Genomic DNA, 109,627 nt, shown 5'->3' with positions numbered 1-109,627 from the left:
AACCGCCGATGGCGCGATTCTCGCCGAGTTCCGCCCCAGCGCGTCAACCGAATTGATTAAGATGCGTTACTTGGCTGTACCTGTTTTGTTTAACCCTCTGGAGGACTGGAATGAAAAAAGCTGTTTTCGCTGCTGCGCTGGCTGCTGCCGCCACCATGACCATGTCGTCGGCTTTCGCCGCTGAAGACATGCTGGCCCTGGCCAAATCGAAGAACTGCCTGGCTTGCCACGCTGTGGACAAGAAACTGGTTGGCCCGTCCTACCAGGAAGTCGCCGCCAAGTACGCTGGCAAGCCCGGCGCGGTCGACACCCTGAGCAACGCCATTCTGCACGGCGTGTCTGGCGTGTGGGGCCCGGTGCCCATGCCTGCGAACCCGCAAGTCACCCCCGCCCAGGCCAAGCAACTGGCCGAGTGGGTTTTGTCGCTGAAAAAGTAATTCATACGCAGCACACGTTGCTGCTGTGAAGGGTGCAGATCGCAAGACCTGCCCCAATCACGAGCCGAGATGCCAAACAGGCACTCGGCTTTTTTTGTCCTGAGCCCCGTATGGCTTGCCTGCTCCTCGTGAGCGGGGCCAAAAAAAGCGCCCCGCAGGGCGCTTGAGCGATCGATAGGGACGAGCGTTAAAGCAGCTCGCCCCTAAGTGCCACGTTACTGCACGGCAACTACGCTCTTCTTGCCATCCTTGTCGAACTCGGAGATGGTGATGGTCGCACCCACCAGTTCGCCGGTCTTGGTGAAGTGGATGTTCTTCTTGGTCACACCGTTGTAGTCGACGTTCTGAATGAAGGGCAAGTACTTCTTCGGATCGACCGACTTGGCCTTCATCATGGCGTGGGCTAGCACCATGGCGCCGTCGTACGAGTAGGGCGAGTAGAGCTGGAACGCGCTGGCACCGAACTCGGCGTCATAGCGCTTCTTCCAGGCTTCGCCACCCGGCATTTGGCTCAGCGGCGAACCGCCTTCGGCGCAGACGGTGCCTGCGACCGCTTCACCCGCCAGCTTGCCCAGCTCAGGAGCGCAGATGCCGTCGCCGCCCATCAGCGTGGCCTTGATGCCCAGCTGGCGCATCTGGCGAACCAGCGGACCGGCCTGAGGATACATGCCGCCGTAGAAGATGACGTCGGGGTTGGACGCCTTGATCTTGGTCAGAATGGCGGAGAAGTCGGTGGCCTTGTCGGTGGTGTATTCGCGGTCGGCAACCTTCATGCCGTCTTTCTGCGCGGTCTTGGCGAACACGTCAGCCACGCCCTGGCCGTAGGCGGTACGGTCGTCGATCACGGCGACGGTCTTGGCCTTGAGCTTGTTCTTGGCATAGTCGGCCAGGCCCGAGCCCAGCGCGTTGTCGTTGGCGATGATGCGGAAGAAGGTCTTGAATCCCTGGGTGGAAATCTTGGGATCGGTGGACGACGGGGTGATGTCGGGAATGCCGGCGTTGTTGTAAATGCGCGATGCGGGGAAGGTGCAGCCGGAGTTCAGGTGTCCGACGACGCCGTTGACCTTTTCATCGACGAATTTCTGGGCCACGGTGGTGGCTTGTTTCGGGTCGGCCTGATCGTCCTGGGCATCGACCTTCCAGACGATCTTCTTGCCACCGATGACAATGTTCTGAGCGTTCAGGTCCTTGACGGCCATCTTCACGCCGTTGGCGTTGTCCTGGCCGAAGCTGGCTTGCGGGCCGGACAGGGGAGATGCGCTACCGATGGTCACGGTCACGGTGTCTTCAGCATACGCGGTGCCGATTGCCATGGACAGGGCCAGCAGCGGAGCAAAATATTTGAGCTTCATGAATGAGCCTCCAAAAAGTAAAGTCGTGTGTAGTGTTGTGAAGTCAGGATCAAGTCTGACAGGGCGATACATTAGCTGAGTTACAGATTTTTGAACAGATCGCCTTTCCCAACACTAGCAAGCAATGTGCCCGGGATGGATCGAGTTGACAGGTCGACAGGTTTATTTCAGTTTGCAGCACCAGGCCGCGGCCGCCCTCACGAAAGCTCGTCGTCCTTCGGGACCAGGCTCATCGAGGCGCGCAGGGCGGGTTCAAGCGCCTCGAACAGGCGATCGGCCAATTGCGGCGCCAGGGCGTCAAGCTCAGCCTGCACCAAGGCCAGCACCTGCTGACGCAGTGCGGGCCTCAGAGGCTCCCATCGCCGATCCAGTGCGACGTTTGCCTGCAACTCGGCCACCGGAATGTCGCCTGCTTGCTCATCGGTCCCACGATAGACCGCCTCGGCATAGGCCGAAGGTTGCACCTCGAACGCAACCCGCAGGTCTTCCGCGATGACGGCATCGGCGGAGGGCAGGCGCTCGGTGAGCACGGGAAGAACGACGTGATTCGGCGGCGTGGGCTTCATGGGCGAGCCTGGATGATGGTCGGATCGAAGCCCGCGGCACGGTAGGCACGCAAGCGCTCACGGGCCGCGGGCTTGTCGGGCCCGTTTTCGCTGACGAGCTCGATCACCCGGTCCAGCGACTCCCACCCCTCCACGAGGTCAGGGCCCAGATTCACCAGGGCATTCAAGCGCCCGACGCGTCGAAGATCCGGCTGGGAGGCAAGGATCACGGGCGTCTTCTCGACGAGCGGATCTTCCTGCCAGACATGCGGCACAAAGCTGCCGGGCTGGAAGGTCCACAGCATCGCATCGAGTTCCGTGAGAAAGGGCTGCGGCGCCGCCACCAGCAAGCGCGCGCCGCGCTGCGTCGCGGTACGCAGCAGGCCGCAGACGTAGCGCAGGGGATCGGGCAGGTTCACACGAAACTCGATGGCGCAGGACATGACCAATCTCGGCAGCGATCTAGCGGACGGCGCTCATTGCACCTGCGAGAGCAGATAGCGCACCAGCAGCGGCACCGGACGCCCGGTGGCACCCTTGTTCGCACCGCTGTTCCAGGCCGTACCCGCGATGTCGAGATGCGCCCAGCGGTAGTCCTTGGCGAAACGCCAGAGAAAGCAAGCCGCGGTGATCGCGCCGGCCGGCCGACCGCCGATATTGGCGACATCGGCGAAATTGCTCTTGAGCGCGTCGGCGTAATCGGCCTCCAGCGGCATGCGCCAGCAGGGATCGAGCGTGGCGCGACCGGCATCGAGCAAGGCCTGGGCCAGCGCGTCGTCGTCGGTGAACAGGCCGCTGTTGACCTTGCCCAGCGCAATCACGCAGGCGCCCGTCAGGGTGGCGATGTCCACCACCGACTGCGGCTTGTAGCGCGCCGCATAGGTCAGCGCGTCACACAGGATGAGGCGCCCTTCGGCATCGGTGTTGAGAATCTCGATGGTCTGGCCCGACATGCTGGTGACCACATCCCCGGGCTTGACGGCGCTGCCATCGGGCATGTTTTCCGTGGCGGCGATCAGGCCGACGACATTGAGCTTCGGCTTAATCCGCGCGAGGGCCTCGAAGGCACCAAGAACGGACGCGGCCCCGCACATGTCGAACTTCATTTCATCCATCTCGGCGCCGGGTTTGAGCGAAATGCCACCGGTGTCGAAGGTCACGCCCTTGCCCACGAGCACATGGGGCGCATCCTTCTTGCCCGCGCCGCGATACTCGAGCACGATGAAACGGGGCGGCTGGGTCGAACCCTGCGCCACGGCGAGGAACGATCCCATGCCGAGTTTCTCCATCTCGGGACGCCCCAGCACCTTGCAGTCCAGGCCGTGAAACTTGGCCATCTTCTTCGCCATCTCGCCCAGATAGACGGGCGTGCAGTAATTGGGGGGCAGGTTGGCGAGTTCGCGGGTGAGCCGCACGCCGATGGCGACCGACTCGGCCAACTGCAGCGTGGCCTTCGCCTGGGCCGGCACCGCGTCGCCGCCCACGGCGCAGAGGTGGAGGGCTTCGAGCTGCGGCTGATCGGCGTCTTCCACCGTCCGCGTGGTGTCGTAACGGTAGAACACCTCGGAGAACACGGTGGGCGTGAGTTCGGCCATCGTGTCCAGCCCATTGAGCGAAAGCAGATGCGCCTGCTTCACCGGCAAGGTCTTGAGCCTATTGGCCGCGGCCTGCAGCGATTTCTTCCAGTCGCGCAGTTCAGGCTTGGCGGCCAGTCCCACCAGCAGCAGGCGGCGCGCCCCGACGACTGCGGGGCGGTGCAACAACTGGACACTGCCGGGTTTGGCCTTGAAATCGCCATCGACGGCGAGCTGGGCAATCAGGTCGTCAAGCGCCTCGGCATCGGGCAGCCCGCTGGCACCACGCCCTTCAGGGACGAAGACCACCAAAGCGTCGGTTTTGGTCTGCAGAGGCTTCTTGACGGCGGATATACTGAATTTCATGTTCAGGGTTCCTGAGTAAGTGTGGCATGCATTATTCCATCGTGCCCTGCTTGGCGCCCGCTATTGCGGCATGCCGCCCTCATCGCACCAGCCGCCCGTTTTTCCATGCTTCTCGATCTGACCCTGCGACGTGAAATGAGCCGCAATTTCGGCGGCGCATTCACCGTGCTGTTCACCGTGGTCATCACCCTGATGCTGATCCGCATTCTGGGTCAGGCCTCCGACGGCCAGGCCAGCCCGCAGGACGTGTTCCTGCTGATCGGCCTGACGGCGCTGAGCTATCTGCAGATCGTCATCACCCTGTCGCTTTTCCTGGCGGTGCTGCTCACCTTCACCCGCATGTGGCTGGATTCGGAGATGACCATCTGGCGCACCACCGGCGTCGGCCGGGTGCGGCTGATGAGCAGTGTGCTGCGCTTTTGCTGGCCGATTCTGCTGCTCATCGCAGCGCTCACGCTGTTCGCCTGGCCCTGGGCCAATCAGCAGTCCACGGCGCTGCGCACGCGCTTCGAGCAACGCTCGGACATCTCGCGTGTGGCGCCCGGCCAGTTCCGCGAGTCGGCTTCGGGCAAGCGGGTGTTTTTCATCGACAAGGGCGCGCAGGCCGGCGGCGTGGCGCACGACATCTTCATCCGCGACGACACCTCCGGACAGACCGTCCTGATCACAGCGCGCTCCGCGCAGGTGCAGCGCATCGACGGACAACCCTTCCTGGTGCTGCGCAACGGCAACCGCTACGCGCATACGCCCGGTCAGGCCAACTACACCATCACCTCCTTCGATGCCCTCGACATGCGTCTGGACGCCACCTCGGGCCTGAACAATATGGCGGATAACAAGTCGGGCCCGGTCAACTGGCTGACACAACCGAGCCGCAACGTACCGACGGAGTATCTGTTCAACCCCGCCATCCCCAACTGGCTGGGTGAACTGTCCTGGCGCCTGGGCGTGCCCTTCTCCGCCGCTCTGCTGGCCCTGATGGCGCTGCCGCTGTCCTCGGGTTCGGTGCGCACGGGGCGGGCGGGCAGCCTGATCAGCGCGATCCTGGTCTACCTGATCTATTTCAACCTGCTCAACGTGCTGCAGGGCTGGATCAGCGAAGGTCGGCTCAGTTTTTCAGGGGGATTCCTGCTGGTGCATGGTGGCGCCGCTTTGTTCCTGCTGCTGCTGATGCTCCGGGGCAGCGGCTGGCTGCACCGCCTGTGGCCAAGCCGGACGCGTTCGGAGGCCCACGCCTGATGCGCACCGTGCGCCGCTTTCTGCTGCTGCATGTGCTCAGCGCCGTAGGCCTGGTGACGCTGGCCTTTCTGGCGCTGCTGTTCTTCATCGACATGCTCAACGATCTGAGCAGTCTCGGCAGACCCGGTTTCAGTCTCAGCGGCACGCTGCTGCACGTGGCGCTGAGCATGCCGGGCCGCGCCTATGAGGTCTTGCCCATCGCCACTCTGGTCGGCGGCGTCTTCGCACTGGCCTCCCTGGCGGCAAGCAGCGAGTTCGTCATTCTGCGGATTTCAGGCCTGATTCCGCGCGCCGCGCTCGGACTCCTGCTCCAGCTGGCGGCGGCCCTGGTCATCACCTTGTTTTTCCTCGGCGAATGGCTGGCACCCGCGGCCGGCCAACTCTCTGCGCGCTTGCAGTCCGGGCAGGGCTCGGGCATCGGCACGCAACTCGCCTCAGGCATCTGGCTGCGCAACGATTCGGACCAGAGCGGCAATCAGACCGTCAACATCAGGGCCATCAATACCCGCGGTGATCTCACCGACGTGCACATCTACGTGCTCAATGCCCAGGCCCAGATCGCCGCCGAGCTGCATGCGGCCAGCGGGCGTTACGAGGGTGGCGGCACCTGGACGCTGCACGACGTCACCCGCACCGAACTCCCGCAGCAGACCGGGGCCGCGCTGAAGGTGAGCCAGTTGCCCAGCTATCGCTGGCAGACCTCGCTCTCGCCGAGCGTGCTCGGCGTGCTGCTGCTGGCGCCCGACAAAATGTCGGCCATCGATCTCTGGCGCTACATCCAGCATCTTCACGCCAACCACCAGGCCGCGGAGCGCTATGAGATCCAGCTCTGGAAAAAGCTGTTCTATCCCTTCAGCGCCGTGGTCATGCTGCTGCTTGCCCTGCCCTTCGCCTATCTGCATACGCGTTCGAAGGGCGTCAGTGGCAAGGTGCTCGTCGGCATCGTGCTGGGCATAGCGTTCATCCTGCTCAACACCCTGTTTTCAAGTCTGGGGCTGCTGGGCACCTGGCCTCCCGCCATCACCGCGGCCATGCCCATGTTGCTGTTTGGCGGGCTGGGCCTGATCGTGTTTGCCTGGCAGGTGCGATTCCGCTGAGATGAAACAGCCTGCGCGCCCACTGCGTTCGCCGCCCTTGCAGGGCACGACATCGCCAGAGGCGATACCTCTTCGCGCGGTCCTGAGATGAACCTGCACCAGTTCCGTTTTCTGCAGGAGGCCGTGCGCCGCAAGCTCAACCTCACCGAGGCGGCACGGGCGCTGCATACCTCGCAGCCCGGTGTCTCCAAGGCCATCATCGAGCTGGAGAGCGAGCTGGGCGTGGAGATTTTCAGCCGACACGGCAAACGCATCCGCAAGCTCACGGAGCCAGGGGTGGAGGTGCTGCGCAGTGTGGACATCATCCTGCGCGAAGTGGCCAATCTCAAACGCATCGGACAGGACTATGCGGCCCGCGACGCCGGCCAGCTCACGGTGGCGGCCACCCACACGCAGGCGCGCTACAAGCTGCCCTGGGTCATTGCCGAATTCCGCCGTCGCATGCCCGCCGTGCAGGTACAACTGCTGCAGGGCACGCCCGACCAGGTCGCGCAGGCCGTGCGCGAAGAGCGCGCCGACCTGGGCCTGGCCAGCGAGTCGCTGCTGGATTCGCCCGATCTGCTCACCCTGCCCTGCTACAGCTGGCAGCATCTGGCCGTCGTGCCGCACGGCCACCCTTTGTGCGATCGCGCCGAGCTCACGCTGGCCGAGCTGGCCACCTACCCACTGGTCACCTATGAGCCGACCTTTGCCGGACGACGCCAGATCGATGCGGCCTTCGCCCATGCGAATCTGCAGCCGCAGATCGTGCTCGAGGCGCTCGACTCCGACGTGCTCAAGACCTATGTCGAGCTGGGACTGGGTGTGGGCCTGATCGCGGAAATGGCCATTTCGCCCGAGCGCGATACCGCGCTGCGCGCCCTTCCGGCCGGCCACCTGTTCGGCCAGCAGCTCACGCGCGTGGCGTTCAAGCGCGGGGTCTTGCAGCGCAGCTTCGTGCCCCTGTTCACCGAACTCATTTCGCCGCGTCTGCCGCGCAAGCTCGTGGAACAGACCCTGCGGGGCGAGCTTGACGGGCAAGACGTGTTTTCCATCTGAGTGCACCCCGAGCCCATGCCCGCCCACACCCCACGCCTCGCATCCCGACTGCCGCAAGTCGGCACCACGATTTTCACCGTCATGTCAGCGCTGGCGCAGCAGCACGGTGCCATCAATCTCGGCCAGGGCTTCCCCGACTTCGCCTGCGACCCTCGACTCATCGACGCAGTGGACCAGGCCATGCGCCAGGGTGCCAACCAATATCCGCCCATGGCCGGTGTCCCTGCCTTGCGACACGCGGTGGCCGGCAAGATCGCCGCCCTTCATGGCGCTCAATACGACGCCGATACGGAAGTCACCATCACCGCGGGCGCGACCCAGGCCCTCTTCACCGCCCTGCTCGCCGTGGTGCATCCGGGCGATGAAGTCATCGTGCTCACGCCCTGTTACGACAGCTATCTGCCCAATATCGCCCTGTGTGGCGGAGTCGCGCGGACGGTTCCCCTGAAGACCGATTTCCGGCCGGATTTCGACGCCATTGCCGCGGCCATCACCCCGCGTACGCGCGCCCTGTTGATCAACAGCCCGCACAACCCCAGCGGCACGGTCTGGAGCGAAGCCGACATGCGGCAGCTCGACGCGCTGCTCGCCCCCACCGACATCGTGCTCATCTCCGATGAGGTCTACGAACACATGGTGTTCGATGGCGCCCAGCACCAGAGCGCCGCACGCTTTGTGGGCCTGGCCGCGCGCGCCTTCGTGGTCTCGAGTTTCGGCAAGACCTTTCATGTCACCGGCTGGAAAGTCGGCAGCGTCGCGGCCCCGGCGGCGCTCACCGCCGAGTTCCGCAAAGTGCATCAGTTCAACGTCTTCACCGTCAACACGCCCATGCAGCACGGCCTGGCCACCTATCTGGCCGATCCGGCGCCGTATCGCCAGCTGCCGGGTTTCTATCAGGCCAAGCGCGACCGTTTCCGCGCCGGGCTGGCAGACAGCCGGTTTGAGCTGCTGCCCTGTGACGGCAGCTACTTCCAGTGCGTGCGTTACGACGCCATCAGCGATTCGCCGGATGAGGCTTTCTGCCGCTGGCTGACCGAGTCGGTCGGTGTGGCCGCCATTCCCCTGTCGGCCTTCGAGCCCGACGCACGGCAGCGTGGCGTGGTGCGCTTTTGTTTTGCCAAGCAGGATGCCACGCTGGACGCGGCGCTCGCACGGCTTCGCACCCTCTAGGACCTGCAGACGTCCACGCTTTCGACCCAACGCGCCCGCCAAGCCTGAACCGCCTGCGCCAACAATTCAGGCAAGGTGCTGGAGCGTAGGTCCAGGCCCAGCACGGTCAGCGCGTCTCTCACGCTGTCCAGCCCAGGCGAGAAGGCCTCGGCCCCCTGCTGCTTGGAGAGTTTCTCGCCGTGCGCGTCCAGCACCAGCGGGGTGTGCAGGTAACGCGGCGTCGGCAGACCCAAAAGGCGCTGCAGCGCGATCTGCCGCGCGGTCGAGGTCGACAGATCCGCGCCGCGCACGACATCGGTCACGCCCTGCTCGCCGTCGTCCACCACCACGGCCAGCTGATAGGCCCAGGCGCCATCGGCGCGCTTGAGCACGAAGTCGCCCGACTCCAGACTAAGGATCTGCGATTGCGTCCCCAGTCGGCGGTCGAACCAGTTCAGTGGCCGCTGGGCATCGTCGGGCAGGCGCACACGCCAGGACCGGGGGCTGCGTCCGTGCAGCCCGGTGCGACAAGTGCCAGGGTAGATCGCCTCGTGGCCGCGCGCGGGAAGGCGGTTCTGTGCGGCCAGCACGGCAAGTATGTCCGACCGGGAGCAGCCGCAGGGATAGGCGCACTCGGCCTGGACGAGCGCATCGAGCGCCCGTTGATACAGCGCTCCGCGCTGTGACTGCCAGACCGGCGGACGATCCGGATGCAGGCCGCAGGCGGCGAGTTGCTGGAGGATGGTCTGGGCTGCGCCAGAGATGTTGCGGGTGAAATCCACATCCTCCACCCGCACCAGCCAGATGCCGCCCTGCGCCCGCGCGTCCAGCCATGACGCCAGCGCAGCGACCAGCGAGCCCGCATGCAGCGGGCCGGTGGGCGACGGCGCAAAGCGCCCCGTGTAAGTCAGTGGGAATGTCGTCATGCCAGTGGTCACTGGCGACCCGGGCTCAATGCCCGTCAAGCAAGGCGTTGATGTCCTGCGCCAGATCCTGGGCGGTCACACCCTCACGCTCGAACAGGCGGATCTTGCCTTGGGGATCGAACACGTAAAAGCCCGCCGTGTGATCCATGGTGTAGCTTCCCGGCGTCTTGCCAGGCACTTTTTTGTAGTACACCTTGAAGTTCTTCGCCGTCAGAGCGATCTGTTCAGGCGATCCGGTCAGTGCCAGAAACGTCGGATTGAAGTGCGTGACGTAGGCCTTGAGAATCTCCGGCGTATCGCGCTGCGGGTCGACCGTGACGAACAGGAACTGCACATCCTTGGCTTTCTCGCCCAGATCGTCCATGGCTTGCGCCACCACCTGCAGGGAGGCCGGGCAGATGTCCGGGCATTGCGTGTAGCCGAAGTACATCACCACGACCTTGCCGGCAAAGTCCGCCAGGGTGCGTGGCTTGCCATTGAAGTCCGTCAGGGAAAAACCGTCGGCATACGGCACACCGGTAATGTCCACGCCGTGGAAAACATAAGGCTTGCTGCAGGCGGCCAGCACCACGGGCGCCAGCGCGGTGGCGAGTAGAAGAGAGCGGCGCGCAGCAGAAAAACGCTTGGACATCAGATGAAATGCAGAGGCAGGTAGTGGTCCACCAGCAAGGCGGCGAAGAGCAGCGAAAGATAAAGGATGGAATAACGGAAGGTTTTGCGCGAAAGCAAGTCGCTGTAGTTGCGCTTGAGTGCCCAGGCATAGGCGATGAAGATGCCGTCGAGCACGACTGCGCTGGCCAGGTAGATCAAACCGCTCATGCCCAAGACGTAAGGCAGGAAGGTGACCGCCGTGAGCAGCAGCGTGTAGAGCAGGATCTGCGTGCGGGTGAACTCCGAGCCGTGTGTGACGGGCAGCATGGGCAGCCCGGATTGCTTGTAATCCTCCACCCGGTAAAGGGCCAGTGCCCAGAAGTGCGGCGGCGTCCACAGGAAGATGATGAGAAACAGCAGCATCGCCTCAACCGAAACATGGCCACTGACGGCCGCCCAGCCGAGCACGGGCGGCATGGCCCCCGACGCGCCGCCGATGACGATGTTCTGCGGGGTGGCCGGCTTGAGAAAGAGGGTGTAGACCACCGCGTAGCCCACAAAGGTGCCGAAGGTCAGCCACATGGTCAATGGGTTGACCTGGGTGTAGAGCAACCACATGCCGGCCGCGCAAAGCACGCCGGAGAAGGTGATGATGGCTGCTGCGCCCAGTTCACCGTTGGCCGATGGCCGCCAGGCGGTACGGCGCATCACGGCATCGATTTTCTGCTCGACCAGACAGTTGAACGCGGCGGCCGCACTGGCCACCAGCCAGATGCCCAGGGTGCCGAACAAGACTGGCTGCCAGGCCGGCAAAGTCGGCTCGGCGAGGAACATGCCGATGACGGCGCAGAAGACGATGAGCTGCACCACCCGGGGCTTGGTCAGCGCGTAGAGCTGAGAGGCCACGCGGGCAGGGCTGGGCGAATTGTTGAGAACTTGATGGTCCATGAAAATCTCCGCGCCGAGGCTCAATGTTTGGGCAGGGGTTGGGCCGCAGTCACTTTGACGAAGGCCGAACCGAGGGATTCCGAGGGTGCCTGGCTGCGCACGGTGGCACTGACACGATAGATGCCCGTCACGAGCAACAACATCAAGATGGCGGATCCCCCGTTGTGGGCCACCGCGATCAGGATGGGATGGCCTTCCGTGACCAGCGTAATGCCGAAGATCACTTGCAGCACCAAGGCAAAGGATATCCATCCGGCAAGACGGCGCAGCGCGGGATGACGCCACAGTGCCGCCACGGCGGCAAGCACCGCCATGGTCGTCACAATGGCAAAAAGACGATGACCCCATTGAATGGCAACCAGCGCCGCCGTGGTGATGGGCGATCCGTCCGCGTTCTCACCGAGGTGACGCCAGAGCGTGAAGCCCTGCTCCCAGTTGACCGTGGGATCGAAACTGCCGTTGCAAGTGGGAAAACCGCTGCAGGCCAGGGCTGCATAGTTGGTGCTGGTCCAACCGCCGAGGAAAATCTGAATCCCGACCGTGATCATGGCGATCCAGAGGATGGTACGTGTCAGCGTTCCGGCATTCACGCTGATCAGATCGGCCCTGTTTCGCATCCAGAACCAGGCCAGCAGCAGCAGCAGGATGACGCCGCCCATGAGGTGCAAGGTGACGATGAGCGGAATCAACTGCATCGTGACCGTCCACTTCCCGAACAGACCCTGCAGCAGCACCCAGAAGAAAAGGGCGACCGGCAGCCCAAGCTTGATGTCCTCGCCGTGACGACGCGCCCAGGCGGCGCGCGCCAGAAGCACCATGATCAGCGTGCCGATGATGCTGCCCGCATAGCGATGAATCATCTCGACCCAGGCTTTGAACGGGCTGACATTCCCTTGCGTGCCGCCCTGCTCCTGTACGGCTTGCGCGATCTGCGCGTGCGCCTGGATGGGAGAGAACTTGGCATAGCAGCCAGGCCAGTCCGGACAACCCAGCCCCGAGTCGGTGAGCCGCACATAAGAGCCGAACATCACCAGATCGAGTGTGAGAAACACCAGCACCGCGGTGAGCTTGGACCAGCGCATTTTCAGCCCCATCCAGAACACGCCGATCAGCACCACAACCCAGACCAGCGCCTGCACCCAGTGCAATGAAAACTGCCAAATAGCATTGCTCGCGACATTCATTGCACCGACTCCACATGCTTGAATTTGATGCCCGCATTGTTGTAGAGCAGCTTGGCGAGCACGCGCCTTATCTTCGTCGGGTCGGGATTGGCGGGAAACTGCATCATCAGGTGACCGAAGGGATCGACCAGCCAGGTCGGCCCCTGGAGCTGCCCTGCCTCGTTGGGAAGCCAGGCCGCCAGCTGCTTTTGATGGCCGCGCAGGATGAGGGTGCCTTCGGCCGGCTCCGCCACGCCAGGATTGATCGGCGCGTCATCCGTCACCAGCCAGACGCGCACGATCTGGTCGCGATTGTCGCCCTGGGCAATGCGGATTTGCCGCATGTAAAACAACGATTGCTGACACTGCTTGTCGCATGCCCCCGGGGCCGCCATCACCATCAGCCAGTAACCCTCCAGACGCCTGAGGCTGTAGGGTTTGCCGTCCAGCGTTTTCAAGCTCAAGTCAAGCGGAATGGGGCGCTGGGGCTCGACCAACGCGCCATAAGGCGGCTTGCCTGATGGGTGCACGACGTAGAACAGAAAAAACGCCGCCACGATGGGAGCGGCTGACATGGCGAGCAGAAGCCACAGCGTGAACAGCGACCGGGGCTTGCGCGCAGGGGGCTGTGCAGGGGGGGTGAGGCTGGAGGTCAAGGGGGAACTCACGATCGATGCGTCAATAAGCGTCAATAGGGCGGTCAAAAGTTGCGTGGCATGGCTTGATCCAGAGCCTTACCCGATGCCCGCGCCTTGCGCAGACGTCGATAGAGAAAGTAAATCAGCAGCACCATGCCGGTGGCGCTCATCCCGAACCACTGCGCGGCATAGCCGTAGTTCGTGTCGATCCCCGTATTCGCGGCCGGCCACTGCCTGCCAAGCCCGTCCTTCAGATCACCCGACTGACGCAGCACATACGGCAACAGCTTGATGTGATGAAAGGCCGCGTACTTCTCAAGGTTTACATTTTGCCGGATCACCTGACCCGGCTTCTCGGAGAAGAACGAAAACCATTCTGAAGGCGGTGGCGCGATAAGTCCATCGATGGTCGTCAATCCTTGCGGCGTTTGGTACTGCGCGATCAGGTCCATGGCCTGGAAATTCCGTGGAATCCAGCCGCGCAGCACCATGACGTACCGATCGCTGCCTGCAAGTTTGAGTGGCGTCAGTACCCAGAAGCCCGTCTGCTCATCTTGCTGGCGATTCTGCAGGTAGATCGTCCAGGGGCTGGCATACTCGCCGACGGCCCTGGCGCGACGCCACAGGTCGTGGCTAAGCTTGATGTCCGCTTGTCCGACCTGCAGCGGATGCGCCTTCTCGCGCTGATCCATTTGCAGATTCAGGGCCTCTTTTTCATGGGCGCGACCGAGTTGCCAGAAACCCAGGGACATCGTCACACCAATCACCAACAGCCCCAGAATGATGATCAGCAACTCCTTGGGGCCAAAAGCTTTCTCGGGCTTCGCCACGCTGGAATCTGAGGTAATCTGCTTCGTCATTTGCACAGGCTCACACCATGAAAATCCTGATCCCCATCGCCTTTTTGCTCATCATCGGGAGCCTGTTTTCCGGCCTGTTCTTTGTGATGAAGGATAAAGGCAAAAGCAATCGCGCCGTGTATGCACTGACTTTCAGGGTTGGCTTCTCGGTCTTGCTATTTTTGATTCTGATCATCAGTTACAAAATGGGGTGGATTCATCCCCATGATGTCGGACAGTAAGCCCTAGGAAGGGTGTTCAAAATCCCTTGCGCGCATCGCATCCTGGTTTGGGCAATCTGCGGCACTGGTTTTCTTTTCCGCTGTTTGGGCTAGGGCTACAAATCCGCCCTTCAGCCCACCGCGCAGCCAGGCACGCTGCATCACAATGAATTTTGAACATCCTCACTAAGAAAAATGCGCCGCTTCTGCGGCGCATTTTTCTGCCTGGCTCACATCAGAGCCAGTAGACCAGCACATACAGCAACAACCAGACCACGTCGACGAAGTGCCAATACCAGGCAGCGCCTTCGAAAGCAAAATGATGATCTGCGGTGAAGTTGCCCTTGATCAGTCGAATCAACACCACAGTCAGCATGGTTGCGCCGAGGAACACGTGAAAACCGTGAAAACCGGTCAGCATGAAGAAGGTCGATCCGTAGATGCCGGAGGTCAGTTTGACCCCTTCGACGGTGTAGGCGTGGTGATATTCATAACCCTGCATAAACAGGAACACGACACCCAGCGCAATGGTCAGCGCCAGCCAGAAAATGGCCTTGCCACGATGCGCGGCACGCAGCGCGTGGTGGGCGATGGTCAGGGTGACACCGGAACTCAAAAGCAGCGCGGTATTGATGGTCGGAATGGGCCAAGGACCGAGTGCCTCATGCAGGGAGGGAATCAATCCGCTAGGGCCGGTGGAGGGCCATGTCCCTGTGAAGTTGGGCCACAGAATCTTGCTGTGGAGTGCCGAGAGATCAGGCAAAGAAAACTCTCGCGAGTAATACAGTGCACCGAAGAACGAGGCAAAGAACATCACCTCGGAGAAGATGAACCAGGCCATGCTCCAGCGATAGGACGTATCCACACGCTGGTTGTGCTTGCCCGCTTCGCTTTCGCCGATGGCCTTGCCAAACCAGCTAAACACGATGTAGACCACCCAGAGAAAACCTGCGAGCAGCAGCCACTCCATGTGCGGCACACCGTTGAACCAAAGCCCGGCGCCAAACGCCATGGCCAGCAAACCCATAGCGGTCAGCACCGGGAATTGCGATGGCCCAGGCAGAAAATAGCCGTGGGGCTGGGTTGAAGATGCCATATTGCCTCCTGTTATGTGCGCGCGGCGCTCGAAATCACAAAATTGACAATCAAAATCAGTCCAACCACAAACACCAATGCGGCGAGTAAACCTGCCGCGATGATGTGTTCGGGTCTTGCATGCTCAAAATCTTTACTTCGCTCACTGGATTTTCGTATGCCGGCAAAAGACCAGAGCACCGCCACCAGTGCACGCAGGAAAGAGGGCCGAGGGGGTTGGCTCAACACACACTTTCTTCAGGGCAGAATCGCAGCAGGCACAGGCCAACTGCGATCCCTCGTATCAAAAACCTAGAACCTTCGCTTTGATCAGATAACCGACGTAAATCGCCAGAGCGATACTCACCATGATCATGGCCGTCTTGAAATTCTGGCGGCGTTTTTCGGGAGGCAGCTGGCGATTACTCATTTCAGATCTCAGTTGTAGCCCAGAACGCGCGTGGCATCGGCATTCAGCTTGGGCGGAGTTTCAAAGGTATGGAACGGAGCCGGGGAAGGAATTTCCCATTCCAGGCCTTCAGCACCTTCCCAAGGACGCTGAGGCGCTTTCTCACCCTTGCCACGCAACACCGGAATCACCACGGCAAACAGGAAGTAGGCCTGCGACAAACCGAACAGCCAGGCACCGATGGTAGAAATCTGGTTGAAGTCGGTGAACTGCACCGGGTAAGCCACATAACGGCGCGGCATACCCGCCAGACCCAGGAAATGCTGCGGGAAGAAGGCGATGTTGAATGAGATCATCGAAGTCCAGAAGTGAATCTTTCCGGCGGTCTCGTTGTACATCACACCGCTCCACTTGGGCGCCCAGTAATAGAAGCCCATGAAAATGCCGAACAGTGAACCGGCGACCAGCACATAATGGAAGTGGGCGATCACGAAGTAGGTGTTGTGGAGTTGGGTGTCGATCGGCACCATGGCCAGCATCAGACCGGTGAAGCCGCCCAGGGTAAACACGAAGATGAAGCCGACAGCAAACAGCATCGGGGTTTCAAACGTCATGGAACCGCGCCACATGGTGGCCACCCAGTTGAACACCTTCACCCCGGTGGGCACGGCGATCAGCATGGTGGCGTACATGAAGAACAACTGGCCGGTCGTGGGCATGCCGGCGGTGAACATGTGGTGCGCCCAGACCAGGAAGGACAGGATGGCGATGGAGGCCGAGGCATACACCATCGAGCTGTAGCCGAAGAGCCTCTTGCGGGCAAACGCAGGAATGACCGAGCTGACGATGCCGAAGACCGGCAGAATCATCACGTAGACCTCGGGGTGCCCGAAGAACCAGAACAGGTGTTGGTACAGCACCGGGTCACCGCCTCCGGATGCACTGAAGAAGCTGGTGCCGAAATGGCGGTCGGTCAGTGTCATGGTGACAGCGCCAGCCAGCACGGGCATGATGGCCAGGAGCAGGTAGGCGGTGATCAGCCAGGTCCAGACGAACAGCGGCATTTTCATCAGCGTCATGCCAGGGGCGCGCAAATTCAGAATCGTGACGATGATGTTGATGGAGCCCATGATCGACGATGCGCCCATCAGGTGGATGGCGAAAATCACCAGATCCATGCCCATGCCCTGCTGAATGGTCAGCGGAGCGTAAAGCGTCCAACCCACGCCGGGAGCGCCGCCCGGCACGAAGAACGAGGCGGTGAGCAGAATGGCCGCAGGAATCAGCAGCCAGAAGCTGAGATTGTTAAGACGCGGGAAGGCCATGTCGGGCGCGCCGATCTGCAGCGGGATCATCCAGTTGGCGAAACCTACCAACGCGGGCATGACCGAGCCGAAAATCATCATGATGCCGTGCATCGTCGAGAAGGCATTGAACAACTCGGGGTTCAGCAGCCACACATAGGGCTTCCACAGCTCGGTGCGGATGCCCAGGGCAAGAATGCCGCCCTCGAACAACATCCACAAGGCGAACAACAGGTACATCGTGCCGATGTCCTTGTGGTTGGTGGAGAACAGCCAGCGGCGGATGCCGTGGGGATGTTCGTGTGCATGGTCACCAGCGTGAGCTGATGGCGGGGCGTGATCGATGACTGCGCTCATGGTGCCTTCCTTTCCTGCCATTCCAGAAAATGTTGATACGTCGTTCTATGCGTTGAGTGTGGGTAGCCCGGCCTCGATTTTCAGACCAGGCCGCCTTCTACACGCCTGTCTCAGGTATTGCTCGGCGCAGCACCGTCGGCAGGCGGCGTGCTGTCGGGATGGGCCTTTTTCCACTGCGCAACCCATTGCTCATACTCGGGCATCGTCACCACCTTGATGACGATGGGCATGAACGCGTGGTACTTGCCGCAGATCTGGGCGCACTGGCCATAGTAGGTGCCCGTCTTTTCGGCCGTAAACCAGGTCGAGCGCACGAAGCCGGGAATGGCATCCATCTGGACGCCCAGCGCATTGACGTAAAAACCGTGCAGCACGTCGTCGGACGTGGTGACGATCTTGATCTTCTTGTTCACCGGCACGACCAGCTCGTGATCGACGGCCAGCACGAAGTTGTTGGGCAGATCCTTGCCTTCGTAGATTTCGGAGTCAGGCGTGGTCAGGGTGGACCAGAAAGAAATGCCTTTGCCCGGGCCGGCCATGTAGTCGTAGCCCCACTTCCACTGTGCGCCCGTTGCCTTGACGGTCATGAAGGAGTCGCTGTGGTTTTCCTGGGCGATCACGGTGCGGGTGGCGGGAACCAGGATGGCGATCACGATCAGGATCGGAATGATGGTCCAGGCGATCTCAACCTTGGTGCTCTCATGAAAGTGCGCGGAAACGGCGCCCTTCGATTTGCGATGCTTGAACACGGAATAGAACATCGCACCAAACACCACGATGCCAATACCCAGGCAGACCCAGAGCATCATGTCCATCAGGAATTTTTCTTCCTTGGCCATGGGCGAAACCGGGTTCTGGAAATACAGACCCAGGACCTGCGGCCCACCTGGCAGACTTTCCACTGCGGCATGGGCCGCGCCCACGACGCCCAGCAGGGAAGCTGCGGTTGCCAGACGGATTTGATGTAATGCTTTCATGTCGCCCCACTCTAAGAATTGGTCTCGTCCCTAAAACACATCAAAGGCCCCTCAAGGCAGCCCTTAAATCTCTTGCCAGCACAGCCCGCCGTTCAGGGCGCGCATACCGGCCAATGTAGGCCGTTCGGCCGGCCGATGTCACCTCGATCAGCCCGCTGGCCGGCAGCGATACCCGCACCCACTGGGGGTTGAAGCTCACCGTCTGCACCACGCCGGCGTTTTCCCATTCCACCTGCAACTGCTGCGCCGACAAGCGCACACGCTCACGGTCCGTGGCATGACGGCCATAAACGAGCAGCGCCGCACCCACCGCAGCCAGTTCGATGCCTGTGAACGGCATCACCAGAGCACCGCCCACATCCCAAGCAATGGACGCCACGATCAGGGACACAACACACAGCGAGGCGAAAAACACCACCAACTGCTGCGGCGACATGGAGCAATTGCGGCGGAACACCCAGTCCCGCAGCCAGCACTCATCGACATCCGGCACGCGGAGCACTGGAGCCTCGGCCACAGGACTGCCCTGTAACTCAGGCTCTGATGCGATTCGCGGATGATCGACGTTGTGCATTTGCATCATTCGGAGTCACTGACCCGGCAGCCAAACGCGGCCGCAGCAGATCTATATGAGTCGATGATTATAGGTGCGACAGATTGCCGCATCCATGTTCCAGCCACCAGTTGATTCGATTTTGCGTGAGATCAAGATGGGTTCGTTACATTTTGATCCACTGATGTAACGTCCCCCAATCGCACAATTTGTCACAGTTTTAGCGCTCACGGCGAGGGCTCGGCAATCCGGGTTGACGCGCAGTGTTGCGCAATTGCTCAAGGTCGAACGTGGCCGCACCCTCACGCGCGCGTTCGGTACGGGGACGGAACGCGTGCCCATAAATCAGCTCGAAGGTCAGAGTGATGCGGCCGTCGCTTTGCCGGGTGTCGTTCAGCGCCTGCACCAGTTTCTGCCAGGCACGCGGGGTGCGCAGCCCAGGGGCATGGGCACCATGCGGCACGGCTCCCAACGCGCGCAGCTCCTCCAGCGCCGCCTCTGCGCTCGACCAGGTCATGCGCACGAGCTCCATGTCCATGACCGGATCGGCAAAACCCGCCTGAACCAGCTCGTCGCCCAAATCGTGCATATCGGAAAACGCCATGGGCTGCGACGGATGATCCAGGATGCGGCAGACCTCGCCGAGTTCCTTGAGCGTATCGGGCCCGAAGGTGGTAAAGAACAGAGCGCCCTCCGGCAGAAGTTGCCGTCTCCACGCGGCCAGCACGGGCGCGCGATCCCGCTGCCAGTCGAGATAGAGGTTGGACCACAAGATGTCGGCCAACGCGGGGTACTCGGGGTCGGCGGCATCGACCGCCTGCACCTGCACCAGATGGGGGCGCCCGAACCAGCGCGCCCAACCTGATCGGGCAAAGCGCCGCGCCGCAATCTGCGCCAGCCTGGGCGAAGGCTCGTAGCCGAGGACCTGTGCCTCGGGATACTGTTTGTGCAACAAGTCCAGCCCGTCTCCCCAGGCACAGCCCGCATCGAGCACCCGACGCGCCTGCATGCGCAGCAGCGGCAAGCGCTCAGCCATGCGCCGCGCCGCTTCCTGCCAGATGTAGGGTGGCGGAAACCGCGCCAGCCGATCACGCGCGCAGGCCACGGCCGCCAGCCACCTGGCTTGCTGTTGCGCTTCGAGAAATTGATCGGGGCGATCCATCAATCGGGACGATGTGTAGGGGCAGCGCCGCGTGGGCGGGCGATATAGTGCGGCGATGTCCGCACGCGAGCGTCCTATTCTGCCTGCCTCACGCTGGTCAGCGCTGTGGCCGGGCCGTTGCGCGCACTGCGATGCCCGCAGCAGCCAGCCCCTTTGCAAGGCCTGCATGCAGCAGGACTTGCCCCAGCGTCCGCGCTGCCGCAGCTGCGGTGTCGCGGTGGCCGAGCACGGGCAGGTGTGCGGGCAGTGCCTGCTGCACCCGCCGCCGTGGGCCGGCGCGCTGACCCTGGGCGACTACCGCTTTCCCAACGACCAGTTCATCCTGCGCATGAAATTCGGTGCCGAACCGGCCCTTGGTCGCTGGTTCGGAGATCTGCTCGGCGCCCGCTGGCTGGAGGCGGGGCTGCCCAGTCCCGACCTCATCGTGCCCGTTCCGCTGTCGCGCGAACGGCTTCTGGAGCGCGGGTTCAATCCCGCCTGGGAGATGGCAAGACGAATCGGCCATGCGCTGGACCGCACCGGCAACGCCCACGATCTGCAGCGCGTGCGCCATGGCACCGCGCAGAGCAGCCTGCCGCTGGACGCGCGCAGCCGCAACATCCGTGGCGCCTACGCCTGTTCCGCGCGCTGGGACGGCCAGACCCTGCTCCTGGTGGATGACGTGATGACCTCGGGTGCCACGCTGCACGAGGCCTCCCGCGTGCTGCTGCGCCAGGGCGCGGCTGCGGTCTGGGTCGCCTTCGCGCTGCGCACCCCGCGCGAGCTCAACCCATGAGTCCTCTCCGATCTTTCTGACGTCCCACCATGTTTCACATCGTTCTCGTCGAACCCGAAATTCCGCCCAATACCGGCAACGTCATCCGACTGTGCGCCAACACCGGCTGCACCCTGCATCTCGTCGAACCGCTGGGCTTTTCGCTGGACGACCGCCAGCTTCGCCGTGCCGGGCTCGACTATCACGAGTACGCACCCCTGCAAACCCATGCCAGTTGGGATGCCATGGTGGCGGCACTGCAGCCACGGCCCGAACGCATGTTCGCCTTCACCACGCGCGGCAGCCGACTGATCGGGTCGGCGCGCTTCGAACCGGGCGACTGCTTCGTCTTCGGCGCCGAAACCCGCGGCCTGCCCGAAGCCGTGCGCGAGCGGTTTGCGCCCGAGCAGCGCCTGCGCCTGCCCATGCTCGAGGGCCAGCGCAGCCTGAACCTGTCGAACTCGGTGGCCGTCACCGTCTTCGAGGCCTGGCGACAGCATGGTTACGCGGGCGGCCTCTGAGCCGCATGCCGTGGGCCGATCGAGGCGCCTCAGGTGATGGACGAGAAATCGGGTTTGCGCTTCTGCAAGAACGCCATCATCGCCTCGCGGGCGGCCGGCGCGCCCAGCAGCGCCTGAAACACCGCCTCTTCTGAACGCATGCGTGCCAACACCGCTTGCGGCCCCTGATCGCCCAACCCTTTGAGCAGACGCTTGGTTGCGCGCAGCGACGGGGCCGGAAGGCGGGAAAACTTCTCGGCCTGCGCCACGGCGAACTCACGCAGGTTTTCAGCGGGGAGCACGCGATTGACCAGACCCATGGCCAAGGCTTCTGCGGCATCGAAAGGCTCGCCCAGCAAGAGCTTCTCGGCCGCGCGCTGGTAACCGGCAATCTGCGGCAGCAGCAGGCTGGACGCCGCCTCCGGGCACAGGCCCAGATGCACGAAGGGCAGAACGAACTGCGCATCTTCAGCGGCATACACCAAGTCGCAGTGCATCAGCAGCGTCGTCCCCACGCCCACGGCAAAGCCCTGGGCGGCCGCAACCAGAGGCTTGTCCAGCCCCGCGAGATGACGCAGAAACTGCAGCACCGGCGCCTCCTCGCCCTGCGGCGGCGCCGAGAGGAAATCCTGCAGATCGTTGCCCGCGGTGAAGCTGCTGCCTTCGCCTGCTATCAGCACCGCCTTCACTTGCGTGTCCGTCGCGGCACGCTCGAAGGCCTCGTTGGCCGCCTCGTACATCGCCAGGGTCAGCGCGTTCTTTTTTTCGGGGCGATCAAACACGATGTGCAGCACCCCGCTGCGCAACTCCACTTGCACCTGACTCATGACGTTGTCTCCTGAAATAAAAACCCGGGCTCGTGCACGGGTGTCGATCGTGCCTGGCGATCAGACGTTCTCGAAAATGCCGGCCGCCCCCTGCCCGGTACCGATGCACATGGTCACCATACTGTATTTGGCCTTGCGGCGACGCATGCCATAGATCGCCGTGGCCGCGCGGACGGCGCCCGTGGCCCCCAGCGGATGGCCCCAGGCGATGGCGCCGCCCAGCGGATTGAGCACGTCGGGGTTGATGCCCAGATCCTTCACAACGGCAAGCGACTGCGCGGCGAAGGCCTCGTTCAGTTCGATCCAGCCGATGTCGTCGAGCTTCAGCCCGGCCTTCTCCAGGGCCGCGGGAATGGCGAACTTCGGGCCGATGCCCATGATCTCGGGCGGGACACCTCTGACCGCGAAACTCACGAACCGCGCCAGCGGCACGAGGTTGAACTGTTTGAGGATTTTCTCGCTGACCAGGATGAGCGCGCCCGCGCCATCGGAGGTCTGCGAGCTGTTGCCCGCCGTCACGCTGCCCTTGGCCGCGAACACCGGCTTGAGCCGCGCAAGCGCCTCAAGCGTGGTGTCGGCACGAGGGCCTTCGTCCACGGTCATCTTGCGGGTCTTGATGTCCACCTCGGCCGTGCCCAGACGAGGAAATTTCTCGACGATGTCCAGGGGCGTGATTTCCTCGGAGAACTCACCCGCCGCAATGCCGGCCAGCGCCTTCTGGTGCGAGGCCAGCGCGAACGCGTCCTGCTCCTCGCGGGTCACCTTCCACTGCTGCGCCACCTTCTCGGCGGTCATGCCCATGCCGTAGGCAATGCCCACATGCTCGTTATTGGCGAAGATCGCCGGGTTGAAGCTGGGATGAAAGCCGCCCATGGGCACGCGGCTCATGCTCTCGGTGCCCCCGGCAATCATCACGTCGGCCTCGCCCACGCGGATGCGGTCGGCCGCCATCTGGATGGCCGTCACCCCCGACGCGCAGAAGCGATTGATGGTCACGCCGCCCACCGTCTCGGGCAGATCGGCCAGCAGCGCCGCGATGCGCGCCACATTCATGCCCTGGTCGCCCTCGGGCATGGCGCAGCCGATGATGGCATCTTCGATCAGCTTGGGATCGAGGTTAGGCACCTGCGCCAGCGCCGCACGGATGGCGTGCACCAGCAGATCGTCGGAACGATAGTTTTTCAGCAGACCGCGAGGAGCCTTGCCCACCGGGGTACGGGTGGCGGCAACGATGTAGGCGTCTTGAACTTGGCGTGACATGAGAGTCTCCCGTGAACGATACGACTCAGGCCTGCGGCGCAGGCTGGGTCAAGAGTGTGATGGTGCCCTGGGCGGCAGCGCATAGCTTGCGGCTGCCACCTTCCAGGACGTGGATGTCGCAACGCACGACCGCCTGACTACGGCCGCTCGACAGCACCGTGGCCTCGGCCACGAGGCGCTCACCCTGCGCCGGGCGCAGATAGTTGACCTTCAACTCCGAGGTCACCACGGCCGGGCCAAGCACGCTACCGCCAGCGAAGGTGAGAGCGTTGTCAGCGAGGTAGCAGAGCACCCCGCCGTGCGCAAAGCCGTGCTGCTGATGCAGCTCCGGCCGCAGGTTCAGTGCCAGTACCGCACGGCCCGGCTCGAACCCTTCGAGCTCGGCACCGATCCAGGCGCTGAAGGGCTGCGCCGCGAGCACGGCGCTGCCGCTGGCGAGGTTGGGCGTGAAGTCCATGGCGTCGTACGCGGGCTCAGTTGCGCACCGGCTTGCCGGTCTGCAACATGCCCATGATGCGTTCCTGGGTCTTGGCCTGGCCGAGCAGTTCGCAGAAGTGCTTGCGTTCCAGCGCCATCAGCGTGGCCTCGTCGGCCGGCGCGCCCTCTTCCACGTCGCCGCCGCACAGGACCGTGGCGATTCGGGTGGCGATCTCGTCGTCATAGGCCGAGATGAAGCCGCCGTCGCGCAGGTTCACCAACTGAGCCCGAATGGTGGCCACGCCGTTGCGTCCGAGCACCGGGAAGGTCTGACCCGGCATCGGCGGACGGTAGCCCGCGTCGAACAACGCACGGGCCTGTCCCACCGCCACGTGCAGCAGTTCGTGGGCATGCATGACGATGGCGTCGCTGGGCAGCAGGTAGCCCAGGTTGCGGCTTTCCAGCGCCGACTTGCCCACCGTGGCCATGGCCGCGGCCTGGAAACCCGTTTTGAGAAAATGCAGGATGTCGCCGCCCTGAGCCTGCTCTGCGGCGCGGCGAGCCAGATAGGTGAGGCCGCCGCCGCCGGGCAGCAGGCCCACGCCCATTTCCACCAGACCCATATAGCTCTCGAAATGCACCACGCGGCGGGCGCAGTACACGCTCAGCTCGGTGCCGCCGCCCAGGGCGATGCCGCTGACCGCGGCCACCACGGGCACCTGGGCGTAGCGCAGGGTGAGCATCATGTCCTGCAGCTTCTTTTCCTCCGGCTCGATGGCCTTCGGACCGCCCGCCATGAAGGCCGGCATCATCGACTGCAGATCGGCCCCCGCGCTGAAGGGCCCGCCCGACAGCGAAGTCGGCTGCCAGACCACCACGCCCTTGTACCGGCCTTCGGCCAGTTCCACGGCCTTGTGCAGACCAGCGATGACGCCGGGACCGATGGTGTTCATCTTGGTCTTGAAGCTGGCGACCAAGACGTCGTCGGCGCCGGGGGCCGTCCACAGGCGGATCGACTCGTCCTCGAACACGGTGCCGCCTGCGGTGCGCGGGTCGGCTGCGTTCTCGCCGAGCACGGCCTGCTTGAACGGCTGGCGGGCATAGACCGGCAGGTTCGAGCGGCCCACATAAACATGCTTTGCCGCCGAGTAGGAACCCTCGGGTTTGTGCACGCCGTCGATCTGGCCCACCCAGGCCGGCAGCGGCGCGCTGCACAGCGCCTTGCCCTCGGCGATGTCTTCGGCGATCCAGTCGGCGATCTGCTTCCAGCCCGCGGCCTGCCAGCTTTCGAACGGGCCTTCGTTCCAGCCGAAACCCCAGCGGATGGCGAAGTCGAGGTCGCGGGCGTTGTCGGCAATGTCGGCCAGATGCAGGGCCACGTAATGCCACACGTCGCGGAAGATGCTCCACAGGAACTGTGCCTGGGGATTGCTCGATTCGCGCAGGAGTTTGAACCGTTCGGCCGCCGGCTTCTTGAGCATGCGCACCACGATCTCGTCGGCCTTGCCGCCACCGGGCACGTAGTCGCCCTTGGCGGGATCGAACTTCAGGATGTCCCGTCCCACCTTCTTGTAGAAGCCCGCGCCAGTCTTCTGGCCCAGCGCCCCCTGCCCCACCAGCGTGGCCAGCACAGGCGGCGTGGCATAGAGCGCGGCGAACGGGTCAATGCCCGCGGGCAGGGTGTCCTGCATGGTCTTGATGACATGGGCCATGGTGTCCAGGCCGACCACGTCGGAGGTGCGGAAGGTCGCGCTCTTGGCCCGCCCGAGCTTGGCTCCGGTGAGGTCGTCGATGACGTCGAACCCCAGACCGAACTTCTCCCCCTCCTTGATGACCGCCAGAATGGAGAACACGCCCACGCGGTTGGCGACGAAGTTCGGCGTGTCCTTGGCGCGCACCACGCCCTTGCCCAGCGTGGTGGTGAGGAAGGTTTCGAGCCGGTCGAGAATGGCGCCGTCGGTGCTCGCGGTGGGAATGAGCTCCACCAAGTGCATATAGCGCGGCGGGTTGAAGAAATGCACGCCGCAGAAGCGGCGGCGCAATTCGGCATCGAAGCCCTCGGACAACGCGGTGATGGACAGACCCGAGGTGTTGGACGCAAAGATGGTGTTGGCGCCCAGATGCGGCGTGACCTTCTTGTAGAGATCGTGCTTCCAGTCCATGCGCTCGGCGATGGCCTCGATCACCAGATCGCAGCTCTGCAACAGTTCGAGATCGGTCTCGTAGTTGGCCTGGGTGATCTGGCCGGCCTCGGCCGCATCGCCCAGCGGCGCGGGGCTGAGCTTCTTGAGGTTGGCCACGGCCTTGTCGACGATGCCGTTCTTTCTACCTTCCTTGGCCGGTAGATCGAACAACACCACCGGCACCCGGGCGTTGATGCAATGGGCGGCGATCTGCGCGCCCATGACACCTGCACCGAGCACCGCGACCTTGCGGATATGGATCGTCTGCGTCATGTCAGTTCCTTCGAGGATTCAGGGAATTCAGGCGAACACCGCCTCGGTGTCCATCAGGTTCTTCGCACCACTGCGCGCCATGCGGATGGCGGCGGCGGATTCGGGATACAGGCGGCCAAAGTAGAAGCGCGCCGTCTGCAGCTTGGCCTGATAGAACGGCGCATCGTCGCCCGCGGCAATCTTGCGCATCGCCACCTGCGCCATGCGGGCGAAGGCGTAGGAGAACACCACGTGGCCGGCCACGCGCAGATAGGGCACGGCGGCGGCGCCGACTTCGTCCTTGTCGGCCATGGCCTTCATGCCCAGCTCCATGGTGAGTTTCTGCACCTTGTCGGCCAGGTCGGCCAGCGGGTTGACGAACTCCTGCATGGCCTCGTTCACGCCTTCCTCTTCGATGAAATCGGTGAGGATCTTGCCGAACTTGCGCAGCCGCGCACCGCCGTCCATCAAGACCTTGCGGCCCAGAAGATCGAGCGACTGGATGGTGTTGGTGCCCTCATAGATCAGGTTGATGCGGGCGTCGCGCACGAATTGCTCCATGCCCCATTCGCGGATGTAGCCGTGGCCGCCGAACACCTGCAGACATTCGTTGGTGGCCTGAAGGCCGTTGTCGGTGATGAAAGCCTTGACGATGGGCGTCAGCAGGGAGACGAGATCGTCGGCCTCCTTGCGCGCCTCGGCGTCCGGGTGGTGCAGCGACTGGTCGAGCAGCAGCGAAATCCAGTAAGCCAGAAAACGCCCGCCTTCGGCCCAGGCACGCGCTGTAAGGAGCATGCGGCGCACATCGGGATGGACCAGAATGGGGTCGGCCGGCTTGTCGGGCGCCTTCGGCCCCGACAGGGCGCGCATCTGCAGGCGGTCGCGGGCGTAGGCCAGGGCATTCTGGTAGGCCACTTCGGTCAGCCCGAGCGACTGCATGCCCACGCCTAGACGCGCGCCATTCATCATCACGAACATCGCCGCCAGGCCTTTGTTGGGCTCGCCCACCATCCAGCCGGTGGCGTCTTCGAGGGTCATCTGGCAAGTGGAGTTGGCGTGGATGCCCATCTTGTGCTCGATGCCGGAGCAGAAAATGCCGTTGCGCCCGCCCACGTTGCCTTGCGCGCCGGGCATGAACTTGGGCACGATGAACAGCGAGATGCCCTTGCTGCCCTCGGGCGCGCCCGGCAGCTTGGCCAGCACCATGTGCACGATGTTGTCGGCCAGATCATGCTCGCCGCTGGAGATGAAGATTTTCTGCCCGCTGATCTTGTAGCTGCCGTCGTCCTGCGGGACGGCCTTGGTGCGGATCAGGCCGAGGTCGGTTCCGCAATGCGGCTCGGTCAGACACATGGTGCCCGTCCACTCGCCCGACACCAGTTTGGGCATGTAGAGCGCCTTCTGCTCGGCGCTACCGTGCACGTTCAGCAATTCCGTCACGCCCTGCGTGAGCCCGGGATACATGGTCCAGGCCTGGTTGGCAGCGTTTTGCATCTCGTGCACGGCGCTGCCCACCAGATGCGGCAGACCCTGACCGCCGAACTGCGCCTCGGCGGTCAGCGAAGTCCACCCCGCCTGCACGAACTGATCCCACGCGGCCTTGAAGCCCTTGGGCGTCGTCACACTGTGCGTCGCCGCGTCGTAATGGCAGCCCTCGGCATCACCGCTGGCGTTGAGCGGCTGCAGCACTTCGCTGCAGAACTTGCCCGCCTCTTCGCACACCTGGTTGATCAGGTCGGCGTCGACCTCGGCATAGGGCGGCAGTTCCTTGAGCAGGGTCGTGGCGTCGAGCACCTCGTGCATGACGAACTGCATGTCGCGCAGCGGCGGGTTGTATTGGGGCATCGGGGTCTCCTGAAATCGGTATTGAATGGTGGCCAATGAGGGTGCCAATGAGGGGATCAATGCTGGGTGGCATCGCTCGCGGCGCGCGCTTCCGGCAGGCAGGACAAAAGCAGCGGCAGCCCTTCGGGCGTGGCCCTGTCGCGCAGCAGCGCGTCAAGGCTGCGACAGGCCAGCGCGAGACTGTTGGGCAGCTTGAGCAGACGAGCGTCGTGATGCAGGGCGAGGATGTAGCCGTGGATCTGGAACATGAGCTGCTGCGGATCGGTGTCGGGCTTGAGATGGCCGGCCTCGATCGCCTGAGCAATCGCGCGGCGCACCGCGTCGTGCCAGGTCTGGATCATGGCCACCAGCGCATCCCGCACCGTGCCCGGCCGATCGTCGAACTCCACCGCGCTGGAGATATAGATGCAGCCGGTCTCCATTTCCACGCTCACCCGCTGCAGCCAGCGCTGCACCATGGTGGCCAGGCGAGGCATGCCGCGCGGCTGTTCAATGGCACGATAAAACACCTCTTGCTCGAACTGGTCGTGGTAGCGCCGAATCACGGCGATCTGCAGTTCCTCGCGCGAGCCGAAATGGGCGAACACGCCCGATTTGCTCATCTCCATGCGGTCGGCCAGCACCCCGATGGACAACCCCTCCAGCCCGATGCGCCCTGCCATCTGCAAGGCACAGTCGACAATGGCCTGCCGCGTCTGCCGACCTTTGGCCGATCCGCTGGGGGCCGGTTCTTCAGCCAGGACGGTGGCATGGCCCTGTTGGGCCGGGGCCTTCGCGCCAGCCGTCCTCCGAGGAGCGCGGCGCGAAGCAAGGGGAGAGCGGATGGCGGTCATGTCAGGGGCTGTGCGCGGGGCATCCAAAAAACGAACGGTCGTACTATTTATGATTCTCGCCGCTTTGTCAACCACAACCGCCGTGGGGCATGCCGCGCCAACCCCCTCCTCCGAGGGCAGAAACCGCTGGGCTGACGGCCACGCAGATCAAACCCTCCATGGGTTTGCGTTCAACGCCGCAGCTCACTCCGATCCAAAGCCCCCGGCGCCGACATGCTGATCTTCTCAGCGTGAGCTGGAGACGTGGCCGGCCCATCGCGCGGAGACGGGCTGTCGACCGAAGAAGGCGTTGAACGCGGCTGGCCGTGACGATCGCCATGATGCAGGCATGGGCCGCCGAGATACCCCGCACCCTGTGCGGCTACCCCAGTAACAGCGTACCGTCGCTCTCGACCCATGACAGTCTTCAGAGTCTTCATGAACGCCAAACTTACCGCCGCGAGCAGTCATTTGATGCTGATGACGACCTTGCCCTTCGCGCGGCCGGACTCGACGTAGGTCAGCGCTTCGTTAGTGGATTCGAAAGGGAACACCTTGTCGATGACGGGGCGGATCGCTCCCGCTTCGATGAGACGGGTGATCTCCTGCAGCTGGGCGCCGTTCGCCTTCATGAAGAGAAAGGCGTAATCCAGGCCGCGGCGCCTTGCCCTTCGCCTGACGCCGGAGCTCAGCAAGCGCATGACCAGCCTCACGAACCCCGGCGCGCCAATCGCCCGGCCGAACTCGGGGTCCGGTGGCCCGGAGATCGAGATGAGTTTGCCGCCGCCCTTGAGCACCTGAAGCGACTTGTCCAGCGTCTGGCCATCCTGGCTGTTCAGTGCCAGGTCGTAGTCGCGCAGGAGGTCTTCAAAATTCTGGGTCTTGTAGTCGACGACCACGTCAGCGCCAAGCTCCTTCACGAGCGCAGCATTGGCCGCGCTCGTCGTCGTGGCGACGCTGGCGCCCAGATGCTTGGCCAGCTGGATGGCGAACGTGCCCACGCCGCCGGAGCCGGCCTGGATGAAGACCTTCTGCCCGGCCCTCAACTGGGCCTTTTCAACCAGCGCCTGCCACGCCGTCAAGCCGACCAGCGGGATGGAGGCCGCCTGCTCCATCGTCAGGCCCCTGGGCTTGAGCGCCAGCGACGACTCCCTGACCGGGACATATTCGGCGAAGCTGCCGATGCGGAAGTCGTCGACCCGCGCATAGACCTCATCGCCCACCTTGAACTTGCGCGCCTGCGAGCCTGCCTTCACCACCACACCCGCAACATCGTGCCCCAGGACGAGGGGGAGGCGATAGGGCAGGATGAGCTTGAACTCGCCGTCCCTGAGCTTGAAGTCCAGCTGATTCACACCCGCGGCGTGGACCTCGACCAGCAGTTCATCGTCGCGCAGCTCCGGGGTCGGCATGTCCGCCAGGCGCAAGGCGCGCTTCTTTTCGTAGCGATCGGCGACGAATGCCTTCATGATGTTTTCACCCTGTGTGCCATGTCGAGCTGCAAATCGCGTCGAATCCCTGCGTCCACCAAGCCGGAGGGTGCAAACCGGCGCAGCAGTCGCAGGCGGTTCGCAAGCCCGCCCGCCGTGTATCTGAGCCTCGGACGAGTGGCGCTGGCAGCTTTCAGCACGACTTCGGCCACGACGCCCGGCTGGTCCGCCGTGGTCATCACCTGCTTCACGCGCTGGCTCACGGCAGCGCGAACCTCGCGGTACGCGTCGAGCTTGGCGTCGGGCTCCAGGAAGTTCGCGTCGAACGGCGTCTTCGTGTACGCGGGCTCGATGACGGAAACCCGGATGCCCATGGTGCGCAACTCATGGTCGAGCGACTCGGAATAGCCTTCGACCGCATGCTTTGTGGCCGCATAGAGTGCCCCGTAGGGCATGGGCAGAAAGCCGAGCACCGAGCCGATGTTGATGATGCGCCCGGCGCCCTGGCGGCGCATGTGCGGCAGGACGGCGCGCGTCATGCGAATGAGCCCGAAGAAGTTGGTGTCGAAGATGGCCCGGGCCTGCGCCATCGAGCTTTCCTCGGCGCCCGCGGGAGCGACCCCGAAGCCGGCGTTGTTGACCAGCAGGTCAATGCGCCCCTCCAGCTGCATCAGGCGCTCGACCGCGGCGGCTACCGACGCGTCGCTGGTCACGTCGAGCGGCAGCATCTCGAATGCGCGCCCGCCAGCCTCGCCGCCGCGCCGACTGGTGCCGTAGACCTTGTGGCCCGCCTTGGCGAGCAGCTCGGCGGTGGCCTGGCCAATGCCCGAGGATGCGCCGGTCACGAGGGCAATCCTGCGATTCTTCATGTTCATGGGGGTTCTCCGTCAGCAGTTCAGGTTTGGAAATGCGGCATCAGGCATTGCCTTGAAGCCACTTGCATGATGATCGTCATGTGTAAAGACGAGCGAAACGGCCTTGCTCCTCTGCGGGCTCAAGACGTTGAAGGCAGCAGATGCTTGAGGGCTGCAGCGCACAGGCTGTCCGACAGACCTGGGTCATCGACGGCGCGCGCCAGCAGCAGGGTGCCGACCATGGTGGACAGCGTCACGAGCGCCTGTTCATGGGCATCGGGTCGCCCCCAGTCGGGCGACTGACGCGCGACGAGGTCGATCATTTCCTTGATATGCCGGGTCGCCACGCGGCGTACCTCGGGCGCCTGGCGCGAGGTCTCGGAACCCAGGGCAGCGAGGGGACAGCCCTGCTCGGCGTTCTCGACATGCGCCTTGGAGAGATAGGCGCTCAGCATGGCCGCCAATGCGTTGCCGGGGGGCTCTTTGGCCACGACATCAGCCACTCCCGCTGCAGCCTCTGCGCAGGCCTTGCGCGCCGCTTCGGCCAGCATGGCCTCGCGTGACGCGAAGTGGGAATAGAAGGCGCCATGCGTCAGGCCAGCCTCCTTCATGATGTCGGCCACACCGGTGCCGTCGTACCCGGTGCGCCGGATGGCTCGGGCAGCCACGGACACGATGCGCTCGTGGGTGGCGTCTTTAGCCGCGGCTCTGGCATTTGCAATTGACTTTCGCATGACGAACATCATACATAAATCAACGATCTGATGCAAGCCATGCTCGACGCATGGACGGGGGTGTCGTGCCGATGGCGGCTTTGGATCGGACGAACGGGCAGGCTTGCGCTGGAATACTCAGGCTGGCGTCGCGGGCAGCCGGGTCGGGGATTTGCCGCCTACACTTGGGAGCACAACTCCCTGTCTTGCCCATGTCCATGACTGACTCCGTCCTTGCCGTCCCCCAACCGGACGCCCTGGTGCGCGGCGCCTGCCCGCACGACTGCCCCGACACCTGCGCGCTGCTCGTCACCGTCAAAGACGGCGTGGCGGTGAGCGTGCGCGGGGATCCCGACCATCCCACGACCCATGGCGCGCTGTGCGCCAAGGTGTCGCGCTACACCGAGCGCACCTATCACCCGGACCGCCTGCTGCAACCTCTCAAGCGCACCGGCCCCAAAGGCAGCGGGCAGTTTGCGCCGGTGAGCTGGGACGAGGCGCTGGACGACATCGCGGCCCGCCTGAAGACGATAGCCGCGCGAGACCCACAGGCCATCCTGCCCTATTCCTACGGGGGCACGCTGGGCTGCCTGCAGAGCGAGAGCATGGCGGCACGCTTCTTCCACAAACTCGGCGCCAGCCTGCTCGATCGCACCATCTGCGCCTCGGCGGGTGAAGCCGGTCTGCAGGCGGTCTTGGGCGGCAAGCTGGGCATGGACGTGGAGCAGTTCGAGCACAGCAGGCTGATCCTCATCTGGGGCAGCAACAGCATCACCAGCAATCTGCATTTCTGGACCTACGCGCAACGCGCCAAACGCAACGGCGCCAAGCTGGTCTGCATCGACCCCTGGCGCAACGACACGGCGGAGAAATGCCACGAACATGTGCAACTGCGCCCCGGCACCGATGCCGCTCTGGCCTACGCCCTGATGCACGAACTGGTCAAACACGACTGGCTGGATCACGACTACATCGCGCAGCACACCGTGGGCTTTGCCGCGCTGCGTGAACGCGCCCTGGCCTGGCCGCCCGAGCGTGCGGCGGCGGTGTGCGGCGTGCCGGTCGAACAGATCCGCCAGCTCGCCCACGACTATGGCACGCTGTCGCCTGCCGCCATCCGCATGAACTACGGCCTGCAGCGCGTGCGCGGCGGCGCCAATGCGGTACGCGCCATCGCCTGTCTGCCCGCCCTCGTCGGCGCCTGGCGGCACGACGCCGGCGGCCTGCTTTTGTCGAGCTCCAATCACTTCAAGACCGACAGCGCCGCCCTGGAGCGCCCCGATCTGCTCGCCGACCGCAAGCCGCGCACGCTCAATATGTCGACCATCGGCGATGATCTGCTGCAACCGGCCTCACCCGGCTTCGGCCCGAGAGTCGAGGCCGTGATCGTTTACAACAGCAACCCGGTGGCCGTCGCGCCCGAGGGCGACAAGGTGCGCGACGGATTCGCCCGCGACGATCTGTTCACCGTGGTGCTGGAGCACTTCCAGACCGACACGGCCGACTACGCCGACTATGTGCTGCCCGCCACCACCCAGCTTGAACACCTCGACGTGCACAAGTCCTACGGGCACCGCTATTGGCTCGCGAACAACCCGGCCATCGCACCGCTCGGCCAGTCCAAGCCCAACACCGAGATCTTCCGCCTGCTGGCCGCGCGCATGGGCTTCACCGAGCCGTGTTTTCAGGACACCGATGCCCAGCTCGCCGCACAGGCCATTGCGCCCGACCCGCGCAACGGCGACATTCGCTGGGAAACGCTGCAAGCCCGCGGCTGGGCCCGTTTGCCCGGCGCCACCGCCCCGTTTGCCCAGGGCGGCTTTCCCACGCCCTCGGGCCGATGCGAGTTCTGGTCCCAGCGCGAAGCCGACGCCGGGCGCGACCCCTTGCCCGAGGTGCTTCTGCCCTACGAGTGCGCCGAGACCGCGCCGGACCTTGCCGCGCGCTACCCGCTGGCCATGATCTCGCCACCCGCCCGCAATTTCCTCAACTCAACGTTCGTGAATGTGGACAGCCTGCGCAAGCTCGAAGGCGAGCCCGCGCTGCTCATCCACCCGGACGATGCGGCCAGCCGCGGCCTTGCCGACGGTCAGATGGTGCGCACCTTCAACGACCGCGGCGCCTCGCTGAGCCGTGCGCGCATCAGCACCCGCACCCGCCCTGGCCAGATCGTGGGCCTGGGCATCTGGTGGCGCAAGCTCTCACCCGACGGGCAGAACGTCAACGCGCTCACGCACCAGCGGCTCACCGATCTGGGCGGTGGCGCGTGTTTCTACGACTGCCTGGTCGAAGTGGCCGCGGCGTGAACGACCCGACGCCGCCATTGGCCTTCGATGCCGAGAATGCCTACCTGGCGTTCGAAGGCCTGTGGTGCTCAGGCCAACTCAGCGCCGCCGACATCGCCCGCCTGCCCGCGCTGGGCGTGAGCACAGTCATCAATCTGGCACCGCCCAACGCTTCAAAAATTCTGGTCGGCGAGGCCGAGCAGGTCACGGCGCTGGGGCTGAATTACGTGCAGATTCCGGTGAGCTGGGATGCACCCAGTCCCCATCAGTTCGAGCTTTTCGCGGGGGTGATGGCCGCTGTGGGGCATCAAGCCGTCTGGCTGCATTGCGCCAGAAATATGCGGGCCTCGGCCTTCGTCTATCTCTACCGACTGCTCGTTCGCGGCGAAGGCGAACCCCAGGCGGCCTGGCCGATGTCGCAGGTCTGGACGCCGAACCCGGCCTGGCAACAATGGATCACTGCGGTGCGCAGCGCCCGCGGTGTCGGCGCCGTGCGGCCCGGCCCGCGCTGAGCCTCGCGCGGCCTATCGTCGCGCGAGGCTCAGCGTTGACCTAGACCCCGGCGCGCTGCATCGACGCCAGAAAGGTCTTGGCATTCTCGAAGCCGACCACCCGGCCCACTTCCTTGCCGCCCTTGAAAAAGATGATGCCCGGCGGGCCGAACAGCTGGAAGCGTTTGAGCAGCGCCTTGTCGTCGGCGGTGTTCTGGGTCACGTCGGCCTGGATCAGCGTCATACCGGCCATCTGCTGCGCCACGGCCGGGTCGGTGAAGGTGAAGTGCTCCATCTCCTTGCACGAGACGCACCAATCGGCATAGAAGTCGAGCATCACGGGCTTGGAGCTCGCCGCCACGACGCGGTCGAGATCGGCCACGGTATGAATGCGCTCGAACTGCACCGCGGGCGCGGCGCTCGCCGAGGCGGACGCACTTCCGCCCAGCCCCGCAAGCGGTTGCAGCAGATTACGGCTGCCCGAGGCCAGACCGACCAGCAGCACCGCGCCCGCAACCGCCAGCGCCACGCCAAAGCCCTTGAACAGCCGCTTCCAACCGGAAGCCTCGTCGGGCAGCCGGTCGAAGACCCGCAGAAAGCTCGCGCTGATGAGAAACAGCAGAGCCCACAGCACCATCAGCAGCCAGGTCGGCAGAACCGGCGCGATCATGTAAAGGGCCGTGGCAATGAGCAGCACGCCGAAGAAGGCCTTGACCCCGTCCATCCAGCCCCCGGCTCGGGGCAGCAGCGTGCCCGCCCCCAGACCGACAAGCAGCAGCGGCACGCTCATGCCCGCGGCCAGCGAGAACAGTGCCACGCCGCCGATCAGGGCGTTGCCGGTCTGGCTGATGTAGAGCAGCGCACCGGCCAGCGGGGCGGCCACGCAGGGCCCGACGATCAGCGCCGAAATCCCGCCCATGACAAACACACCGGCGAAATGTCCGCCCTGCATTTTGTCGGACGTGGAAGACAGCTTGCTTTGCAGCGCACTGGGCACCTGCAGTTCATAGAAACCGAACATCGACAGCGACAGCAGCACCAGCAGCGCCGCGAACACCGACAGCACCCAGGGATTCTGCAGCGAGGCCGCCAGCCCCTGACCGAGCAATCCCGCCGCCACGCCGAAGGCCGTGTACACAATGGCCATACCCAGCGAGTAGGCCACGGCCAGTGCGAAGCCGCGACCGCGGGAGACCTTTTCGCCCTGGCCGACGATGATGCTCGACAGAATCGGAATCATCGGCAGCACGCAGGGTGTGAAGGCCAGCAGCAGACCGAACACCAGGAACATGGGAATGATGGACAGCAGGCTGCCCGAGGCCAGGGCGGCACCGATGCGCGAGGATTCGCCCGCCGGCGCTGCAGCAGGCGCCACTGCCGCTGGCGACGATCCCTGGACTGCGAGCGTCTGGGCCGTCGACGGGGCGGATGCCACAGACGGGGCGGCCGCCGTTTGTGCGCTGCTGCCCGCGCCCATCAAACCCTGAACCAGTCCACTCGCGCCGCTGCTGCCGGGGGCCGGCGCACCGGCGCCTTCGTCGTCCGGCTCGGAAAGGGCCACCGTGCCATTGCCGCCGAACCCGGTGAGGCTCACGGTGGCGAGCTTCTCGATGGGCGGATAGCAGAGCCCGGCATCCGCGCAGCCCTGATACGTCACCAGCATCTTGAAGCTCGCGGGCGCCTTGAGCACCGGCAGCGGAATGGACACTAGGTCGCGGTAATGCGCAACATCGTGCCCGAGGTTCTTGTCGAAAATGACGTGCGCCGGAGGAAATCCGGGCTTGCCCAGCTCCACGCCCGTGGTCTGCGATTCAAAATGGAACCGCTCCTGGTACATGTAATAGCCCTTGGCGGCCTTGAACTGCAGGAGTACCGTCTTGGCGTCCTGCGCCTTGGCGGTGAACTGGAAGGCTTCGTCCGGCGGCAGAAAATCGCCCTGCTGGGCCTGCGCCTGCGGCAGCATCACACCCGCCCAGAGCAGCGAAAAACCCAATACGAGGCGGCTGAGCAAGGCCCAGAAGCGCAGACTTCGCGGAGTGGATGAAGCGCGACGTTGCATGAACGATCTCCCTTTATTGTGGTTGGGTCGAGCGCGGCGCGTCGTGCCGACGGCCCAAAGCGCGGCGTGCGCCCGCCCAACTGAAATATAAGTCCAAGGGCATATTTGAATGCCTTAGGGCTTGCCCTGCTGCGCGCTCCGCCAATCGCCCTTTGCCAGTCTCGGACAAGCCTGGTCAGGCGCGAAAGCGACGCTGGGTCAAGGTGCGGGCCAACCACCAGGCCAGCAGCAGATCCACGCCAAGCACGATGAGATGCGGCACGGCCTTCGCATCAAACTGACCGAAGAACAAGGGGCGCACCAGTTCCACTGCGGCATGCAGGGGCAGCGCCTGCGCCAGCCATTGCAGGGGCACGGGCAGAGACGTCAGCGGAAAGTACACGCCCGACAGAAAGGTCATCGGCGTGAGCACCAGGGTGAAGTAGTAGGTAAAGAAGTCGTAGCCCCGCGCCTTGGCATTGACGATAAGACCGATGGCCGAAAACACCAGCCCGGTCAGCAGCAGCAGCGGCAGCGCCAGGAGCAACGTCCATTCGCGGCTGATGCCAAGTGCCACGATGACGGCCAGAATGGCCACACCGCTGAACACTGATTTGGTTGCCGCCCACACAAGCTCACCGAGGAGCACATCGTCGAGGGAGGTAGGTGTGACACGAATGGCGTCCCAGGTCTTCTGCACATGCATACGGGAAAACGCCGAATAGAGCGCCTCGAAGCTGGCCGCCATCATCACGCTCATGCAGATCGCCCCGGAGGCGAGGAACTGAATGTAGGGCACGCCGTCGACCGTGCCCACCAACGCGCCCACGCCAAAGCCGAAGGCCACCAGCGTGATCAGGGGTTCGGCGATATTGCCGACGAGGCTGGGAATGGCGAGCTTCTTCCAGACCAGGAAGTTGCGCCGCCAAATGGGAAAGAAGCGCCAGCGGTGGCGATCGATCAGGGAGGTATCGGACATGGTTGAACCGTCTTGTCAGCGCGACGGCATCAATCGCGCAGTTGACGGCCTGTGAGCTTGAGAAAAACATCTTCCAGATTGGCGCGTCGATGCAGCACCCGTAGCCCGGGCAGGGCTTCGAGGGCCCGCAGCGCTGCGGCGCTTTGCGCGGTATAGGCGAATAGACCATCGCCGCTGCGCTCCATGCGCTGCACATGCGGGCGCAGCAGTCGCTCGGCTTCGTCGAGGCCTTCGCCGTCCATCTCGATGACCTCGGCCTCGACCTGAGCCGTAATCAGGCCGCGCGGCGTGTCTTCGGCGATCCGCCGACCATGATCGAGCACCAGAATGCGATGGCACAGTCGCTCGGCCTCGTCCATGAAATGGGTCGTCAGCAGCAGCGACTTGCCCTGCGCGGTCAGCACCTTGAGGCGCTCCCAGATCAGATGGCGCGCCTGCGGATCGAGGCCCGTGGTGGGCTCGTCGAGAAAAATCAGATCCGGATCATTGACCAGGGCTCTGGCCAGACTCAGACGTCGGCGCATCCCCCCCGACAACTCGCTGATGCGAGCCCGCGCCTTCGATTCGAGCGCGGCAAAGGCCAGCAACTGCGGCAGCCGTGGGCGAAGTTCAGCGTCGCTCAGCCCGAAATAACGGCCGAAGACCAGCAGATTCTCTTCCACCGTGAAGTCGGGATCGAGGCTGTCGAATTGAGTCACCACGCCAACGCGCAGACGGGCCTGCCGCGCGGCTTTGGGTACCGGCTGCCCCATCAGGCGGATCTGCCCCGCATCGGGCCGGGCGAGACCCAGGCAGAGCTGGATGGTGGTGGTCTTACCCGCCCCGTTGGGCCCGATGATGCCGTAACACTCGCCTGGCATCAGCCGCAGGCTCAGACCATCAACCACCGTGAGTTGCCCGTAGTGCTTGTGGACTTGGTCCAGTTCGAGAAGTGGGGGCGTCTGGGCGTGTTGTAGAGCGGCGCTGTCATGCATGATCGGGATGCTACGGGCAAGGCTTGAAGTCTGCAGCCACCATGAAAAAGCGCCAGCAGAGCTGGCGCTTTTGGGAACGTCGCAGGGCGCAGCGGTCCGCGATTACTCCGACTTGTCTTCCACCGGAGCGGCGTCGACATCAGGACGATCGACCAGCTCGATCAAGGCCATGGGAGCGTTGTCACCCACGCGGAAGCCGAACTTCAGCGTGCGGGTGTACCCGCCCGGCCGGGTCTGGTAGCGCGGGCCCAGCACATCGAACAGCTTGGTGACCGAGTCGCGGTTGCGCAGGCGATCGAACGCCAGGCGGCGATTGGCCAGCGAAGGCTTTTTGCCCAGCGTGATCAGGGGTTCCACCACGGCGCGCAGCTCTTTGGCCTTGGGCAGGGTGGTCTTGATGGCCTCGTGCTCAATCAGCGAATTGGCCATGTTGCGAAACATGGCCTTGCGATGGCTGGAGGTGCGGTTGAGTTTGCGAAGTCCGTTTCCGTGACGCATGGTGCTTTCCTTTCCTTATGAATCAGGCCAGCCGGATCAGGTACTGGCCCTGCACTGCCGGGTACTCCACCCGGCCTATCGAGAAGCTAAATCGAGAACGCTGAAATCTGCCAAGAGGCTCAGCGCTTGTCCAGACCGCTGGGCGGCCAGTTGTCGAGCTTCATGCCCAGCGTCAAGCCGCGGGCTGCAAGCACTTCCTTGATTTCGTTGAGCGACTTGCGGCCGAGGTTGGGCGTCTTGAGCAGTTCGGTCTCGCTGCGCTGAATCAGGTCGCCGATGTAGTAGATGTTCTCGGCCTTCAGGCAGTTGGCCGAACGTACGGTCAGCTCCAACTCGTCCACGGGGCGCAGCAGGATCGGGTCGTAGGTTTGCGCACCAGCAGCCGCCTCGGCAGCCTCCGTGGCCTCGGCACCTTCCAGGCTGGCGAAGACAGACAGTTGTTCGACCAGAATGCGGGCGGACGAGCGAATGGCTTCTTCGGCGCTGATCACACCGTTGGTCTCGATCTCCATGACCAGCTTGTCCAGGTCGGTGCGCTGTTCGACACGGGCGCTTTCCACGGCGTAGCTGACACGGCGCACAGGCGAGAACGAAGCATCCAGGACGATGTGGCCGATGCTCTTGCCACCTTCTTCCCCGAAGTTACGCAGCGTGCCCGGCACATAGCCGCGGCCCTTTTCGACCTTGATCTGCATGTCGAGCTTGCCGCCTTGCGACAAATGCGCGATCACGTGATCCGGATTGATGATCTCGACGTCGTGCGGCGTCTGAATGTCCGCGGCGGTGACCACGCCTTCGCCTTCCTTGCGCAGCGAGAGAGTCACTTCGTCACGGTTGTGCAGCTTGAGCACCACGCCCTTGAGGTTGAGCAGCACGCCGATCACGTCTTCCTGCAGGCCATCGACGACCGAGTACTCGTGGAGCACGCCATTGATGCTCACTTCCGTGGGCGCATAGCCCACCAGCGACGACAGCATGACGCGACGCAGCGCATTGCCCAGGGTATGGCCATAGCCACGCTCGAAGGGCTCGAGCACGACCTTGGAACGATTGTGTCCGAGAGATTCGACCTGGATCGACTTGGGACGAAGAAGGGCTGTTTGCATGAGGCTTCCTGTTCAATACCCTCCGCACGTTACGCGGATAAGGCTGAGGTGAGCTGCCACTGCCAAAGTCGGCAGGGCGCGAGGCGCCCTGGGAGCCCAGGGCGAGAAACGATTAACGCGAGTACAACTCGATGATCAAGGACTCGTTGATGTCGCTAGCGAATTCGTCGCGGTCAGGCGTCTTCTTGAAAACACCTTCCATCTTGGCCCCATCCACCTGAACCCAGGCGGGAAAACCATTGGACTCGGCCAGCTTCACTGATTCCTGGATGCGGGCCTGGTTGCGCGACTTCTCGCGCACCGCCACCACGTCACCAGCCTTCACCAGCGCCGAAGGAATGTTCAACATCTTGCCGTTGACCGTGATCGAGCGATGGCTGACAAGCTGACGCGCTTCGGCGCGGGTCGAACCATAGCCCATGCGGTACACCACATTGTCCAGGCGCGATTCGAGCAGGCTCAGCAGATTGCCGCCCGTGTTGCCCGAACGACGTTGCGCCTCTTCGTAGTAGCGACGGAACTGGCGCTCGAGCACGCCGTACATGCGCTTGACTTTCTGCTTTTCGCGCAGCTGCTTGCCGTAATCGGACGTACGGGCACCGGAGGTGCGGCCGTGCTGGCCAGGCTTGGTTTCGAGCTTGACCTTGGAGTCAATGCCACGACGCGCGCTCTTGAGGAAGAGATCTGCGCCTTCGCGGCGGGTGAGTTTGCCTTTGGCGCCAATAAAACGAGCCACTTGGAATTCCTTTCAATACTGCCATGCCGTACGACGCATGGGAGCCCGATCATTCGGGCAGTGGACTTAAAGACACGCCCAGCTTCGCCAATGCGACAGCTGAATGAGAAACTGAGCGCAGTTGAAACGACAGAATCTTTAGACGCGGCGACGCTTCGGAGGGCGGCAGCCGTTGTGAGGGATCGGCGTCACATCTTCGATCAAGGTGACTTTGATGCCGAGGTTGTTCAGTGCGCGCACGGACGACTCGCGACCCGGGCCGGGGCCCTTGATGAACACTTCCAGGTTCTTGATCCCGTACTCGAGAGCAATCCTGCCGGCCTGCTCGGCTGCAACCTGCGCCGCGAAAGGCGTGGATTTGCGTGAGCCCTTGAAGCCTTGTGCCCCGGACGAGGATGCCGACAGCGCATTGCCCTGGCGGTCGGTAATGGTGATGATGGTGTTGTTGAACGACGCGTGCACATGCGCGATGCCGTCAGAAACATTCTTGCGAATCTTCTTGCGGGTACGCTGTGCTGCCGTGTTCTGAGACGATGGTTTAGCCATTTGCGGTGTTCCTTACTTATTTCTTCAGCGTGATGCTGCCCTTGCGCGGACCTTTGCGGGTACGGGCGTTGGTACGGGTGCGTTGACCGCGCACGGGCAAACCGCGGCGGTGACGGAAACCACGGTAGCAGCCCAGATCCATCAAACGCTTGATGTTCACCGAGATCTCACGACGCAGATCGCCTTCGATGGTGAGTTTGCCGATGGCATCACGCACCTTCTCCAGCTCCGCGTCTGAAAGATCCTTGATTCGCTTGTTGTAAGGAACGCCCGAAGCATCACAAATGGCGCGCGCAGTGGTGCGGCCAATACCGTAAATCGCCGTGAGGCCGATTTCCGAATGTTGATGTGGCGGAATGTTAATACCAGCAATACGTGCCATTGAATACCTCGAACTTCAAAAAATGATTTGGGCTCAACCCTGGCGCTGCTTGTGACGCGGGTCAGTGCAAATCACGCGCACAATGCCATTGCGGCGAATGATCTTGCAGTTACGGCACATTTTTTTGACAGATGCGCTCACTCTCATGATGATCCTCTCTTACTCTTACTTGGCACGGAAAACAATCCGCGCACGTGATAAATCGTAGGGCGTCAATTCCACGGTAACCTTGTCGCCCGGAAGTATGCGGATGTAATGCATCCGCATCTTTCCTGAAATATGCCCCAACACCGTGTGGCCGTTCTCCAGCTTGACCCGGAAGGTTGCGTTCGGGAGATTTTCGAGAATCTCTCCCTGCATTTGAATGACGTCGTCTTTGGCCATAAATTCCTGTTAACGCGCGCCGCCAAGGCCCGACTTGAAATTGGCCTTTTTAAGCAGCGTATCGTATTGATGCGACATGGCATAAGCCTGGACTTGCGCCATGAAATCCATGGTGACAACAACAATGATCAGCAAGGACGTGCCACCAAAGCTGAACGGAACATTGTATTTCAGAACCAGGAATTCGGGCAGCAGGCAGACCAGGGTGATGTAGATGGCGCCCACCAAAGTCAAACGCATCAGCACCTTGTCGATGAATTTGGCCGTCTGCTCACCCGGGCGGATACCCGGAATGAAAGCCCCGCCCTTCTTGAGCTGGTCTGCCGTTTCACGGCTATTGAAAACCAGCGCGGTATAGAAGAACGCAAAGAAGATAATGGCGGCCGCGTACAAAAGAATGTAGAGAGGCTGTCCTGGCGACAACGCACCAGAAATGTCCTTGAGCCAACCCATTCCCTTCGTCGCGCCGAACCAGCTCACGGCCGTAGCAGGCAGCAAAATGATTGACGACGCAAAAATCGGGGGAATTACACCGGCCATATTCAGCTTCAAGGGCAGGTGTGAGCTCTGTCCACCATAGACCTTGTTACCGACCTGCCTGCGTGCATAGTTCACCAAAATCTTGCGCTGACCGCGCTCGACGAAGACGACGAAGTAAGTCACCAGGATGACAATGGCCAGAACGAATAGCGCGACCAGGACGCTCATTGCCCCGGTACTGACCAATTCGGCCAGCCCCGCGATGGCCGTGGGCAACCCAGCCACGATGCCTGCGAAAATAATGATGGAAATGCCATTACCCAGGCCGCGCTCGGTAATCTGCTCGCCAAGCCACATCAGAAACATGGTTCCGGACGTCAGCGTCAACACGGCCGATAACTGAAAACCAAGTCCCGGATGGATCACAAGGCCCGGCGAAGCCTGCAAGGCCACCGCGATGCCGAAGGATTGGAAAATCGCCAGCACCAGAGTGAAATAGCGCGTGTATTGGGTCGTCTTGCGGCGCCCAGCCTCGCCTTCCTTCTTCAGCGCCTCAAGAGACGGCACGACATAGGTGAGCAGCTGCATGATGATCGACGCCGAGATATACGGCATGATCCCTAGCGCAAACACGGTAAACCGTGCAAGCGCGCCCCCGGAGAACATATTGAACAGGCCCAGAATGCCGCCTGAATTGTTCTGGAAAAGCTGTTGCAGGTGCGTCGGATCGATGCCGGGCACAGGGATGTGCGCACCGATGCGATACACCACCAGTGCGCCGAGCAGGAACATCAGACGGCGACCGAGGTCGCCGTATTTGCCCTGCTGTGTCACGCCGGAGCTGGCCATGTCGAAACGTCCCGTCAAGCCGTGGCGACGTCAGCGATGGCGCCACCAGCGGCTTCGATCGCACTACGAGCACCTTGGGTCGCCAGAATGCCCTGCAACTTGACAGCACGGGTGATCTGACCCGAGGCAATCACTTTGACGGTGCGCGACAGATCGGGCACGAGGCCGTGCGCCTTGAGCGTCAGCATGTCGATCTCGTCTTCCTGCAAGCGGTTGAGATCGGCCAAGGTGACCTGAGCGCTGTAGCGGGCAATCGGCGACTTGAACCCGCGCTTGGGCAGACGACGCTGCAGCGGCATCTGGCCGCCCTCGAAGCCCACTTTATGAAAACCGCCAGAGCGGGATTTCTGGCCCTTGTGACCACGGCCGGAGGTCTTGCCCAGGCCCGACCCGATGCCGCGGCCGACACGGCGCTTGGCGTGTTTGGCGCCTGCGGCGGGTTTGATGGTGTTGAGTTGCATATCGAATCTCACAAATTCTGCTGTGTTGCCAACCAGAGCCGGCTCAATCGCCCCAGGCCTTGGCCCAGGTCCGGTCTCAGGCGCAAATTTCAACCAGGTAGCTGACCTTGCGGACCATGCCACGCACGGCGGCCGTATCTTCGAGCTCACGCACACTGCCGAGTTTGCGCAACCCCAGACCGCGAACCGTGGCGCGATGCGAATCGCGGGTACCGATCACGCTGCGCACCAGCTTGACCTTGATGGTTTTCTTGTCACTCATGATGTTCAACCCAGAATTTCTTCGACGGTCTTGCCACGCTTCATGGCGATCTCTTGGGCCGAGCTCATATTGCCCAGCGCGTCGAGTGTGGCGCGAACCATGTTGTAGGGATTGGTCGATCCGTGGCTCTTGGCCACGATGTCGGTGATCCCGAGTACTTCGAACATGGCGCGCATCGGGCCGCCCGCAATGATGCCAGTACCCTGAACGGCCGGCAGCATCATCACATTGGCAGCGCCGTGCTGGCCCATGACCTTGTGATGCAGCGTGCCACCCTTGAGCGGAACCTTGACCATATTGCGGCGAGCCTGCTCCATGGCCTTCTGCACCGCCACGGGCACTTCACGCGCCTTGCCTTTGCCCATGCCGATGCGACCATCGCCGTCACCAACGACCGTCAAGGCGGCGAAGCCCAGAATGCGACCGCCCTTCACGACCTTGGTCACGCGGTTGACCGCGATCATCTTTTCACGCAGACCGTCGTCGCGCGCTTCGTTGGCAAACTTGTTTTGAACTTTAGCCATGATGTGCCCGTTCTCAGAACTTCAGGCCGGCTTCGCGCGCAGCCTCTGCGAGCGCCTTGACGCGCCCATGAAAGCGAAAACCGGAACGGTCGAAAGCCACGGTGTCGATCCCGGCGGCCTTGGCCCTCTCGGCAATGCGAGTACCAACCGCAACGGCTGCGGCCAGGTTGCCACCATGCCCGTTGAGTTGTCCACGCACTTCCGACTCCACCGTCGAAGCGGAAGCGAGGACGCGATCGCCCTCGGCGGAAATGATGGTCGCGTAGATGTGTTGATTCGTGCGATGCACCGACAGGCGCACTGAACGCAGACGCGCAATGCGACGACGAGTGGCCTGAGCGCGGCGAAGACGGGAAATGTTTTTGCTGATCATGATCCTGGCCCTTACTTCTTCTTGGTTTCCTTGATCACCACGACTTCGTCGGCATAGCGCACACCCTTGCCCTTGTAGGGCTCGGGCGGACGGAATGCGCGCACCTCAGCAGCGATCTGGCCAACGAGTTGCTTGTCCACACCCTTGATGACGATTTCGGTGGGCGTCGGCGTCTCAACCTTGATCCCCTCGGGCATGTCTTTCACGATGGGATGGGAAAAGCCGAGCGACAGGTTGAGCTTGGCGCCTTGCGCCTGGGCCTTGAAACCGACCCCAACGAGGGTGAGCTTGCGCTCGAAACCCTTGGAGACACCTTGCACCATACCGGCCACCAGGGCGCGCATCGTACCCGACATGGCGTGCGCCTCGCGCGACTCGTCAACCGGGACGAACGTCAGAGATCCGTTGTCCTGGGCAATGCGAACGCCTGCAAACTGCGCCCGCTCCAGCTTGCCCAGTCCACCCTTGACGGCAATCGTGTCAGCACTCAGATTGACTTCGACGCCTGCCGGCACTTGAACCGGATATTTGGCAATACGTGACATGGCTGTTCTCTCCTTAAGCAACGTAGCAGAGAACTTCGCCACCCACGCCAACCTGACGCGCCTTGCGGTCGGTCATGAGGCCGCGGGGGGTCGAAACGATGGCAACGCCCAGACCATTCATCACCTGGGGGATGTCTTCCTTGCCGCGATACACACGCAGACCCGGGCGACTGACGCGCTCGAGGCGTTCGATCACCGGCTTGCCTGCGTAGTACTTCAACGAAATCTCAAGATCTGCCTTGGCATCGTTCTCGCGGCGGATGTTGAATCCGTCGATATAGCCCTCTTCGTGCAGGACTTGAGCGATTGCAGCTTTGATCTTGGAAGCTGGCATCGTTACCTTCGCCTTTTCGACCATCTGCGCGTTACGAATACGCGTCAGCATGTCGGCGATGGGATCACTCATGCTCATCAATACTCTCCTAAAAACTTTTGGCGCCTGGCCGGTATAGCAACCGAACGGAACCGAACTCGATTCGACTCAATGACCGATCACCAGCACCGATTACCAGCTGGACTTGGTCACGCCAGGAATTTCCCCGCGGAACGCTAACTCGCGAATCTTGCTGCGCGACAACCCGAAACGGCGGAAGGTTCCGCGCGGACGGCCCGTAATGGCACAACGATTGCGCAGACGGGTCGGACTGGCATTGCGCGGCAGCTGCTGAATCTTCAGGCGAGCTTCATAGCGCTCTTCAAACGACTTGTTGGCGTCATCGACGATGGCCTGCAACTCGGCGCGCTTGGTCGCAAATTTTGCAACCAAGTCTTCGCGTTTCTTTTCGCGGTTGATCAGGGACAGTTTTGCCATGATGACCTCAGTTCTTGAAAGGGAAGCGGAACGCAGCGAGCAACGCCTTGCACTCTTCGTCGGTTTTGGCGGTCGTGGTCACACTGATGTTCAAACCGCGCAGCGCATCAACCTTGTCGTACTCGATTTCCGGGAAGATGATCTGCTCTTTGACGCCAATGTTGTAATTGCCGCGACCATCGAATGCGCGAGCGGAAATACCGCGGAAGTCGCGCACCCGGGGCAGGGCAATGGTCACGAAGCGGTCAAGGAAGTCGTACATACGACCGCCGCGCAGGGTGACCATGCAACCAATGGGCAGGTCTTCACGGATCTTGAAGCCAGCAATCGCCTTGCGCGACTTGGTCACAACGGGCTTCTGTCCAGCAATCTTGGTCAGATCACCAACCGCGTGCTCCATCACCTTCTTGTCAGCCACCGCCTCGGAGACGCCCATATTGAGGGTCACCTTGGTCAGGCGCGGCACTTCCATGACCGATTTGTAGCCAAATTTAGCCATCAACTCGGGCACGACTTTATCTTTGTAAATCGTCTGCAGGCGCGACATAAATCCTCCGGTCAGCCCTTGATCTGCTCGCCACTGGACTTGAAAACGCGCACTTTGGCGCCGTCATCCAGAATCTTGAAGCCGACGCGATCAGCCTTGCCGGTCGCCGGGTTGTAAATGGCCACATTGCTTTGATGAATGGCCAGGTCGCGCGAAACCACGCCACCCGCCTCACCCTTCATCGGATTGGGGCGCACATTCTTCTTCACGGTATGCACACCCTCGACCACGACATGGTCGGCATCCACACGGGCCGTCACCTTGCCGCGACGACCCTTGTCGCTGCCAGCAATGACGATGACGTCGTCATCTTTGCGAATTTTGTTCATGACAAATCCTCCTTCGCGGGCTCAGAGCACTTCGGGCGCCAGAGACACGATCTTCATAAAGCGCTCGGTACGCAGCTCACGCGTCACCGGACCGAAAATGCGCGTACCAATAGGCTCGAGCTTCGCATTCAGAAGCACAGCCGCATTGCCGTCGAACTTGATCAGGGAACCGTCCGTGCGGCGAACACCCTTGGCGGTGCGCACCACGACAGCGCTGTACACCTCGCCTTTTTTCACACGACCACGAGGAGCAGCTTCTTTGATGCTGACCTTGATGATGTCGCCCACGCCGGCGTAGCGGCGCTTGGAGCCGCCCAGCACCTTGATGCACATGACGGATTTGGCGCCGGTGTTGTCGGCGACATCCAGTCTGGATTGCGTCTGAATCATTTAATTTCCTTCACCCAACTTAGTCGCACAACGTGCGCCAGTCTTGGCTCCCTGGTGCGGGAATTGATCTGTGTTGCTCGCGTTTCGCGCAAACCCGACCAAAATCAGGGCCGGGCCACTTCCCGACGCCCGCCAAGAAGCGAAGGTCGAAAAAAGGCGAAGGCGCAATTATGCGGTGGAGCAAAAGCGATGTCAAGCCGCTTTCGCAGATTTTCGCTTGGAGCGACACAAGGCCGCACTGACCAAGGTCGCAGCCAGCAAGACGGCGGCATAGTCCCAGATCGATCCTTCACGAAGGATGCCGCTTCCAATCAAAACCAGGTGCGCCAGCAAGGCCCCGCCGCCGGCAAACAACGCGCGCCTGGCCCGCCCTGCCGCGCACCCAGAGCCCCAGGCGACAGGGGCGAACGCCCCCGTCGCGCCGCCGACGAACAAGGGCATGATGCTCGTCTGGACGAGCCAGGAGAAAAACAACGTCAACATGGATTCGTGCTAGAAAGATGGGTTGGTCAAAAAGCCTACGCCTTGCTTCACTTGCTGTTTGCACCGATGCGTGGATCGGCATTCTTCGCGACACTGTCAACTTTGACAGCGTCAGGTGCATTCTTGATTTGATCAAGATCAGTCGCGTCACATCACGACAGTTCTTAAAATCACGATTTGATTATGTTGCTCGCTGCCATCGGACTCAACCACCAAACCGCCCCAGTCGGGGTACGCGAGCGCCTGGCATTCTCGGCCGACACCCTGGTGGACGCGCTTCAGCGTTTGAAGGTGAACATGCTGGGCGGCAGACGAACCGGGCCTATCGAGGCCGCGATTCTATCGACCTGCAATCGCACCGAGATCTATTGTGCGGCCGACAGCGATCCGCGCGATGCGCTGTTGCACTGGCTGTCCACCGAGCGTCAGGTCCAGCTCGACGATCTGGCGGGCCATAGCTATCGACTGGTCCAGGACGGGGCTGTACGCCATGCCTTCCGCGTCGCCAGTGGCCTCGATTCCATGGTGCTGGGCGAGCCTCAGATTCTGGGGCAGATGAAGGAAGCGGTTCGGGTCGCCTCGGACTCGGGGGCGCTGGGCAGCACGCTGAATCAGATGTTTCAGCGGACCTTTTCCGTCGCCAAAGAGGTGCGCACCCATACCGAGATCGGCGCTCACTCGGTGAGCATGGCTGCGGCCAGCGTCCACCTGGCGCAGACCGTATTCGAGAGCCTCCACGACTGCCGCGTGCTGTTCATTGGCGCCGGGGACATGATCGAGCTCGTCGCCACGCATTTCGCGGCGCAACAGCCCAGGAGCATGGTGATTGCCAACCGCACCGTGGAGCGAGGCATCCGGCTTGCGCAGCGTTTTGGCGCCGAGGCCATCCGCCTGTCCGACGTGCCGCAACGTCTTGCCGAGTTTGACGTGGTCGTGACCAGCACCGCCAGCAGCCTGCCGATCATCGGCCTTGGGGCGGCAGAGCGCAGCATCAAGCAGCGGCGGCACAAGCCCGTGGTGATGGTCGATCTGGCCGTCCCGCGCGACATCGAACCCGAGGTGGCCCAACTGCGCGACGTGTATCTCTATTCGGTCGACGATCTGTCCGCCCTGGTGCGCAGCAACACAGAAAAGCGCCAGGCCGCAGTCGAACAGGCGGAAGCCATCATCGAAAACCGAGTTCATGGATTTCTCGAATGGCTGGACCAGCGTTCGCAAGTCCCCCTCATCCAGCGCCTGCAGTTACAGAGCGAACAGTGGCAGATGTATGAGGTCGAACGCGCCCGCCGCCTGCTGGCGCGGGGCGAGTCGCCCGAGGCCGTGCTTGACGCGTTGGCCCGGGGCCTGTCGCACAAGTTTTTGCATGGCGCATTCACCGCGCTGCACCACGGCGACCCGTCGCACCGCCAGGTCGTGTCGCAGGCCGTCGAGCGCGTGTTTCTGTGCCCGCATCGCGGCAACACCGACTCTTCCTCCGACGCTCAGTCCTAGCGCGGTTCCCGTCCGATTTTTCGACCCGCGCCATGCGCGGGTTTTTCGCGTTTGTCATTCATCCCCATGAAGCCAACCCTGCTGGACAAACTGGAGCAGCTGCAACGCCGGGCCAGCGAGCTCGATGCCTTGCTGGCCGCGCCAGACTGCACCGCCGATCTCCAGCGCTATCGCAGCATGACCCGGGAACTCGCCGAACTGCAGCCGGTTGTCGACCTGTATGCGCAATACAAGGCGAAGTCCAGCGAGCTGTCGCAGGCCGAGTCGCTGCTGAACGACCCTGACATGAAGGAGCTGGCTCAGCAGGAAGTGCTGGACGCACGCGCCGCGCTGAACGCATTGCAGGCCGAGCTTCAGGTCGCTCTGTTGCCGCGCGACCCGGACGACAGCCGCAATGTCTTTGTCGAGGTCCGCGCGGGAACCGGCGGCGAGGAATCGGCCTTGTTCGCCGCGGACCTGTTGCGCATGTACGCGCGCTATGCCGAGCGTAAGCGCTGGCGCACCGAAGTCATCAGCGAAAGCCCGAGCGATCTCGGTGGGTACAAGGAAGTCATTCTGCGCATCGAAGGCGAGGGCGCCTACGGCCTGCTCAAGTACGAATCGGGGGGGCACCGCGTGCAGCGCGTGCCCAAGACCGAGACGCAAGGACGCATCCACACCAGTGCCGCCACCGTCGCCGTGATGCCCGAGATGGACGAGGCACAGGCCATTCAGATCAACCCCGCCGACTTGCGCATCGACACCTTCCGCGCCTCGGGGGCCGGCGGCCAGCACATCAACAAGACCGATTCGGCCATCCGCATCACCCACCTGCCCACCGGCCTGGTCGTGGAATGCCAGGACGAGCGCTCGCAGCATCGCAACAAGGCGCGCGCCCTGTCGGTGCTGGCCGCCCGCCTCGCCGAGCGCGACCGGCAGGCCCGGCAAGCGCAGGAAGCCGCCACGCGCAAAAGTCTGGTCGGCAGCGGGGATCGTTCGGACCGCATTCGCACCTACAACTTTCCGCAAGGCCGGGTCAGCGAGCACCGCATCAACCTCACGCTCTACAAGATCGACGCCATCGTGGACGGCGATCTGGACGAATTGCTCACCGCCTTGCGCACCGAAGATCAGGCCGCGCAGTTGGCCGCCCTGGGAGAGAGCTGAGATGGTCACCCTCGCGGATTGGATGCGAGGCTGCGGCCTCGCCCGGCTCGACGCTCAGGTGCTGGTCGAATCGGTACAAAGCTGGAGCCGCGCCACACAGGCGGCCCACCCGGAGCGGGAACTCGACGCTCGCGCGCTCGAACGGCTCGACACGCTCGCCAGCCGACTGCGCTCGGGCGAACCCATGGCCTATGTGCTGGGCCAGCGCGAGTTCTACGGACTGGCTCTTGAGGTCACCCCTGACGTCCTCATCCCCCGACCGGATACTGAACTGCTGGTGGAACTCGCCCTGCGCCATCTCGACGCCCTGCCCGAGGCCCATGTCCCCACGGTGCTCGATATGGGCACGGGCAGCGGCGCCGTGGCGATCGCCATCGCCCATGCCCGGCCCAAAGCTCGCATCTGGGCGCTCGATGCCAGCGGCCCTGCGCTCGCGGTCGCCCGGCGCAACGCGCAGCGCCTGCTCGACCCGCACCGCGAGGGCGGCGCCCTCCGTTTCCAACAGACCGACTGGTGGGACGGATTGCGGCTTCCGTCGGCGTTTGCGGGCTTCGACTGCATCATCTCCAATCCGCCCTACATCGCCGCGAACGACCCCCATCTTCCCGCCTTGCGCCACGAGCCGCCTCTGGCGCTGACCGGTCGGCACCCCAATGCCGACGGTTTGAGCGATCTTCGGCGGATCGTGGCCCAGGCCGATTGCCATCTGAGCGACGAAGGCTGCCTGCTGCTGGAACATGGCTACGACCAGGCCGCCGCCGTACGCAACCTGCTGACTGCGCACGGCTTTCGCGAGGTGTTCAGTGCGCGCGATCTCGGCGGAATCGAACGCGTCAGCGGCGGACTTTGCCCACGCCGGCAAATCGACCAAAGCCCCCCTAAAATTGGCTGATCGACATCAACCAGGAAACACGACCATGTCCAGCGTGCAAGAGCAGATCGATCAAATCGTCAAGAACAACGACGTGGTGCTGTTCATGAAAGGTTCGCCGCAATTTCCCATGTGCGGCTTTTCGGGGCGCGCGGTTCAACTGCTCAAGTCCTGCGGCGCCAGCCAGATCAAGGCGGTGGATGTGCTGCAGGACGACGCCATTCGCCAGGGCATCAAGGCCTATGCCAACTGGCCGACCATCCCCCAGCTCTATGTCAAGGGTGAATTCATCGGCGGCTCGGACATCATGACCGAGATGGCCCAGAGCGGTGAACTGCAGACCCTCCTCGGTGGCCTCAAGTAAGCGAGCCTGGTGCCACACCCGGCCGCGCCGACCCTTGCGATGAAGCGACCGCGCCTGATCGTTGCACTCACCGGGGCGACCGGCATTGTCTACGGCGTGCGGCTGCTGCGGCATTTGCAACGTCTGGACACGGTGGAGACGCACCTGCTCATCTCCGCGGCAGGCGTCCTCAATCTCAAGGTTGAAATGAACCTGGATCGCAAGGCGGTCGAGGCGCTTGCAGACGTCGTCCATCCGGTCGGCGACATCGGCGCCGACATTGCCAGCGGCTCGTTTTCGACCCTGGGCATGGTGGTTGCGCCATGCTCCATGCGATCGCTGGCGGCCATCGCCCACGGCTTCTGCGACAACCTCATCACCCGCGCTGCCGACGTTTGCCTGAAGGAGCGCCGCAAGCTGGTGCTGCTCCCGCGCGAGGCGCCGCTCAATCTGGCTCACCTGCGCAATATGACGGCGGTGACGGAGATGGGCGGCCTCATCTTCCCGCCGCTTCCCGCGTTCTACCTTCGGCCCAGCAGCATCGACGCCATGGTCGATGCCAGCCTGGCGCGCGTGCTCGATCACTTCGCCATCGACCACGATCTGGGCATGGAATGGGCCGGGGTCAGGTCAAGTTGAAGACGGCGCAGATGCGCCGCGGTTTGCTCAAAGTCATTGTGGCGCGGAGTTCTTCGGGCCTATAACGACAACATCCCTTCGGAGTTCGCCATGACCCAAGCCCGCCCCTCTCGCAAGACCCCGTCACGCACCGCACGCCCAGCCGCGCCAGCCGCCACACAACGACGCACGCCCCGCCACAACAAGGTTTCCGAAGGCGATATTCCCCCCGTCCTGACGCCGGAGGGCGTCCGGCGTTACGTCGTCGATCAATCGCAGGAGGCCGCTAGGCAGGCCGAGCTGGCGGCGCTGGCTACCGTCCTCAACACAACAGCCGCCGAGGCCAAGAGCGACGCGGGCGTCCAGGCGATTCTGGCGGGAGACGCACCCGATGACGCCCAGGCGATGCGCGAAGCGCTGGGTCTGGGCAGTCCCGAGCCCGTGCTCCACCGCACCAGCAATGAGCTGGCCGAAGATTGGCGCAAGGGTGGCTATCCCTACAAATACAAGATGCTGCGCCGGGATTACGAGCGCGAGAAGTTCGTGCTGCAGACCGAGCTGCTCAAACTCCAGGCCTGGGTGAAGGAAAGCCGCCAGCGCGTGATCATCTTGTTCGAGGGGCGCGACGCCGCCGGCAAGGGGGGCACGATCAAGCGCGTGATGGAGCACCTCAATCCCCGCGGCGCCCGCGTCGTGGCGCTGGAGAAACCCAGCGAAGTCGAGCGCGGCCAATGGTATTTTCAGCGCTATGTGCAGCACCTTCCCACGGCGGGCGAGATCGTCCTTTTCGACCGCTCCTGGTACAACCGCGCCGGCGTCGAACGGGTGATGGGCTTCTGCACGCCGTCCGAATACACCGAGTTTCTGCGCCAGGCGCCGGAATTCGAACGCAATCTGGTGCGCAGCGGCATTCACCTCATCAAATTCTGGTTCTCGGTCAGCCGGGACGAGCAGCGCCGCCGCTTCAAGGAGCGGCAGGTGCACCCGCTCAAGCAGTGGAAGCTGTCGCCCATCGACATGGCCTCGCTCGACAAGTGGGACGACTACACCCGCGCCAAGGAGGCCATGTTCTTCCACACCGACACGGCCGATTCACCATGGACCGTGGTCAAGTCCAACGACAAGAAGCGCGCGCGGCTCAACGCCATGCGCTATGTGCTGCACTCGCTGCCCTACGCCGGCAAGGACGTGGAGCGCATCGGGGAAGTGGACAACCTCATCGTCGGTCGCGCCAACTTCATCCACGAGCGCGGCGAGCACGATCTGAGCAAGGGCGAGTATGTCTGAGCACCGCGACGACTCGACCGGAGGCGTCCGGGGCGGGCGCTATGCACCCCCGAAACGGGTTGTATAGGCCTGCAGCATGGCCGCATCGACCACAGGCAGTTGTTCACGGATGCCGTCCAGCCGGGCATCATCGGCCGGGCGCTGCGCGGCGGACCAGGCCGACTGCGGCCAGTAGGCATCCCAGCCCCAGCGGGCGATGACGTGCCAGTGCAGATGCGGCACGACATTGCCCAGGCTGGCGAGGTTGATCTTGTCGGGCTGCAAGGTGGCGCGCAGCGTCTGCTCCGCCAGCACCACCGCGTCCATGCAGCTCAGACGATCGAGCGCGCTCAGATCGCTGAACTCGGCCACATGCGTGTTCCACACCACCCGATACAGCGCCGGAAGCATGGGGTCAGCGGCCCGAATGAGTCGAAAGGCAGGACCACGCCAGACGACATGCTCGCCTTCGCCAAGGCACAACGGACAGGGCGCGTGAACAGACACGGCTTCAAGCGCGCTGTGCGGCGCCCACCATGATGACCGCCCCTGTGGGCAAGCCGGTTGGAGACCCGCCCGGCGGTTCCACACTGACGGCAAACGCCTTGGCCTGCGTCAGGTGCGCGCGTGCGGCTTCGGGCAGGGGGTATCGCGTCTGCCCCTGGGCCACGACCCCCAGTGAAATCGGGGCGCCTTCGGTAGGCAGCAACCAGAGTTGGTAGCTCTTGCCCTGAGGAGGCGTCATGGCGCCGACGGCGGTCAGGGTCAGCGCACTGTCCTGCACGGTGACGACGGCGGCCTGGCCGCCCTCACCATGCATCAGGGCGGCCATCTGCACAGGCGCCACGGCACGGCTGCCCTGGCCCGGGTTCTGGACCAGCACCACGACGGAAAACGCCACCGCGGCCACGGCCACGCCACCGAGCAGCAAGGACAGCCGTCTCCAGGCGTGCACGCCCCAGCCTGCCGCCCCACTGACCGCCGACTGCGGCATCTCCGGGATTGCGCCGAGGCGCGCCGTGATGCCCTGCCAGACCGATTCGGAAGGGCGGCCCAGTTGCGGCGACGACAACAAGGCCGCGTCGAACCGCTCGCGCCAATCGCGCACCGCCTGGGCGAAGGCGGGGCTCTGCTCCAGCAGAAGCTGAGCCCGCCGCTGCGCCGCCGAGCTGAGGCCGCCGGTGAGCCAATCGGCCGCCAGGCGCTGCAGCAGATCGGCGTTGAGATAACGCTTGGGCAGACTCATCGCGCGCCCTCCCCCAGACAGTCGCGGAGAAAAAGCACCGCGCGCCGGATCAAGGTCTTCACGGTTCCCAGAGGCATCACCCGCTCGCGCGCGACCTCGGCGTGCGACTGTCCCAACACATAGGCCGCCGCAAGCAGATCGCGCTGGCGCGGCTGCAGCTGGCCCAGGCAATCCTCCATCTGCCTGCCCTGCAGACCCGCTTCGAGCAGGTGTTCGGGCGTGCGGTGATCCGGGATCTCCGGCAGATCGTCATCGTCACCCTGCAGGGGTACGACATATTGAGCCTCACGCTTGCTGGCGCGCAGGCGGTCCAGGCAGGTGTTGCGCACCAGGGCGGACAGCCAGGCCTCCGGGCTGCCCAGTGACGGTCGATAGCTCCCGGCCTGATGCCAGATCTTCACATACGCATCCTGCATCGCCTCCTCGGCCGCTGCGCGCTCACGCAACAGGCGCAGGCAGATGGCCCAGACCCGGTTCTGCGTGGCCGCGTAAAGCTGGCTGAACGCGTCGCGGTCAGCCAGGGCGGTATAGGCGAGCAGGGATTGAAGGTCGGGCATGAGAAAGGCGCGGCGGGGAACCCGGCTTGCGCGGCTCGGCCAACACCAGGCTTGCAGCAGAGCGGGCAGGTTCGCGACGCATGTTAACGACATCACGCCGCTCCCGCTGCCCATACAGACCCGAACCCACCATCAGGCGATGAAGGCCGCGGGCACCGGATCCTTGCCCAGGGCGCCCAGCAAAACGGCCCAGTGCATCGTCTCGTCGCCCATGATGCTGGCGGCCGCCTTGGCCAGGTCCTTGTTGTGAAACTGCGGTACCGCGCCGAGGTAGGCACTGGCCGCCCCCTTTTCGAGCCCGGCGGCGAACTCCAGCACATCGGCCTGCGTTTTCAGCGATCCGGTCGGAAAACCATATTCCGCGGGCTTCTTGGCCATGACCGGCGTGCCGCCGAGCTTGCCGATGGTCGAGGCGAGCACTTCGGCGTGGGCCTTGTGCTGGCCCTGGAACTTGACGGCCACATCGAGCACCGGCTTTTGCAGCAGGCCCGATTCGGCACCCACCTGGTAGGCGGCGATGGCCTGGTACTCCAGACCCAGCGCGGTGTTGAGAATGGCGATGTCCTGGGCTGACGATGTGGACGGCGTGCCCGCCCAACTGGCCACCGGCGTCAGCGCACTGGAGGCCGCCAGTCCGGCGGCGAACAGGCCGCCGACGCGGAAGAACTGACGACGGCCGGCGCCCGCCTCGGGGGATGCGGCCGATGCGCTGGACGGTTCGGCGTTTGGGGTGCGTTGCATGATCAAACCTCCTGGATGAGTGAGAAAGAGCACAGCGCAGAGCTTGCCGCTGTCGTTCGAATTACGCAGCGCAGGGCAAAACGGATTCAGCGGGAGGCGTTCATTTATTCCAGATCAAGAGATTGCAATTTCGGCATATCGGGCTGGGCTGTTTTTGCGCCTTGTCACATTTGAAACAACCTGTATCGGTGACGATGCGCGCCTCGACCGATTGTTCTCTTGCCATCTCGCCATCGCCTGGGGTGCCCGCCATGCCGCTTTTCCACCGCTTCGCACCTGCTGCCCGTTTGGGCCGCTGGCTTCGTCTGGCTGCCGTCTGCGCGGCCGTGGCCCTTGCCCCGTCGGCCTGGGCCAGCCCCGCGTCTGCACCGCTGTCGGCGCAGGCCGAGGTGGATATCCACTCGCCCTACCGCGTGGTGCCCAAGATGCCCACGGGTTCCAAGGCCACCGCCGATCACAGCAAGTTCAAGGAGCTTCAAGGTCCGTTCAAAAGTGGCCCCGAAGTCACCGCGGCCTGTCTGAGCTGCCACACCGAGGCGGCCAAGCAGATCAAGGGCACTATCCACTGGAAGTGGGAGGAAGTCGAGCAGGACTCCAAGCGCATCGTCGGCAAGAACAAGGTGATGAACAACTTCTGCGTCTCCACGCCGAGCAACCAGCAGTTCTGCACCGGCTGCCACGTCGGCTATGGAGATGCGAAATCGGGCGAGTTCGTCGCCTTTAGCAAGCGCCCCGACACCGATGTGGACTGCCTGGTCTGCCACGACCAGACCGGCAAATACAAGAAGGCGCCGTACCAGTCCGGCAACCCGGCCACCACGCGCATCGAAATGCCCCCGGGCTCGGGCAAGTTCATTGAGCCCATCGACCTGTCCGTCATCGCCCAGCATGTGGGCGACCCCAAGCGCGCCAACTGCGGCACCTGTCACTTCGCCGGTGGCGGGGGCGACGGCGTGAAGCACGGCGACCTCGACAGCTCGCTTATCAACCCGCCCAAGTCGCTCGACGTGCACATGGCCAGCGACGGCCTCAACTTCCAGTGCCAGACCTGTCATGCCACCGGCGGCCACGAAGTCAGCGGCAGCCACTACAAGCTCGACGCCAAACACGAGGGCGGCCAGTATGTGCGCGGCAGCCAGCACAACATGGGCAGCGCAGCGAGCTGCCAGTCGTGCCACGGCGACACACCGCACAAGGGCAGTCTGGCGCAAGACCTCAATATGCACACCCGCAACATCGCCTGCCAGACCTGCCACATTCCCGAGTTCGCCCGAGGCGGCGTGCCCACCAAGATGGAGTGGGACTATTCCAAGGCCGGGCAGCGCGGCCCGGACGGCAAGCCGCTGGTGATCAAGGATGAACACGGCCACCCCACCTACCTGGGCATCAAGGGCAGCTTCAAGCTCGGCGAGAACGTGGCGCCCGACTACACCTGGTTCAACGGCGCGGTGAAGTGGATGAACATCGGCGAGAACGCGGTGCCGAACAAAGATGGTGTCATCGCCATCAACCAGTACGGCGGCAGCGCCACCGACGGCAAGTCTCGCATCTGGCCCGTCAAGACCATGAAGGGCACCCAGCCCTACGACCCGGACATGCACCGCCTGCTGGCCATCCACAACGCCGGTTTCGACGACGCCGCCTACTGGCACACGATGGACTGGCAGAAGTCCATCGCCGCGGGCATGAAAGAGGCGGGCCTGCAATGGTCGGGCAAGTACACCTTCGTCAAGACCACCACCACCTGGCCGATCACCCATATGGTCGCCCCCAAGGACAAGGCACTGAGCTGCGCGCAATGCCATACCAACCAGGGTCGGCTGGAGAAGATCGACGGCATCTACATCCCCGGACGCGGCAAAGACCACCAACCCTGGATCGAAATGATCGGGCTCGGCGTAGCCGGGCTGAGCCTGGCCGGAGTGCTCGTGCACGGCGGCATCCGCAGCTTCATGTGGCTGCGCCGCCGCGACAAGCCCGGCAGCAAGAAGCACTGATCCACCGCGCACCACAGGCTCTTCGAGGAATTCGCCATGTCACACAAGAAACACGTCATCCTGTTCAAGCGATTCGAGCGCTTCTGGCACTGGAGCCAGGCGGGACTCATCATTTTGTTGATGCTCTCGGGCTTTCGCATCCACGGCCTCTATGACCTGGGCATGGATTTCCACACCGCGCTACGCATCCACACGGTGGCCGCATGGTCGCTGGTGGTGCTGTGGGTGTTCGCCATCTTCTGGCACTTCACCACTGGGGAATGGAAGCAGTACATCCCGACCTTCGACAAGCTTTTCCTGATCGCCCGCCATTACGCCTTCGGCATCTTCCGGGGCGAGGATCACCCCTATCACCAGACCGCCGCGCGCAAACACAACCCACTACAGCGTCTGGCCTACCTCGGCGTCAAGCTGATGATCAACCCGATCATCTGGATCAGCGGCATCTGGCTGATCTTCTTCGCCGATTGGGGTGCATGGCCGATCTGGCAGCAGTGGGGTATCAGCCTTCAGGTCGTCGCCTGGGCCCATACGGTGGGCGCCTACATGATGCTGATCTTCTTTATCGTGCACGTCTATCTGACCACCACGGGCCACACCCCGATGGCGCACATCATGGCCATGATTCGCGGCTATGAAGACGAACCGGCGCATCACCATCCGCGCGCCAAAGCCGCCCACAAGGCGACCGAAAACGCCTGACTCCGGTTCCGGCAAAACACAGCGGACTGGCGCCGGCTTCTCGCCCGCACCAGTCCGCACTCACACCAGCACGCGCTCGATGCCGCCGTTGTTCGCCGCCTTAACGTAGTCGGCCATCCAGTCTGCGCCGATGAGGTGGCGCGCCATTTCAATGACGATGTAGTCCGCCTCGAGCAAGCCGTGCTGCAGATCGTTGCCATACCGATTGAGCCCCTGCAGACAAGACGGGCAGGACGTCAGGATCTTGATGTCTCCGGCAAAGCCATCGGCCCGCAACGCCAGCTCGTTCTTGCGCAGCTCCTCTTCCTTGCGGAAACGCACCTGCGTGGCAATGTCCGGGCGTGAGACCCCGAAGGTGCCGCTTTCGCCGCAGCAACGCTCGCTTTTGCGCACCTCGTCGCCCAGCAGCGCCTTCACCGTCTTCATCGGCTCCTGCGTCTTCATCGGGCTGTGGCAGGGGTCGTGATACAGATACTTGACCGCCGCTGACGTGCCGCCCGGGCTGAGGCTGTAGCCCTTCTCCAGCAGGAACTCGTGAATGTCGATGATGCGGCAACCCGGGAAGATCTTCTCGAACTCATAGCCCTGCAGCTGGTCGTAGCAGGTGCCACAACTGACCACGACGGTCTTGATGTCGAGATAGTTGAGGGTATTGGCCACACGATGGAACAGCACCCGGTTGTCGGTGATGATCTTCTCGGCCTTGTCAAACTGCCCCGAGCCCCGCTGCGGATAGCCGCAGCACAGATAACCCGGCGGCAACACCGTCTGCACCCCGGCATGCCACAACATGGCCTGGGTCGCCAGACCGACTTGGCTGAACAGCCGCTCCGAGCCGCAGCCCGGGAAATAGAACACCGCCTCGCTGTCCACCGAGGTCCCGCGCGGGTTGCGGATGATGGGCACGAAGTTCTTGTCTTCGATGTCGAGCAGCGCACGCGCGGTCTTCTTGGGCAGCCCGCCCGGCATGGGCTTGTTGATGAAGTGGATCACCTGCTCGCGTATCGGCGGCTTGCCCACGGTGAGCGGTGGATGCGCCGTCTGTGCCTTGGCCGCCGGTTTGAGCACCCGCCGCGCCAGCCGCTGCGCCTTGAAACCCGCCCCCACCATGGCGCTGCGCACCAGCTTGATGGTCTGCGGTTTGGAGGCGTTGAGGAAGAACATGGCCGCCGCATTGCCCGGTTTGAAACGCTTCTTGCCCATCTTGCGCAGCAGGTTGCGCATATTCATGGTGACGTCGCCAAAGTCGATGTCCACCGGACAGGGCGTCACGCACTTGTGGCAGACCGTGCAATGGTCGGACACGTCTTCGAACTCCTCCCAGTGCCGGATGCTCACCCCGCGCCGGGTCTGCTCCTCGTACAGAAAAGCCTCGATCAGCAGCGAGGTGGCGAGGATCTTGTCGCGCGGTGAATACAGCAGATTGGCACGCGGCACATGCGTGGCGCAGACGCTCTTGCACTTGCCGCAGCGCAGGCAGTCCTTCACCGAGGCGCTGATCGCCCCGATGTCGCTTTGCTGCATGATCAGCGACTCGTGTCCCATCAGATTGAAGCTGGGCGTATAGGCATTGCGCAGATCGGCGGGATGCGCCGGATCGCCCATCAGCTTGCCCTTGTTGAAGCGTCCTTCGGGATCGACCTCGCGCTTGTAGGCGCGGAATTCGCCGATCTCGGCCTCGGTCAGGAACTCCAGCTTGGTGATGCCGATGCCGTGCTCGCCCGAGATCACCCCGCCCAGGCTTCGCGCCAGTGCCATGATGCGGGCCACGGCGTCGTGCGCCTGTTGCAGCATGGGGTAATCGTCGGAATTGACCGGAATATTGGTGTGCACATTGCCGTCGCCCGCGTGCATGTGCAGCGCCACCCAGGCCCGGCTCTTGAGCACGCGCTGATGGATGGCATCGATCTCGCGGCGCAAGGGTTCGAACAGACCGCCTGAGAACATCGCCGCCAGCGGTTTGCGCAGCTCGGCCTTCCAGGACGCCCGCATCGAGTGGTCCTGCAGCAGATGGAACAGCGTGCTCTGCGCCGCGCCAGCCCCGGCGAACACCGACGACAGCGCCGGCGCGAGCGCGCGTTGCGCCGCGGGCAGCGCCGACAGCGGCGTATCGAGATGATCGAGATAGAACGACCAGCGCGCATGCACGCCAGCGAGCAGCTCCAGCGCCTGGGCGCGCTTGGCCTCGAGGTCTTCGGGCGAGAGCGCGGCGCCGCCGTCGCCCAGTTCCTCGTTGCGGGCCAGAGGCAAGGTGCCGCGCAGCGCACGGTCGATCTCGGCCACCAGCGCGAGCTTGTTCTTCAGCGACAGCTCGACATTGATGCGCTCGATGCCATCGACATACTCACCCATGCGCGGCAGCGGAATGACCACGTCCTCGTTGATCTTGAAGGCATTGGTGTGACGGGCGATGGCCGCGGTGCGTTTGCGGTCGAGCCAGAATTTCTTGCGCGCTTCGGCGCTCACCGCGATGAAGCCCTCGCCCACCCGCGCATTGGCCATGCGCACCACCTCGGAGGCGGCACGGGCCACGGCCGCTTCGTCCTCGCCGACGATGTCGCCGAACAGCACCATCTTGGGCAACGTGCCGCGGGCACTCTTGGTCGCATAACCCACGGCCTTGAGATAGCGATCGTCCAGATGTTCAAGCCCCGCCAGAATGGCCCCGCCGGGCCGGTCGTCGAGAAAGGTCTTGATCTCGACAATGCTGGGAATGGCCTCGCGCGCCTGACCGAAAAATTCGAGACAGACCGTGCGCACATGCGGCGGCATCTTGTGCAGAACCCAGCGGGCGCTGGTGATGATGCCGTCGCAACCTTCCTTTTGCACGCCCGGCAGGCCCGCCAGGAATTTGTCGGTCACGTCCTTGCCCAGACCTTCCTTGCGAAACCGCGCCCCGGGAATTTCCAGCAGCCGCCGCGACTGCAGTGTCACGCCGTCTGCGGCGAAGGTGCTCACCTCGAAGCGGGCGACCTCCACGTCGTGAATCTTGCCGAGATTGTGATCGAGCCGTTGCACTTCCACCCAGCGGCCCTGCGGATCGACCATGCGCCAGAAGGCCAGATTGTCGATGGCCGTGCCCCACAGCACGGCTTTCTTGCCACCGGCGTTCATGGCCACATTGCCGCCCACGCAGGACGCGTCGGCCGAGGTCGGATCGACGGCGAACACCAGCCCGGCGGCGTCGGCGGCATCGGCCACGCGCTGCGTCACCACGCCGGCCGGCGTCTGAATGGTGGGTACGGGATGGGCCACGCCGGGCAATTCCAGGTATTCGACCGGGCCGATGCGGTCGAGCTTCTCGGTGTTGATCACCGCGCTCTTCCACACCAGCGGAATGGCCCCGCCGGTATAGCCGGTGCCGCCTCCACGCGGAATGATGGTCAGCCCCAGCTCGATGCAGCCCTGCACCAGCCCGGCGATTTCCGACTCGCTGTCGGGACAGAGCACGACAAAGGGATACTCCACCCGCCAGTCGGTGGCGTCCGTCACATGGCTCACCCGCGCCATGCCGTCGAAGCGGATCGCGCCCTGCGCGCTGTGCCGCCCCAGCACTTTGCGGGCGCGCTGGCGCAGCGCCGCGGCCTCGTCGAACCAGGTGGCGAAGGCGGCCACGGCGCCACGGGCACGGTCGAGGAGCTGACGCACCAGGGCGTCGCGCTGCGCGTCCGGGCTTGGGCTGTGCGCGCTGTCGTCGCGGCGGCGGTCGATTTCGCGCAGCCGGTGTTCGAGCGCGTCGATCAGTGCGGCGCGCCGCTTGCGGCTCTGCAGCAGATCGTCCTGAAGGAAGGGGTTGCGCTGCACCACCCAGATGTCGCCCAGCACCTCGTAGAGCATGCGCGCCGAGCGCCCGGTGCGCCGTTCCTGCCGCAGTTGATTGAGCCACGTCCAGGCCTGCTCGCCCAGCAGGCGGATCACCACTTCGCGGTCGGAGAACGAGGTGTAGTTGTAGGGAATCTCGCGCAGGCGCGGGGCCTCATCGGCCGGGCCCTGACCCAGCGCGGGAAGCAATTCGGGAGCGTGTGAAGCGGGGGCGTTCATCGGAACGGCTTCGGTCTAGCGGACCGGGGAGATAAAACGCCATTGTAGGGAGGGTGCCATTTCCGCGCGGCAGCCATGCCAACCGCCTTTCCGTGAGAAATTTCACACAAGACCCGGTGTGATGACGCGATGCAGCAAATAGGGGTAATCCCGGGCTTTTAAGCTGCTCGCATGAACGAACTCAAACTTGCCGAGCTGATGAGCGCGCTCAGCCATGCGCTCGACATGACCGAGGGCCAGCCCGAAGGCCACTGCGTGCGCTGTGCCTGGATCGGCATGTCGGTGGGGGGCGCCATCGGCCTTCCCGCACCGCAGCAGTGGGAGCTTTACTACACCCTGCTGTTGAAGGATCTGGGCTGCAGCAGCAACGCCGCCCGCATCTGCGAGCTCTACCTCACCGAAGACCTGCAGTTCAAGCGCGACTTCAAGCGGGTCGACGGCAGCCTGCCGCATGTGCTGCGCTTCGTGCTCGACCATACCGGCTTGCGCAGCGGCCTGGCCGAGCGTTTCCGGGCCACGCTCAATATCTTCCGCAATGGCCGGGACATCGCCCAGGAACTCATTCAGACCCGTTGCCAGCGCGGCGCCGACATCGCGCGGCAACTGCGCTTTCCCGAGAACGTGGCGCAGGGCATCCACGGCCTCGACGAACACTGGGACGGCAGCGGCAAGCCCGAGGGTCTGAAGGGCGAGCAGATTCCGCTCTACGCCCGGCTGGCCCTGCTGTCGCAGGTGGTCGACGTGTTTTTCACCGCCAGCGGCCCCGCCGAGGCCCGCGACGAGGTGCGTCGGCGTCGCGGCGGCTGGTTCGATCCCGAACTGGTCGATGCCTTCCTCGCCCTCTCCGAACAAGACGATTTCTGGCAGACGCTGCGCGACCCCGACCTCGGCAGCAAGGTGCTCGCCCTGGAACCGGCGCAGTGCTGCGTGCCGCTGGATGAAGACTATCTCGACGAAATCGCCGCCGCCTTCGGCCAGATCGTCGACGCCAAGAGCCCCTACACCGCGGGACACAGCGCCCGCGTGGCGCTTTACGCCGACCACATCGCCGCCCAGCTCGACCTCCCGTCCGAGCGCCGCCGCTGGCTGTACCGCGGCTCGCTGCTGCACGACGTGGGCAAGCTCGGCGTGAGCAATGCCGTGCTCGACAAGGCGGGCAAGCTCGACGCGGCCGAGTGGGAGGCCGTGCAGATGCACGCCACCTACACCGAGCGCATTCTGGGACGGATCAGCGCCTTCTCCGAGCTTGCCCGCGTGTCGGGCGCGCATCACGAGCGCCTCGACGGCACGGGCTACCCGCGCCGCCTCACCGCCGACCACATCGCGCTGGAAACCCGCATCATCACCACGGCCGACATCTTCGACGCCATTTCCGCCGACCGCCCCTACCGTGGCGCCGTGCCGATCGCGCAAACCCTGCAAATCATGTCCAAGACCGTGGGCACCGCGCTCGATCCGCGATGCTTCGACGCGCTGTGCAAAGCCGTGGATCAACTGGAGATGCTGGCGCCGCAAGACCTCGACCTGGCAGCCTGAAGCGGGCGCTTGCCGCTCACCAAGTTTTACAGTCTTCCTCTCCTGTTTTGGGCGATCTGTGCCGCTGAATCATGCACTGCCCTCCCCCCTCTCCATGATCGGCTTCATTCAGCACACTCTGCTTCACATGCTGGACAAATGCGGGGTGGCGGGTGCGCGAGCCGAGGTGCTCTGCCGGGTCGGCCTGCCGGAAGACACCCACTTTCGCATCGACACCGATTACGACGATCTGCAGGCCGCGGAACGCCGCCTGGCGCCTCAATGCTGAGCCGGCATGGCCACGTAGATCTCGACGCGGCGGTTGGCTGCCCGCCCCTCGGCTGTGGCGTTGCTGGCCACCGGGTTCTGCGGGCCCAGGCCCTGCGTCGAGATGCGCTGCGCGGCGACCCCGCGTGAAACCAGGAAGTTCTTGACCGTCAGCGCGCGGTTCTCAGAGAGCGGATAGTTGATGGCATCCGTGCCGGTGCTGTCAGTAAAGCCGAAGACCTGCACGCTCTCCGTGGGGTTCTGGTTCAGGCCGGTGGCCAGGCTTTCCAGAATGGGGTACATGCGCGAGTTGAGTTGCGCGCTGCCCGTGGCAAAGCCGGCGTCGGCCGGAACGTTCATCTTGAGGCGGTTGTCCTGCGTCTGCGTCACCTGCACACCGGTGCCCGATGCCTGCGCCTGGGCCTGCAGATCCTGCTTCTGTTTCTCGAGATGCTGGTTCCACAGATAGCCGCCCAAAGCACCGACCGCCGCGCCCGCCACGGCGCCCGTGGCCGCGCTCTTGCCTTTGTTGCCTCCCGCGGTGAGCACACCGATCAGGGCCCCGGCCGCCGCGCCCGCGCCCGCGCCTGTGGCTGTGGTTCGTTGTGAATCGCTCATGTTCGCGCAGCCCCCCAGGGACAGCGCGACCAGACCGGCCGACAGCGCGATGGCGATGGATTTTTGTGACTTCATGTAAGGCTCCTAGTCCAGACTTCGATGGTCATACCTTGTGACAAGTTTAGTTCCGTTCCCGCGGTGAAACGGAACTGTGATGTCGAATTTTCAGTCTATTCTGACAATATGGCATTCCCCCGAAAAGCAGCTCATGGACCGCTTCACGCCCCCCACCCTCACCCCCCCGCCACCGCTTCGACACGCCACTGGAAAATCGCCGCACTGGACGCTGGACTGGATCGATTACTCGCGCATCCAGATCGATGTGATTCACGACAAAGTCGATCTCTTCTACCTGCTCGTCAGCGCGTCGTTCATTGAATCGGGCTCGGACACCTATACCCGCAACCTCGTCGAACACTACGATGCCCATCCTCAGATCTCCGACTGGCTCCAGCACCAGTGGGAGCCCGAGGAACTGCAGCATGGCCGCGCGCTCAAGACCTATGTGCAGACGGTCTGGCCCGATTTCGACTGGGACGCGGCCTACGCCGCCTTTTTCGACGAATATTCCCGCCTTTGCACCGTCGAGGAGCTCGAAGACGACCGCGCCCTCGAACTGGTGGCCCGTTGCGTGGTCGAGACCGGGACGGCCACCTACTACCAGACCCTGCGCGACCTCTCGGCCGAGCCGGTGCTGGCCGAGCTGACCGAGCACATCCGCACCGACGAGGTGCAGCACTACAAGCATTTCTACCGCTACTTCAAAGAACTGAACGCCGAACGCAAGCTGTCGCGGGCACGCATCCTCGGCGCGCTCAGGCGGCGGCTGCTGGAACTGCGCACCAGCGATTCGGACATCGCGCTGCGTCATGTCTGGGCCTTCCGCCAGGCCATGCCCGGGGTGGACCAGGAGCCCTTCGAGCGCGTCTGCCAGCGGCTCTATCAGTATGTCGGCGCGCAGCTGCCCATGGATCAGGCGGTGAAAATGCTGCTCAAGCCGCTGGCGCTGCCGCACCGCATGGAACATTTCATCGAGCGTCCGCTCACGCACCTGGCCCGACGGGTGATGACGGCCTGAGCGACCGACCGGCGCTCAGCGCCCCGGCACGGCAAGACGGCTGCGGAGCCACGTCGGCACCCGCAGACCCGCCTGATCGGCCCGACGCAGAATCGCGTCAAGCACCCGCGGCACCTCGAACACGGCACGATTGGGATGCGCCGCCACTCTGGCGCGATAGTCGGGCAGATCGGCCAGGAAGGCGGGCAGCGCCGCGCCGATGGCACGAAAACTGGACAGCACCAGGCCGAAGCCGTTGTCGCGCACCCAATCGGTGTTGTAGCGTTCCTGCGGCATGGTCCACGCATTGCGGGTGACGATCACCGGCAGCCCCAGATGCAGGGCCTCGCTCAGAGATCCGGGGCCGGGTTTGCCGATGAAAAAATCACCCAGCCGCATCACCTCCGCCACGTCCGAGGTGAAACCCATCACCGCCCTGGGCGCCGTGGACGGCAGGGCGCGCAGCCTGGCCGCCAGGCGGGCATTGTGGCCGCACAGCAAAAACAGCTGCACATCGGGCAGTTGCTCGGCGAGGGTCGTCATGCTGCGCGAACCATGGCCGCCGAACATCACCACCCCGACCGGCCGCCGGGGATCGAAACCCAGCGCCCGCAGCCGGACCTCGCGGTCAAAGCCGACCGGCGTCTGATAGAAGTCGGGGCGAATGATCATGCCCGACGTCGCGTGCACCTTGTCGGCGGCAAAGCCGGACTCCAAGGCCTGCTGCACCGCGCGGGGCGAGCCGCAGATCAGGTGCTGATCCTGTCCCGGCTCCATCCAGAAATGCGGCGGCAAGTCGGCCAGATCGGTCAACAAGGTCACGAAGGGCACGCCGGGCAGCGTGGCGGTCAGGCTGTCGTAGAGCGCGCGGTTGAAGTTGGGAATGAGCGACACCACCAGATCGGGCTCGGTGCGCAGCCAGTGCAGTTTGAGGATTTTGAGCAGGGTGGGATGCAGCAGACGCAGCACGCCCTGCAACAGTCTGAGTTCGTGACGCAAGCCGAGGGTAAGCCCCCGCGCCAGCCGGGCGTTGTAATAGTCTTCGGGCGAAAAAGCGTATTTGCGCAGCGTGCCCTGGGGGTCAAGCACCTCGGTGAGGTTGACCAGCCGCACCTGCCAGGGCAGGCCCGCAAGCGCGATGCCCTGCTGCAGCGCCAGGGCCGAGGCCCGGTGGCCTCCACCGGCGTTGAAATAGATCAGATCGACCGTTCGGGTCTGCATGGGCTTGCGCATGGCGCCCTAAGTTACACCACGATTGTGACCCTTCTTCCCGCGTCAAGACGTGGCGAAAAGCGGGCATTTTGTAAATTTCACGCGCGGTGGATTGAGAAAATGCGCAAATTCAGGTTCCATGGCGCGTGACGACAGTAACAAATCCGTTCGTCGCCCCGAAACAGACTTGGAGTTCCCATGACATTCAAACTTGCCCTGATCGCCGCAGCCCTGCTTTCGCTTGCCGCCTGCCAGAAGGCTCAAGAGGCCGCCAGCAGCGCGGCCAGTGCCGCCCAGTCGGCCGCCAGTTCAGCCGTCGCCGCAGGCGCCAGTGCAGCGGGCGCCGCCGCGAGCGCCGCACATGGCGCGGCCACCAGCGCCGCCAGCGCGGCTGGTGGCGCGATGGACCATGCCGCCAGTGCCGCCCAGGGGGCGGCGAGCGCGGCCGGCCACGCCGTCGACAAGGCCGCCAGCGCAGCCAAGGAGGCCGCGACGTCGGCCGTGCATTCGGGCGCGGCGGCGGTCTCCGGCGCCGCAGACAAGGTCAAGGAAGCCACCACCAAGCCCTGACCGCCGCCTCGGTTCACCCCTGGCGAAACGGCGAGCTTCGGCTCGCCGTTCTGCATTGGGGCCGACTCACGCCAGATCGGCCTCGGGGTTGTCGAGGCTGAACACTTCGGCGTTGTCGTCGTAGGCGTAGATCTCGGCGTAGCGGCCCCAGTCGATGGCGGTGTCGAGCACGCGGCGCGCCTCGTCTTCGCTGAGGTGATCTTCGAGTTCGGTGAGAAAGCGCGAATCGGGCGCGCGGTGGTTGTAGCGCTCGTCGAGCACGGTGCGGATGCGCGCCACCAGCGGCACATGCTCGATGAGATGGCGGGCGAACAGCTCCTTGCGTTCCTGCAGCGTGCCATCGACGAACTGCCGCCCCGCGGGCAGCAGCATGATGTCGCCCTCTTCCGCCTGGGCCAGGCCCAGCAGCTCGGCGCCTTCGATGAGCGGAAAAAGCTCGTCCACCGAGAAGTGCATGTCCTCGGCGAGTTCGGGCAGGCTGATGCGGGTGTTGGCGCTGCTCTTTTCGAGCGCATCGAGCTCTTCGAGCAGCCCGGCCAGGGCGTTGACCGACAGGGCGGGCAGACGCAGGCCGATGCCGGGCACCTGCTTGCGCACCGCATCGCGTCCGGTCGGGCGGGCGGTCATGGCGCCGTAGATGCCCTCGACCAGATCGCGGAACTGGGGCGATTCGCGGTCGCGCGGGTGGGGCAGGTCGATGCGCATCTCGCTGATCACCCGCCCCGGGTTCGACCCCAGAATGACGATGCGGTCGGCCATGAGCACGGCCTCCTCGATGTTGTGCGACACCAGCAGGATGCCCCGCGTGGGAATCTTGCGCTCCGCCCACAGATCGAGCAGATCGGTGCGCAGGGTTTCGGCGGTAAGCACGTCGAGCGCGGAGAAGGGCTCATCCATCAACAGCACGTCGGGGTTGATGACCAGGGCGCGGGCGAATCCCACGCGCTGGCGCATGCCGCCCGACAGCTCGCGCGGATAGGCGGACTCGAAACCGTCCAGCCCGATGAGGTCGATGGCTTCCAGCGCGCGGGCTCGGCGCTCGCCCGGAGGCACCTTGAGCGCCTCCAGCCCCAGTTCGACGTTCTGCAGCACCGTCAGCCAGGGAAACAGCGCAAAGCTCTGGAACACCATCGCCAGGCCCGGCACCGGACCGTCGATCGGCTCGCCCCGGTGCAGCGCCGTGCCGCTGGTCGCGGGCACCAGCCCGGCCAGGGTGCGCAACAAGGTGGATTTGCCCGAGCCCGAACGGCCCAGCAGCACCAGAATCTCGCCGTCGCGCAGGTCGAGATCGACGCCGTCGAGGATGATCAGCTCGCCGCCCTCGGGCGTGCGATACGACTTGCGCACTCCGGCCAGATGAAAGATCGGGGCATGGCCCGCGGCGTCCTGAGCGCCGGGGGTCGGCTGAGAAGTCACGGCGTTCATGGATGCAAAGTCCTCGCAAAAACCAGGAGATTCGGTGTTTAGTCCAGCCGCACGCGCGTGGCGGCGATCTTGTAGAGACGGTGCCAGACCAGACGGTTGATGGCAATCACATACAGCGCCATCACCCCCACGCCCAGACCGACCTTCAAGGTCTGGCCCTGCTGGGTGGCCTCGGTAATGTAGGCCCCAAGCCCGGTGGCGACCAGGGTGTGACTGCCCCAGCTCACCACTTCGGCCACGATGCTGGCGTTCCAGGCCCCGCCGGAGGCGGTCAGCGCGCCGGTCACGAATCCCGGAAACACGGCGGGCAGATAGAGCTTGCGCCACAGCAGTCCGCCGCGCAGCCCCAGATTGCGGCCGGCCTCGCGCAGGTCACCGGGAATGGCCGAGGCCGCGCCGATGACCGAGAACAGGATGTACCACTGGCTGCCGAGAATCATCAACGGCGCGGTGAACACATTCACGTCGAGATGCCAGTGCACGATGGCCACGACCACCAGCGGAAACAGCAGATTGGCCGGAAAGGCGGCGAGAAACTGCGCCACCGGCTGCGCCACGGCCGCCCAGCGCGGACGCAGGCCGATCCAGATGCCCAACGGCACCCAGATCAGCGCGGAGATCGCCACCAGCACGAACACCTTGAACGCGGTGAACGCCCCCAGCAGCAGCACATGCCCGACCTGCGGCCAGCCGAAGTCGCGCGGCAGCACCAGAACCAGGGCCACGATCAGACCGAGGGTGAACAGCACCATGCTGGCGATGAACACCCGGTCGCCCCAGACCGGGCGCGGGCGCGGTGCCGACTTGCGCGACGGCACCGCGGGCAACAGGCGCACGCTGACCTCCCACAGCACGGCGGGCAGCCGCGCCAGCCGCTGGGTGAGACGGGTACGCCGCAGGAAGTCGAGCACCACCGAGCGCGGCGCGTCCACGCTGACGGTGTTGTCCAGGCGGAACTTGTCGGCCCAGGCGACGATGGGACGGAACAGCAGAAAGTCATACGACAGAATCACCACGACCATGGCGAGAATCGCCCAGCCGATGGCGCCGAGATTCTTGGCCGCGATCGCCGCGGCGATGTAAGAGCCGATGCCCGGCACCGACACCTGCTGGCCGGACACGGTCAGCGCCTCGGCGGCGACGACGAAGAACCAGCCGCCGGACATGGACATCATCGCGTTCCACAGCAGGCCGGGCGCGGCGTAGGGCAGCTCCAGCTTCCAGAACCGCTGCCAGCCGTTGAGTCGATAGAGCGTGGCGGCCTCGCCCAGATCGCGCGGCACGGTCTTGAGCGACTGGTAGAGGCTGAAGGTCATGTTCCAGACCTGCGACGTCCACACCGCGAAGATCACCGCGAACTGCAGCCCGAGCATGCTGCCCGGAAACAGCGCGATGAAACCGGTCACCGTGATCGACAGATACCCCAGAATGGGCACCGACTGCAGCACATCGAGCAGCGGCACCATGATCTTCTCGGCGTAGCGGTTGTTGGCCGCGATCCAGGCATAGATCAAGGTGAACACCGTGCTGGCGGCCAGCGCGGCCAGCATGCGCAGCACGGTGTAGAGCGCGTATTGCGGCAGATCGCCCGGATCGAGCGACAGCGCCACGGCCTGTCCCAGATGGAAGGGCTGCGCCATCTGCCGGCTGGCATGGCCGATGATGAGCAGCATGCCGATGACCAAGGGCAGCGCGATCAGATCGCGGCGATTGGGCAGCGGCAAAGCCAGCGGACGCAGATTGAGGGCCATGGACGCGAGCGGGAACGGGAGCGGAATTTGCGGGCCAAAAGCGGTGAAGTCTAGCGAGATGGCGATGACTTTTCGATGTCACACGCCGCCCGGCGACGCACGCAGACGTATCTGGACGTTTCATCCGGGAAAACCCTGATCCGCCCCTGTTTCGCTGCCCTGAGACGCCCGTGTCAGCTGCGAATTTCGCCGCGGCCCCATGCACAATGCACGCATGCAAGCCAGAACCTACCTCCGCGCCTCGCTGTTTGCGGCCCTCGTCGTCATCAGCCTCAAGCTGCTCGCCTGGAAAGTGACCGGCTCGGTGGGCTTTCTGTCGGACGCGATGGAGTCCGTCGTCAACGTCGCGGCGGCTGCCTTCGCCCTGTTCATCGTGCGCATCGCCGAGGCGCCCCCTGACGCCGATCACCCCTACGGCCACACCAAGGCGGAGTATTTCTCCAGCGGCATCGAAGGGCTGCTCATCGGCGTGGCGGCCGTGCTCATTCTGATCGAGGCCGGCCATCGCCTCACCCATCCCCAGCCCATCACCGACGTTCCCCTGGGCGCGGCGATCTCGGCGCTGGCCACGGCCATCAATCTGGGCGTGGCGCAGTGGATGCTGCGGGGTGCGCGGCGGCTGCGCTCCATCGTGGTCGAGGCCGACGCCCGCCATCTGATGACCGACGTCTGGACTTCCGTGGGAGTCATTACCGGCGTGCTGCTGGTGCCGCTCACCGGCTGGCTCTGGCTCGACCCCGTGCTCGGCATCGCCGTGGCCCTGCACATTCTGAGCGAAGCCTTTTCGCTCGTGAAGCGCTCGGTGGACGGCCTGATGGACAAGTCGATGGACGATGACGACCTTGCCGGCCTGCAGGCCGTGCTCGACCGCTTCCGTTCGCACGACATGCGCTTCGACCATGTGCGCACGCGCGTGGCCGGCACCCGGCGCTTCGCCTCCATGCACCTGCACATGCCGGGCCAGTGGACGCTGCAGCGGGCGGCCAACTGCCGGTACGCCGTGGAGAAAGCGTTGATCGACGCCTACCCCGGCATGACCGTGACCATCGAAATGCTCACTTCCGCACAGGAAAGCCTGCAGGAGGAGAATGCACAGACGCATACAGAGACCTCGGCCCTGACCGACAGCGCGCCCGGCGGCGCGGCGCCCCAACATCACTGAAGACCGCCTGCCCCACGTTTCCTGCCCCGGAGAGATCCATGCAACTCACCAGCCCCGCCTTCACCGATGGTCAGCCGATTCCCCCGCAGTACGCGTTCTGCAAACCCTCGGGGGTGGGCCATGTGGCCCTGTCGCAGAATTTCAACCCGCCGCTGGCCTGGTCGGGCGTGCCCGAACGCGCACAGAGCCTGGTGCTGATCTGCCACGATCCGGATGTGCCCAGTCGGGCCGACGACGTCAACCTCGAAGGTCACATCGTGCCCCCCGATCTTCCTCGCGTGGACTTCTATCACTGGCTGCTGGTGGACATGCCGGCAACCTGCACACACCTCGACGAGAAGGCCTTCAGCAACTCGGTCACGGCGCGCGGCAAGGCGGGCCCGGCCTGCGCCGACGGCATGCGTCAGGGCGTGAACGACTACACGGCGTGGTTTGCCGGCGACCAGGACATGGCGGGCCAGTATTTCGGCTACGACGGCCCCTGCCCGCCGTGGAACGACAGCCTGCTCCATCACTACACCTTCACCCTCTACGCCCTCGATGTGCCGCGCTGCCCGGTCGACGGGGTCTTCGGCGGGGCGCAACTGCGCGCTGCCATCGCCCCGCATGTGCTGGCCCAGGCCAGTCTCACCGGCACCTACACCCTCAACCCCGCCTTGCGCTGATCCATGCCCGACACTCCCGAAAAGCCCGACACCCCGTCTGCAGCGGCGCCTCAGCGCAAGCCCGGCATGAACGTGCAGCTCAGCGGGCTGCTGGGCATCGTCATCGCCATCGCGGTGCTCGTGGGCATCTTCTCCCTGCTGCGCGGCCGTCTGGTGAACCAGCCCGTGGATGCGCCGCAACTGCAGCTCGCCAACGACAGCCCCTGCATGGCCGATGGCATCAAGGCACTGGCCGCCAGCGGCAAAGCCATCACCTACGGTCAGCTCGGCAACCTGAAGAAACAGTGCGGGGAAGATGGCGAGTGAGGTCGGCGTCTGAGCGCAGCCGCTCACCCGTTTGACGCATCGGCACCGGGCGCCGGGGCCCGCGCAAACTGGGCCTGCACCCGCAGCCCCCGCCCCTCGACGGACGCGTGCCGCGGCAGCTCGCTCAGCGTGATCTCGGCATCGTGCTGGCGGGCGATCTCGCGCACGATGGCCAGACCCAGGCCGCTGCCTTCGCTGCCGTTGTCGAGAATGCGGTAGAACGGCTCGAACACCAGCGCACGCTCCGCCTCGGGAATGCCCGGGCCGCTGTCGTCGACCTGCAGTTGCACCACCGGACCGGCGCGCGACCCCTCGGCCACCGCACTACGCAGCCGCAGCGTGACGCTGCCTCCGGGCGGGGTGTAGGTGATGGCGTTGTGCAGCAGATTCTTGATCAGCTCCTGCAGCAACAGGGCGTTGCCGCGCACCTGCAGCGGCAGGGGCGGGCTGTCGAATTCCAGTTCGAGATTCTTGTCCAGCGCCAGCATGGCCAGCTCCTGCATGGCCTCGGCCGCGGGCTGGCGCAGATCGATGGTCTCGAACACCGCGCGGGCCGCGCCGCCCTGGTTCTCGGCGCGGGTCAGGGCCAGGAGCTGGTTGACCAGGCGGGTGGTGCGCTCCACGCTGCGACCGATCTGCCGCAGGCTGGCGCGCAGCTCCTCAGGGTCGGTTTCGCGCTGCGCCAGTTCGGCCTGCATGCGCAGGCCGGCCAGCGGCGTCTTGATCTGGTGGGCCGCATCGGCGACAAAGCGCTTCTGGGTCTGCAACGATTGCCGCAGGCGGGCAAACAGGCTGTTGATCGAATCGACGAGGGGCGCGATTTCCTCGGGCGCCTCGCGCTCGTCGATCGGGCTGATGTCATCGGCACGGCGGCGGATGCGCGCCTGCAGTTCGTTGAGCGGCGCAATGCCCTGTCCCAGACCGAACCAGACCAGCAGGATGAAGATGGGCACCACCACGAATTGCGGCAGGATGACGCCCTGCACGATGTCGCGCGCCAGCCGCGTGCGGGCATCCAGGCTCTGCGCCACCTGCACCAGCACCGGCATGGCGCGGGCCGCCCCGGGCGCAGCGGGGGGCCAGACCCAGGCCGCGGCCAGACGAACACCGTGCTCGCCCATCTCGCCATCGCGCCACGCGACCGACAGCGCGCCCGACGCATGGCCCGGCGGCAACATGGCCGCCGACGGCAGGCCCGGCGCGCCAGCCAGCAGCACGCCCGACGCACTGCGCACCTGATAGCCCAGAATGCCCCCGGCTGGTGGCTGCCGCAGCGTCAGCTGCCACAAGGCCGACTGCACCGCCGCCTGCGCGCCCTGCATCTGCACCTGCGCCGAGAGTTGGCGCAGCGTGTGCTCCAGTGCCGCGTCATAGGGTTTGGCAGCAATGGCCTGCGCCACGAGATAGGTGATGCCGATGGACAGCGGCCACAGCAACAGCATGGGGGCGAGCATCCAGTCGAGAATCTCGCCGAACAGCGAGCGCGGGTGCCGCCTGCGCCCCCGCTGGTCCTCCTGCGGGGACGGGGTCTGCGCCGCGGAGATTTCAGGCATCGGGGCGGACGGCCTCGGTCGTTGGCACGGGGGTCGGCGCGATCTTTTCCAGGCAGTAGCCCAGGCCGCGCACCGTGGCGATGCGCACCGGGCCGACCTCGATCTTCTTGCGCAGCCGGTGCACATAGACCTCGATGGCGTTGGTGCTCACCTCCTCGCCCCAGACGCACAGATGCTCGACGAGCTGATCCTTGCTCACCAGGCGACCCGCGCGCTGCAACAGCACTTCGAGCAAGGTGAGTTCGCGCGCCGAGAGTTCCACCACATGGCCGTCGAGGGTGACCACGCGGCCGGTGATGTCGTACTGCAGCGGGCCGTGCTGGATGATGGCGCTGGCGCCGCCCATGCCCCGGCGGGACAGGGCCCGAACCCGGGCCTCGAGTTCCTGCAGGGCGAAGGGCTTGGCCATGTAGTCGTCGGCGCCCAGATCGAGGCCGCGCACCTTGTCTTCCACGCTGTCGGCTGCGGTGAGGATGAGCACGGGCACGGTGGTGCCGCGGGCGCGCAGTTTGCGCAGCACCTCAAAGCCCGACAGCCGCGGCAGCCCCAGGTCGAGAATCAGCAGATCGAAGGCGCTGGACTGCAGCGCCGCGTCGGCGCTGTTGCCGTCGGCCACCTGATCGACGGCGTAGCCCAGCGCGCGCAGCGATCGCAGCAGCCCATCGGCCAGAACCCGGTCATCTTCGGCAATCAGTATCCGCATGCTTGTCTCCGCCCGGGTGTCTGGGCACCGCGCCCGGGATGTTATGGCGCAGATTTTAGGAGCCTGTCGGACTTGAGTCGCGTGAAGCGAAAAAAGGGTGTGGCGATGGCCCGGGGCGGTGGGTTTGCCTGCCTGGGGCGGGGCCGCGCTGCAGCACGACGGGCAGGGCTTGCTCGACCTGGAACTGAAGGGTGCGCGTGGGGAAGGCGAATCCCACGTCGTGCTGCGCGAACACCCGCATCAAACCCAGGTTGAGGGTCTGCTGGGTGTTCATGTAGGCGGTGAAATCGGCCGACTTCATCCAGTACACCACCTCGAAATTCAGACTGGAGTCGCCAAAATCCTTGAAATGCGCGCGGTCGAACCGGGCGTCGGGCTGGGCGTCGATCAGCGATTTCACCCAGACGGGAATCTGCTCCATGGTGTCGGCCGGTGTGTCGTAGGTCACACCGAAGGCGAACACGATGCGCCGCTCCTGCATGAACTTGTAGTTGCGCAGACGGGCCTTGGTCAGATCGGTGTTGGAAAACACCACGATCTCCCCGCTGATGGAGCGGATGCGGGTGGTCTTCAGGCCGATGTTCTCGACGGTGCCGGAGAAGTTGTCGACGACGACGAAGTGCCCGATCTGGAAGGGCTTGTCGAGCACGATGGACAGGCTGGAAAACAGATCGCCCAGAATGTTCTGCAGCGCCAGACCCACGGCGATGCCGCCCACGCCCAGACCGGCCAGCAGGGTGGTGACGTTGAAGCCGAGGTTGTCGAGCAGCAGCAGAAAGACCAGCGACCACAGCACCAGCCGGGCGATGAAACTCATCGCGGCCAGGCCGGTGGCCGTCTCGGGGTCGTGGGCGATGGCCCGCTCGCGCGACATGCGGATCCAGAAGTCGACAAACCGCGAGACCCACAGGCCGACCTGCAGGAACAGCCCCACGGCGGCCAGGCCGATGAGCCACCGGGTGGTCAGCTCGGGCAGACTCAGGTTCTGCACCGCGGGGTAAAGGCCGACGAGGCCGACGAGCGACAGGCGCGTGCCCTGCACGGCGCTGAGCAGCGCGTCATCCCAGCGGTTGGTGGTGCGCGCGGACAGGGCACCCAGCCACGACGTCAGGATGGGCTGGATGATCGCCACCAGCGCCACGACCAGCAGCAGCCAGCCCAGCGCCATCAGCCAGTTCTGCAGGGGATTGCCCAAAAAGGAAAGGGATAGCCATGCGCTCATCTCGCGGCCTTTCTCGGAGTGAAGAATCAGGAGGAAAACGGGGCTGGGCCGCCGGCCACTGGCTCATGCCATTGCACGCGGCGGCGCGGCAGATGCTGCGGCTGGACGCGCTGCATGTAGGCGATCACGCCCTCGCGGATGCGGCAGCGAAGCTCCCAGGCACGCGCCGAATTGGCCGCGCTGACCAGAAAGCGCACCTGCACCGCGGTCTCGGTGGCATCGGTCACATGCACCAGGGCCAGGCGGCCATCCCAGTCGGGGTCGGCCGCGCACAGACGCCTGAGCTCGTCGCGCAGCGCCTCGACCGGCGTGGCGTAGTCCACCCACAGAAACACGGTGCCCAGCAGGCTGGCGCTGGTGCGCGTCCAGTTCTGGAACGGATGTTCGATGAACCATTGCAGCGGCAGAATCAGGCGCCGGTCGTCCCACACGCGAAACACCACATAGGTGCCCGTGATCTCCTCCACCCGCCCCCACTCGCCCTCGACGATGAGCACGTCGTTGATGCGGATCGGCTCGGTCATCGCAATCTGCAGCCCGGCGAGCAGATTGCTCAGCACCGGGCGCGCGGCGAAACCCACCACCAGCCCGGCGATGCCTGCCGACGCCAGCAGGCTGGCGCCGATCTGCCGCACGTCGGGAATGCTCATCAGCGCCACGGCCAGCCCGACGAGCAGAATCAGGAAGCTCAGCACACGGGTGAGCACCCGCGCCCGCGTGAGCAGGCCGCGCACAGCGAGATTGGCGTCGAGCAGGTTGGGATCGTCGGGCAGTTGCAGACCGCCGCGCCGCAGCACCACGAGCTCGCCGCCCGCGCGGATCAGACGCATGGCCAGCCAGGTCAATGCGGCGATCAGAAGCAGGTGCAGCGGATGAATCGCCCAGGACGCAGCGCCCAACCCCGGCTTCAGCAGCGACGCATCGATGCGCAGCACCAGCAACAGCCACGCCAGCCGCAGCGGATTGCGCAGGCGCAGGACCAGGAACTGCCCGTTGCCGTCGGGCCCGCTCGCCCTCAGCAGCAGGCGCGCACCCAGCATGAACAGGGGTGCCGCCAGCAGCGTGAGCACGAGCGCCTGCGCCTGGGCCGGATGGGCCGGCACCCAGCCCCGCAGCATCGTCCAGCCGGCGTTCAGATCGTCGATCATCGTCGGTTCGCCTGGCCGCTCACTGCGCCCGCAACTGCGCGAACAGTTCGAGCACGTGGCGGGTCCAGTGGGTGATGTCGTAGCGGCTGATGAGCGCATCCATGCGCTGCATGCGCTCGCACTGTTCCTGGCGCGGCATGTCCAGCGCCTGGTCGATGGCGGCGTCCATCTGGCTGAGGCTGTAGGGGTTGACCAGCACGGCGTCCTGCAGCTCCACGGCCGCACCGGCGAACTCCGACAGCACCAGCACGCCGCTCTCGTTCACATGTGCGGCGATGAATTCCTTGGCCACGAGGTTCAGGCCGTCGCGCAGCGGGGTGATCCAGCAGATGTCGGCGGCACGGTAATAGCTCAGCGTCTCCTCGAAAGGCATGGGCGTGGTCGAAAGCAGGATGGGCGTCCAGGTGAGCGATCCGTGATGGCCGTTGATGCGCCCGACGAGCTGCTCGATGTTCTGCTGCGCCCGCTTGTAGACCCGCATGCCGTCGGCCGCGGCCACCGCCGTCACCAGCAGCCGGACTCGGCCGTGCAACTCGGGACGGCGCACCAGCAGGCGCTCGAAGGCCAGCAGCATTTCGCGCGTGCCCTTGGCATAGTCCACCCGGCCGATCGACACGATGATGGTCTGCTCGGCCATTTCGCGGCGGATATGGGCCACCCGCGCCAGGTTGTCGGGCTTCTGCACCGTGCTGCGGATGAGGTCGGCGTGGGTGCCGATGGGAAAGGCGTCGATGCGCACCCGGCGCCCGCCCACGGTGACCGACACCGGCGTGACCGGCTCGGACAGCGCGGTGCCGGTGGCCTGCAGTTCGGGGTACACCCTGCGCTCGACCAGGCCCTCGACCTTGCGCAGCGACTGCACCAGCGCGGCGAAGTTGCGGGCGTAGCGCGGCACGTGAAAGCCCACCAGATCGCAATCGAGCAGCGAGGCCAGAATCTCGTCGCGCCAGGGCAGGATGTTGAACACATCGGGCGCGGGAAACGGCGTGTGGTGGAAGAAGGCGATCTTCACATCCGGGCGCATCTGCCGCACGAAACCCGGCACCAGCCACAGGTTGTAGTCGTGCACCCAGATCACCGCCCCCGGCGCGGCCTCGGCACAAGCCGCCTCGGCAAACAGGCGGTTGACCTCGCGGAACACGGCCCACTGGCAGTTCTCCGTCGAGTACAGGGAAGGAAAACTGTTGAGCACCGGCCACAGCGCCTCCTTCGAGACGATGTGATAGAACTGGTTGATCTGCTCGGGCGTGAGAGGCAGCCGCACCACCTCGTAGCTGCCGTAGCTGTCGTTCACCGTGATGCGGCGCTCGAACTTCACCGGCTTGCCCGCGGGCGACTTTTTCCACGCCACCCAGCTGGCCCGGTCGACCTGGCCGATGAAACCCTTGAGGGCCGGCACGATGCCGTTGGGACTCTTGTTTTCCTTCAGGACGATCTGGCCGTCCTCACTGTGTTCCTCATACGGCTGTCTGTGATAGACGATGACCAGAGATGAAGCCATTGAAATCCCCCTGTTGATGAAATCGCGCCAGAGCGTCGAGCACCCCGGCAGCGCCCGGCTGCGCGCTGCGATAGACGTTGCCATGCGGTGCGATGGCCTGCTCCAGCCCCGCTTCGCGGTTGCTCACGGCCACGCCGGTCAATCCGGTCTGGAACATCGAAAGGTCGTTGAGCGTGTCGCCGGCCACCAGGGTGCGGTGTTCGGGCAGGCCCAGTGCGGCCAGGGTGCGCAGCAGCGTCGACCCCTTCCGCACCCCGCGGGGCAGCACGTCGAAGTACTGGTTGTCCGACATCAGGGTGTCGAAGCCCAGCCGCTGCAGTTCGCTCGCGGCCACCTGCGCCGCCTCGACGCGGCCGTAGAAGTAGGAACGCCGCCGTCCGCCGTGATGCGGCTGGGGCTGCAGCGTCGGATGCTGGCCGACGATGGCGTCGATCTGCCGCGATGCGTCGCTGGGCCAGGCGGCGTCGAGCCAGCGGTCGAGCGTTGGAATGGGGGCGAAATCCGCACCGGTGGCCACGCTGGTGCCGACATCGCCGATCACATGATCGGGCTGCACGGGCAGCTCGCGCGCGAGCTGCCGCATGAAGTCGAGTCCGCGCCCGCTCACGAAGATCAGCACGATCTCGCTGCGGCGCTGCGCGATCCACGCATACAGCGCCGCACGCTGCGCCTCGCTCCCACCCAGGAACGTGCCGTCGAGGTCGGTGGCCAGAATCGTCTTCGGCATCGCGCCCCCCGTCATTGCGCCTGCCGCGACGGCGCGCGGGACAAAGTGGCACGCACGCCTTGCGCATCGCGCAGAGGCCGGTGCGGGTGCATGCCCGAAGCCACGGGCAGACCCAAAGCGTCGTCCTGAGGCAACGGCTCGTTCAGCAGGCGCCCCAAGGCCTCGGCCGCCGTCTGCCGCCGCCCCAGCACATCGCGCACCGCAGCAGCCACATGAAGACGCATACCCAGCCTGCGCTCCAGACTCTGCACCGAATGGCAACTGACCGCACCTTCGGTCAGCTCGTCGCCTTGCTCCGCCAGCTCGCCGCGCCCCAGCCGCATGCCCAGCCGGGTGTTGCGCGACTGCGCCGACGATGCGGTCAGAAACAGATCGCCCGCGCCCGCGCTCGACAGCAGCGTGTCGGGGCGGCCGCCCAGCGCCAGAGTGAGGGCGCGCATGTCCTGCAGGCCGCGGGTGAGAATGGCCGCACGCGCGTTCTCGCCCACGTCTGCGCTCATGGCCATGCCGCAGGCGATGGCGATCATGTTCTTCAGCGCGCCGCCCACCTGCACGCCGATGGCATCGTCCGTCACGTCGAGCTGGACCGCGCCCGCAGCAAACGCCGCACGCAGTCCGCCCGTCATGCGCTGCGCATGGCGCTGCACGTCCACCGCCTGGCGCAACCGCAGAGCGGGCAGGCCGACGGTCAACGCGGTCGGCTGACCGCGCACCACTTCATGCGCGAAGCTCGGTCCGCCGATGGCGCCGATCAGCGCATCGGGCCGAAGCTCCTGCTGCAGCACCTGCGACATCAGCGCGCCGCTGTCGCGCTCGATGCCCTTGCAGGCCGCCAGCACCACGGCGCGGCGCTGCAGCCAAGGCGCGGCGGCCCGCGCCACTTCGCGCAGCGCGGCCGACGGCACCGCCATGAAAATCGCCTCGGCCCCGTCGAGCATCTCGGCCATCTGGCTGCTCGCCTGCAGTCCCGAGGTCAAGGGCAGGTCGGGCAGATGCCGCGGATTGCGCGCCTGGGTGGCAATGGCGTGGGTGAGGTCGGGGCGCCGCGCCCACAGGCGAACCTCCAGCCCGCCGCGCCGCAAGGCGCAGGCCAGGGCCGTACCCCACGCACCGGCACCAAGAATGGCAACGGCAGAAGGCCGAGTCGGATGACCGACGATGAATGATGAAGAAGCAGAGTTCTGCATGGACTCTCCCGAGGTCGTGGACAACCTCGCGGTTGCCCGATGGCAGGACGCCCGGCAAGGGTGGGCGTGGCGACTGGGTGCCGCGCGTGCAGACGCGGCCAAAGGGGCATTCAGCGTGAATGCCTTGAAGCTCGGGGCTGAAAGCCCTCGCACCCCCCGAAGGGCAGGAGGTGATTCGGTTGGCCTGTGCCGGCCAAAATCCACAAGTAGAACTCGCTACTTGAAGCGAAGTTTCTGGTGACTCGTGGAACTAAAAAATCAATAGATAGATTGTAAAGCAAATTGATGATAATTTGAACTTCATATTCACCAAATTGATTACTAATTTTGGGACGATGCCAGGCCGTACGCCGCAGCGCCCGACGATCTGCCTATTGATCCGGCCTGGAGAAATATGAACGGGTCATGGATCTCGCCCTGCAAAGGCCTCCCCCTCCCAACCTCCCCCACGCCGTGGGGGAGGAGTGTTTGCTCCCTCCCCATGCGTGGGGGAGGCGTGTTGACTCCCTCTCCACGTGTGGGGAGGGTCGGTGTGCGGCGCCGTTTCAAATGTCAACGTGCCGGATCAATAGGGCAACGCCATGCCGAACCCCGACCACGCGACGGCCGCTCTCGTGCGGCCCCCTGCCGCGTCCGGCCAGCCAGGAGCCTCAGGCCGTCCGCCGCGCGCCGTAGCGCAGCCGCATGACGAGCACGGTCAGCGCCAGAAGGAGGGTGACCGCATTGGCGCCCACCAGCGGCCAGCTGCGCTGAATCGCGCCGTAGATCAACCACAGCGCCACGCCCGCGGTGAACAGCGTGTACATGCCCAGTGAAATGCCCGAGACATTGCGGCTGCGCAGCGTCAGCCAGGCCTGCGGCACGAAGGACACGGTGGTGAGGAACGCCGCGCCGTAGCCGATGAGATCGGTGGGGTGAAAGGCCATGAGAGATGTCGGAAAGAAAAGGAGAAATCGGGGAGGGAGCCCTCAGGCCGTCTGCATGAAGCCGTTGACGAAGGCCTCCACCGCGGGCCAGCCCCCCCCGGCGCGCGGGTCGTTCACCAGCGCGGCGAAGGTGTAGCGCTGGCCGGCGCGGGTCTGCGCATAGCCGGCGAGCGACAACACGCCGTCGAGCGTGCCGGTCTTGGCATGGATGCGCCCTGCCGTGTCGGGGTCGCGGAAGTGGCGGCGCAGCGTGCCGTCTTCGCCGGCCAGCGGCAGCGACGAGACGAACTCGGGCATCACCGGGCTGTTCCACGCCGCGCGCAGCAGCGCGTTGAGATCGTTGGCGGAGATGCGCGCGATGCGCGACAGGCCGCAGCCGTTGTCCAGCACCAGACCGGGCATGTCCAGCTCATGCGCGGTCAGCCATTGCGCCACGGCCTGCCCCGCGCCGGCCCAGGTCGCGCGCTGCGCGCCCGCCTGCAGCGCCAGCGTCAGGAACACCTGCTGGGCCATGACGTTGTTGCTGTATTTGTTGATGTCGCGCACCAGCACGGCGAGCGCCGGCGAATCCCAGACGGTCAGTTCGGTCGCCTCGGCCGGCAAGGGCGCGGTGCGAACCTGTCCCTTCCACTCGATGCCCACCTGGGCGAACAGCGCGCCCAGCAGTCGCTGCACATAGGCGTTGTCGCTCACCTCGGGCGCGATGTTCCAGGTCTGCGGCCCGCAGGCGGCCGCAAAGCCCCCGGCGAAGCGCGGCGCGAACGGCTGCTTCCAGTCGGCGCGCAGTTTGTCCTTCCAGTTGCCGCAGGCCGCGGCGGTCAGCCGGGGCGGCTCGCGCAAATCAAAACCCGCCAGCGGCGGCTCCACCGTGACGCGAACCTGCTGCGCCGCGGCGTCGGGCACGAAGCCCAGGCGCATCACCCCGAAATTCACCAGAAAGGGATCGGGGCCCACGTTGTACGGCGCGGTGGCGTCGCCATCGAAAGCGGCGGGATCGTGCGGCGGCAGGTCGAAAGCCTGCCGGTCGATGAGCACGTCGCCCCGAATGCGGCGGATGCCGAGGTCGCGCAGGCGCCCGGCGATGCTCCAGAGGTTATCGGCCATCAGATGCGGGTCGCCGCTGCCAACGAAGGCCAGATCGCCCTGCAACACACCGGCACGGATGGGCCCCACGGCGTAGACCGGCGTCTTCCACACATAGGCCGGGCCGAGCATGCGCAGCGCGCAGTAGGTGGTCACCAGCTTGAGCACGGAGGCCGGATTCATCAGCGCGGCGCCGTTGAACGCGACCTGGGGCACGGCGCTGTCTTGCGCCTGCAGCACGAAGGCACACGACTGCAACGGGATGCGCGCCGTCTCCAACGCCTGCACCACACTGGGCGGCAGCGCCGCCGCCGCGCCCGATCCGAGCTGCTGGGCCCTGGCCAGCAGCGGTGTGCCGCTCAGGGCCAATGAAGAAGCGAGAAATCGGCGGCGGCTGGGTTGCATGGCGTGGGGGGTGACGAACGAGGCTGAAATGGTAGAGGGTTGCGGCGAAGCCGAGCGGAAACGCTTCCGCGTTCATGGGCTTCGCTGCCTCGCCGAGGGAGCGATGACCCGACTGAGCCGGCCAGACGCGGACCGACCTTCCATCCCCTGCCTACAATGCGCCGCATCATGACGTCCCGCCCTCCCTTCACCCGCCAGTGGCAAGAGGCCGCCGAGCGCAACCATTCGGCGCTTTGCGTGGGTCTCGATCCGGAACCCTCGCGCTTTCCGGCACCATGGACCAACGACCCGCTGCGGCTGTTCGACTTCTGCGCCGCCATCGTCGATGCCACGGCCGACCTGGTCTGCGCCTACAAGCCGCAGATCGCCTACTTCGCCGCGCTGGGCGCGGAAAGCCAGCTCGAACAACTCATCGCCCACATCCGCAAGGCGGCGCCCAGCGTGCCCGTCATCCTCGACGCCAAGCGCGGCGACATTGGCACCACCGCGGAGCAGTACGCCCGCGAGGCCTTCGTGCGCTTCAACGCCGACGCCCTGACCCTGTCGCCCTACATGGGCTTCGATTCGGTCGAGCCCTACCTGCGCTACCCCGAGCGCGGGCTGTTCATGCTCTGCCGCACCTCCAACCCCGGTGGCGCCGATCTGCAGACCCTGCCCATCGCCAACGCGACCGCGGGCGCCTCGGCCCACCTCGGCTTTGAGTTGCTGTTCGAGCGCGTGGCACGGCTGGCCACGCTGGACTGGAACCACCACGGGCAGAACGGCCTGGTGGCCGGCGCCACCAACCCGGCCGACATCGAACGCATCCGCGCCATCGCGCCCGAGGCGCCGCTGCTCATCCCCGGCATCGGCGCGCAGGGCGGCGACCTCGCAGCGACCGTGCGCGCGGCGCGCGGCCATTTCCTGATCAACGCCTCGCGCAGCGTGCTCTACGCCAGCCCTGGCCGCGATTTTGTCGATGCCGCAAGGCGCGAAGCCCGCCGCCTGCGCGACGCCATCAACCAGGAGGCCCACGCGGCCGCCCTCGCGCACCCTGCACCATGAGTTCCTCCACCCCCGCAGCAAACCTCACCCATTTCGACGCCGCCGGTCAGGCCCATATGGTCGATGTCGGGGCGAAAGAACAAACCCATCGCGTGGCCGTGGCCACCGGCCGCATCCACATGCAGCCCGCCACCTTCGCCCTGGTGCAGAGCGGCAGCGCCAAAAAGGGCGACGTCATCGGCATCGCCCGCACCGCCGCCATCATGGCGAGCAAGCGCACCGCCGACCTCATTCCCCTGTGCCATCCCATCGCCCTCAACCGCGTGGCGGTGGACTTCAAGCTCCAGCCCGAGGACAACAGCATCCACTGCACCGTCACCGCCGAAACCCGCGGCCGCACCGGCGTCGAAATGGAAGCCCTCACCGCCGTACAGATCGGCCTGCTCACCCTCTATGACATGTGCAAGGCGGTGGACCGCGGCATGACCATCGACGGCGTGCGCCTGCTGGAGAAGCACGGTGGCAAGTCGGGCGACTGGGTGGCCGGCCACGCAAATCGTTGATCCTTTAGGGGATCGCGGGCTGTCAGGTGTGCTGAACGTCTGAAGAACTATGACCTTGGCCGATGACGCCAACTGTGGTCAAAACCCGTCAGAGAGTCCTTTTGTCCCTCGTTTGTCCCACTGAGGAGGAACGATGGCAACTTTCCGCAAGCGCGGAGACGGCTGGCAAGCACGCGTGCGACGGCGCGGCTACCCGGATGAGGTGAAGACTTTTCCCAAGCGCTCCGATGCTGAGCGCTGGGCGCGATCTGTCGAAGGTGAAATGGATCGCGGCGATTTCGTGAGCCGTTGCGACGCGGTGCAAAGCACACTGGGCGACATGATTCGGCGTTACTTGGTGGAGGTCACTCCGACCAAGCGGGGCGCCAGAGAGGAGTGCATTCGCCTCACTGCCATGCTGCGGCATCGCATCTGCGGTCTCAGCATGGCAAACCTCACCCCGCAGGATGTCGCACGCTACCGAGACGATCGGTTGGCGACATGCAAGGCAAACACAGTCATCCGAGACCTCGCAGTGCTGTCTTCCATCGTCAATCAGGCCCGTCGAGAGTGGGGAATCGCCATTCAGAATCCAGTTGGACTAGTGCGAAAACCAGCCATGCCGCCGGGCCGGGACCGGGTTCTACGTGGAGATGAGGAGATTCGCTTGCTTTACGAACTTCAGCCAATCGGTAGACGCAACCCCTACATGCTGCCGCTAGTCATTGTTGCGATCGAGACCGCCATGCGTCGAGGAGAGTTGCTGGCGCTTCGGTGGGAGCATGTGCACCTCGATCGGCGCGTCGCCTACCTGCCCGTCACAAAGAACGGCCTAGCCCGTTATGTTCCACTTTCATTGAGAGCGATTGAAACCATCCGGGGCATCTCGTCCCGCCCATATGGATCGGTTTTCCCCATCGGCATCGCTGCGATGGAGGCCAGCTTCCTGCGTGCTGTTCGTCGGGCTGGCTTAGACGGTCTTCACTTCCATGACCTGCGACACACTGCGGCAACGCGTATCGCACGTAAAGTCCCGAACCTGGTCGAACTGGCGTCCGTAACTGGACACTCCTCGCTACAGATGCTCAAACGCTACTACCACCCCCACGCCGAAGAAATCGCACTGAAGCTGGGCTGACCGAAGACTAGCAAGGCAGCTTTGCACAATCCTTCCCACAGCGGAAAACTATCCCCTAGGCTGGCGCCGCTGAAATGTCCTGAACGATTAAGGATCTCCGAGACTGGATTCGGGCATTCAGGCAAAGCCAGGACAAGATGCTGCGGTTTAAGAACTGAGGCATAAAGGCCCTCGTGGGATGGCCTTTTGCTTTTTGTCGGCTGCTGTTCCCCTGTGGCGCAAACGAAATCAATTCCAGCATACTGGAGACAAAACCGTCCCCAAAAAAAGCCGCGAAATTTATCGAGCTTGCACCCGAAACCGGTTTTTCGTCATTACATATGCTCGAATTTCAGCTGAACTCAATCGGGGGAACGATCGCACTCAAGCTTAGCTACTATTACCACAAAAAACGTTCAAATTTTTTATTGGAAGTTTTGCTGAATGGCTTTAATCGGAATATTGAGCCATTTCCATCGCGGCTCTGGCGCATCATTCTGAGACACTCCCGCAAAATGCCTGAGGATCGCATTTTTTGAGTCAAGATCCAGTAGATTGATATTTGATTTTAAAATATCGACATCCAAGGCCTCAAGCCGAAATTCGAAACTGCACCTTTTAAAGGCGACTTTATTTGGTGAGCCAATACTAACATCAACACCATACCGCCCAGCCCGCCACCAAAACCATTGTTCGCGAGTTCGCATAAATTTTTTATACTCGGCAGTGGAAGATATTTGAGCGATAAAATCGTCCGGGCTTGTTAAATTGGTTTGATTTATTTTATCTAATAACATTCGATTCAATGGCTCCATTTCATCTTTGAATTTCACCTCTGTTGATCGAATGATTTTATCCACCAAGTTTTCAGTCACAACCTTCAGGGCAACTGGTGCCTGAGTGCGGCTTACGGTTTGCCGCCCCCCAAATGCGTCTGTTATTTCACTGAGTGTCTCATTAATTGAGGCCCAAGAGAAATTTCGAATTGCGCCATCTTCGTGAGTTATCGTTAAATTAAATTCTGTAATTAATGATTTTTTATTTTCACAATTAAATACAAAACCTAAATTAAATATTGGCCCAAGGGCCGTAAATCCAATTTCAGCAGCATTCGCTGGATAAACAGATATCACAGGCTTTGAATAATATCCGTGAATCCAAGATATAATCGGCGGCGCCCATGCCGCAGCGCCAACATACGCCAGCCAGTCCGCTGCACTCATACGACACCCCGCAGTTTCTGTAAATTACAATTTGATAAACTTGGCTCGTTAGACGGCAAGATTGATAGCTGGAGCGTAATGTAACTTCCCTTAAGAATTCCAGGGTCTGCAAATCTCTATTACGCCATGTTCAATTCTCGCGCCAAGCGCTGCACTTGCCCCAGTGACCACGCGCCACCTCTCGGAGCCCTCAAGCCCATCTCGTTCAAGTAAGCGGCGATCGCCCGCCTACTCATACCTCGCGCAATACACCCATCCAGGATGGGCTTCAGACGCTCCCTGAATGCCCAGGCGGCCTCCTGACGCTGTTGAGTATGTCCCGCAAGGTTGGCCGGTCCTGTCGTCCCTAGAACGACGCCACGTGCCTTCGCCGCTGCAAGTGCTGCCTTGGTTCGCTCGCTGATCTGGTCGCGTTCCCACTCGCTCATGACGGCGTGCATCTGGATCATGACCTTGTTGGCTTCGGGCATGTCGGCCGCGATGAAGTCCACGCCGGTCTCGATTAACCCGCTGACGAAGTGCACATTGCGGGCCAGACGATCCAACTTGGCGATCAACAGTGTCGATCCGGTCTTGCGGCACTGCTCAAGCGCTAAACGAAGCTGTGGGCGCTTTTCCAGCGCATTAGCGCCCTTACCCGTCTCGACCTCTACAAACTCAGCCAAGACCGTTTTATCGCGTCCTGAGAGGTATGTCATCACAGCCTGGCGCTGTGCTTCAAGTCCAAGACCGGACGCGCCTTGCTTGACGGTCGAAACGCGGAAATAGGTGATGAATTGATCTGCCATGTCGTTGCCCCTGTTCTGTCCTCATTTCAGGACGCTCGTCCTGTATGTGGACGCCATGGGCAAGACCATAGGATGCCATGCATGCGGAGCCAAGGACACTCCGCGTGGGTGTTGTATCGGCGAGGATGATCTTGACGCCACGCCCGCATGCAAGCACCGGGTTTGATGGATTCACACCCAGCTACGTGGACCAGGTCGCTTGGAAGCCGCCATTTCACTGGTGATGAAGGGCATTGCGGACTCATTGAATTTCCCGAAATTTCGCCTCAATTTCCTGACAAACAGGCTCACTCTTGAGAATCCGCAAGCCCTCCATCAGGAAAGGGCAAAGTCCTAGACGGAGCCGAGACGTTGGGGGTGGTGTAGTCCTCGTTCCGGCGTGTCCTCGCGAGTCCTTATACAGGCAGAGTGGTAGAAGGTGCCCGTGTCGATTCCCGACACTCGTGTTCATGTTCATGCTTGAGCCACCTCTTCCCATTCCGGGATGAAACTCAAGGAACCACCTTGAAGGGAATCAAATCTAAGAGGCGGGCCGACGAGGGAGTTGGGGGCCGAAGGCCCCCGAGCTCGGTCCGCCTGCGCCGTAGGCGCAATTCCTTAAATTTCTTTGTTTCCTCTTCCGTCTTTGTTCTTTGCTCTTTGTAGGACAACCCTCGGAGCAGGAACAAATTTCCACGGAAAAACAAGGAGTTGCAGAACACCGGAAAGAAGATGTCCCCGAGGAAGTCCCGGAAGAAGTCCTCGGGAGTCCCCCCTGCACTCTGCCCTATGCGGCGCCCGCCAAGCGCTTGTCGAGTCGTGCCAGCTTGTCCCGCACCGTCTTGTCGGCGAGTGGTGTCGTGCCGTCTCCCGTCTTCCAGGCCGCAAGCTGGCTGATCTGCGCCATAGACGCACCTTCGCCCAGCAGCTCCCTGGCTTCCCAAAGCGCTTCGTAGGCGGCCTGCTGCAACACCATCCGGGGATCCTTCTCGCACCATGCGGCCATCGTGCGACGAAACCTGCCTTGCGTCGCCGGAACACGCGACGCGCCACTGCCGGACCCATAGTGCATCAGCTGGCGACGGTTCAGGATCATGGGGCCGCGCAGCGTGGCGAGCTGCGCTTGTTGGTAGACCGTCAGGCCCAACGCCTCTTCAACTCGATGTTGCGTCTTCCACACCTTGGCCGCGAAGGTCTCGGCGAGATCCATGTCGAACGGCTCATCGGGATTGAAGAGGTCGACAAACTCCGCATCGCGGGGGGAGACAGGAGTCCGTCGGCTGTGCAGCCAATGGCAGTCGATGACCTGGAGGTCGCGCTGGAACTCGGTGTGCCAGGGCTTGTGATCCGAAGTTAGCTTCGGAATCGGCGGGTAGGACCGAAATGCTGGTGCCCATGCACCGGCCATGTTCAGTTGCATTGAAAGATCGAGCAACCGCTCGCGGACGCGTTGGTAGTCCCCGTGCTTGCTCAACTCTTTGAGCAGTGCGACAAGCTTCTCGCGTGCATCAAGTTCGACCGAGGCGCGAGCGCTCTCCTCAGATGCTTCGGGCAGCTCCGGAGCGTGCGCGGCAGAAGTCAGCGGAGTCGCATCCGCTGCGAGAGCCCCCGAGCCCGACTCTCTCAAGAAACACCTGAGAGCTGATTGATTTTCATGGTGTTTTTTTAGGCGGTGCTGTGGGCGGGTACGAGCTGCATGCCCATGGCTTTGGCCTTCTGGGTGAGGTTGTGCAAGACGCGCTGACGGTAACGCTCCTCGAAGTAGTCCTGCCCCCTGTCGGTGTACTCCTGGCCGTGGGTGAGCATGGCGTAGATCAGTCGGGCCAGCTTGTGGGCAGCGGCCGTGACGGCCTTGGGTTTGTCCATGCGTGCGCACAGGCGCCGGAAATACGCGCCCAGGGCCGACTGGCTCGAACGCAAGGCCGCAGCGGCCAGACGCAGCGCCTGGGCCGCGCGGTTGGCGCAGCGCTTGGTCTTGCCACTCATGACCTTGCCCCCGGTGATCTTGGTGCCCGGACACAAACCCAGCCAGGAAGCGAAGTGCTTGTCGCTGGGGAACTTGCCCATGTCGGCGCCCACCTCCGAGACCACCACCAGCGCGGTGGTCACATCGATGCCATCGATGCGCGTGAGGTCCACGCCGCACATCTGGAAGAGCTGTGTGCGCAGATCGAACTTCGGGGCATTGCGGGCGCGTCCGCGCTTCTTGCCCGCTGCCGGTTCGTCTTCTCGCACATGCAGTGCCTGCAACTGGGCCTGAATCTGCGCATCGCACTCGGCCAGTTGGGTGCCGCAGAAGTCGAACGCGTCCAGGGCCTGCTTCAGGGCAAAGAGGTGCTCGGCGCGCCAACTGCCTTGCAGGCTCTTGGCGATGTCGTCCTCGCTGGCGCGGATGCGCGCGTTCTTGAGCTTGGCCAGTGTCAGTCCGTCGCGCTCGCCCGCGACGATGGCGCGCAGGATCTTCTGACCGGTCTCACCGACCACGTCGGAGATGACGTTGGCCAGCTGCATGTTCATCTGTGTCAGGGCCTTTTGCATGTGCTGCACGAAGCGGCCCTGGCTGCGCAGCAGCATGGTGCGCTGGCGGGTGAGCGCGCGCAGGGCGCAGACCTGTTCGGCCGGCCGGAAGGCTCCGCGCAGCAGGCCAAAGCTCATGAGCTGCTGCAGCCACTGGCAGTCCAGCACGTCGCTCTTGCGGCCCGAGACGTTTTTGACATGGCGGGCGTTGACCAGAAGAACGGTGAAGCCGCGCGAATCCAGCAGCTCGTACAACGGTATCCAGTAGACGCCGGTGGATTCCATGGCCACAGTGTCCACGCAGCAGGCGTCGAGCCAGTCGGCCAGGCGGTGCAGGTCGGCGGTGAAGCAGGCGAACTCGCGCACGGGCTCGTCGTCTCGGTCCGGTGGCACGGCCACGAAGTGCGAGGCGCCGCCGATGTCGATACCGGCGGCGTTGGGGTGGGTCAGGGTGATGGCCGACTCTGTAGTGGGCCTCTTGCGGTGTGCCATGACATCCTCCATCATGAAAAGTGGAACGTGGCACCGGCTCGGGTACGTCGTCTTGATCACTCTCTCAAACGGGATGCCTGCACCAGACCGAAGCGGCCCGGCACAGGCTCACCAATGTCGATGACGCAGCCCACGACCACGCTAACCCGCGGGCAATGTGCACCATTGCTACTTCGGTCTTCGCCAGTGCTACGTTCCACCTTCTCACATTCCGCGTGCAAATGCCACGAGTTTCTTCGGCGCGATTTGCGGCGCGGACGGGCCGATTACTTCGCTAACCCCTCGCTCGGATCTGAACGTTTCGCGGGTAAACAGGGCGAGGAGCCAGCCACGTCTTGGCGCTCAGGAATGGGCGCCTCAAATGCGCGCAACCGCCTACCACCGCGCGCGACTCGTCGCAACGCGGCGTTCGTCGCCAGCTTGAACCCATCAGCGACCTCACCCTCGATCAACGCAGACGTGAAGTGCACCGAAGCATCTTGCGGGCAAGCAGGCAGGCGAAAGAGGTGGTGAGGGCGGAAGGTGTAGATGTCACCGAGCCGGCCACCGAACACCTCTTGGTAGTGCTCCATCAGGTTTCCCCAGGTCTTGCCGTTGACTGGGGATTTGAGGGGAATCACGACTCGCCACCGGGGATCTTCTGGGCAATGGCTATAGGTCGAATGGACTACGGCAAGTGTTCCGACGAGGCGTCGCTGCACCTCCTCCAGCTCCATCGCGTGCTCGACGTCAAAGGCAATCGCCGACACCGACACCAAGTTGGTCGGGTTGTGTGGACCATTTGGATCAACGCTCTTGATGGGTCTCCAGCAGAGTGCGCGAACGTTCTCCAGTTCGACGATCGCATCGAAGTCACCGCTGTCGGAAGCGTCCCTGAGCCTTCGGTATTCAGCGAGAGACTGTGTCCCCAACCATTGCGGCGTGCTCAAGATCCGCACTACTGTTTCCCACGCTAGCGTCTTGGATGCTCCATTGGCATTCAAGATGTCGCTGGCGAACTCCAAGTGCAGTGGTCTCAACCGATTGACTGCAGTCGCAGAAGCTGTGCTTCTCTCAAGATCTTTTGTTGTCATCAAGTCCTCCTCGAAAGTTGAAGAACCCGACACGATAGAAAGCGCACTTGGGAAGCGCAATACCTTTTGGAAAACTGCCTATAGATTGCCAGCCGGCTGAGCTCGACGGGACCAGAACCGACGCTCCGACAGGAAAGCGCTACAGTTGGAACAGGGACAGAAGCCTTGTCCCAATTTTGTCCCACTTAGAGGGATGGAAAGCTCTTTTGACGGGATCGGCGGCGACTTCGGAGCCAACCGGAACAAGGACATAGCGTCGGCCTGCTCACCCTCTATGACATGTGCAAGGCGGTGGACCGCGGCATGACCATCGACGGCGTGCGCCTGCTGGAGAAGCACGGTGGCAAGTCGGGCGACTGGGTGGCCGGCGCCTGAAACGCGCCGACCGAGGGGCCGACACGGCCCTTGGTCATTTTCGTTTCACTTTGATGCATATTCTCGATGAGGATGTATTCAAGTGTTCCGATGTGGTGCCGTTAGCTACTCCATGCGCTGCCCTTTGGAGGCAGCCGCCATACCCACTGGGGAAATCATGGATCTCACGCACCGCCGCACTTTCCTGGCCACCGTTTGCGCTTCGGGCCTGCTGACCGCTTGCGGGGGAGGGGGAGGCGGGAGTAGCCATGGCACGAGTGGCGGCGGTAGTGGTGGCACCTGTAGCGACACTTCAAGTGCAGGCGTGACGTCGGCAACCATTCCCCTCACCATCGATGGAACCCTGACCGATCTGCCCTGCGGCACTCCCGTCTATGTCTACATCATTGGCGAAGTCAAAGCGAGTGGCACCACCACGCAGTACTACTTCGATGCAAACGGCAAGCCGCATGCCATGACAGCCAATGACAATAATCAACCGGCCGCAAGCTACGCGAGCGATCTGGGAGCATCTGGAACGATTGGAACGCCGGGCTACGTCAACTATGCCCAGGAAAATTACCCCACAACCTGGGCTGACTACAGCATTCCCGTCACCGTCGGGGCCAAGACCCTTCTCGACCTTGCAGAAATCAATGCCCAGAACATGCCAGGGTTGGGGACGGGAACCGCCGCATTCAGTGGCCGGATCTATCTCTCCGTCGGAACGCCGAAATTGCCTTTCACCGCGATCGATTCTTCGCAATACACCGCGCCCGTCACCATTGGCGGACCGGGGCAGTACACGCTGTTCGACTGGATCGAGTTTTCCTACGACAGCGCCGGCAATTTCAACGGCAATACCACTCAGGTCGATCAATTCGGCTTTCCCTTGCTGCTGAGCGGCACGCCTGGAGGGCTATTGCAAGGGCAGTACAAGTTCAAGCGGTCGGACATTCTTGCCGCGGTGGAGCAATTGGGAACGGATTTCAACGTCCCCGTCAGCGTTCCACCGACGGCAACCATGGGAACCTATCCCGCAGGAATCTCTACGCTGCGAGCGCTTTCTCCAAAGGCCATCACCGGTCAGAACAGCTATAGCGGCGCGCTCCTCACGTATTTCGATGGTGCGGTTCAATCTTGGTATAGCCAGTGGACGTCGTCCAACTCAGTCACGGTAACGGATCAGGCTTCGGGCACCTTCAATGGCACGGTTCAAAGCGGGACGCTGACCTTTACGCAAGGAGGTACTTCCTTTGCAGTCGCGGGAAGCTCAGGCATTCCTTCCATGGACATCTGGCAATGCGCCAATTCACTGGCGACGGGAACTGCCGCGGAAAAGAACGTCCAGAAGATTCTTGCGGCCGCGTTCAACCGCGGAAACGTATTGAACTCGATGACCGATGTGAACTGCGCCGTTGGGCCGTTCTACTCGGCTGTCAGCCCTGCACAGACCTTCAATCCTTGGGCGAACCTGTTCCATCAGTTCAGCAGCAACGGCCTGGCCTATGCCTTCCCCTACGACGATGTGTGTGACCAAAATCCATCGATCGGCCTGACCGCAACGCAGTCCGTCACCATCGCGATCGGTAAATTCTTCAGCTAGCGCTAGGAAGCCCGCGTCATACGCACCCGCGCCCTAGGGGCATCGGCTGTTCCTACAATCGGGCGCATGAACATGATGACCGAACCCGCGCTGTTGCGCCTCGACGAGGCGCGGCGCGTCTTGCTCGACCCCTATCAGATCGACGAAACGGCCTTGCAGCGTGCGCTGGCCAAGGTGTTCGAGCATCGGCTCGACTTCGCCGACGTCTATCTGCAATACACCCGCTCCGAGGGCTGGAGCCTGGAAGAGGGTCTGGTGAAGTCGGGCAGCTTCGACATCGAGCAGGGCTTCGGCATCCGCGCGGTGCAGGGCGAGAAGACCGCCTTCGCCTATTCCGACGACATCTCCGAGCTGGCGCTGCTCGAAGCCGCCGACACGGTGCGCAGCATCGCCCGCGCCGGCCAGGGCAGCACCAAGGTGCCCGCCGACACCCGGCGCAGCGCGGCGCGCGTGCTCTACGGCGCGACCGACCCGCTGGGCGCGCTCGATTCCAACGCCAAGGTGGCGCTGCTGCAAAAGGTGGACCGGCTGGCGCGCGCCAAAGACCCGCGCGTGGTGCAGGTCATGGCCAGCCTGGGCGGCGAGCATGACGTGATGCTGGTGCTGCGCTCCGACGGCCTGCTGGCCGCCGATGTGCGCCCGCTGGTGCGCCTGAGCGTGAACGTCATCGTCGAGCAGAACGGGCGGCGCGAGTCCGGCTCGTCGGGTGGCGGCGGGCGCTACAGCCTGGGCTATTTCGACGACGCGCTCATCACGCAGTACGTCGATGAGGCGGTGAACACCGCGCTGGTGAACCTCGAATCGCGCCCCGCGCCTGCGGGCGAGATGAGCGTGGTGCTCGGCCCCGGCTGGCCCGGCGTGCTGCTGCACGAGGCCGTGGGCCACGGCTTGGAGGGCGACTTCAACCGCAAGGGTTCGAGCGCCTTCTCCGGACGCATGGGCCAGCGCGTGGCCGCCCGCGGCGTGACCGTGCTCGACGACGGCACCCTGCCCGACCGGCGCGGTTCGCTCAACGTCGACGACGAAGGCAACCCGACGCAGCGCAACGTGCTGATCGAAGACGGCATTCTGGTCGGCTATATGCAGGACATGCTCAACGCCCGGCTGATGGGCCGCGCGCCCACGGGCAATGGCCGCCGCGAGAGCTATGCCAACGTGCCCATGCCGCGCATGACCAACACCTACATGCTGGCGGGCGACCGCGATCCTGCTGAAATCCTCGCCAGCATCGACCGCGGCCTGTACGCGGTGAATTTCGGCGGCGGGCAGGTGGACATCACCAGCGGCAAGTTCGTGTTCTCCGCCAGCGAAGCCTGGTGGGTGGAGAAGGGCAAGCCGCTCTACCCGGTGAAGGGCGCCACGCTGATCGGCAACGGCCCCGACGCGCTCACCCGCGTCAGCATGATCGGCAATGACCTGCGCCTGGACAGCGGCGTGGGCACCTGCGGCAAGGAAGGCCAGAGCGTGCCCGTCGGCGTGGGCCAGCCCACGCTGCGCATCGACGGCGTGACCGTGGGCGGCACGGGCTGAGCGCAATCCAGCATTCATCCAGGCTCGACAGCCGGATCGCAGCGATGCGTTCCGGCTGTTTCATTTTTTACCCGTGGTGACATCGGTCAAATCATGTTTACGGTGCATGATGAAAGGGCGCGCGCTGGCTACAGTGCCGCAAGCCGCACACCGATTCGGCCCTCCCTTCCCCTCTGCTGAAGAAAGGTCTCTTCCATGAAACACACCGCCCTGTTCGCCGCCACCTTGGTCAGCGCAGCGCTGGCTTTCCCCTCGCTCGCATCGGCCAGTCTGCTCAAGGGTCACGAAGAGAAAGTGCAGTGCGAGAAGCAGGCCAAGGAGCAGAGCCTGAAAGGCAAGGACCGCACCGCGTTCATCAAAAGCTGCGTGAGCAAGGCCGAGACCCTTGCCGCGCCCACGGCCAAGGAAGGCGGCAAGGAATCCAAGAAGGAAGATGTGAAACAGGCGACGCACACCTCCGGCGCAGGCATGGCCGCCGCTGCGGGCGGCGGAGCCGGCAAGGTGTGGGTGAATGCCTCGACCAAGGTCTACCACTGTCCCGGAGACAAGTATTACGGCAAGACCAAGCACGGGGAATACATGAGCGAGTCGGCCGCCAAGGCCGCGGGCGATCATCCGGCGCACGGCAAGACCTGCGGCTGAGCCGCGCGACAGGTCTGGATGAAGAGGGTTGAACGGGTCATGCGCCGCGCCATGTAAAGGCCTCCCCCTCCCAGCCTCCCCCACGCCGTGGGGGAGGGGTGTTCGCTCCCTCCCCACAAGCGGGGAGGGCCGGCGTGGGGAGTGCAGGCTCAAACGTCAACGTACTGGATGCCTAGGCGCGGCGGGCTCACGCTGCGCTAAGTCGGGCCGCCTAGGCTGTGGATCTGTCTCTTTCGGGCCGTGCATCGCGGCCCTCGAAGCCATGTCCACCACTGCCCAGCCGCTTGCCCGCTATCACCTCGTTTCCCGCTGGTTCCACTGGGCGCTCGTCGCCCTCATCGCCCTGGAGTATCCCCTGGCCTGGTCGATGTCCGACCATCGCGGCGTCCCTGAAGACGCGCTGGCCTCCTGGCACGTGGGCGTGGGCACGACCATTCTGGGGCTGTTTCTGCTGCGCCTGCTGTGGCGCTGGGTGCGAAAGCCCCCGCCCCACCCGCCGATGCCCGCCTGGCAGGCCCGTGCGGCGCAAGCCACGCACGGCCTGCTGTACGCCGGCTTCGTGCTGCTGCCCTTGCTGGGGTGGATGGCCGCCTCCGCCCGCGCGTGGCCGGTGCATGCGATGGGCCTGATCCAGCTTCCGGCGCTGTTTCCGGCCAGCACCACCTGGGCGGGTTTGCTGGGCGATGCGCATCAGGCGGTGGCCATCGGGCTGCTCGGACTGATCGGCCTGCACATTGCCGCTGCGCTGTTTCACACCTACATCCTGCGCGACGGCAGCTTGCGACGCATGCTTTGAGCGATCTCCGGTGCCGGCGTTTCAGACCACCTTGAGGCCGACGAGCTCAGGTTTGCGGGCGGGCGGGGGCGCCTTGAGCGCCTCCAGCGCCTGCACCACCAGGCGGGCGACGATGAGATTGCGCACGGGCTTGCGATCGGCCGGGACCACAAACCACGGCGCCTGCGCGGTGGAGGTGGCCGCCAGGGCCTGGCTGTAAGCCGCCTGGTAGTCCACCCAATACTGGCGCTCCTGCAGATCGGAAGGGTCGAACTTCCAGTGCTTGAGCGGGTTGTCGATGCGTTCCTGCAGACGCTCGCGCTGCTCGTCGCGACCGATGTGCAGGAAGCACTTGAGGACGGCCGTGCCCGACTCGGCCAGCATCTGCTCGAAGTCGGCGATCTGGCGCAGGGCGCGTTTCATCTCGCCGTTCTTGAGCAGGCCGTGCGCCCGGCGGATGACGGGCTCCTCGTAATGGCTGCGGTTGAACACGCCGATGCAACCCAGCGGCGGCACCTGGGCGTGGACCCGCCAGAGAAAATCACGATGCCGCTCCTGCGGTGTGGGCACGCCGAACGACGCGGCATGGATGCCCAGCGGATTCACGCCCGTGAACACGGCCTTGGTGGTGCTGTCCTTGCCCGCTGAATCCATGCCCTGCAAGATCACCAGCAAGGCCTGCTCGCGCCGGGTGAACATCAGATCCTGAATCTCGCCGATGCGGCGGCGAAGATCGTCGAGTTCGTGCTCGATCTGGTCTTTGGACGGGTCTCCAGGCAGATCGATCTGAGTCGCACGATCCTGCAGATCGAGCGCATCGCCCGGGTCCACCCGCAGCCGGTTCAGATCGGTCAGGGCCGCCATGCCATGCTCAGCGCCTCACGCCCCGGGCCAGCAGCGCGAGATTGTTGCGGGCACGCTCCTCGCCCTGCGCTGCGGCCAGCGTCCACCAGTGCCGCGCCTTGTCGACGTCCTGCAGCTTGCCCAGGCCGCGGTAGTACAGCACGCCGAGACTGAATTGCGCCTGGGCATCGCCCAGCTCCGCAGCGCGCTGGTACCAGCCCGCCGCCTGGGCGTGGTCGGGGCCGCCACCGCGCCCCAGTGCCAGCAGCGTGGCCAGCTCCCGCTGGGCCGCGGGAAGATCCATCTCGGCGGCCTTGCGCAGCCAGGCCACCGCCTGGGCATCGTCGGCCTCCACGCCCTGCCCGGTGACGAACATATGGCCATATCGATAGCAGGCTTCGCGATGGCCCTGGTGCGCGGCCAGCGAGAACATGGCCGCCGCGCCGGCCAGATTGACCGGACCGCCGCGCCCGTTGAGCAGAAAAATGCCCAGATTGCACTGCCCCCCGGCGTCGCCCGCCTCGGCCGCGCGCCGATACCAGACCACGGCCTCGTTGGCGCTGCGTGGCACGCCCTGCCCGTGCTCGTACAGAAAACCCAGGCCGTTCATCGCCCGGGCCAGACCGGCCTCGGAGGCCTGCTGCCACAGGGTCAGCGCCTGGGCGTCGTCCTGGCCCACACCGCGGCCGTGGACGTACAGCCAGCCCAGGTTGTATTTCGCTCCGGCCGAGCCCTGGTCGGCCGCCTTGCGATACCAGTGCGCCGCATGCACATAGTCCTTGCGGTCGTGATAGTGCGCGCCCAGCCACTCCTGCGCGGCCGCGTCGCCCTCATGGGCCAGGACTTCGAGCGGATGCTGGGTTTCGTCGAAATCGAGGTGCGGCGGCGGCTCGGTCTGGAGATCGAAATCGGGCGAGGAAGGGGGCGTGGTACTCATGGGACTGCTGTTCTGATTTTGCCCGCAGCATAGCGCGACCTCACGCCGGGCCGAAAGCATCCAAAGGTATGCTTTGCAATCGCATGTCAACCCTTTTCGGAGTCCTTTCAATGCGCCGCTGGCTATCTCTCGTGTTGCTTTCCGTCGCCCTGCTCAGTCTGAGCGGCTGTGGCTACAACGCCCTGCAGTCGTCCGACGAGCAGATCAAGGCCAGCTGGGCCGAAGTGCTCAACCAGTATCAGCGCCGGGCCGATCTGGTGCCCAATCTGGTCAATGTGGTCAAGGGCTATGCCGCGCACGAGAAAGACGTGTTCGTGCAGGTGACCGAAGCGCGCGCCTCGGTCGGCCAGATCCAGGCCACGCCCGAGCTCATCAACGACCCGGCCGCCTTCGCCAAATTCCAGGAGGCGCAGGCGCAGATGACCAGTGCGCTGTCGCGACTGATCGCGGTGTCCGAGAACTACCCGCAGCTCAAGGCCGATGGCGTGTTCCGCGATTTGCAGGCCCAGCTCGAAGGCACGGAAAACCGCATCGCCGTGGCGCGCATGCGCTACATCGAGGCCGTGCAGAACTACAACAACCTGGTGCGCCAGTTCCCCAGCAATCTCACCGCCATGGTCATCGGCATGAAGGTCAAGCCCAGCTTCACCGTGGAGAACGAGAAAGCCATTTCGGTGGCGCCCAAGGTGGATTTCGGCGGCACGGCGCCCGCGCCCGCCGCGTCCCGGTGAGCCCCCGATGACATGGTCGATGGGTTCGCTGCCGCGCAGCCTGGCCTTTGGACTCGCCGTGCTGCTCGGCGGCTTGCTGAGCTTCGGCGCGCAGGCCGCGCTGGTGCCCGTTCCCGCGCTGACTGCGCCGGTGACCGATCTGACCGGCACCCTCACCCCCGAGCAGACCGCCACGCTCGACCAGGAGCTGCGCGACTTCGCGGCGCGCAAGGGCAGCCAGATCGCCATCCTCATCGTGCCCAGCACGGCGCCCGAGGCCATCGAGTCCTACAGCATCCGCGTGGTCGATGCCTGGAAACTGGGCCGCAAGGCGCAGGATGACGGCGTGCTGCTGCTGGTGGCCAAGGACGACCGCGCGATGCGCATCGAAGTCGGTTACGGCCTTGAGGGCGCCATTCCCGATGCGATCGCCAAGCGTGTCATCGCCGAGATCATCACGCCAGCCTTCAAGCAGGGCGACTATTTCGCCGGTCTTCAGGCCGGCGTGCAGCAGCTGATGAAACTGATCGACGGCGAGCAACTGCCGCCCCCGCAGACGAAGGCTGCGGGCGAGGGCCGCTCCAGCGCGCAGGAACTCGGGTTCATGGTGCTGATCAGCGCAGTCCTGGCCGGATCGGTACTGCGCGCGGTGCTGGGCCGCACCGTCGGGGCCGGGCTGAGCGCCCTGATCGCCGGTGGCGTGGGGTGGTGGCTCGTGGGCTCGATGCTGCTGGGGCTGACCTTCGGCGCGCTGGCTTTTCTTGCCGTCTTCAGCGGGGTGCGCCTGGGCGGCGGGCCCGGAGGGCTGGGCGGCGGATTTGGAGGAGGTTTTGGCGGAGGCGGCGGAGGCCGCGGATCGGGCGGTTTCAGCGGCGGCGGCGGGGGTTTTGGTGGAGGCGGCGCCTCGGGCCGGTGGTGAGATGCGTCTGAACCGTTTGCTGCGTCATCTCGGCTTCGCCCCCTGGCGGGTGCGTCAGTGGTTTCCGCATGCCACGCTGCATGCCATCGCCGCGGCGATCCACGCCGCCGAACAGGCGCATGGCGGCGAAATCCGATTTGCCGTCGAGGGCGCGCTCGACCTGCCCGAGCTGTGGCGCGGTCTGAGCCCCCGCGAGCGTGCGGTCGAGGTGTTCTCGCATCTGCATGTGTGGGACACGGAGCACAACGACGGCGTCCTGATCTACCTGCTGCTGGCCGAGCGCGATGTGGAAATCGTGGCCGATCGCGGCCTGCACGCCCGGGTGCCCGCCGAAGCCTGGGAGCGGGTCTGCCGTGGAATGGAGGCGCTGCTGCGTGAAGGCCGCTTCGAAGCGGCCGCCCTGCATGGCGTGGCCGAGGTCAGCGCCCTGCTCGGCCCTCACCCCCAGCCGCGCGGCAACGCCAGGCCCAACGAGCTGCCCGACTGGCCAGTGGTGCTGAGGCTGTGAGCCTCGCAAGAATGCGCCCCATCGTCCTTACGGAAACAACCCTTTGAACAACCCGGGCACGGCCTTCTGCAACGGCTCGGCCTGTGTCGGCGCGAGCTGCTTCTGCAGCTCGTTTTGCAGCGTGTTCTTCAAGGCCTGCCGCAGGGCATTGCCCCCCGCCTGCGACCACAGCACGGTGTAGCCCGGCTGGGCGAAGCGGCCCTGCACCCGCACGGGCACGGTCACCCCGCGCAGTGCGGCGAGCTCGGCTCCGCCCTGGCCCTGCAGCGAACCCACCACGCTGGGGAGCAGCAGATAGTCCATCTGCTGGCGGGGCAGATCGAACCAGCCTTCGCCGCCCACGCGCAGCAAGGGACTTTGCACCGACAGATCGCTGTTCTTCGCCACCCCGTTCTGCAGAACGAAGGTGGCCCCCATCGACGTGAAATCGGTCTGCTGGCCCGGGGTGGCGGCGAACTGCCCATCCTTGCGCGCCGCCAGCAGCATGCGGGCATTGCGCAGCATCTGCGCCAGGTTGAAGCCCTTGACGGCGCCGTTGCGCACGTCGAGCCGCGCCTTGCCCGAGACGCTGGCCAGAAGCGCGGGCAAGGTCTTGCCCTGCGCCGTCAGGTTCAAGGTCCAACTGGCCTTGCCCAGCAGAAAATCCTTGCCGCTCAGGGCCTGCAGCACCGGCTGCACGCTGACGTCGCGCGCACTTTGCTGCAAGGTGTAGTGCTGCTGCGCCAGATCGACGCGCAAGTCTGCATGGAGCGACCCGCCGAAGCCTTGGGCCGTCACCGATTGCAGCGCGAGGGTCTTGCGGTCGCTGTTGAGCTGGCCTTGCACCGCGCTCCATTCCATGCCCTTGAGCAGCAGGCTGCCGATCCTGAACTGGGCGTTCAACCCGAAGGCCTGGAAGGCGGACAGATCGAGAGTCGAGGGCGGCGCGGCGGGCCTGGACTGGGCGGTGGGCGGCGGCATCCAGTCGTCGAGGTTGATGCGGTCGGCATTCAGGTCGAGGCGCAGGGTGGCGGGCTGCGCCCATCCGCCGGAGAGCTTCATGGCGCTGCCGGCCAGTTGTCCCTGCAACTGGAACTGCCCGGTTGCACCGGCCGCGCCCGCGGCGCCGTGGTATTGCGCCTGGCCCTGCAGCGCCAGGGTCTGCGGCTTGGCGCCGGGGGTCATCTGGCCCGACAGTTTGATCGCCGCCAGATCGAGGCTGCGCTGCGCCAGGTCGAGCTGCACGGGCGACGCCAGGGTGAACCGCAGGGCGCCGCTCTGGCCGCTCGTGCCGCGTTGCACGTCGCACTGCGCCAGCGGAATGCGCAACGCGCGCCAGGGACCCGAGCCCTGCTGGGTGGTGAGTTGCACATGCAGCGGCTGCGCGGCGCCCAGATCGGCCTGGGCGTTGAAGGGCCCGATCTGCACCGTGTCGTCCTTGACGGCCAGCGAAGGCAGGTCGGCCTGCACGCTCAGAGACTCGCCGCTGTCGGTGCGGCCCGTGGTCTTGACCCGCCACTGCTGCGCGGTCAGGGCCAGCGCCGGGCGGGTGACCACGCCCAGGCTGGCGGCTTCGAGCTGGGCCTGCATCGCCTTCAGCCCCGGAATATCGCCCTGCACCGACAGCGCCAGATCGGACAGCGTCAGGCGGTGCTGGTCCGGGTCGGCCTGCAGCTTGCCACGCAGGGCCACTCGTGTCGCCACCGCGGGCTGGACGAAGCGCGCCGTGCCCCCCAGATGGAAGGGACCCGCGCGACCGCCCTCCAGCCCGGCCAGCCCGAGATCGAGCGCATCGATCTGCCCGTGGATCTGGGCCTTGTCATCGTCATAGGTGATCACGCCCTGCTCCACCTGCAGGCGGTGCACCGACAGGTCGAGCGGGCTGGGCGACGCATCGGCTTCGGTCTTGCTGTCGGGCAGCAGATCGGCGAAGTTGAAACGCCCTTGCGCATCGCGGGCGACATGGATCTGCGGCTTGATCATGACGACCCGGTCGACCACCAGCTTGCGCCGCAGCAGCGCCAGCAGATCCAGATGCAGGCGCAGATCGTCCGCCCGCGCGAACACGGCCGGCGAATCGCGCTCGCTGAGGCTGAAAGGCCCGGTGCGCAGCGTCAGCGGCGGAAACAGCTTGAGCTCGATCGTGCCCGGCAGAGCCAGGGTGCGGTGTTCGCGCTCCTTCACCACCTGGATCAGCGTGGCCTTGTACTGGTTCGGATCGAAGGTCAGCAGCAAAATGCTCAAGCCGCCCACCAGCAGGATGACCGCGGCCAGCAAGGCCGCCACCGCGCCCTTGAGCAAGCGCGCGGCCCAGCGCTTGCGCGGCACCGGCGCGCCGGGCTGCGGGGCGGCAGCCTCAGCCATGAGCGGGGCCCGCGCCGCAGAGGCGTTCCGCCGGGGGCACAATGCGGGTTTTATCGGTCAACATGGCCGCTGATTCTATTGATGCGGTACGTTGACGTTTGAGACTGCCCCCTCCCCGCCCGTGGGGAGGGGGCAGAACGGCTCCTCCCATGTCCTCTTCATTCCACCTTCTGATCTGCGGCGGCGGCATCGTCGGCAAGGCCTGTGCCCTGGCCCTGGCCCGCTCCGGGCTGGACGTCACCCTGCTGGGTGCGCGCCCGGCGGCCGCGCTGCCCGCTCAGGGCTATGCGCCACGCATTTATGCGTTCAATGCCGCCTCCCGGCAGCTACTCGATGCGCTGCGGGTCTGGCCGCAGGTGCCACCCGAGCGCATTGAGCCGATCCGGGCCATGCACATCCGCGCCGATGGCGCGCAACTGGTCTTCGACACCCGCGACACGCAAGGCGAGGCCCTGGCGTGGACGGCCGAGTCCGACGCCGTCGAGGCCGCGCTCGACCTGGCGCTGCGCTTCGAACGCCAGGTCGTCATCGACCCGGCGCAGGCCAGTCAGATCAGCCGTCTGCCGGACGCCTCGGGCTGGCAGGTGAGGACCCGCGACGACCGCACCCTGCGCGCCGGTCTGCTGATCGGCGCCGACGGCGAACACAGCCTGGTGCGCCGGGTCTCGGGCATTGCGATGGACACGCACGACTACATGCAGCGCGGCATCGTCGCCCATTTCCATTGCGCCGCGCCGCACGAAGGCATCGCCTTCCAGACTTTCGTGGACGGCGGCGTGCTGGCGCTGCTGCCCCTGGCTTCGCTGCACGGTCGGCATCAGGTCTCGCTCGTCTGGTCGGCCCCCGAGGCCCTGGCCATCGAGCTGCTCGCGCTGTCGCCCGAGGCGCTGGCGCAGCGTGTCGAAGCCCATCTGCCAGCCATGCGGGCGCGACATCTCGGCCCGCTGCGGCCCACCGGCGCCGCGGCGGCCTGGCGCTTGCAGCGGCAGCTCGCGCGCCGCACCGTGGGCGAGGGGCTGGTGCTCATCGGCGATGCCGCGCACCGGGTGCATCCGCTGGCTGGCCAGGGACTGAACCTCGGCCTGCAGGATGTGCAGGTGCTCGCCCACCTTTTGCAGCAGCGCGCCGCGGGCCAGGCGCCGGACGATCCGCGCCTGCTTCGGCGTTACTCCCGCGCCCGCGCGGAACAGGTGCGGGCGCTGGCCACCGCCACCGACGCGCTCGCCCGTCTGTATGGCGGTCACAGCCGGGTGCCCGCGCCGCTGCGTGCGCTGGGCCTGCAGGCGACCAATGCCCTGCCACCCGTCCGGCACTTGCTCACCCGGTATGCTTCGGGCCTTCCCTATCTAGTGTCCTGAGTAGAAGATTCGATGAACAAATCAACCGACGATCAACGCCATGCTGCGTTGCAAATCCTCGCCATAGCTTTGGCTATGGCTGTGGTTTGCGCCTTGCCTGGCGCCGATCTCGGCCGATTTGATCCTCAACGAACCTCCAACTCAGGACACTCGCCTAACGCGCAGGCTTGCGCCGCGCCGCTTTCATGAACTCATTGCTCTCACGCTCCGTCATGCGCGTTCTGCGCGGGGCCGCGCTGTCCGCGGCCTTCCTGTCTCTGCCCGTCATGGCGCAGACCGTGGCCGAAACCCGCGCGGCGCTGGAGAAGGCCATGCCCGGTCTGCCCGCCAGCGCCAAGATCATCAAGACGCCCTACGCCGGGCTGTACGAAGTAGACATCGGCACCAAGATTTTCTACACCGACGCCAAGGCCACCTTTCTGTTCGCGGGCGAGATCTTCGACACCAAGACCCAGACCAACGTCACCAAGGCCCGCATCGACGAGCTGCGCCGGGTGAACTGGAAGGATCTGCCTTTCAAAGACTCTTTCAAGCTGGTGTTCGGCAACGGCAAGCGCCAGATCGCGATCTTTGAAGATCCGTACTGCCCTTACTGCCACCAGATGGAAGCCACGCTGGAGAAGATGAGCAATGTCACGCTGCATGTGTTCGTCGTGCCCATCATCCGCCGCGAATCGTTGCCGCAGGCCCGCGACATCTGGTGCGCGCCCAACCGCAGCAAGGCTTGGCTCGATTGGATGAACAACCAGGTGCAACCGCCCAAGGCTGCGGCCAGCTGCGTCGATCCGCTCAAGGCCAATGTCGATCTGGCGAACAAGCTGGGCATTTCCTCCACCCCCACGATGTTCTTCACCGACGGCAGCCGCATGGAAGGCGCGGTGCCGCAGGAAGAAGTCGAGAAGAAGCTGGCGTCGATCAAGTAAAGACGACGCGCCACAGCAGATAGACCGCCATCCCGCCGGCGATGGCGGCGAGCAGCTTGCGGGTGCCCAGCGCCAGGGCGGCGCTGGCCAGCGCACCGGCCAGCCAGGGGTTGCGCCAGCTCAAGTCCCAGTGCCGGCCGTCGGGCAGCAACACCATGGGCACGACGATGGCGGTGAGCACCGCCACCGGCACATGGCGCAGCGCCTGCTGCACCCGCGGCGGAAAGCGCAGCCGTCCGCCCAGGCCGAACAGGGTGTAGCGGATGGCGAAAGTCACCGCCGCCATGCCGCCGATCACGGCCCAGAGCGTTCCGTTCATCGGGCAGCCTCCTCGGGCTGAGGGCGCTGGCGGCCATCCCTCCACACCCCGACCGCCACGCCCGCGAAGGCGGCGAGCATCAGGCCGAGCTTGTACGGCAGGTCGCGCGCCGCCAGCGCCACCACCGCCGCGGTGAGCGCCACGGCCATGCTCGGACGCTCGCGCAGCAGCGGCACGACGATGCCCACGAAGGTCGCCACGAGCGCGAACTCCAGCCCGAGATGCGTCAAGGCCGGGCTGGCCGTTCCCAGCCAGGCGCCCAGTGCGGTCCAGCCCAGCCAGTTGAGGTACATGGCCGCGCCCGACCCCGCCGTGTACCAGTGCTTGAACGGCGCGCCATCGTCGTGCACATAGCGGTGATACACCGTGGCGTAGGTTTCGTCGGTGAGCCAGAACGCCAGCAAGGCCCGCCAGCGTTGCGGCAGCCGTGCCATCTGCGGCTGCAGGCTGGCGGCGTACAGCAGGTGGCGTAGGTTGACGACCAGGGTGGTGAACACCACGACCAGCGCGCTCGCGCCGGTGCCCAGCAGGCTCAGGGCGATGAACTGCGCCGACCCGGCGAACACCAGCGCCGACATGGCCAGCGCCCCGGCCATGCCCAGCGGGCTGGCCGACGCCAGCGCGCCGAAAATCAGGCCGAAGGGCGCCGCGCCCAGCAGCAGCGGCAGGGTGTCACGCGCGCCGTGGCGCAGCTCGGTCGCCCGGCTCGCGGCCTGGCGATCCGGGCAAGATGGCATTGCACTCATGCAGGCAGATTACCCGCATGGCAGCGCCTCGTCTTGAACGTTCTTGCGCGGGGCGTAGCCGCTTGGCGTGACCCCGAACGCGCGTTTGAACAGCCGGTGCAGATGCGACTGGTCGGCAAAGCCCAGCGTCGCCGCCACCTCGGCCGGAGCCATGCCGCCGTGCAACAGGCGCTTGGCCTGCGCCAGCCGCCATTGGTTGCGCCAGGCATGGGGCGGCAGCCCGACGGTGCGCGAAAACACGCGATTGAGGTGCCAGGGGCTCAGGCCCACTTCGCGCGCCAGATCGTCGAGGGTCACCGCCGCGTCGGCGTCGGCACGCAGCAGCTCCTGCACCGTCCGCACCGCGACATCCTCACGCCCCGTCGCGGGCTCGCCCACCCCGGCGTGGCGCAGCAGCGGCGTCATGGCCTCGCGCCAGGCGCAGCCGCGCTGCAAGGGATCGCTCGAGGCGATCAGATCCGCATGCAGGCGTTGCAGAGCCGCGAACAGCGCGGCATCGTCGAACACCACCCGATCGAACACCGGCAGGCGCGCCTCGCCGTCGCGCAGTTCGGCCATGAGTTCGCCCAGCAATTCGGGCTGCGGATAGAACACCCGGTAGCTCCAACCCGCGTCGCAGCCCCGCTGGCCGTCATGCACTTCGCCTGGCGGCACCACGGCCACGGTGCCGGCCGGTGCGTCATAGCTGCTCCTGCCGCAGCGAAAGTGCTCCACACCGTTTTCGATCACCGCGATGGCGAAGGTGTCGTGCACATGAGGCGTGTAGACATGCGACCAGAACCGCGCCGTCAGCAGCTCCATGCCCCCGAAATCAGCGGCAATGTGCATGCGGGCCGATTCGGCCCGCGGGGTGGCGGCGCGAGAGGACATGCGCGGATTGTCCCCCAGAGCCCGGGGACTTGCCGGACGGATTCGACCGGCGATGCCGCCTGGGGGGACAATGCGCCATGATCCTTGCTGCTCCTCTCGTGCCATGGCCCCCGTCGTGATCGTGACCGGCGGCAACCGTGGCATCGGCGCCGCCACGGTGCGGCTGGCGGTGAGCGCCGGCTATGCCGTCTGCCTGAGTTACCGCAGCCACGCCGAAGAGGCGAATGAACTGGTCGCAGACCTCGCGTCACAAGGCGGCCGGGTGCTCGCGGTAAGCGCCGATGTCGCCAGCGAGGCCGAGGTCGCGCAACTGTTCGCGCAGGCGGACAGCCTGGGACCGCTTCACGCCCTGGTGAACAACGCCGGCATCCTCGAAACCCAGATGCAGGTGGCCGACATGGATGCGGCCCGCCTGACGCGGGTCTTCGCGGTCAACGTCATCGGCAGCTTTCTCTGCGCGCGCGAGGCGATCCACCGCCTGTCCACCCGGCGGGGCGGCAAGGGCGGGAGCATCGTCAACGTCTCCTCGGCCGCATCCCGCCTGGGATCACCGGGGGAGTACGTGGACTACGCGGCAAGCAAAGGCGCCATCGACACCTTCACCCTCGGCCTCGCCAAGGAGGTCGCCGCCGAAGGCATTCGCGTCAACGCGGTGCGTCCTGGTCTCATCGAAACCGCGATTCACGCCAGCGGCGGCGAACCCGGTCGAGTCAGCCGATTGAAATCCGCCGTCCCGATGCAGCGCGGCGGCCGGCCCGAGGAGGTGGCGCAGGCCATCCTTTGGTTGCTGTCGGATGCGGCCTCCTACTGTACCGGTAGCCTGCTCGACGTCAGCGGAGGCCGTTGACGTCGAGGCGCTCAAGACGCCGGTTTGAGTGCCGTGTAGCCGTCGTTCAGGGTGTGCAGGAAGGCGATGATGTCGCGCATGTCCTGCGCCGTCATCGCGGGTTGTTCGCCCGGCTTACGGTCGAGCGGCGGATCGGTCACATCCACATTGGCGCGATATGGCGGCGGCAGATCGTCGTACTTCTGCACCTTGCCGTCCACCGTGGGATAGATTTTGCCGGGTTGCACATCGCGGAAGTTGTAGAAGTCCAGCACCTGCTGGAGCGAGTGGTAGACGCCGTTGTGGAAGTACACCGGCCGCTGCGCCACGTTGCGCAGCGTGGGGGTGAGGAACATGCCGCAATAAGCGGTCTGGTCCTTCATGTCGGTGCGGAAGGGGCCG

General features: G+C 64.4%; 116 protein-coding genes and 1 pseudogene (1 of these 117 only partly in view). 39 read left to right on the top strand and 78 right to left on the bottom strand.

Annotated elements, in window-relative coordinates; genetic code table 11:
* Nucleotides 1–110: 110 nt before the first annotated feature.
* Nucleotides 111–437, top strand: a complete 327-nt coding sequence (locus tag BVH73_RS10595; RefSeq protein ID WP_055449086.1) for a c-type cytochrome — start codon at nt 111–113, stop codon at nt 435–437.
* A gap of 215 nt (nt 438–652) precedes the next feature.
* Here BVH73_RS10595 and BVH73_RS10590 read toward each other — a convergent pair whose 3' ends face one another.
* The 4 genes from BVH73_RS10590 to BVH73_RS10575 all read right to left on the bottom strand — a co-directional run bounded on the left by BVH73_RS10590 (nt 653) and on the right by BVH73_RS10575 (nt 4,274).
* Nucleotides 653–1,789 carry a branched-chain amino acid ABC transporter substrate-binding protein gene (locus BVH73_RS10590; RefSeq protein WP_079418487.1) on the bottom strand — a complete coding sequence of 379 codons (1,137 nt, stop codon included), beginning with the start codon at nt 1,787–1,789 and terminating at the stop codon, nt 653–655.
* Between the two features lie 197 nt (nt 1,790–1,986).
* Nucleotides 1,987–2,355, bottom strand: coding sequence for a hypothetical protein (locus BVH73_RS10585; RefSeq protein ID WP_079418485.1), 369 nt, complete (start codon nt 2,353–2,355; stop codon nt 1,987–1,989).
* Entirely contained in the window at nt 2,352–2,777 is a 426-nt protein-coding gene (locus tag BVH73_RS10580; RefSeq protein ID WP_079418483.1) for a DNA polymerase III subunit chi, read from the bottom strand. Before BVH73_RS10580 ends, BVH73_RS10585 begins: the two co-directional genes overlap by 4 nt.
* A gap of 33 nt (nt 2,778–2,810) precedes the next feature.
* Nucleotides 2,811–4,274: a leucyl aminopeptidase gene (locus tag BVH73_RS10575; RefSeq protein WP_079418481.1), complete on the bottom strand. Its 1,464-nt coding sequence runs from the start codon at nt 4,272–4,274 to the stop codon at nt 2,811–2,813.
* A gap of 105 nt (nt 4,275–4,379) precedes the next feature.
* On the opposite strand from BVH73_RS10575, the gene lptF reads away from it, so the two are divergent.
* The 4 genes from lptF to BVH73_RS10555 all read left to right on the top strand — a co-directional run bounded on the left by lptF (nt 4,380) and on the right by BVH73_RS10555 (nt 8,818).
* Nucleotides 4,380–5,513, top strand: coding sequence for an LPS export ABC transporter permease LptF (lptF, locus tag BVH73_RS10570; protein WP_079420534.1), 1,134 nt, complete (start codon nt 4,380–4,382; stop codon nt 5,511–5,513).
* The gene (gene lptG, locus BVH73_RS10565) at nt 5,513–6,610 is read left to right on the top strand and encodes an LPS export ABC transporter permease LptG (RefSeq protein WP_079420533.1); all 1,098 of its coding nucleotides are present in this window, start codon (nt 5,513–5,515) and stop codon (nt 6,608–6,610) included. Before lptF ends, lptG begins: the two co-directional genes overlap by 1 nt.
* Before the next feature lie 87 nt (nt 6,611–6,697).
* On the top strand, nt 6,698–7,648 hold the full coding sequence (locus tag BVH73_RS10560; RefSeq protein ID WP_079418479.1) for a CysB family HTH-type transcriptional regulator: 951 nt from the start codon (nt 6,698–6,700) through the stop codon (nt 7,646–7,648).
* A gap of 15 nt (nt 7,649–7,663) precedes the next feature.
* Nucleotides 7,664–8,818 (top strand): pyridoxal phosphate-dependent aminotransferase, encoded by a 1,155-nt coding sequence (locus BVH73_RS10555; RefSeq protein WP_079418477.1) that lies wholly within the window; start codon nt 7,664–7,666, stop codon nt 8,816–8,818.
* Here the strand turns inward: BVH73_RS10555 and gluQRS are convergent.
* Genes gluQRS through BVH73_RS10525 form a run of 6 tightly spaced genes read right to left on the bottom strand, consistent with a single transcriptional unit; the run spans nt 8,815 to nt 13,923 of the window.
* The gene (gluQRS, locus tag BVH73_RS10550; RefSeq protein ID WP_154048473.1) at nt 8,815–9,723 is read right to left on the bottom strand and encodes a tRNA glutamyl-Q(34) synthetase GluQRS; all 909 of its coding nucleotides are present in this window, start codon (nt 9,721–9,723) and stop codon (nt 8,815–8,817) included. The two genes, BVH73_RS10555 and gluQRS, sit on opposite strands and share 4 nt — an antisense overlap.
* Nucleotides 9,724–9,748: 25 nt before the next feature.
* Entirely contained in the window at nt 9,749–10,354 is a 606-nt protein-coding gene (locus tag BVH73_RS10545) for an SCO family protein (protein ID WP_079418473.1), read from the bottom strand.
* Nucleotides 10,354–11,262, bottom strand: a complete 909-nt coding sequence (gene cyoE / locus BVH73_RS10540) for a heme o synthase (RefSeq protein ID WP_079418471.1) — start codon at nt 11,260–11,262, stop codon at nt 10,354–10,356. The genes BVH73_RS10545 and cyoE overlap by 1 nt, the downstream gene beginning before the upstream one ends.
* A 20-nt stretch (nt 11,263–11,282) precedes the next feature.
* Entirely contained in the window at nt 11,283–12,446 is a 1,164-nt protein-coding gene (locus BVH73_RS10535) for a COX15/CtaA family protein (RefSeq protein WP_079418469.1), read from the bottom strand.
* Complete coding sequence (locus BVH73_RS10530) at nt 12,443–13,093, bottom strand: SCO family protein (protein WP_245800318.1); 651 nt, start codon at nt 13,091–13,093, stop codon at nt 12,443–12,445. Before BVH73_RS10530 ends, BVH73_RS10535 begins: the two co-directional genes overlap by 4 nt.
* Before the next feature lie 32 nt (nt 13,094–13,125).
* Nucleotides 13,126–13,923: an SURF1 family protein gene (locus BVH73_RS10525; RefSeq protein ID WP_079418465.1), complete on the bottom strand. Its 798-nt coding sequence runs from the start codon at nt 13,921–13,923 to the stop codon at nt 13,126–13,128.
* A 17-nt stretch (nt 13,924–13,940) separates the two neighbouring features.
* Here BVH73_RS10525 and BVH73_RS10520 point away from each other — a divergent pair, with 17 nt between their 5' ends.
* On the top strand, nt 13,941–14,144 hold the full coding sequence (locus BVH73_RS10520) for a twin transmembrane helix small protein (RefSeq protein WP_013106870.1): 204 nt from the start codon (nt 13,941–13,943) through the stop codon (nt 14,142–14,144).
* A gap of 214 nt (nt 14,145–14,358) precedes the next feature.
* Here the strand turns inward: BVH73_RS10520 and BVH73_RS10515 are convergent, their stop codons facing one another.
* The 7 genes from BVH73_RS10515 to BVH73_RS10490 form a co-directional block, all read right to left on the bottom strand.
* Nucleotides 14,359–15,219, bottom strand: a complete 861-nt coding sequence (locus tag BVH73_RS10515; protein WP_079418463.1) for a cytochrome c oxidase subunit 3 — start codon at nt 15,217–15,219, stop codon at nt 14,359–14,361.
* Nucleotides 15,220–15,230: 11 nt separating this feature from the next.
* Nucleotides 15,231–15,446, bottom strand: a complete 216-nt coding sequence (locus BVH73_RS10510; RefSeq protein WP_245800317.1) for a DUF2970 domain-containing protein — start codon at nt 15,444–15,446, stop codon at nt 15,231–15,233.
* 55 nt (nt 15,447–15,501) lie between these two features.
* A complete protein-coding gene (locus BVH73_RS16120; protein WP_281250811.1) occupies nt 15,502–15,627 on the bottom strand; it encodes a hypothetical protein in 126 nt (41 codons plus the stop codon).
* 8 nt (nt 15,628–15,635) lie between these two features.
* Nucleotides 15,636–17,267 (bottom strand): cytochrome c oxidase subunit I, encoded by a 1,632-nt coding sequence (gene ctaD / locus BVH73_RS10505; RefSeq protein ID WP_079418461.1) that lies wholly within the window; start codon nt 17,265–17,267, stop codon nt 15,636–15,638.
* Nucleotides 17,268–17,377: 110 nt separating this feature from the next.
* On the bottom strand, nt 17,378–18,244 hold the full coding sequence (gene coxB / locus BVH73_RS10500; RefSeq protein WP_079418460.1) for a cytochrome c oxidase subunit II: 867 nt from the start codon (nt 18,242–18,244) through the stop codon (nt 17,378–17,380).
* Between the two features lie 40 nt (nt 18,245–18,284).
* The gene (locus BVH73_RS10495; RefSeq protein ID WP_079420529.1) at nt 18,285–18,818 is read right to left on the bottom strand and encodes a DUF2244 domain-containing protein; all 534 of its coding nucleotides are present in this window, start codon (nt 18,816–18,818) and stop codon (nt 18,285–18,287) included.
* A 199-nt stretch (nt 18,819–19,017) separates the two neighbouring features.
* Nucleotides 19,018–19,959, bottom strand: coding sequence for a methyltransferase domain-containing protein (locus BVH73_RS10490; protein WP_079418458.1), 942 nt, complete (start codon nt 19,957–19,959; stop codon nt 19,018–19,020).
* A 55-nt stretch (nt 19,960–20,014) separates the two neighbouring features.
* On the opposite strand from BVH73_RS10490, the gene BVH73_RS10485 reads away from it, so the two are divergent.
* Nucleotides 20,015–20,734 carry a ComF family protein gene (locus BVH73_RS10485; protein WP_079418456.1) on the top strand — a complete coding sequence of 240 codons (720 nt, stop codon included), beginning with the start codon at nt 20,015–20,017 and terminating at the stop codon, nt 20,732–20,734.
* A gap of 29 nt (nt 20,735–20,763) precedes the next feature.
* On the top strand, nt 20,764–21,234 hold the full coding sequence (trmL, locus tag BVH73_RS10480) for a tRNA (uridine(34)/cytosine(34)/5-carboxymethylaminomethyluridine(34)-2'-O)-methyltransferase TrmL (RefSeq protein WP_079418454.1): 471 nt from the start codon (nt 20,764–20,766) through the stop codon (nt 21,232–21,234).
* A gap of 29 nt (nt 21,235–21,263) precedes the next feature.
* Here the strand turns inward: trmL and BVH73_RS10475 are convergent, their stop codons facing one another.
* From BVH73_RS10475 to BVH73_RS10435, 9 genes are all read right to left on the bottom strand, one after another.
* Complete coding sequence (locus BVH73_RS10475; protein WP_079418452.1) at nt 21,264–22,040, bottom strand: enoyl-CoA hydratase; 777 nt, start codon at nt 22,038–22,040, stop codon at nt 21,264–21,266.
* Between the two features lie 60 nt (nt 22,041–22,100).
* Complete coding sequence (locus BVH73_RS10470; RefSeq protein ID WP_079418450.1) at nt 22,101–23,300, bottom strand: acetyl-CoA C-acyltransferase; 1,200 nt, start codon at nt 23,298–23,300, stop codon at nt 22,101–22,103.
* A 25-nt stretch (nt 23,301–23,325) separates the two neighbouring features.
* Entirely contained in the window at nt 23,326–23,757 is a 432-nt protein-coding gene (locus BVH73_RS10465) for a PaaI family thioesterase (RefSeq protein ID WP_079418448.1), read from the bottom strand.
* 16 nt (nt 23,758–23,773) lie between these two features.
* The gene (locus tag BVH73_RS10460; protein WP_079418446.1) at nt 23,774–26,173 is read right to left on the bottom strand and encodes a 3-hydroxyacyl-CoA dehydrogenase/enoyl-CoA hydratase family protein; all 2,400 of its coding nucleotides are present in this window, start codon (nt 26,171–26,173) and stop codon (nt 23,774–23,776) included.
* A 27-nt stretch (nt 26,174–26,200) separates the two neighbouring features.
* Nucleotides 26,201–27,997 carry an acyl-CoA dehydrogenase C-terminal domain-containing protein gene (locus BVH73_RS10455; protein WP_079418445.1) on the bottom strand — a complete coding sequence of 599 codons (1,797 nt, stop codon included), beginning with the start codon at nt 27,995–27,997 and terminating at the stop codon, nt 26,201–26,203.
* 56 nt (nt 27,998–28,053) lie between these two features.
* On the bottom strand, nt 28,054–28,830 hold the full coding sequence (locus BVH73_RS10450; protein ID WP_079418443.1) for a TetR/AcrR family transcriptional regulator: 777 nt from the start codon (nt 28,828–28,830) through the stop codon (nt 28,054–28,056).
* Between the two features lie 446 nt (nt 28,831–29,276).
* Nucleotides 29,277–30,278: an NADP-dependent oxidoreductase gene (locus tag BVH73_RS10445; RefSeq protein ID WP_079418441.1), complete on the bottom strand. Its 1,002-nt coding sequence runs from the start codon at nt 30,276–30,278 to the stop codon at nt 29,277–29,279.
* The gene (locus BVH73_RS10440; RefSeq protein ID WP_079418439.1) at nt 30,275–31,114 is read right to left on the bottom strand and encodes an oxidoreductase; all 840 of its coding nucleotides are present in this window, start codon (nt 31,112–31,114) and stop codon (nt 30,275–30,277) included. The genes BVH73_RS10445 and BVH73_RS10440 overlap by 4 nt, the downstream gene beginning before the upstream one ends.
* A 119-nt stretch (nt 31,115–31,233) precedes the next feature.
* On the bottom strand, nt 31,234–31,839 hold the full coding sequence (locus BVH73_RS10435) for a TetR/AcrR family transcriptional regulator (RefSeq protein WP_079418437.1): 606 nt from the start codon (nt 31,837–31,839) through the stop codon (nt 31,234–31,236).
* Nucleotides 31,840–32,024: 185 nt separating this feature from the next.
* Between BVH73_RS10435 and BVH73_RS10430 the strand changes: the two genes are divergently transcribed.
* Together BVH73_RS10430 and BVH73_RS10425 are read left to right on the top strand one after the other, a co-directional pair.
* Nucleotides 32,025–34,112 (top strand): molybdopterin-containing oxidoreductase family protein, encoded by a 2,088-nt coding sequence (locus BVH73_RS10430; RefSeq protein ID WP_079418435.1) that lies wholly within the window; start codon nt 32,025–32,027, stop codon nt 34,110–34,112.
* Nucleotides 34,109–34,603, top strand: coding sequence for a protein tyrosine phosphatase family protein (locus tag BVH73_RS10425; RefSeq protein ID WP_079418433.1), 495 nt, complete (start codon nt 34,109–34,111; stop codon nt 34,601–34,603). Before BVH73_RS10430 ends, BVH73_RS10425 begins: the two co-directional genes overlap by 4 nt.
* Before the next feature lie 40 nt (nt 34,604–34,643).
* Here the strand turns inward: BVH73_RS10425 and dsbD are convergent, their stop codons facing one another.
* The 21 genes from dsbD to rplN form a co-directional block, all read right to left on the bottom strand.
* A complete protein-coding gene (gene dsbD / locus BVH73_RS10420; RefSeq protein WP_079418431.1) occupies nt 34,644–36,641 on the bottom strand; it encodes a protein-disulfide reductase DsbD in 1,998 nt (665 codons plus the stop codon).
* A gap of 175 nt (nt 36,642–36,816) precedes the next feature.
* Nucleotides 36,817–37,599: an ABC transporter permease gene (locus tag BVH73_RS10415; protein ID WP_079418429.1), complete on the bottom strand. Its 783-nt coding sequence runs from the start codon at nt 37,597–37,599 to the stop codon at nt 36,817–36,819.
* A 29-nt stretch (nt 37,600–37,628) separates the two neighbouring features.
* Entirely contained in the window at nt 37,629–38,573 is a 945-nt protein-coding gene (locus tag BVH73_RS10410) for an ATP-binding cassette domain-containing protein (RefSeq protein WP_079418427.1), read from the bottom strand.
* A 102-nt stretch (nt 38,574–38,675) separates the two neighbouring features.
* Complete coding sequence (gene rplQ / locus BVH73_RS10405) at nt 38,676–39,071, bottom strand: 50S ribosomal protein L17 (RefSeq protein WP_055449114.1); 396 nt, start codon at nt 39,069–39,071, stop codon at nt 38,676–38,678.
* 119 nt (nt 39,072–39,190) lie between these two features.
* Complete coding sequence (locus BVH73_RS10400) at nt 39,191–40,177, bottom strand: DNA-directed RNA polymerase subunit alpha (protein ID WP_079418425.1); 987 nt, start codon at nt 40,175–40,177, stop codon at nt 39,191–39,193.
* Nucleotides 40,178–40,289: 112 nt separating this feature from the next.
* Nucleotides 40,290–40,913: a 30S ribosomal protein S4 gene (gene rpsD / locus BVH73_RS10395; protein WP_079418423.1), complete on the bottom strand. Its 624-nt coding sequence runs from the start codon at nt 40,911–40,913 to the stop codon at nt 40,290–40,292.
* A gap of 138 nt (nt 40,914–41,051) precedes the next feature.
* The gene (gene rpsK / locus BVH73_RS10390; protein ID WP_079418421.1) at nt 41,052–41,459 is read right to left on the bottom strand and encodes a 30S ribosomal protein S11; all 408 of its coding nucleotides are present in this window, start codon (nt 41,457–41,459) and stop codon (nt 41,052–41,054) included.
* A 16-nt stretch (nt 41,460–41,475) separates the two neighbouring features.
* Nucleotides 41,476–41,841 (bottom strand): 30S ribosomal protein S13, encoded by a 366-nt coding sequence (gene rpsM, locus BVH73_RS10385; RefSeq protein WP_055449118.1) that lies wholly within the window; start codon nt 41,839–41,841, stop codon nt 41,476–41,478.
* A gap of 33 nt (nt 41,842–41,874) precedes the next feature.
* Nucleotides 41,875–41,988 (bottom strand): 50S ribosomal protein L36, encoded by a 114-nt coding sequence (gene rpmJ / locus BVH73_RS10380; protein WP_079418420.1) that lies wholly within the window; start codon nt 41,986–41,988, stop codon nt 41,875–41,877.
* An 18-nt stretch (nt 41,989–42,006) separates the two neighbouring features.
* Complete coding sequence (infA, locus tag BVH73_RS10375; RefSeq protein ID WP_013106895.1) at nt 42,007–42,225, bottom strand: translation initiation factor IF-1; 219 nt, start codon at nt 42,223–42,225, stop codon at nt 42,007–42,009.
* Nucleotides 42,226–42,234: 9 nt separating this feature from the next.
* On the bottom strand, nt 42,235–43,554 hold the full coding sequence (gene secY, locus BVH73_RS10370) for a preprotein translocase subunit SecY (protein WP_079418418.1): 1,320 nt from the start codon (nt 43,552–43,554) through the stop codon (nt 42,235–42,237).
* Nucleotides 43,555–43,568: 14 nt separating this feature from the next.
* The gene (gene rplO / locus BVH73_RS10365; protein ID WP_079418416.1) at nt 43,569–44,015 is read right to left on the bottom strand and encodes a 50S ribosomal protein L15; all 447 of its coding nucleotides are present in this window, start codon (nt 44,013–44,015) and stop codon (nt 43,569–43,571) included.
* A 76-nt stretch (nt 44,016–44,091) separates the two neighbouring features.
* The gene (gene rpmD, locus BVH73_RS10360; RefSeq protein ID WP_079420527.1) at nt 44,092–44,277 is read right to left on the bottom strand and encodes a 50S ribosomal protein L30; all 186 of its coding nucleotides are present in this window, start codon (nt 44,275–44,277) and stop codon (nt 44,092–44,094) included.
* A 5-nt stretch (nt 44,278–44,282) separates the two neighbouring features.
* Nucleotides 44,283–44,801, bottom strand: a complete 519-nt coding sequence (gene rpsE, locus BVH73_RS10355) for a 30S ribosomal protein S5 (protein WP_079418414.1) — start codon at nt 44,799–44,801, stop codon at nt 44,283–44,285.
* Between the two features lie 13 nt (nt 44,802–44,814).
* Entirely contained in the window at nt 44,815–45,171 is a 357-nt protein-coding gene (rplR, locus tag BVH73_RS10350) for a 50S ribosomal protein L18 (RefSeq protein ID WP_079420525.1), read from the bottom strand.
* Between the two features lie 14 nt (nt 45,172–45,185).
* A complete protein-coding gene (gene rplF / locus BVH73_RS10345; RefSeq protein ID WP_079418412.1) occupies nt 45,186–45,719 on the bottom strand; it encodes a 50S ribosomal protein L6 in 534 nt (177 codons plus the stop codon).
* 13 nt (nt 45,720–45,732) lie between these two features.
* Nucleotides 45,733–46,131, bottom strand: a complete 399-nt coding sequence (gene rpsH, locus BVH73_RS10340; RefSeq protein ID WP_079418410.1) for a 30S ribosomal protein S8 — start codon at nt 46,129–46,131, stop codon at nt 45,733–45,735.
* Between the two features lie 93 nt (nt 46,132–46,224).
* Nucleotides 46,225–46,530, bottom strand: a complete 306-nt coding sequence (gene rpsN / locus BVH73_RS10335; protein ID WP_079418408.1) for a 30S ribosomal protein S14 — start codon at nt 46,528–46,530, stop codon at nt 46,225–46,227.
* Nucleotides 46,531–46,537: 7 nt separating this feature from the next.
* The gene (rplE, locus tag BVH73_RS10330) at nt 46,538–47,077 is read right to left on the bottom strand and encodes a 50S ribosomal protein L5 (RefSeq protein ID WP_079418407.1); all 540 of its coding nucleotides are present in this window, start codon (nt 47,075–47,077) and stop codon (nt 46,538–46,540) included.
* An 11-nt stretch (nt 47,078–47,088) separates the two neighbouring features.
* On the bottom strand, nt 47,089–47,406 hold the full coding sequence (gene rplX, locus BVH73_RS10325; RefSeq protein ID WP_079418405.1) for a 50S ribosomal protein L24: 318 nt from the start codon (nt 47,404–47,406) through the stop codon (nt 47,089–47,091).
* Nucleotides 47,407–47,427: 21 nt separating this feature from the next.
* Entirely contained in the window at nt 47,428–47,796 is a 369-nt protein-coding gene (gene rplN, locus BVH73_RS10320; protein ID WP_055449128.1) for a 50S ribosomal protein L14, read from the bottom strand.
* A gap of 666 nt (nt 47,797–48,462) precedes the next feature.
* Here rplN and hemA point away from each other — a divergent pair.
* From hemA to ppk2, 6 genes are all read left to right on the top strand, one after another.
* Nucleotides 48,463–49,770: a glutamyl-tRNA reductase gene (hemA, locus tag BVH73_RS10310; protein ID WP_079418401.1), complete on the top strand. Its 1,308-nt coding sequence runs from the start codon at nt 48,463–48,465 to the stop codon at nt 49,768–49,770.
* 66 nt (nt 49,771–49,836) lie between these two features.
* Entirely contained in the window at nt 49,837–50,916 is a 1,080-nt protein-coding gene (gene prfA / locus BVH73_RS10305; protein ID WP_079418399.1) for a peptide chain release factor 1, read from the top strand.
* A gap of 1 nt (nt 50,917) precedes the next feature.
* On the top strand, nt 50,918–51,808 hold the full coding sequence (gene prmC / locus BVH73_RS10300) for a peptide chain release factor N(5)-glutamine methyltransferase (RefSeq protein ID WP_079418397.1): 891 nt from the start codon (nt 50,918–50,920) through the stop codon (nt 51,806–51,808).
* A 25-nt stretch (nt 51,809–51,833) separates the two neighbouring features.
* Complete coding sequence (grxD, locus tag BVH73_RS10295; protein WP_079418395.1) at nt 51,834–52,151, top strand: Grx4 family monothiol glutaredoxin; 318 nt, start codon at nt 51,834–51,836, stop codon at nt 52,149–52,151.
* A 39-nt stretch (nt 52,152–52,190) separates the two neighbouring features.
* Nucleotides 52,191–52,769 (top strand): UbiX family flavin prenyltransferase, encoded by a 579-nt coding sequence (locus tag BVH73_RS10290; RefSeq protein ID WP_079418393.1) that lies wholly within the window; start codon nt 52,191–52,193, stop codon nt 52,767–52,769.
* Nucleotides 52,770–52,859: 90 nt separating this feature from the next.
* Nucleotides 52,860–54,035 carry a polyphosphate kinase 2 gene (ppk2, locus tag BVH73_RS10285; RefSeq protein WP_079418392.1) on the top strand — a complete coding sequence of 392 codons (1,176 nt, stop codon included), beginning with the start codon at nt 52,860–52,862 and terminating at the stop codon, nt 54,033–54,035.
* Nucleotides 54,036–54,074: 39 nt separating this feature from the next.
* On the opposite strand, the gene BVH73_RS10280 is transcribed toward ppk2, so the two are convergent.
* From BVH73_RS10280 to BVH73_RS15810, 5 genes are all read right to left on the bottom strand, one after another.
* On the bottom strand, nt 54,075–54,521 hold the full coding sequence (locus BVH73_RS10280) for an HIT family protein (RefSeq protein WP_079418390.1): 447 nt from the start codon (nt 54,519–54,521) through the stop codon (nt 54,075–54,077).
* A gap of 4 nt (nt 54,522–54,525) precedes the next feature.
* Complete coding sequence (locus BVH73_RS10275) at nt 54,526–55,260, bottom strand: anti-sigma factor (RefSeq protein ID WP_079418388.1); 735 nt, start codon at nt 55,258–55,260, stop codon at nt 54,526–54,528.
* On the bottom strand, nt 55,257–55,817 hold the full coding sequence (locus tag BVH73_RS10270; RefSeq protein WP_079418386.1) for a sigma-70 family RNA polymerase sigma factor: 561 nt from the start codon (nt 55,815–55,817) through the stop codon (nt 55,257–55,259). Before BVH73_RS10270 ends, BVH73_RS10275 begins: the two co-directional genes overlap by 4 nt.
* A gap of 132 nt (nt 55,818–55,949) precedes the next feature.
* On the bottom strand, nt 55,950–56,558 hold the full coding sequence (locus tag BVH73_RS10265) for a ferritin-like domain-containing protein (RefSeq protein WP_079418384.1): 609 nt from the start codon (nt 56,556–56,558) through the stop codon (nt 55,950–55,952).
* A gap of 100 nt (nt 56,559–56,658) precedes the next feature.
* Complete coding sequence (locus tag BVH73_RS15810; RefSeq protein ID WP_154048471.1) at nt 56,659–56,811, bottom strand: hypothetical protein; 153 nt, start codon at nt 56,809–56,811, stop codon at nt 56,659–56,661.
* Here BVH73_RS15810 and BVH73_RS10260 point away from each other — a divergent pair.
* Both BVH73_RS10260 and BVH73_RS10255 read left to right on the top strand, forming a co-directional pair.
* The gene (locus BVH73_RS10260) at nt 56,810–58,555 is read left to right on the top strand and encodes a tetrathionate reductase family octaheme c-type cytochrome (protein WP_079420523.1); all 1,746 of its coding nucleotides are present in this window, start codon (nt 56,810–56,812) and stop codon (nt 58,553–58,555) included. The two genes, BVH73_RS15810 and BVH73_RS10260, sit on opposite strands and share 2 nt — an antisense overlap.
* Nucleotides 58,556–58,591: 36 nt before the next feature.
* The gene (locus BVH73_RS10255; protein ID WP_079418382.1) at nt 58,592–59,257 is read left to right on the top strand and encodes a cytochrome b/b6 domain-containing protein; all 666 of its coding nucleotides are present in this window, start codon (nt 58,592–58,594) and stop codon (nt 59,255–59,257) included.
* 60 nt (nt 59,258–59,317) lie between these two features.
* Here the strand turns inward: BVH73_RS10255 and BVH73_RS10250 are convergent, their stop codons facing one another.
* Nucleotides 59,318–63,298, bottom strand: a complete 3,981-nt coding sequence (locus tag BVH73_RS10250; RefSeq protein ID WP_079418380.1) for a DUF3683 domain-containing protein — start codon at nt 63,296–63,298, stop codon at nt 59,318–59,320.
* A 171-nt stretch (nt 63,299–63,469) separates the two neighbouring features.
* On the opposite strand from BVH73_RS10250, the gene BVH73_RS10245 reads away from it, so the two are divergent.
* Nucleotides 63,470–64,834 (top strand): HD-GYP domain-containing protein, encoded by a 1,365-nt coding sequence (locus BVH73_RS10245; RefSeq protein ID WP_079418378.1) that lies wholly within the window; start codon nt 63,470–63,472, stop codon nt 64,832–64,834.
* A gap of 94 nt (nt 64,835–64,928) precedes the next feature.
* Nucleotides 64,929–65,102, top strand: coding sequence for a hypothetical protein (locus BVH73_RS15805; RefSeq protein WP_154048470.1), 174 nt, complete (start codon nt 64,929–64,931; stop codon nt 65,100–65,102).
* On the opposite strand, the gene BVH73_RS10240 is transcribed toward BVH73_RS15805, so the two are convergent.
* Entirely contained in the window at nt 65,093–65,773 is a 681-nt protein-coding gene (locus BVH73_RS10240; protein WP_079418376.1) for a YiaD family glycine zipper/OmpA-like lipoprotein, read from the bottom strand. The two genes, BVH73_RS15805 and BVH73_RS10240, sit on opposite strands and share 10 nt — an antisense overlap.
* 133 nt (nt 65,774–65,906) lie before the next feature.
* Here BVH73_RS10240 and BVH73_RS10235 point away from each other — a divergent pair, with 133 nt between their 5' ends.
* Nucleotides 65,907–66,776, top strand: a complete 870-nt coding sequence (locus BVH73_RS10235; protein WP_079418374.1) for a ferritin-like domain-containing protein — start codon at nt 65,907–65,909, stop codon at nt 66,774–66,776.
* Between the two features lie 15 nt (nt 66,777–66,791).
* Here BVH73_RS10235 and BVH73_RS10230 read toward each other — a convergent pair whose 3' ends face one another.
* Nucleotides 66,792–67,976, bottom strand: coding sequence for a glycosyltransferase (locus tag BVH73_RS10230; RefSeq protein WP_079418372.1), 1,185 nt, complete (start codon nt 67,974–67,976; stop codon nt 66,792–66,794).
* 189 nt (nt 67,977–68,165) lie between these two features.
* On the opposite strand from BVH73_RS10230, the gene BVH73_RS10225 reads away from it, so the two are divergent.
* Complete coding sequence (locus BVH73_RS10225) at nt 68,166–68,537, top strand: hypothetical protein (RefSeq protein WP_079418370.1); 372 nt, start codon at nt 68,166–68,168, stop codon at nt 68,535–68,537.
* A 66-nt stretch (nt 68,538–68,603) separates the two neighbouring features.
* Here the strand turns inward: BVH73_RS10225 and BVH73_RS10220 are convergent, their stop codons facing one another.
* Both BVH73_RS10220 and BVH73_RS10215 read right to left on the bottom strand, forming a co-directional pair.
* Nucleotides 68,604–69,962: an ABC transporter ATP-binding protein gene (locus BVH73_RS10220; protein WP_079418368.1), complete on the bottom strand. Its 1,359-nt coding sequence runs from the start codon at nt 69,960–69,962 to the stop codon at nt 68,604–68,606.
* 38 nt (nt 69,963–70,000) lie between these two features.
* The gene (locus BVH73_RS10215; protein WP_079418366.1) at nt 70,001–71,713 is read right to left on the bottom strand and encodes an ABC transporter permease; all 1,713 of its coding nucleotides are present in this window, start codon (nt 71,711–71,713) and stop codon (nt 70,001–70,003) included.
* Nucleotides 71,714–71,927: 214 nt separating this feature from the next.
* Between BVH73_RS10215 and BVH73_RS10210 the strand changes: the two genes are divergently transcribed.
* From BVH73_RS10210 to BVH73_RS10200, 3 genes are read left to right on the top strand one after another with little or no spacing between them, the layout of a single operon-like run.
* Nucleotides 71,928–72,875, top strand: a complete 948-nt coding sequence (locus BVH73_RS10210) for a cation diffusion facilitator family transporter (protein WP_245800316.1) — start codon at nt 71,928–71,930, stop codon at nt 72,873–72,875.
* Between the two features lie 38 nt (nt 72,876–72,913).
* Complete coding sequence (locus BVH73_RS10205) at nt 72,914–73,540, top strand: YbhB/YbcL family Raf kinase inhibitor-like protein (RefSeq protein ID WP_079418362.1); 627 nt, start codon at nt 72,914–72,916, stop codon at nt 73,538–73,540.
* Between the two features lie 3 nt (nt 73,541–73,543).
* On the top strand, nt 73,544–73,846 hold the full coding sequence (locus BVH73_RS10200) for a hypothetical protein (RefSeq protein ID WP_079418360.1): 303 nt from the start codon (nt 73,544–73,546) through the stop codon (nt 73,844–73,846).
* A 23-nt stretch (nt 73,847–73,869) separates the two neighbouring features.
* Here the strand turns inward: BVH73_RS10200 and BVH73_RS10195 are convergent, their stop codons facing one another.
* From BVH73_RS10195 to dacB, 9 genes are all read right to left on the bottom strand, one after another.
* Entirely contained in the window at nt 73,870–75,399 is a 1,530-nt protein-coding gene (locus BVH73_RS10195; RefSeq protein ID WP_079418358.1) for a sensor histidine kinase, read from the bottom strand.
* Complete coding sequence (locus tag BVH73_RS10190) at nt 75,392–76,102, bottom strand: response regulator (RefSeq protein ID WP_079418356.1); 711 nt, start codon at nt 76,100–76,102, stop codon at nt 75,392–75,394. Before BVH73_RS10190 ends, BVH73_RS10195 begins: the two co-directional genes overlap by 8 nt.
* A 55-nt stretch (nt 76,103–76,157) precedes the next feature.
* Nucleotides 76,158–77,324, bottom strand: a complete 1,167-nt coding sequence (locus tag BVH73_RS10185; protein WP_079418354.1) for a mechanosensitive ion channel family protein — start codon at nt 77,322–77,324, stop codon at nt 76,158–76,160.
* Nucleotides 77,325–77,350: 26 nt separating this feature from the next.
* On the bottom strand, nt 77,351–78,472 hold the full coding sequence (locus tag BVH73_RS10180; protein ID WP_079418352.1) for a mechanosensitive ion channel family protein: 1,122 nt from the start codon (nt 78,470–78,472) through the stop codon (nt 77,351–77,353).
* A gap of 19 nt (nt 78,473–78,491) precedes the next feature.
* Nucleotides 78,492–79,973 (bottom strand): glucosylglycerol-phosphate synthase, encoded by a 1,482-nt coding sequence (gene ggpS / locus BVH73_RS10175; protein ID WP_079418350.1) that lies wholly within the window; start codon nt 79,971–79,973, stop codon nt 78,492–78,494.
* A complete protein-coding gene (locus BVH73_RS10170; RefSeq protein WP_079420521.1) occupies nt 79,930–80,700 on the bottom strand; it encodes an HAD family hydrolase in 771 nt (256 codons plus the stop codon). The genes ggpS and BVH73_RS10170 overlap by 44 nt, the downstream gene beginning before the upstream one ends.
* Nucleotides 80,701–80,711: 11 nt before the next feature.
* Nucleotides 80,712–81,887: an NAD(P)H-dependent glycerol-3-phosphate dehydrogenase gene (locus tag BVH73_RS10165; protein WP_079418348.1), complete on the bottom strand. Its 1,176-nt coding sequence runs from the start codon at nt 81,885–81,887 to the stop codon at nt 80,712–80,714.
* A gap of 650 nt (nt 81,888–82,537) precedes the next feature.
* Nucleotides 82,538–82,813: a SemiSWEET family sugar transporter gene (locus BVH73_RS10160; RefSeq protein ID WP_079418346.1), complete on the bottom strand. Its 276-nt coding sequence runs from the start codon at nt 82,811–82,813 to the stop codon at nt 82,538–82,540.
* A gap of 42 nt (nt 82,814–82,855) precedes the next feature.
* Nucleotides 82,856–84,301 carry a D-alanyl-D-alanine carboxypeptidase/D-alanyl-D-alanine endopeptidase gene (gene dacB, locus BVH73_RS10155; RefSeq protein ID WP_079418344.1) on the bottom strand — a complete coding sequence of 482 codons (1,446 nt, stop codon included), beginning with the start codon at nt 84,299–84,301 and terminating at the stop codon, nt 82,856–82,858.
* A 168-nt stretch (nt 84,302–84,469) separates the two neighbouring features.
* On the opposite strand from dacB, the gene pyrF reads away from it, so the two are divergent.
* From pyrF to BVH73_RS10140, 3 genes are all read left to right on the top strand, one after another.
* Nucleotides 84,470–85,345: an orotidine-5'-phosphate decarboxylase gene (gene pyrF, locus BVH73_RS10150; RefSeq protein ID WP_079420519.1), complete on the top strand. Its 876-nt coding sequence runs from the start codon at nt 84,470–84,472 to the stop codon at nt 85,343–85,345.
* The gene (moaC, locus tag BVH73_RS10145) at nt 85,342–85,848 is read left to right on the top strand and encodes a cyclic pyranopterin monophosphate synthase MoaC (protein ID WP_079418342.1); all 507 of its coding nucleotides are present in this window, start codon (nt 85,342–85,344) and stop codon (nt 85,846–85,848) included. Before pyrF ends, moaC begins: the two co-directional genes overlap by 4 nt.
* A 133-nt stretch (nt 85,849–85,981) precedes the next feature.
* Nucleotides 85,982–86,965, top strand: a complete 984-nt coding sequence (locus tag BVH73_RS10140; protein WP_079418340.1) for an integrase — start codon at nt 85,982–85,984, stop codon at nt 86,963–86,965.
* Nucleotides 86,966–87,369: 404 nt separating this feature from the next.
* On the opposite strand, the gene BVH73_RS15800 is transcribed toward BVH73_RS10140, so the two are convergent.
* From BVH73_RS15800 to BVH73_RS10120, 5 genes are all read right to left on the bottom strand, one after another.
* Nucleotides 87,370–88,167, bottom strand: a complete 798-nt coding sequence (locus BVH73_RS15800) for a hypothetical protein (RefSeq protein WP_154048469.1) — start codon at nt 88,165–88,167, stop codon at nt 87,370–87,372.
* A gap of 119 nt (nt 88,168–88,286) precedes the next feature.
* Nucleotides 88,287–88,955, bottom strand: a complete 669-nt coding sequence (locus tag BVH73_RS10135; protein WP_079418338.1) for a recombinase family protein — start codon at nt 88,953–88,955, stop codon at nt 88,287–88,289.
* Nucleotides 88,956–89,721: 766 nt separating this feature from the next.
* Entirely contained in the window at nt 89,722–90,561 is an 840-nt protein-coding gene (locus BVH73_RS10130; protein WP_079418336.1) for a hypothetical protein, read from the bottom strand.
* A gap of 38 nt (nt 90,562–90,599) precedes the next feature.
* Nucleotides 90,600–91,943, bottom strand: coding sequence for an IS110 family RNA-guided transposase (locus BVH73_RS10125; protein WP_079420493.1), 1,344 nt, complete (start codon nt 91,941–91,943; stop codon nt 90,600–90,602).
* 266 nt (nt 91,944–92,209) lie between these two features.
* Nucleotides 92,210–93,016 carry a hypothetical protein gene (locus tag BVH73_RS10120; protein WP_154048468.1) on the bottom strand — a complete coding sequence of 269 codons (807 nt, stop codon included), beginning with the start codon at nt 93,014–93,016 and terminating at the stop codon, nt 92,210–92,212.
* Between the two features lie 255 nt (nt 93,017–93,271).
* Between BVH73_RS10120 and BVH73_RS10115 the strand changes: the two are divergent.
* The 5 genes and pseudogenes from BVH73_RS10115 to BVH73_RS10095 all read left to right on the top strand — a co-directional run.
* Nucleotides 93,272–93,391, top strand: a pseudogene (locus BVH73_RS10115) (cyclic pyranopterin monophosphate synthase MoaC); the annotation flags it as partial.
* 157 nt (nt 93,392–93,548) lie between these two features.
* Nucleotides 93,549–94,976: a beta-1,3-glucanase family protein gene (locus BVH73_RS10110; RefSeq protein WP_079418332.1), complete on the top strand. Its 1,428-nt coding sequence runs from the start codon at nt 93,549–93,551 to the stop codon at nt 94,974–94,976.
* 66 nt (nt 94,977–95,042) lie between these two features.
* Entirely contained in the window at nt 95,043–96,506 is a 1,464-nt protein-coding gene (gene tldD / locus BVH73_RS10105) for a metalloprotease TldD (RefSeq protein WP_179947944.1), read from the top strand.
* A gap of 195 nt (nt 96,507–96,701) precedes the next feature.
* Entirely contained in the window at nt 96,702–97,148 is a 447-nt protein-coding gene (locus tag BVH73_RS10100) for a PsiF family protein (RefSeq protein ID WP_079418328.1), read from the top strand.
* 262 nt (nt 97,149–97,410) lie between these two features.
* A complete protein-coding gene (locus tag BVH73_RS10095) occupies nt 97,411–97,944 on the top strand; it encodes a cytochrome b (protein ID WP_079418326.1) in 534 nt (177 codons plus the stop codon).
* A gap of 21 nt (nt 97,945–97,965) precedes the next feature.
* On the opposite strand, the gene BVH73_RS10090 is transcribed toward BVH73_RS10095, so the two are convergent.
* Nucleotides 97,966–98,787: a PPK2 family polyphosphate kinase gene (locus tag BVH73_RS10090; RefSeq protein WP_079418324.1), complete on the bottom strand. Its 822-nt coding sequence runs from the start codon at nt 98,785–98,787 to the stop codon at nt 97,966–97,968.
* A 7-nt stretch (nt 98,788–98,794) separates the two neighbouring features.
* Nucleotides 98,795–99,703 carry a tetratricopeptide repeat protein gene (locus BVH73_RS10085; protein WP_079418322.1) on the bottom strand — a complete coding sequence of 303 codons (909 nt, stop codon included), beginning with the start codon at nt 99,701–99,703 and terminating at the stop codon, nt 98,795–98,797.
* Nucleotides 99,704–99,813: 110 nt separating this feature from the next.
* Here BVH73_RS10085 and BVH73_RS10080 point away from each other — a divergent pair, with 110 nt between their 5' ends.
* From BVH73_RS10080 to BVH73_RS10070, 3 genes are read left to right on the top strand one after another with little or no spacing between them, the layout of a single operon-like run.
* Nucleotides 99,814–100,434 (top strand): LemA family protein, encoded by a 621-nt coding sequence (locus BVH73_RS10080; RefSeq protein WP_079418320.1) that lies wholly within the window; start codon nt 99,814–99,816, stop codon nt 100,432–100,434.
* A 19-nt stretch (nt 100,435–100,453) separates the two neighbouring features.
* Nucleotides 100,454–101,332, top strand: a complete 879-nt coding sequence (locus BVH73_RS10075; RefSeq protein WP_079418318.1) for a TPM domain-containing protein — start codon at nt 100,454–100,456, stop codon at nt 101,330–101,332.
* 1 nt (nt 101,333) lies between these two features.
* The gene (locus tag BVH73_RS10070; RefSeq protein WP_079418316.1) at nt 101,334–101,840 is read left to right on the top strand and encodes a TPM domain-containing protein; all 507 of its coding nucleotides are present in this window, start codon (nt 101,334–101,336) and stop codon (nt 101,838–101,840) included.
* Between the two features lie 27 nt (nt 101,841–101,867).
* On the opposite strand, the gene BVH73_RS10065 is transcribed toward BVH73_RS10070, so the two are convergent.
* Nucleotides 101,868–104,183, bottom strand: a complete 2,316-nt coding sequence (locus tag BVH73_RS10065) for an AsmA family protein (RefSeq protein WP_079418314.1) — start codon at nt 104,181–104,183, stop codon at nt 101,868–101,870.
* A 149-nt stretch (nt 104,184–104,332) separates the two neighbouring features.
* On the opposite strand from BVH73_RS10065, the gene BVH73_RS10060 reads away from it, so the two are divergent.
* Entirely contained in the window at nt 104,333–105,541 is a 1,209-nt protein-coding gene (locus BVH73_RS10060; protein ID WP_079418312.1) for an FAD-dependent monooxygenase, read from the top strand.
* A gap of 185 nt (nt 105,542–105,726) precedes the next feature.
* The gene (locus BVH73_RS10055) at nt 105,727–106,464 is read left to right on the top strand and encodes a DsbC family protein (protein WP_079420517.1); all 738 of its coding nucleotides are present in this window, start codon (nt 105,727–105,729) and stop codon (nt 106,462–106,464) included.
* Here BVH73_RS10055 and BVH73_RS10050 read toward each other — a convergent pair.
* From BVH73_RS10050 to BVH73_RS10040, 3 genes are read right to left on the bottom strand one after another with little or no spacing between them, the layout of a single operon-like run.
* Nucleotides 106,457–106,783: an AzlD domain-containing protein gene (locus BVH73_RS10050; RefSeq protein WP_079418310.1), complete on the bottom strand. Its 327-nt coding sequence runs from the start codon at nt 106,781–106,783 to the stop codon at nt 106,457–106,459. The two genes, BVH73_RS10055 and BVH73_RS10050, sit on opposite strands and share 8 nt — an antisense overlap.
* A complete protein-coding gene (locus tag BVH73_RS10045; RefSeq protein ID WP_154048538.1) occupies nt 106,780–107,520 on the bottom strand; it encodes an AzlC family ABC transporter permease in 741 nt (246 codons plus the stop codon). Before BVH73_RS10045 ends, BVH73_RS10050 begins: the two co-directional genes overlap by 4 nt.
* Nucleotides 107,521–107,538: 18 nt before the next feature.
* Nucleotides 107,539–108,399: a helix-turn-helix domain-containing protein gene (locus tag BVH73_RS10040; RefSeq protein WP_079418306.1), complete on the bottom strand. Its 861-nt coding sequence runs from the start codon at nt 108,397–108,399 to the stop codon at nt 107,539–107,541.
* A 103-nt stretch (nt 108,400–108,502) separates the two neighbouring features.
* Here BVH73_RS10040 and BVH73_RS10035 point away from each other — a divergent pair, with 103 nt between their 5' ends.
* Nucleotides 108,503–109,246 (top strand): SDR family oxidoreductase, encoded by a 744-nt coding sequence (locus tag BVH73_RS10035; RefSeq protein ID WP_079418304.1) that lies wholly within the window; start codon nt 108,503–108,505, stop codon nt 109,244–109,246.
* A gap of 11 nt (nt 109,247–109,257) precedes the next feature.
* Here the strand turns inward: BVH73_RS10035 and BVH73_RS10030 are convergent, their stop codons facing one another.
* Nucleotides 109,258–109,627: the final stretch of a cytochrome-c peroxidase gene (locus tag BVH73_RS10030; RefSeq protein ID WP_079418302.1), read on the bottom strand. 1,142 nt of this gene lie beyond the right edge of the window; the window shows 370 of its 1,512 coding nt (coding positions 1,143–1,512); its start codon lies beyond the right edge, outside the window; it ends in the stop codon at nt 109,258–109,260.

This window comes from Thiomonas intermedia, assembly GCF_002028405.1.
Classification (GTDB): Bacteria; Pseudomonadota; Gammaproteobacteria; order Burkholderiales; family Burkholderiaceae_C; genus Thiomonas; species Thiomonas intermedia.
This window is presented reverse-complemented; position numbering and strand designations above follow the sequence as displayed.

Bases quoted from the DNA above. Each gene is read 5' to 3' on its own strand.
- BVH73_RS10595 (WP_055449086.1), top strand. From the start codon at position 111: ATGAAAAAAGCTGTTTTCGCTGCTGCGCTGGCTGCTGCCGCCACCATG.
- BVH73_RS10590 (WP_079418487.1), bottom strand. From the start codon at position 1,789: ATGAAGCTCAAATATTTTGCTCCGCTGCTGGCCCTGTCCATGGCAATC.
- BVH73_RS10585 (WP_079418485.1), bottom strand. From the start codon at position 2,355: ATGAAGCCCACGCCGCCGAATCACGTCGTTCTTCCCGTGCTCACCGAG.
- BVH73_RS10580 (WP_079418483.1), bottom strand. From the start codon at position 2,777: ATGTCCTGCGCCATCGAGTTTCGTGTGAACCTGCCCGATCCCCTGCGC.
- BVH73_RS10575 (WP_079418481.1), bottom strand. From the start codon at position 4,274: ATGAAATTCAGTATATCCGCCGTCAAGAAGCCTCTGCAGACCAAAACC.
- lptF (WP_079420534.1), top strand. From the start codon at position 4,380: ATGCTTCTCGATCTGACCCTGCGACGTGAAATGAGCCGCAATTTCGGC.
- lptG (WP_079420533.1), top strand. From the start codon at position 5,513: ATGCGCACCGTGCGCCGCTTTCTGCTGCTGCATGTGCTCAGCGCCGTA.
- BVH73_RS10560 (WP_079418479.1), top strand. From the start codon at position 6,698: ATGAACCTGCACCAGTTCCGTTTTCTGCAGGAGGCCGTGCGCCGCAAG.
- BVH73_RS10555 (WP_079418477.1), top strand. From the start codon at position 7,664: ATGCCCGCCCACACCCCACGCCTCGCATCCCGACTGCCGCAAGTCGGC.
- gluQRS (WP_154048473.1), bottom strand. From the start codon at position 9,723: ATGACGACATTCCCACTGACTTACACGGGGCGCTTTGCGCCGTCGCCC.
- BVH73_RS10545 (WP_079418473.1), bottom strand. From the start codon at position 10,354: ATGTCCAAGCGTTTTTCTGCTGCGCGCCGCTCTCTTCTACTCGCCACC.
- cyoE (WP_079418471.1), bottom strand. From the start codon at position 11,262: ATGGACCATCAAGTTCTCAACAATTCGCCCAGCCCTGCCCGCGTGGCC.
- BVH73_RS10535 (WP_079418469.1), bottom strand. From the start codon at position 12,446: ATGAATGTCGCGAGCAATGCTATTTGGCAGTTTTCATTGCACTGGGTG.
- BVH73_RS10525 (WP_079418465.1), bottom strand. From the start codon at position 13,923: ATGACGAAGCAGATTACCTCAGATTCCAGCGTGGCGAAGCCCGAGAAA.
- BVH73_RS10520 (WP_013106870.1), top strand. From the start codon at position 13,941: ATGAAAATCCTGATCCCCATCGCCTTTTTGCTCATCATCGGGAGCCTG.
- BVH73_RS10515 (WP_079418463.1), bottom strand. From the start codon at position 15,219: ATGGCATCTTCAACCCAGCCCCACGGCTATTTTCTGCCTGGGCCATCG.
- BVH73_RS16120 (WP_281250811.1), bottom strand. From the start codon at position 15,627: ATGAGTAATCGCCAGCTGCCTCCCGAAAAACGCCGCCAGAATTTCAAG.
- ctaD (WP_079418461.1), bottom strand. From the start codon at position 17,267: ATGAGCGCAGTCATCGATCACGCCCCGCCATCAGCTCACGCTGGTGAC.
- coxB (WP_079418460.1), bottom strand. From the start codon at position 18,244: ATGAAAGCATTACATCAAATCCGTCTGGCAACCGCAGCTTCCCTGCTG.
- BVH73_RS10495 (WP_079420529.1), bottom strand. From the start codon at position 18,818: ATGCACAACGTCGATCATCCGCGAATCGCATCAGAGCCTGAGTTACAG.
- BVH73_RS10490 (WP_079418458.1), bottom strand. From the start codon at position 19,959: ATGGATCGCCCCGATCAATTTCTCGAAGCGCAACAGCAAGCCAGGTGG.
- BVH73_RS10485 (WP_079418456.1), top strand. From the start codon at position 20,015: ATGTCCGCACGCGAGCGTCCTATTCTGCCTGCCTCACGCTGGTCAGCG.
- trmL (WP_079418454.1), top strand. From the start codon at position 20,764: ATGTTTCACATCGTTCTCGTCGAACCCGAAATTCCGCCCAATACCGGC.
- BVH73_RS10475 (WP_079418452.1), bottom strand. From the start codon at position 22,040: ATGAGTCAGGTGCAAGTGGAGTTGCGCAGCGGGGTGCTGCACATCGTG.
- BVH73_RS10470 (WP_079418450.1), bottom strand. From the start codon at position 23,300: ATGTCACGCCAAGTTCAAGACGCCTACATCGTTGCCGCCACCCGTACC.
- BVH73_RS10465 (WP_079418448.1), bottom strand. From the start codon at position 23,757: ATGGACTTCACGCCCAACCTCGCCAGCGGCAGCGCCGTGCTCGCGGCG.
- BVH73_RS10460 (WP_079418446.1), bottom strand. From the start codon at position 26,173: ATGACGCAGACGATCCATATCCGCAAGGTCGCGGTGCTCGGTGCAGGT.
- BVH73_RS10455 (WP_079418445.1), bottom strand. From the start codon at position 27,997: ATGCCCCAATACAACCCGCCGCTGCGCGACATGCAGTTCGTCATGCAC.
- BVH73_RS10450 (WP_079418443.1), bottom strand. From the start codon at position 28,830: ATGACCGCCATCCGCTCTCCCCTTGCTTCGCGCCGCGCTCCTCGGAGG.
- BVH73_RS10445 (WP_079418441.1), bottom strand. From the start codon at position 30,278: ATGAAGGCATTCGTCGCCGATCGCTACGAAAAGAAGCGCGCCTTGCGC.
- BVH73_RS10440 (WP_079418439.1), bottom strand. From the start codon at position 31,114: ATGAACATGAAGAATCGCAGGATTGCCCTCGTGACCGGCGCATCCTCG.
- BVH73_RS10435 (WP_079418437.1), bottom strand. From the start codon at position 31,839: ATGATGTTCGTCATGCGAAAGTCAATTGCAAATGCCAGAGCCGCGGCT.
- BVH73_RS10430 (WP_079418435.1), top strand. From the start codon at position 32,025: ATGACTGACTCCGTCCTTGCCGTCCCCCAACCGGACGCCCTGGTGCGC.
- dsbD (WP_079418431.1), bottom strand. From the start codon at position 36,641: ATGCAACGTCGCGCTTCATCCACTCCGCGAAGTCTGCGCTTCTGGGCC.
- BVH73_RS10415 (WP_079418429.1), bottom strand. From the start codon at position 37,599: ATGTCCGATACCTCCCTGATCGATCGCCACCGCTGGCGCTTCTTTCCC.
- BVH73_RS10410 (WP_079418427.1), bottom strand. From the start codon at position 38,573: ATGCATGACAGCGCCGCTCTACAACACGCCCAGACGCCCCCACTTCTC.
- rplQ (WP_055449114.1), bottom strand. From the start codon at position 39,071: ATGCGTCACGGAAACGGACTTCGCAAACTCAACCGCACCTCCAGCCAT.
- BVH73_RS10400 (WP_079418425.1), bottom strand. From the start codon at position 40,177: ATGCAAACAGCCCTTCTTCGTCCCAAGTCGATCCAGGTCGAATCTCTC.
- rpsK (WP_079418421.1), bottom strand. From the start codon at position 41,459: ATGGCTAAACCATCGTCTCAGAACACGGCAGCACAGCGTACCCGCAAG.
- rpsM (WP_055449118.1), bottom strand. From the start codon at position 41,841: ATGGCACGTATTGCTGGTATTAACATTCCGCCACATCAACATTCGGAA.
- rpmJ (WP_079418420.1), bottom strand. From the start codon at position 41,988: ATGAGAGTGAGCGCATCTGTCAAAAAAATGTGCCGTAACTGCAAGATC.
- infA (WP_013106895.1), bottom strand. From the start codon at position 42,225: ATGGCCAAAGACGACGTCATTCAAATGCAGGGAGAGATTCTCGAAAAT.
- secY (WP_079418418.1), bottom strand. From the start codon at position 43,554: ATGGCCAGCTCCGGCGTGACACAGCAGGGCAAATACGGCGACCTCGGT.
- rplO (WP_079418416.1), bottom strand. From the start codon at position 44,015: ATGCAACTCAACACCATCAAACCCGCCGCAGGCGCCAAACACGCCAAG.
- rpmD (WP_079420527.1), bottom strand. From the start codon at position 44,277: ATGAGTGACAAGAAAACCATCAAGGTCAAGCTGGTGCGCAGCGTGATC.
- rpsE (WP_079418414.1), bottom strand. From the start codon at position 44,801: ATGGCTAAAGTTCAAAACAAGTTTGCCAACGAAGCGCGCGACGACGGT.
- rplF (WP_079418412.1), bottom strand. From the start codon at position 45,719: ATGTCACGTATTGCCAAATATCCGGTTCAAGTGCCGGCAGGCGTCGAA.
- rpsH (WP_079418410.1), bottom strand. From the start codon at position 46,131: ATGAGCATGAGTGATCCCATCGCCGACATGCTGACGCGTATTCGTAAC.
- rpsN (WP_079418408.1), bottom strand. From the start codon at position 46,530: ATGGCAAAACTGTCCCTGATCAACCGCGAAAAGAAACGCGAAGACTTG.
- rplE (WP_079418407.1), bottom strand. From the start codon at position 47,077: ATGTCGCGCCTGCAGACGATTTACAAAGATAAAGTCGTGCCCGAGTTG.
- rplX (WP_079418405.1), bottom strand. From the start codon at position 47,406: ATGAACAAAATTCGCAAAGATGACGACGTCATCGTCATTGCTGGCAGC.
- rplN (WP_055449128.1), bottom strand. From the start codon at position 47,796: ATGATTCAGACGCAATCCAGACTGGATGTCGCCGACAACACCGGCGCC.
- hemA (WP_079418401.1), top strand. From the start codon at position 48,463: ATGTTGCTCGCTGCCATCGGACTCAACCACCAAACCGCCCCAGTCGGG.
- prfA (WP_079418399.1), top strand. From the start codon at position 49,837: ATGAAGCCAACCCTGCTGGACAAACTGGAGCAGCTGCAACGCCGGGCC.
- prmC (WP_079418397.1), top strand. From the start codon at position 50,918: ATGGTCACCCTCGCGGATTGGATGCGAGGCTGCGGCCTCGCCCGGCTC.
- grxD (WP_079418395.1), top strand. From the start codon at position 51,834: ATGTCCAGCGTGCAAGAGCAGATCGATCAAATCGTCAAGAACAACGAC.
- BVH73_RS10290 (WP_079418393.1), top strand. From the start codon at position 52,191: ATGAAGCGACCGCGCCTGATCGTTGCACTCACCGGGGCGACCGGCATT.
- ppk2 (WP_079418392.1), top strand. From the start codon at position 52,860: ATGACCCAAGCCCGCCCCTCTCGCAAGACCCCGTCACGCACCGCACGC.
- BVH73_RS10275 (WP_079418388.1), bottom strand. From the start codon at position 55,260: ATGAGTCTGCCCAAGCGTTATCTCAACGCCGATCTGCTGCAGCGCCTG.
- BVH73_RS10270 (WP_079418386.1), bottom strand. From the start codon at position 55,817: ATGCCCGACCTTCAATCCCTGCTCGCCTATACCGCCCTGGCTGACCGC.
- BVH73_RS10265 (WP_079418384.1), bottom strand. From the start codon at position 56,558: ATGCAACGCACCCCAAACGCCGAACCGTCCAGCGCATCGGCCGCATCC.
- BVH73_RS10260 (WP_079420523.1), top strand. From the start codon at position 56,810: ATGCCGCTTTTCCACCGCTTCGCACCTGCTGCCCGTTTGGGCCGCTGG.
- BVH73_RS15810 (WP_154048471.1), bottom strand. From the start codon at position 56,811: ATGGCGGGCACCCCAGGCGATGGCGAGATGGCAAGAGAACAATCGGTC.
- BVH73_RS10255 (WP_079418382.1), top strand. From the start codon at position 58,592: ATGTCACACAAGAAACACGTCATCCTGTTCAAGCGATTCGAGCGCTTC.
- BVH73_RS10250 (WP_079418380.1), bottom strand. From the start codon at position 63,298: ATGAACGCCCCCGCTTCACACGCTCCCGAATTGCTTCCCGCGCTGGGT.
- BVH73_RS10245 (WP_079418378.1), top strand. From the start codon at position 63,470: ATGAACGAACTCAAACTTGCCGAGCTGATGAGCGCGCTCAGCCATGCG.
- BVH73_RS15805 (WP_154048470.1), top strand. From the start codon at position 64,929: ATGATCGGCTTCATTCAGCACACTCTGCTTCACATGCTGGACAAATGC.
- BVH73_RS10240 (WP_079418376.1), bottom strand. From the start codon at position 65,773: ATGAAGTCACAAAAATCCATCGCCATCGCGCTGTCGGCCGGTCTGGTC.
- BVH73_RS10235 (WP_079418374.1), top strand. From the start codon at position 65,907: ATGGACCGCTTCACGCCCCCCACCCTCACCCCCCCGCCACCGCTTCGA.
- BVH73_RS10230 (WP_079418372.1), bottom strand. From the start codon at position 67,976: ATGCAGACCCGAACGGTCGATCTGATCTATTTCAACGCCGGTGGAGGC.
- BVH73_RS10225 (WP_079418370.1), top strand. From the start codon at position 68,166: ATGACATTCAAACTTGCCCTGATCGCCGCAGCCCTGCTTTCGCTTGCC.
- BVH73_RS10220 (WP_079418368.1), bottom strand. From the start codon at position 69,962: ATGAACGCCGTGACTTCTCAGCCGACCCCCGGCGCTCAGGACGCCGCG.
- BVH73_RS10215 (WP_079418366.1), bottom strand. From the start codon at position 71,713: ATGGCCCTCAATCTGCGTCCGCTGGCTTTGCCGCTGCCCAATCGCCGC.
- BVH73_RS10210 (WP_245800316.1), top strand. From the start codon at position 71,928: ATGCAAGCCAGAACCTACCTCCGCGCCTCGCTGTTTGCGGCCCTCGTC.
- BVH73_RS10205 (WP_079418362.1), top strand. From the start codon at position 72,914: ATGCAACTCACCAGCCCCGCCTTCACCGATGGTCAGCCGATTCCCCCG.
- BVH73_RS10200 (WP_079418360.1), top strand. From the start codon at position 73,544: ATGCCCGACACTCCCGAAAAGCCCGACACCCCGTCTGCAGCGGCGCCT.
- BVH73_RS10195 (WP_079418358.1), bottom strand. From the start codon at position 75,399: ATGCCTGAAATCTCCGCGGCGCAGACCCCGTCCCCGCAGGAGGACCAG.
- BVH73_RS10190 (WP_079418356.1), bottom strand. From the start codon at position 76,102: ATGCGGATACTGATTGCCGAAGATGACCGGGTTCTGGCCGATGGGCTG.
- BVH73_RS10185 (WP_079418354.1), bottom strand. From the start codon at position 77,324: ATGAGCGCATGGCTATCCCTTTCCTTTTTGGGCAATCCCCTGCAGAAC.
- BVH73_RS10180 (WP_079418352.1), bottom strand. From the start codon at position 78,472: ATGATCGACGATCTGAACGCCGGCTGGACGATGCTGCGGGGCTGGGTG.
- ggpS (WP_079418350.1), bottom strand. From the start codon at position 79,973: ATGGCTTCATCTCTGGTCATCGTCTATCACAGACAGCCGTATGAGGAA.
- BVH73_RS10170 (WP_079420521.1), bottom strand. From the start codon at position 80,700: ATGCCGAAGACGATTCTGGCCACCGACCTCGACGGCACGTTCCTGGGT.
- BVH73_RS10165 (WP_079418348.1), bottom strand. From the start codon at position 81,887: ATGCAGAACTCTGCTTCTTCATCATTCATCGTCGGTCATCCGACTCGG.
- BVH73_RS10160 (WP_079418346.1), bottom strand. From the start codon at position 82,813: ATGGCCTTTCACCCCACCGATCTCATCGGCTACGGCGCGGCGTTCCTC.
- dacB (WP_079418344.1), bottom strand. From the start codon at position 84,301: ATGCAACCCAGCCGCCGCCGATTTCTCGCTTCTTCATTGGCCCTGAGC.
- pyrF (WP_079420519.1), top strand. From the start codon at position 84,470: ATGACGTCCCGCCCTCCCTTCACCCGCCAGTGGCAAGAGGCCGCCGAG.
- moaC (WP_079418342.1), top strand. From the start codon at position 85,342: ATGAGTTCCTCCACCCCCGCAGCAAACCTCACCCATTTCGACGCCGCC.
- BVH73_RS10140 (WP_079418340.1), top strand. From the start codon at position 85,982: ATGGCAACTTTCCGCAAGCGCGGAGACGGCTGGCAAGCACGCGTGCGA.
- BVH73_RS15800 (WP_154048469.1), bottom strand. From the start codon at position 88,167: ATGAGTGCAGCGGACTGGCTGGCGTATGTTGGCGCTGCGGCATGGGCG.
- BVH73_RS10135 (WP_079418338.1), bottom strand. From the start codon at position 88,955: ATGGCAGATCAATTCATCACCTATTTCCGCGTTTCGACCGTCAAGCAA.
- BVH73_RS10125 (WP_079420493.1), bottom strand. From the start codon at position 91,943: ATGGCACACCGCAAGAGGCCCACTACAGAGTCGGCCATCACCCTGACC.
- BVH73_RS10120 (WP_154048468.1), bottom strand. From the start codon at position 93,016: ATGACAACAAAAGATCTTGAGAGAAGCACAGCTTCTGCGACTGCAGTC.
- BVH73_RS10110 (WP_079418332.1), top strand. From the start codon at position 93,549: ATGGATCTCACGCACCGCCGCACTTTCCTGGCCACCGTTTGCGCTTCG.
- tldD (WP_179947944.1), top strand. From the start codon at position 95,043: ATGAACATGATGACCGAACCCGCGCTGTTGCGCCTCGACGAGGCGCGG.
- BVH73_RS10100 (WP_079418328.1), top strand. From the start codon at position 96,702: ATGAAACACACCGCCCTGTTCGCCGCCACCTTGGTCAGCGCAGCGCTG.
- BVH73_RS10095 (WP_079418326.1), top strand. From the start codon at position 97,411: ATGTCCACCACTGCCCAGCCGCTTGCCCGCTATCACCTCGTTTCCCGC.
- BVH73_RS10090 (WP_079418324.1), bottom strand. From the start codon at position 98,787: ATGGCGGCCCTGACCGATCTGAACCGGCTGCGGGTGGACCCGGGCGAT.
- BVH73_RS10085 (WP_079418322.1), bottom strand. From the start codon at position 99,703: ATGAGTACCACGCCCCCTTCCTCGCCCGATTTCGATCTCCAGACCGAG.
- BVH73_RS10080 (WP_079418320.1), top strand. From the start codon at position 99,814: ATGCGCCGCTGGCTATCTCTCGTGTTGCTTTCCGTCGCCCTGCTCAGT.
- BVH73_RS10075 (WP_079418318.1), top strand. From the start codon at position 100,454: ATGGGTTCGCTGCCGCGCAGCCTGGCCTTTGGACTCGCCGTGCTGCTC.
- BVH73_RS10070 (WP_079418316.1), top strand. From the start codon at position 101,334: ATGCGTCTGAACCGTTTGCTGCGTCATCTCGGCTTCGCCCCCTGGCGG.
- BVH73_RS10065 (WP_079418314.1), bottom strand. From the start codon at position 104,183: ATGGCTGAGGCTGCCGCCCCGCAGCCCGGCGCGCCGGTGCCGCGCAAG.
- BVH73_RS10060 (WP_079418312.1), top strand. From the start codon at position 104,333: ATGTCCTCTTCATTCCACCTTCTGATCTGCGGCGGCGGCATCGTCGGC.
- BVH73_RS10055 (WP_079420517.1), top strand. From the start codon at position 105,727: ATGAACTCATTGCTCTCACGCTCCGTCATGCGCGTTCTGCGCGGGGCC.
- BVH73_RS10050 (WP_079418310.1), bottom strand. From the start codon at position 106,783: ATGAACGGAACGCTCTGGGCCGTGATCGGCGGCATGGCGGCGGTGACT.
- BVH73_RS10045 (WP_154048538.1), bottom strand. From the start codon at position 107,520: ATGCCATCTTGCCCGGATCGCCAGGCCGCGAGCCGGGCGACCGAGCTG.
- BVH73_RS10040 (WP_079418306.1), bottom strand. From the start codon at position 108,399: ATGTCCTCTCGCGCCGCCACCCCGCGGGCCGAATCGGCCCGCATGCAC.
- BVH73_RS10035 (WP_079418304.1), top strand. From the start codon at position 108,503: ATGGCCCCCGTCGTGATCGTGACCGGCGGCAACCGTGGCATCGGCGCC.